Here is a 106,331-nt window from a genome sequence, read left to right as displayed (position 1 = left end):
GACAACGCAGCGAGGCGCCGCCTGGGCCACGCGCAGCAGGGCCATGATTTGTCAGACACGACCTAAGGTCGTGTGGGGCCGCCTCCTCGGAGGCGGCCCCACGTGTTCCTACCGGTCAGCTGTAGGAGACCGACTGCACGCTGCAGTTCGTCATCCACGGACCGGGATAGACCGGGGCCGTCGTGCACGCCCAGGTGGCGGTCACGGTGGTGGTTCCCGCAGGAATGCTGACGCCGGCCGTGGAGCCGGTGAGGTCGTACGAATGGCCCTCGCTGCACCTGGCGGAGACGCTGACGGACGTCGTCCCACTGGGCAGCGTCTGCGCGAACTGCCAGGAATGCGTGGCCGGGACCGCGACCATGCTGGAGTAGGGCACCGCCCCTCCTCCGCCGTACGGTGAGGCGCCGACGGACGGGGAGATGGGGTACCAGTCCCTGGTGTCCCCGAAACTGTTGTAGTTGAGGCAGTCCACCGTGGCCTGCAGCGTGACGGTGCCGGCCATGGCAGGGCTGGGGGCGAGCGCCAGGCTCAGCACGCCGGTCGTGACGAGCGCCGCACCGAGCGCGAGCACCCTCCGGGCTGGATTCACAGCGAACATTGATGTCCCTTCTCCCGCATCTGAAATCAGCCACAGCGAATGCACCACCTCCCCCAGGAACGGTCAATCATCTGCTTTTTCGGCAGGCCGGAACACCGAGCCGGCTGAAAGTGCCCTCCACCGAGGGCCCGAAACGCGCCGCCGGCCGATCGCGCGGCCGAAATCCGATATGCAGCAGCGATCGCGGAGTTCCTACGAGTGATTCGGCGAAATGTTTCGAATATCCTGCTTGCCGTTATTTCCGGCGGAGCCCTGCCGGTGAAAATTTCAGCGCGTCATCCGCCCGCGAAGCCGTCCAGTGCCGCCCCGATCTCGCGGCGCGTGGCGTCGCTGCCGGTGTGGCCCGCGTCGCCCACCACGACCAGGCGCGCGTCCGGCCAGGCCTGGGCGAGCTGCCAGGCGGTCTCCAGCGGTCCCCCGAGGTCGAGGCGGCCGTGGACGAGCACGCCGGGGATGCCGGCCAGCTTGTGCGCGTCGCGCAGCAGGACACCCTCCTCCAGCCAGGCGGCGTTCGAGAAGTAGTGCGTGCAGATTCTGACGAAGGCATGCAGGGCGTCGGAAGGCCGGTCGCTGTAGGCGTCCGGTTTGCCGTTGACCTCGTGCGCGATCACCGCGTCCTCCCACGCCACCCAGTCGCGAACCGCCTTGGCCCGCACGCCGGGGTCGGGGTCGGACATCAGCCGCGCGTAGGCGGCGACCAGGTCGCCGTCACGCCGGTCCTCGGGAACCCCGGAGCGGAAGCGCTGCCATTGCTCGGGAAGGAACCGGCGGACTCCCCGGTAGAGCCAGTCGATCTCGGAGCGGCGGGTCATGGTGACGCCGGCGATGACGATCTCCGACACCCGCTCGGGGTGGGCCTCGGCGTAGGCGAGGATGAGCGTCGATCCCCAGGACCCGCCGTGGAGCAGCCACCGCTCGACTCCGAGGTGCTCACGCAGCCGCTCCATGTCCGCGATCAGGTGGTGGGTGGTGTTGGTCGTCAGATCGGCGGCCGGGTCGCTCGCGTGGGGCAGGCTCCGGCCGCAGTTGCGCTGGTCGAACAGGATGATGCGGTAGCGCGCGGGGTCGAAGGCCCGGCGCCGGCCGGGGGTGCAGCCCGAGCCGGGGCCGCCGTGGACGACGAGCGCGGGCTTGCCCTCGGGGTTCCCGCAGACCTCCCAATAGACGAGATGGCCGTCGCCGGTGTCCATGTGCCCGCGCTCGTACGGCTCGATGGCGGGATACACGCCGAAGAAACTACAGTGGCCGGTGTGGGCGGGAAAAGCCGTTTTCCACGCCGGCGGTCAAGCGTCCCAGACAGGAAACGGTGGCTGGGAGGACAGGCCAACCTAGCGCTTTTCCCGAGAAGGCGTTCGGAAAAATGTCAGTCCTCGTCGCTATTGTCGGGGTATGGCCAACGTCATTCGGCACTCGCTGACCGCCGAGGAACTCGCCGCCCTCGCCCTGTCGCTCGCTCATCTCGGCGCCGGCCCGCAGTCGGTAACCGCCCGGCGCGGTCTGCGCCACGCTTTCGAGCACCTCGATCTGGACGACGACGTCATCGCCACGACTCTGACCACCCTGACCACCCCGCTGCCCACCGACGTCGCCCGGCGGGCGCGGGCGGTGGCCAACGCGATCACCGCGCGCCTGGTGATCCGCATCCAGTATCACGACGCCGCGGGCCGGATGACGGTCCGCGACGTCGAGCCGGTGACCTGCCTGGTCCACGGCGAGTTCTGGTACCTGGTGGGCTGGTGCCGCATGCGCCGGTCGATCAGGGCCTTCCGCTTCGACCGCATCCTGGCGGTCGAGCCGACCGACCTGCCGGCCCGCGCCCACCTGCCGCAGCGCTACCTGCCGTTCCAGCGGCGATCGCGCACCAGACGGCCCTCCGCGGCCTGACCCCGCCGGCCCGCGGGCGTGGCGCCCACGCCCGCGGGCCGCACCGGCAGGACCCGCGCCGGGCGGCAGGAAACAGCACGGCTCACCCAAAACAGCACGCTCACCCAAAACAGCACAGTCAGCCAAACCAGCACGGCCCAGCCGGAAACAGCAGGGCCCAGCCGGAAACAGCAGGGCTCAGGCGCCGCAGCAGCCACCGCCGCAGCAACCGCCACCCGCGCCGCCCGCCGGGCGGGGGGCGGAGGAGGCCCCGGACGCCCTGCCCGTGACGGCCACGGTGGACAGCAGCTTCACGGTGTCGTCGTGGCCGGAGGGGCACACCGCCCGATCGCCGGCCTCCGCCATGGGACGGTTGAGCTCGAACGTCGACCCGCACGCGCGGCAACGGTAGTCATAGCGAGGCATGCGTCCAGATTAAGGCTCGGCGCGCGACCGCGAGCGCTCTGGGGGGACCTCAGGCGAAGTGGATGGTGGCGTAGTCGGCGATGGGCCGGTAGCCGAGCCGCTGGTAGATGGAGTTCGACGTGAGGTTGCCGAGATCGGTGAACAGCAGCACCTCGGTGGCGCCGTCGTCGAGCGCCTTCCTGCTGGCCGCGTGGGTGACGGCGCTGCCGTACCCGCGTCCGCGCAGGCCGGGCGGGGTGTAGACGGGCCCGATCCGCGACATGCCGGCGATCGGCGCGGAGACCCCGGCGATGGACACGGGCCGGTCGTCGTCCTCCCACAGGACGAGTTCCTCGCGGTTGACACGCGCGGCGACGACCGGAGTGGGATCTGCCGTCCGCTCGGCGTGTGCCTCGTGCTGGAACTCCCGGAAGAAGCGCACGGCCGTCGGCAGGTCGTCGGGGCCGGCGACGCGGGGCTTCCCCGGCGCGGAGGGAGCCCGCAGTGCGCCGAGCCGGTAGAGCCGCTCGGCCCGGCGGCGTGTCTCCGGCCGCCACCAGGCGCGTGCGAACGCCTCGGCGACGGCCACCGGACCGCCGGCCGCGGGCACGTCGTGGTCCATCTCGATCAGGTCGCGCGCCAGCAGGGGAAGCGCCGTGAGCGGGACGTCGCCCAGCGCGAGCGGATAGGGCGGCGTCTGACAGGCCGCCCCCGCCACCGTGTCGCCCTCCTCCAGCCAGGCGAGCAGGGGGTCGATCGTGAACTGCCCGCTGCGGATCCCGCGCAGCACGGTCAGCATGACCGAGTTGCGGACGGGATCGCGCAGCAGCCAGGGCTCGGCCGCCGCGGCGTACTCCTCCACGTCGGCCGTGATCGTCCACCTCATGACGTCACCCGTCAGGCCGCCGTCTCCGACAGGTAGGGCGCCCACTGCGGATCGCCGTCGAGTTGCGCGCCGATGAGCCGCCAGTGCGCGCCGTGCGGCACCACGGGGGCCACGCGCAGCGCCCACCCGATCTCCTCCAGCAGCCTGTCGGCCTTCCTGTGGTTGCACGGCATGCACGAGGCGACGCAGTTCTCCCAGGTGTGGGGGCCTCCCCGGGACCGCGGGATGACGTGATCGATGGTCTCGGCCCGCTGGCCGCAGTAGGCGCAGCGGAAGTTGTCCCGGCGCATCAGCGCCGCCCGGGTGAGCGGGATGCGCGTCCGGTAGGGGATGCGGACGTAACGCCGGAGCCGGATCACCGAGGGGACGTCGAGCGTGCGGGTGGCCGAGCGCAGGACCGCGCCCCGGCCGTCACGGTGGACGACGTCCGCCTTCTCTCGCAGCACCAGGATGACGGCCCGGTGCAGGGAGAGCGTGGTCAGCGGTTCGTATGTGGCGTTGAGTAGCAGGACTTGGCGCATCAGCCGGCCTCCACAGCGGTCTCGGCTGTGCGCCTGGGTTGTGGCCCCGTCGGTTGGGACCCGGGTGCTTCCGTCACAGGGACCTCCGCCGGACGGCCCAGCGGATCGTCACCACGGCACCGCCCTTCACCAAAGTGTGGCCTTTTCGGCGGCCCCTTCGCCACCCCATAAAAAGGGTCCGTGAGGTGAACGACTGGAACGCCTGCTGCTTGTATGCCCAGCTGTTCACCCCTTTATTCCCGTCTTGGCCGGGTACGGACGATGTACCGTCGCAGTCGTCCGGCTGATTTAAAGTGCCAGCATGAGCCGAGTGCCGTACCCACCAGCCCGCCGTGACGACATCGTCGACGATCTCCACGGAACGCCCGTCCCCGACCCGTACCGGTGGCTGGAGGATCCGGACGATCCGGCGACGAAGGAGTGGCTGGACGCGCAGGAAACCCTGTTCCGGTCCGCCGAACTGGAAGGTCGCGACCACTTCCGCACACGCATCGCCGAACTGCTGCGCTCCGGGTCGGTGGGGACGCCGTCCTGGCGCGGCGAGCGCCGCTTCTTCACCCGCCGGGCTCCCGACCAGGAGCACCCGGTCCTGTACGTCGCGGACGGAGACGGCGAGCGCGTGCTGCTCGACCCCACCGCCCTCGACCCCTCGGGCCTGACCACGCTCGACTCCTATCAGCCGGACAAGGAGGGCAACCGGCTGGCCTACCAGATCTCGGTCGGCGGTGACGAGGAGTCGCGCCTGTACGTCGTCGACGTGGCGACCGGAGAGGTCGTCGAGGGCCCGATCGACCGCTGCCGCTACTCCCCCGTGGCCTGGCTGCCCGGCGGCGAGGCGTTCTACTACGTCCGCAGGCTGGCGCCCTCGCTGGTCCCGGCCGGCGAAGAGCAGTTCCACCGGCGCGTCTACCTGCACCGCGTCGGCACCTCCCCCGACGACGACGTGCTGATCTTCGGCGAGGGCCTGGAGAAGACCAACTACTACGGAGTCTCGGTCTCCCTCGACGGCAGGTGGCTGTCGGTCTCCGCCTCGCGGGGCACCGCCCCGCGCAACGACCTGTGGGTGGCCGACCTGGTCGCCTCGTCGCCGCAGGCGCCGGAACTGGTCACCGTGCAGCAGGACGTCGACGCCCAGACCGGGCTCCACTTCGGCCGCGACGGCCGGCTCTACGTCTTCACCGACCTCGACGCCCCGCGCGGGCGGGTCTGCGTCACCTCTCCCGAGACGCCCGGCCCCGAGCACTGGCGCGACCTGATCCCCGAGGACCGCGAGGCGGTGCTGTCCGACTTCGCGATCCTCGACGGCATGGCCGAGCCTGTTCTGCTCGTCGGCTGGACCCGGCACGCGATCGGCGAGATCTCCGTCCACGCCTTGGAGAGCGGTGAGCGGATCGGCGAGGTCCCGCTGCCGGGGCTCGGCTCGATCGGAGGGATCTTCGAACGTCCGGAGGGCGGCCACGAGGCCTGGTTCAGCTACACCGACGGCATCACCCCGACCGCGGTGTACCACTACGACGCGCTCACCCGCGAGACCTCCCTCTGGGAGGCGCCTCCCGGCGCGGTGGAGGTGCCCGAGGCGACGACCGAGCAGGTGGTCTACCGGTCCAAGGACGGCACCGAGGTGCGCATGCTGATCACCTCGCGCCCCGGCTCCGGGCCCCGTCCCACCATCCTGTACGGCTACGGCGGCTTCGGTGTCCCGATGAACCCGGGGTTCTCCGCCACGACGCTGGCGTGGGTCGAGGCGGGCGGCGTCTACGCGGTCGCCCAGCTTCGGGGCGGCGGCGAGGAGGGCGAGCAGTGGCACCGCGACGGCATGCTCGGCAAGAAGCAGAACGTCTTCGACGACCTGCACGCCGCGGCCGAGCACCTCATCGCCACCGGCGTCACCAGCCCGGACCGGCTCGCCATCTCCGGCGGCTCCAACGGCGGCCTGCTCGTCGGCGCGGCGCTCACTCAGCGCCCCGACCTGTACGCCGCCGTCGTCTGCCTGGCCCCGCTGCTGGACATGGTGAGGTATGAAAAGTTCGGTCTCGGGGCGACCTGGAACGTCGAGTACGGCTCGGCCGACGTGCCGGAGGAGTTCGCCTGGCTGTGGAGCTACTCGCCGTACCACCGCGTGCGTGAGGGGGTGTCCTACCCGGCCACGCTCTTCGCCGTGTTCGCCTCCGACACCCGCGTCCACCCGCTGCACGCGTGGAAGATGGCGGCGGCCCTGCAGCACGCCCAGGCGGGCGACCGGCCGATCCTGCTGCGCAACGAGACCGAGGTGGGGCACGGCGCCAGGGCCGTGAGCCGGTCGGTCGAACTCTCGGCCGACCAGCTCGCGTTCCTGGCCCGGCACACCGGCCTGAAGGTCGGCTGAGGCGCAGAGCAGAGGTCAGCGCGGGAAGATGACGGTCTTGTGGCCGTCCAGCAGCACGCGGTGTTCGGCGTGCCAGCGGACGGCCCGGGCCAGCGCCTGGCATTCGAGGTCACGGCCGATCGCGGCGAGGTCCTCGGGCGAGTGGGTGTGGTTTACCCGCGCGACCTCCTGCTCGATGATCGGCCCCTCGTCGAGGTCGGGCGTCACGTAGTGCGCGGTGGCGCCGATCAGCTTCACGCCCCGGGAGTACGCCTGGTGGTACGGCTTGGCGCCCTTGAACGACGGCAGGAACGAGTGGTGGATGTTGATCATTCGCCCGGCGAGCTTGGCGCACATCTCCTGTGAGAGCACCTGCATGTAGCGGGCGAGCACGACCAGGTCGGCCTGATAGTGGTCGACCAGCGTGAGGATCTCCGCCTCCTGCCGCGGCTTGGTGTCCGCCGTGACCGGCAGGTGGTGGTAGTCCACGCCGTACGACTGGGTGAGGGGCCGCAGGTCGGGGTGGTTGGACGCGACGCCCACGATCTCGATGGGCAGCAGGCCCGAGCGCACCCGGTAGAGCAGGTCGTTGAGGCAGTGGTCGAACCGGCTGACGAGCACCAGCGCCCGCGTCCGCACCGCGAGGTCGAAGAGCTGGAACTCCATGGCGAACTCCGACGCGAGCGAGGCGAACGCGGCCTGCAGCTCGTCGAAGGCGCGCCCGCTGGAGAACTGCACGCGCATGAAGAACCGCTCCTCGACCGGGTCGCCGAACTGCTGGCTCTCGATGATGTTGCAGCCCTTCCCGGCCAGCAGCCCGGAGACGGCCGCGACCACTCCGGGCCGGTCCGGGCAGGACAGGGTCAGCACATATTCAGCGCTCATGCTCAGATCCTCGACAGGTGACGGTGTCGGCTTCAAGGGTAGGGCCAGCGCATCAGAGGGTGCGGGCAGATGGAACGGGGACGGCGGGACGACCGGCCGGCCGCCCGCCGTGAGCGCTCCCCCGCGTCATCCCTCCTTCTCGTGCCGCTCCAGCGCCGCGCGTACGTCGGGGTCGCCGGGGGCCAGCGCCAGCGCCCGGCGCAGGTCGAGCAGCGCCTCACGGCCCCGGCCGAGCGCGTCGAGCGCGGTGGCCCGGTTGAAGTACAAAGCCGCGTCCTCGCCCAGCTCGATCGCCCGGGTCAGGTCGTCGACGGCGCCCCGCGCGTCGCCGGTCTCGAACCGCAGGGTCGCGCGGTTCGCCCAGGCCGAGGCCAGGCGGGCGTCCGCGGCCAGCGCCGCGTCGAAGGCCAGGGCGGCCTCCGCGTAGCGGCCCGCCTCGGTCTCCAGCTGCCCGAGCACGCCGTGCAGGTGCGCGTTGCCGGGGTCGAGGGCGAGCCCCGCCTCGACGTCGCGCCTGGCGGCCTCGTGCTCGCCGATCATCTCCAGCACGCCGGCCCGGTTGACGTACGCGTCGAGATAGCCGGGGTCGAGGTCGAGCACGTGGTCGAGGTCGGCCTTGGCGCCGTCCAGGTCCCCGGCGGCCAGGCGCAGCTCCGCCCGGTTGTAGTACGCCTCGGGCAGCGGCGGGCTCACCCGCATCGCGGTCTCGTAGTCGGCCAGCGCCTCGTCCGTACGTCCCATCTCGAACAGCAGGTTGCCCCGGTCGAGATAGTGGTCGGGGAAGCCCGGGTCGATCGCCACGGCACGGTCGAAGTCGGCCAGCGCCTCCTTTTTGCGGCCCATGCGCGCGAGAAGCTGCGCCCGGTTGGCGAACAGCACCATCCGGTGCACGGGGTGGGCGTCCGGCGGAAGGTCGCGCTCGGCCAGGTCGATGGCCGACTGCACCAGGCCGAGCGCCTCGTCGGCCCGCCCCTCCCGCAGCTCGATCAGCGCGCGGCCGTTCTGGTCGAACCCGAGTTTGAAGGCGCGGGTCCGCCGGTCGGGCAGCAGCGTGGAGATCGCTATCGCCTCGTTGATCCAGGCCCTGGCCCTGGCCAGGTCGCGCCGCGCAGGATCGCGGTCGCGCGCGTCGAGCATCGCCGTGCCGTATGCGGCGGCGGCGTGCACGGCCGGATCGACGCTGACCCTCCGGGCCTGGTCGTACAGCTCCTGTGCCTGCGCCCGCCGGCCCAGCCCCGCCAGGGCGGTCGCCGTGCGGTGGGTGAAGCGCCACCACAGGTCGGACCCCGGCTCCACCAGCCGCAGGCCGCGCACGCCCAGCTCCACGACCGCGTGCAGGAAGCCTTCGGTGACGCAGTGGTCCACCGCCGCCCACAGGGACCGCGCCGCCGCGTCGCGGTCGCCGCCGTGCTCCAGGTGATACGGCACCGCGCCCAGCGCGTGCTCCGCGGCCGCGGCGCCGCTGCTCAGCTCGGCGGCGCGCCGGTCGTGCCGGCGCGCCCGTTCCTCCGGCGGCAGCGACAGGTACGCCCGGTAGGCCCGGGGATCGTCGGAGGTGCAGTCCGAGGCGACGTAGTCGTCGGGCGGACCGCCCTGGGCCCGGGCCTCCACCAGCCGCACGCCCTCCCATTGGGGTTCCGCGGAACCCAGGGCCAGCGTCAGGGCCGGCACCCGGCGCGCCAGGACGATCAGCAGTTCGCGGTCGGCCGGATCCGCCTCGTGCAGGTTGTCCACCAGCAGCGTCCGCGGCTCTTCGAGGCAGTCGCGGACGAACTCGGCGATCCCGTTGGCGATTCGCAGCGTCCGGCGTGGCGCGGGCACGAGGATCCGCTCGTCCTCCGTCAGACGGCCCTCGATGGTCTGCCGCCGCGCGGGCACCAGAGGGCGCAGACTGGGAGCGACGGCGCGGATCTCGATGTCGTGTTCCGCCACCAGGCCCGGGGAACGCTCCAAGGCGACCGGGACGAGGGCGCGCAGGATCGCGCCACCGATCGTGTACGGACCGCGCAACCGGCGGTGCCCGTTGACGACGGGCGCCACGGGAGACGGCACCTCCGAGGCAAGAGCGTGGAGGGCCGCCACGCGGTCCCGGGAGAGGTCTCCCCGGACCCAGATGTGGCTCGGGTGGTCCCTCACCCCTTGTGGATGACGCTCGAGGTGCCGCTGAGCTTGGTCGTCCCCGGCTTACGGATAATGATCTTCTTCATCATGCCTCTTTCCCCACTCTTGCGGACAAGGCACAAGTATTCGCAGGGATCAGCTATCCGCCAAGGGATGGAAGCATTATCTATCGGGAGAAAAGCGGAGACACTACACCATTTAGCTGCTTCTCGATATAAATCACCACGTTGTCACCGCGTACCTCGCGCCGCAGCTCCCGCCAGCCGGATTTGCGGTAGAGCTCCAGCGCGGCCACCTGGCGCAGGGTGGTGTCGCCGCGCAACATCCTGTAGCCGAGCCGGCGCGCCCGATCCTCGAGTTCCTGCGTGATCGCCGCGCCGTAGCCGCGCCGCTGGTGATCGGGGTGGACCCGGAGCCGGCACATCTCCGCCGTGTCGGCGTCGATGCGCCGCAGGCCGCCCATCGCGACGAGCCCCGCCCCGGACACCTCTCCCACCAGGAAGTCGCCCCCGGCGGCCAGGTAGACCTCCGTGATCCGGGGGAAGTCGTCGTCGTAGTAGACGCCGTCACCCGGCACGACGCCCACCTGGGCCAGGCCGATCTGATGAAGAGACCACACCGCGTCGAGGTCGGACCAGCGGTATCGCCGGATCCTCAGCGGCGCGGGCCCGCTCTCCCCGCCTCTCACGGGATCTCCCGGCTTGAGATCTCCCGCCAGCGCGTCTCCTGCCACACGTCCTCCTCGGTCCCCACGTCACCCGGCGTCCCGGAGCAGCTCCGGCGGGATCGTGACCCGGCTCTGCTTGACCACCTCGCGGAAGGCCTGCAACTGGGGCGAGTCGCCGTACTTGGCCCTGACGGCCTTCTCCAGGTCGTACGCGGGCTTGAGCAGCAGATCGGTCCGGTAGTCCTTGTCGACCAGCTCGATGGCCTCCTGGCCCAGCTTGAGCGCGGCCTCGACGTCCCCGTCGATGAGCCGGCACAGCGCCCGGTCGAAGCGGATCAGGGTCTGGTCGAGCAGGTCCTCGTCCGTGTACTTGTCGAGCGCCTGCTGCAGGATCACGTCGGCCTCCACGGTCTGCCCCAGCTTCACCAGGACGTCGCCCTGGTAGAAGTAGAGCTGCCGCTCGGTGTAGCCGAAGGCCGGGTCCTCCCGGTCACTGTCGTTCATCTGCTGGAAGGCGGCTCTGGCGCGGTGCAGGGCCCGCTTGGCCTGCTCGACCACCTCGTGCCGCGAGCCGTTGACACCGGCGATCTTCGCCAGTGCCCTCGCCTCGACCACGGGCGCCATGGTCCGCGCGGCGCAGGGGGTGTGGCCGGCCAGGTCGCGACTCTTCTTCGCCAGCGTGAGCGCCTCACGCGGGTCGCCGTAGTAGAGCGGGACCAGCGCCTCGCGGGCGGTGATCCAGGCGCGCAGGGCCCGGTCGCCGGTCTCGTCCGCCGCCATCCGGCCGGTGCGGAAGAACGAGCGGGCCATCCGCTGGTCCCCGAGGTCGATCATGATCATCCCCGAGAGCCCGGCCAGCTGGGCGGCCATCCGGCACAGCCGCTCCTGCACGTCGATGGGCTGCCTGCGGTCCAGGGCCTTGCGTACGGCGGTGAACTCCAGCATGACGTCGCAGAGCAGCCGTACGGGCGGAGTGTTCATGTACTGCCGCCCGAAGCCGGTCGTGGCCTGCTCCCACTGGTCGAGCATCGCCGGCGAGACGGTGGCCGTGACCATGGTCTCGTCCATCCGCCGGCGGAGGTTCTCCACCGCGCCGAGCACCTCTTCGTTGAGCTCCTTGAGCCCAACCGCCCCGACGGTGCCGCCGGCGAGGAGCCTCAACAGCGTCCTCCGTAGCACGTTCTCGTCCTCCTCGCCCCCGTCCACCGGATGGCTGCCGCCGCCCGACGGGGCCGGCGCACCCCACGGAGCGGGTGAAGTGATGGGTCTGTCCTGTTCTGAGTCCCCGCCACCTGGTTCGGCCAGGTGTCCATGGCCGCAGATGCACGGGCTTTCGAACCCGAGGGCCAGAGGTTCCACCCGGTAGACCGAGCACAGGTAGTGGAGATACTCCGGGCCGGGCCGTTTCATGCCCGACTCGTACGCGGACAGTAGCGTCTCGCCGATGCCGGGGACGGCTTTTCCGTCCCTCTCGAAGAGCGCGCGCACCTGCTCGATCACGTCGGCGAGCGCCACGCCGTGCGAGAGGCGATGTGCCTTGATCCGAGTCGTGCCGAACTGCGGCCCGCAGTCGTTGTGGATCTCCTCGGCGATCTCGGCCAGGCTGCGCCCGGTGGCCAGGCCCCGCGCCCGGATCCGGCGCGCGATCTCCGTCTCCCTGTGTTGCCTGCCGGACATTCCGGCCCCTCTCTCGTGGCCGGCCGCACTCGCAGCCCGTGGTCTCGAGCGGTCCTCGCTTCGTGACGGAGAGTGACTTACTCGTCGCACTCCGACCACACCATAATGATGGACCATAGTTGGCGCGGCCAAGCCCCCAACTTGAACGTGCCGACTAAGGATCGTCTCCCGATGGGGGTTTTCTTTCAACCAACATGGGTTTTCCTCCACCTCAACGGCTTCTCGCCCTCGTTGACCCGAGCACTTCTGTGAGCCATCTTTGGCGCACCAGAGTGAACAGACGAGAACGCAAAGTGCACATTCCGCCCGTGAACGGAAATGAAGGAGGACCTACGGTGGGGGAGGACGATTTCCGGCACCTGGAACATCTGGTGGCCGAACTCGACGCGCGGGGCTTACTCGCGCGAGTCGTGCGCACCCCGTCGGGCCGCGCCTACGTACGCGTGATCAACCCCGACGCGACGAGCCTCACGGAGAACGTCGTCTGCCAGGCGGCCGACTACTGGTGGTCCTGGGGTGAGCGGATGCACCGGGCGGACGACCCCGCCGGAGCGGCCACGAAGGTGGCCCGCGTGCTTGCCGCGGTGAGCGAGTAGGGGAAGGCGGCGGCCCCCAGTGTGAAAGCACAGGCGCAGTCGCCGTGGGCCGCCGCATCCACCGCGGCCTCAGGGGGCGGGCAGGACGCCCGGTGCGGAGCGTGGCCGTCGCGCCGCCCCGGCGCGACGGCGACGCTGCGGCGTCCCGCCCGCCCCGACCCCGTCCGCATGCCGCGGGCGGGCCGACCGGATCGCCGGTCGCCATGGACCGCCGTCCGGCCCTGTCGAGCAGGTGGGCCGGACGGTGATCGAGGGGGATCCCCGCTCGGAGAACGGCGCCGGGCGCGCTTCCGGGTGCGCGCCCGCGCCCTGCCACACCGTCACTGGAGCGTGTCCGGTCCGCCCTCCGCGGCCCCGGACGGGACGCGCTTCCGTCTTCCCCGGCGATGTGACGGAGGCCGGATCACTCGGCAGTATTGGCTACGTTCAAGAACTGCCGCTGATCCGATCCGGGGGGGATCCACCTCGTGTTACCGCTGTCGCCCGCGACGCCCAGCCCTGAGCCGACCATCGTGCCCGACGCGGATGCGATGGTCGCGAAGGTGTCGGAGGCGTGCGCTAACAACGAGGGCATCTTCTGCACGATCCTGAACAGCACCTTGCCGGGCAGAACCTTTCCCGCCTGGGTGCAGCTCGTGGCGGGCATCGTGGACGTGCTGCTGCTGATCGCCCTCATCCTGGCCGGAGCACTGATCATCCGGAACGTCGTGCACCGGCTGATCACCCGGCTCACCGTACGAGCCAGCGTCGGCGTGCTGCCGGAGCGGCTGCGCGGCAAGTCCGTGCTGACCAGTACGGAAGCCGCTGCGGCGATCATGACGGAGCGCCGTAGGGCGCGCGCCGAGACGATGGGCTCGGTGCTGCGGAGCCTCGCGTCCGTCGTGATCCTGGGCACCGCGGCGCTGATGATCTTCGCGAAGCTCGGGGTCGAGCTGGCGCCGCTGCTCACGAGCGTCGGCATCATCGGTGTGGCGGTCGGCTTCGGCGCCCAGGAGCTGGTCAAGGACTTCATCGCCGGCATGTTCATGCTGCTGGAGGACCAGTACGGCGTGGGCGACGTGATCGACACCGGGGTGGCCGTCGGCACGGTGGAGGCCGTCACGCTGCGCATCACCCGCCTGCGCGACGCCGACGGGAAGGTCTGGTACGTGCGCAACGGCACGATCACCCGGATCGGCAACGAGTCGCAGGGCTGGTCGAGGGCCCTTGTGGACGTGCCGGTGCCGTACGACAGCGACGTGGCGACGGTCCGCGAGCTGCTCAACGGCCTCGCACACGACATGTGGGAGGACCCGGACTACCGGGACACGGTCATCGTCGAGGAGCCGCAGGTCTTCGGCCTGGAGTCGGTCTCGGGCTCGTCCGTCATCTTCCGGATCAGCGTGAAGACCGTGCCGGCGCGGCACCTGGAGGTGGCCCGTGAGCTGCGCCTGCGGGTGAAGCGGGCCTTCGATGAGAAGAGCCTCACCTTCGCCGCCTGACCTTACCTATCGGTAGCTGACTTAGGCTGAGATCGTGACCAGCGAGCAGACCCTGTCCTTCTACGAGGCGATCGGCGGCGAGGAGGCCTTCGAGCGCCTCGTCCGCCGGTTCTACAAGGGCGTCGCGGAAGACCCCCTGCTGCGCCCGATGTACCCCGAGGAGGACCTCAGCGGCGCGGAGGAGCGGCTGCGGCTGTTCCTCATCCAATACTGGGGCGGCCCGAGGACCTACAGCGAGCAGCGCGGCCACCCCCGGCTGCGGATGCGGCACGTGCCGTTCGTCATCGACGAGGCGGCACGAGACGCCTGGCTCAGGCACATGGGCGACGCCCTGCGCTCCCTCGACCTGCCGGCCGAGCGCGAACAGCAACTGTGGGACTACCTCGTCTACGCCGCCCACAGCATGGTCAACGCATAAGTAACGGAAGCAGCGGGCAGCCCAAGACTCATGGAAACAACCCCCTGGTGGCGTGATGCCGTTGTCTATGAGATCTATGTCCGCAGTTTCGCCGACGCCTCCGGCGACGGTACGGGCGACCTGGCGGGAATCCGCGACCGCCTGCCGTACCTCGCCGAGCTCGGCGTCGACGCGATCTGGCTGACCCCCTTCTACCCCTCCCCCATGGCCGACGGCGGCTACGACGTGGCGGACTACCGCGACGTCGATCCGTTGTTCGGATCGCTGGCCGACTTCGACGACCTGGTCGCCGACGCGCACGCGCACGGCCTGCGGCTGATGGTGGACATCGTGCCGAACCACAGCTCGTCGGCCCACCCCTGGTTCCAGAAGGCCCTGGCGTCCCCCAGGGGCTCCCAGGAGCGCGAGCGGTACATGTTCAGGGACGGCGGTCCCGAGGGCGGCGGAAGCGGCCACGGAGAGCCGAACAACTGGCTGTCGACCTTCGGGGGCCCGGCGTGGACCCAGATCCCCGACGGGCAGTGGTACCTCCACCTCTTCGCGCCCGAGCAGCCCGACTTCAACTGGCGCAACCCCGAGGTGCGGGAGGAGTTCCTCGACATCCTGCGGTTCTGGCTCGACCGGGGGGTGGACGGCTTCCGGATCGACGTCGCGATGGGCCTGATCAAGGCGGAGGGACTGCCCGACACCGATCCGGGCTTCACCTCGAAGTCGCCGATCTGGAGTCAGCCCGAGGTGCACGACGTCTATCGCGACTGGCGGCGGGTGCTCGACTCCTATCCCGGCACCCGCGTCGCCGTCGGCGAGGTCTGGACCGACTCGGCCGAGGACCTCGCGTTGTACGTGCGGCCCGACGAGCTGCACCAGAGCTTCAACTTCGCCTGGCTGGAGGCCCCCTGGTCGGCCACGGCCTTCAGGAAGGTCATCGACGACACCCTCAAGGCCGTCGCCTCACCGACCTGGGTGTTGTCCAACCACGACGTCGTTCGGCACGTGACCCGCTACGGCCAGGGGTCGCTCGACCCCGGGGCCGGTCTGGCACGGGCCCGGGCGGCGCTGCTCGCCATGCTCGCCCTGCCGGGGTCGGCCTACCTGTACCAGGGTGAGGAGCTCGGGCTGCCCGAGGTCACCGACCTGCCTCCGGAGGCGCGGCAGGACCCGATCTTCGCGCGGTCGAACGGCGAAGTGCCGGGCCGCGACGGCTGCCGGGTGCCGCTGCCCTGGTCGGGCACCGAGCCGCCGTACGGCTTCGGGCCCGGCGGGTCGTGGCTGCCGCAGCCGACGGACTGGGCGGACCTCACGGCCGAACGGCAGGCGGCCGACCCGTCCTCAACGCTGTGGTTCTACCGGCGGGTGCTGCAGGCACGGCGCGAGCTGCGCGGCACGCTGCCCGACGCGATCGCCTGGCTGGAGTCGCCGGAGGAGACGCTGTTCTTCCAGCGGGGCCGGCTGCTCTGCGTGATCAACTGCGGCGAGGGCGCCGTGGCGCTCCCGCCCCACGACCAGGTGCTCGTCACCAGCGGCACGCTCGACGGCACCGCCCTTCCCGCCGACACGGCGGCCTGGCTGCTCACCGGCTGACCTCGCCCCGCCTCCGGACCGGCCGCCGGCTCCGGCCGCCGCGGCCGGTCACGGAGCGCCGGCGGAGAACCGCTTGAGATACGCGAGCTCGTCCTCGTCGAGCCTGCGAGGGCGGGCCGCGGCCGCGTCGTAGGCGACCATGACCGTGCGTGCCTCGACATAGAGCGTGTCGTCGTCGCGGATCTCGTACGCGAGGGTGAACCGCACCCTGGAGATCTCGGTGACCCACACCTCGACGCGGACGGGATCGGGGCGGAAGGTCAGGGGCCTCCGATAGTCGATCTCATGCCGGGCGACCACCAGGTCCTGCCTGCGGCCGGCGACCTCACGCGGCCGCTCCCACAGCATGGACACCCGCGCGTCCTCCAGGTAGTCGAGGAAGCGGACGTTGTTGACGTGGCCGAAGCTGTCGATGTCGGCGAAGCGCACCTTGCGCTCGAAGACGAAGCGGGTCAGCTGCTCTGGAGGATGGCGTAGCTCGGTCACCGGTCAAACCTAACGGGCCTGCGTCCCCCGCTCGGCGGCGGGGGACGCAGGCCCGTGGACGGCGCGAGGAAAGCCCGGCTCAGTCGCGGGTGAGTTTGCGGTAGGTGACGCGGTGGGGGCGGGCGGCGTCCGCACCCAGGCGCTCGACCTTGTTCTTCTCGTAGTCGGCGTAGTTGCCCTCGAACCAGAACCAGTTCGAGCCCTCTTCCCACGCCAGGATGTGGGTGGCGATGCGGTCGAGGAACCACCGGTCGTGCGAGGTGATCACGGCGCAGCCCGGGAAGTCGAGCAGCGCGTTCTCCAGGCTGGACAACGTCTCGGTGTCGAGGTCGTTGGTGGGCTCGTCCAGGAGCAGCACGTTGCCGCCCTGCTTGAGGGTGAGCGCGAGGTTGAGCCGGTTGCGCTCGCCGCCCGACAGGACGCCCGCGAGCTTCTGCTGGTCGGGGCCCTTGAAGCCGAACGCCGCGACGTACGCCCGCGAGGGCATCTCGACGTTGCCGACCTTGATGTGGTCGAGCCCGTCGGAGACGACCTCCCAGACGTTCTTGTTCGGCTCGATGCCGGCCCTGCTCTGGTCGACATAGGAGATCTTGACGGTCTCGCCGATCGTGATGGCGCCGGTGTCGGGAGTCTCGGACCCCGTGATCATCCGGAACAGCGTGGTCTTGCCGACGCCGTTCGGGCCGATGATGCCGACGATGCCGTTGCGCGGCAGGTCGAAGGACAGCTCGTCCATCAGCAGCCGGTCGCCGAAGCCCTTGCTCAGCTTCTCGGCCCGGATGACCGTCGTGCCCAGGCGCGGGCCCGGCGGGATCTGGATCTCCTCGAAGTCGAGCTTGCGGTACTTGTCGGCCTCGGCGGCCATCTCCTCGTAGCGCTGGAGACGGGCGCGGCTCTTGGTCTGGCGGGCGCGCGCGTTGGAGCGCACCCACTGCAGCTCCTCCTCCAGGCGCTTCTTGCGCTTGACGTCCTTCTGGCCCTCGACCTTCAGACGCGCGGCCTTGGCCTCCAGGTAGGTGGAGTAGTTGCCCTCGTAGGCGTAGCACCGGCCGCGGTCGAGCTCCAGGATCCAGCCGGCCACGTTGTCGAGGAAGTAACGGTCGTGGGTGACGGCCAGGACGGTGCCGGGGTACTTCTCCAGGTGCTGCTCCAGCCACTGGACGCTTTCGGCGTCGAGGTGGTTGGTGGGCTCGTCGAGCAGCAGCAGGTCGGGCTGCTCCAGCAGCAGCTTGCACAGCGCGACCCGGCGCCGCTCGCCACCGCTGAGCTTGGCCACCTCGGCGTCGGGCGGCGGGCAGCGCAGCGCGTCCATGGCCTGCTCGAGCTGGCTGTCGAGGTCCCAGGCGTTGCGGTGGTCGAGCGCGTCCTGCAGGCGGCCCATCTCCTCCAGCAACTCGTCGCTGTAGTCGGTGGCCATCTGCTCGGCGATCTCGTTGAACCGGTCGAGCATCGCCTTGGTCTCGGCGACGCCCTCCTCGACGTTCCCGAGCACGGTCTTCGACTCGTTGAGCGACGGCTCCTGCAGCAGGATGCCGACCGTGAAGCCGGGCATCAGCCGGGCCTCGCCGTTGGACGGCTGCTCCAGCCCCGCCATCATCTTGAGCAGCGTCGACTTGCCCGTGCCGTTCGGGCCCAGGACGCCGATTTTGGCCCCCGGCAGGAACGACAGCGTGACGTCGTCGAGGACCACCTTGTCACCGTGCGCTTTGCGCACGCGCTGCAACGTGTAGATGTACTCCGGCATACCTTCAAGCCTAGGGGATCGCACCGGCAGCGCCGTCCGCGCTGCGAGGAGGTGGGGCCAGTGGGGCGGCTGGGAGGCAGACCCTGTCCCTGCCGAGCTCTTTGGCGCGGTAGAGGGCGAGGTCGGCGGCGGCCAGCAGCTCGATCAGGTCCTCACCGTGAACGTTCATGATGGCCACCCCGGCGGAGACGGTGACCGTGACCGTCGCCTGCTCGGCGGGGACCACCATCCGGCCCACCCGGGTGCGCAGCCGTTCGGCCACCCGCCTCGCCTCGTGCACGTCGGCGCCGGGCAGCAGCACGACGAACTCCTCGCCGCCGAACCGCCCCACCACGTCGTATTCGCGCAGTTGCGTGCGGAGGGTGGCCGCCACCTGGGCGAGGACCTGGTCGCCCACCAGGTGGCCGTAGGTGTCGTTGACCTTCTTGAAGTGGTCGATGTCCACCAGGACCAGCGCGAGAGCGTCGCCGGTCCGCTGGGCCCTGACGATCTCCGTGTCCGCCTCCCGCTGCCAGGCGGCCGCGTTCAACAGCCCCGTCTTCGGGTCCGTACGGGCCGCGGCTTGGAGCTGGGCGTGCAGCAGGCTCCGCTGGAGCAGCACGACGGGCGGCAGGACGAGCAGCAGCAGCGCCAGGTTGAGGCCGCAGACGACCGCGACGAGGACGCCGAGGCAGAGCTCGACCGCGTCGAGCAGGACGCGTTCGCGGTCCCACAGGACCTCGCCCCAGCGGCCCTCCGGGTCGGACGCGTGCGCCGCGACAGCGATCAGCGCGGTGTTGAGGACCGTGAACAGCACCGCGCAGGCCGCCGCGACCGCGATCGGCTCGCCCTCCCCCGCCGACAGGCGCGTGGGGACGGGGACCGAGCGATGGAAGACGGCCGAGGCGGAGGCCGCCGCGAGCCCGATCGCCGCCGCGCTGAACACGCGGCGGTACAGCACGGTCGCCCGGACCCTGAGCTGCAGCAGGATCTGCATCGGTATGGGCGCGAGCAGGGCGTAGACCGGCGGAAGCAGGAACGCCACCGGCAACCACCACGCGGACAGCAGGTCACGGGACACACCGGCGGGCATGCCGAGACGGCGGGTCGCCTCGATGCACACCGCGCCGCACACGGTGAGCGCCCCGAACATGGTGAGGTGGTGAGCGTGGAACGGGGTCGACTTCGCCAGCACCGCGATCAGGACCGCGTCGAACGCCACGATCGCGCACACATAGGACACGAGGGCGGGCGGCTGGGCCAGCAGCGGCCATCGACTTCGCCAGCAGATCGCGCTTCGCGGCCTGGCCGAGGTCTGACCGGTTGCCGTCATCCCGCCCCCCCAGTAGCCGAAGCCCATCTCACGATGAGTAACACAATAGTTGCGGAGTGTGCGATGCGCGACGGGAACCGCTACCTTGGCACGATGGCCATCTGCATCTGATGGCCTAAGGAGGCATCTGCGGCGGTTTGCGCGACCCGCTGTTGGATCACCTAGCCGGGGCCCCGCGAAGCCTCTGAGATCTCGTCTCGGGCGGCGAGCAGACCGGCTCCGCCCGCCGGGGATTACGTGGTGCGGGGAAGCGGCGGCAGCGGCAGAGGCAGACCCGGCAGGCCGTCGATGCTGGTCGCGATGTGCTCCTTCTTGTGGAAGTACGCGTCGAGCGACTCGTCGGTCTCGCGTTCGAACCGCGAGCCGTGCAGCGGGCGGTCCCCTTCATACGACATGAACGGGACGGCGTACCCGCACGTGTCACGGATCTTCTCGGCGGTCACGACGATGATCGCGCGCAGGCCGTGCCGGCTCGGGTCGATGTCCGGGAAGTGGCGCATCAGGCCGGCCCACCGTGGATCGTCGCGGAAGACCGGCTCTCCGCGACCGTGCACCCGCACGATATTGGGAGGGCCGTCGAAGGCGCACCACATCAGGGTGATGCGGCCGTTCTCGCGCAGGTGGGCGATCGTTTCGGCGTTGCTGCCGGCGAAATCCAGGTAGGCCACGGTGAGTTCGTCGATCACGGCGAACGAGCCGGTCAGGCCCTTGGGCGAAAGATTGACGGTGCCCTCGCCGTCCAGCGGCGCGGTCGCGGTGAAGAAGATGCGCTGCGCCTCGATGAAGGCGCGCAATCTACCGTCTATCCGCTCATAGCTCTTCCCCATGAGCCGATTATGACCGGGGGCGATCCGGCAGGGCGGGAGCGGGGACGCGTAGCGGAGCGCTTTGGCCCTTTGGCCCGCCGGATCCCGGCGGGCCAAAGGGGCGGAAGCTCAGCGGCTGGCACCTCCAGCCGCCGCCGGACATGCGTGAGTCGCTCGGAGGTCACGCGCATCGCACTGCTCTGTGTCCGAACCTCAAGCTTTGTCCGAACCTCAAGCTCTGTCCGAACCTCAAGCTCTGTCCGAACCTCAAGCTCTGTCCGAACCTCAAGCTCTGTCCGAACCCTGGGCTCTGTGCCCGAACCGGACTGCTAGGCCGCCAGCGCGGGCGGGAGCCAGGCGGCCTCGTCGCTTTCCCGCAGGCCGCGCTCCGGGTCCGTCGCCCCGTCCGTCCCGCTTTCCGTCGCGTCATCCTCCATGCCGGTCTCCCCTGTGCCGGTCTCCCCTGTGCCGGTCTCCTGCGTGCCGCTCTCCTCCGTGCCGGACTCCTCTGTGCCGCCGGTCCGCGATGGCTCGTCGCCCTGCCAGGCTCCGCCGGCGGGGCGGACGCCGGCGATCGCCCGCGCTCCCGGGACCGGCAGGCCCGCGTCGTTCGTGCCTCTTTCGCCGATGAGGGCGTCGAACGCCTCGTCGCCGCCCGCGTCGGCGACGGAGGCTCCACCGGGGCCGGTGTGACCGGTCAGCTCCCACTCCCGCGTCGCGTCCTCCATCGCCTGGCGCTCGCCGTCGCTCGGCGCGCCCGCAGAGTAGGCCCGGATCGGCTTCTCGAACGTGGCGATGCCCCACTTCAGGTCATGGCCCACCGAGCCGGCCTCGATCTCCGCCCAGAACCGCTGCTCGCCGTCGCGCTCGAACTGCTTGATCCGCAGCTTGCCGTACACCACGACCGGGTGGCCCTTGCGGATCGACTGCTGCACGTTGTCCGCCAGCCCCCGATAGCAGCGCACGGTGTAGTAGGTGGTGTCCCTGGTCTGCCAGGTGTTGGTCTGCTGGTCGAGGACGCGCCTGTTGACGGCCATCCGCATCGAGGTGACACGCGAGCCGTCGCGGAACTGGTACTGCCTGGGGTCGTCGGTGACGTTCCCGCTCAGCGTGACGTAGATGTCGTTCATCGAAGTGCCTCCCCGGCCCGGTCACTCGCCGGGCTCCGGGGACACACTGGCCGCGCTCCCCACCGTCTCGCGGGCCAGAAACCCGTTCTGTGGACGAAGCCGCGCCTGTGGACAACGCGCCCGGCCGCCTGCTCGTCCGCAGGCGGGCGGCAGGCCGTTCGGCCTGGGGCGGCGTCCGTGCGGCGGCAGGCGTTCAGCGCCGGGCGGCCGCCATCGCGCCGAAGAACTCGTTGTAGCGGTTCAGCTCACGCTCGATCGGCTGCACGACCATGTCCTGCGCCAGGACGCCCACCCGGCGTCTCATGTCGTGCTCCAGCCGGTCGCGTTCCTTGCCCGCGGCGAGCACCACGAAGTTCCTGCTCGCCATGGCCGAGAACAGGCCGAGCCCGAGGACGCTGATCATCATCAGCCCCACCCAGGGCAGCACGGCCACGTCGCCGAGCACCTCAGCCGGCGGACGGCCCGCCTTGAACACGCCGTACGCGAGGATCGCGCCCGCCCAGGCGAGGCTCGCGACGAACATGACCACCAGGAGGTACTGCCAGATCTTCAGCAGCCACCACCAGGCGGGCACCCGGTCGAGCGGCGGAGCCACCTCCGACAGCTCGTCCGACAGCGCCTTGGGGAGTTCGTCCACCCGCGAGCGGGCCGCCTCGCGCACGCCGTCGCGCCACACCTCCGGCATGCCGGTCGTCAGCCCGTCGGCGAGCGCCTGCACCGCGTTGTCCACCTCGGCGGGCTGAGCGGTGACCGAGCTCGCGACAAGGCCGCGGATGTCGTCCTTCACGGCCCCCAGGCGCAGGCTCTTGAGCGGGTCGGGCCGCAGTCTGGCCGCCCAGCGCGCGTACGGCCAGCCGACCCAGTCGGCGGACCGGACCGCGTACACGTTCTCGAGGGCCTCGCCGAGAGCGGAGACGCCGATCGCGTCGCACAGCGCGTCGACCAGCCCGGCACGCCGCGCGCCGTCCACCGCGGGCTCCACTCGCAGCAACTCCGGCACGTCCTTCAGCAGGCGCGGCACCAGCCGGTCGAGGTCGGCCTCCAGGCGCTGGTAGGCCGCACGCCGGGCGGCCACGGACTCGGCGAGGACGGCCTTCAGGCTGTCGACGCCCCTGCCGGTGGTGGCGGACGTCGCGACCACGCGAGGATGGGCGACGCCCTCACGCCGGAGCAGGTCCTCCAGGTCGGCCACGCACTCCGCCTGCTCCTCCGGGGTGAGCCGGTCGGACTGGTTCAGCACGAAGACCGTCACCGCGTCGTGCCCGGTCAGCTCGGTCACGTAACGCCGGTGCACCGAGGCGTCGGCGTACTTCTGCGGGTCGAGCACCCACACGATGAGGTCGGCCACCTGGATCAGCCGGTGGGCCTCGTGGTCGGTGAGCGCGCGGATCGAGTCGTGGTCGGGCAGGTCGAGCAGGATCAGCCCGTGCAGCTGGCTCTCGCCCTTGTCGAGGGCGCTGGCGCGGGCGAACCGGTGCCGCCACTGGATCTGCAGCCAGTCGAGCAGCGGGCCCGCGCCGTCGATGCCCCACACACAGGCGTGGGTGCGCGCCGTGGTCGGCCTGCGTACGCCGATGGGCGAGAGCTCCAGCCCGGAGACGGCGTTGAACAGGGACGACTTCCCGCTGCCCGTGCCGCCGGCGAGCGCGACGACCGTGTGGTCGGACGACAGCTTGAGCCGGTCGCCCGCGCGCAGCAGGAGCTGGGCGGCCTCCGTGACCAGCGCCGGGTCGAGCCTGCCCTGTCCCAGCTCGACGATCTTGGCCAGGGCGGCGAGCCTGGAGCCGAGTCCGTGCTGCGTTTCGGCGGTGCTGACAGCCGTCATGGATTCCTCACCGTGGTGCCGGAGACGTGCCCGGGCGTGATCTGCCGGATCGGCTCCGTCATCGTGCGACCTCGAGGTTGTACGTTGCCTGGTAGAGCCGCGTCGCCGCGGCCTCGTCCGGGATGCCGGCGCTGTCGAGCGCGTCGACGTATCGAAGGGTCTCCTCGTCGAAGAGCAGGCCGACGCGGGCGCGCAGGTCGCTGCGGGCCTTGGCGCTGATGTTGCGCAGCGACTCGGCGCCGAGCAGGCCGCGCAGCAGCCGCTGGGGCAGTGCGCCGGTGCCCGCGCCCGCCGGCGCGTCGGTGGCGCCGTAGCCGAGCAGGCCGATCATGAAGATCAGCGAGAGCGACTCCACGTCGAAGGAGATCAGTTTCGCCACCGACCGCTTGGTCACACCCTCGGTGCGGATCAGCTCGGTGACGTGGTCCTGCCAGGCGGTGATGGTCCTGGTGGTCCTGCGGGCGATCTCCTCCGCCGGGCGGCCGAGCCCCGGTGTCGCGGCCAGGCGGTCGCCCGCGCCCGCCCGCTGCCTCCAGCGCGCCACAACCTCCTCCGCGGCCTGCTGGACGGCCGAGTTGACCAGCGCTTCGAGGCCCGCCCGCAGGGCCGTCCTCAGCCCGCGCACCCGCTCGGGGCCCTGCTGGTGCCCCTTGGCGCCACGGCGCAGCTGGAGCGTGCGCATGAGGTCGCCCGAGCCGGCGAAGTCCTGCCACCGCGCGAGCACCTCGCCGCGCAGCAGCGAGCCGTCCCTGGTCGCCTCGTCGATCCGCGCCAGGGCGCCCATGTAGGCCGCGTCGACGTCGGAGCGTAGATCCGCGCGCAGGGCGACCTGGGTCTCGAGGTGCCGGGCGAGCGCGGGCAGCCGCGTGCGGAAGCTGTTCAGCACGCCGTTCAGCGTCGACTTGACCGCCGCCTCGCGCCGCTCGTCGTCGACCGACAGCGCGGACAGCCATATGCGGAGATCCGCGATCTCGATCTCGGGCAGCCGCCCGTCCTGTACGGACGTCTCGTTGATGACGAAGCGGTCGACCTCGCCCAGGCCGTACTCGTTCAGCATCCGGCCGAAGTGCTTGACGACGACCTCGCGCGACCGCGGGGGCACGCGGGACAGCACGATGACCAGGCGCGCCCCGCGCTCCTTGGCCCGGCGCAGCAGGCCCCAGGACGGCGCGTCGGCGTACCGGGACGCCGTGGTGACGAATACCCACAGGTCGGCGGCGTCCAGCATGCGGTGCGCGATCTCGTGGTGCTCCTCCACGACCGAGTCGATGTCGGGGGTGTCGAGCAGCGCGAGTCCCCGGGGCAGGGACGGGCTCGACGTCAGCACCACGCTGCCAGGCGGGGCGTCCCTCGTGGGTTCTTCGAGCCTTTTCAGGCCGCCGAGGAGGTCGCCTCGCGCGTACCACTCGTGGTCGTCGGGATGACAGACGATCACGGGCGTCGCCGTGGTCGGGCGGCGCACTCCCGTGGCCGAGACCTTCCCCCCGGCGAGCGAGTTGACGATGGTGGACTTGCCCGCCCCCGTCGAACCGGCCAGGACGATCAGCGCGGGCGCGGTGCTCGTGTGAACGCGCGGGATGACGTAGTCGTCGAGCTGTGCAAGGACCGCCGCCTGCGCCTTGCGCGCCTCCTCGGAGCCCGGCACGTCGAGACCGAAGTGCAGGCCCTTCACCGCCGTACGGAGCTGGTTGAGCGCCTCGGTCAGCGCCGCGGAGACCGGCTCCGGCATCGGGAACGAACGGACCCGATCACCGTCGGGCTCGTGCTCGTCGGCGACGTCCTCCGTGCTCTCCGAGTCGTTCTCTGCGTCCTCGGCGTCCTCGGCATCCGCGGCGCCGTCCGAGTCGTCCTCAAGGCCCTCCGAGTCCTCGGGGTTCTGCGCGTCCTCGGCATCGACGGCGTCTGCCGGGTCTTCCGCGTCCTGTTCGCCGTCGCCGTCGGCCGGCTCGCCCCCGGATTCCCCGTCGGGCCGTACGGGGGCGTCCTCGGCCGCGTCGGCGACGGACGGCGCGGACGGCGCGGGCTCGTCGTCGCGGATCGGGCGGAACGCGATGGTCTGCTCACCCGGCGACTCCGGGTGCTCCTCGGCGTCCAGCTGCCCGGCGTCCGGCTGCCCGGCGTACGGCTCCTCGATGTCCCGCTCCTCGGTCACGGCGTCGCCGGAACCCGCACCGGCCCCGTGGTCGGGCGTGTTCCTGGCTGCCGATCTCACGGGACCCGCTCCGCTCGCACCATTTCGATCTCCTGGCCGACCTTGACGACCTCGCCGACGATCACGATCGCCGGAGGCCGCACTCCGGCCGCGGTCACCCGTTCCGCCACGGTCGACAGCGTCGCGGCAACGGCTCGCTGGGTCGGAAGAGTACCGTCCTGTACCACCATCACGGGAGTTTCCGGTGAACGTCCGTCTCGGACCAGCGTTTCGGCGATCTCCTTGATCCGTTCGACCGCCATGAGAAGTATCAGGGTTCCCGTCGATCTCGCCAATCCGGGCCAGTCGACGGTGGACCTGGGGTCGCCGGGCGCGACGTGCACGGAGATGACGTGGAACTCCTGGCTCACCCCGCGATGGGTGACCGGGACTCCGGCGGCGCCGGGGACCGCGACCGCGCTGGTGATCCCGGGCACCACGGTCACCGGGATGCCCGCCCGGGCACAGGCGATCATCTCCTCGCCGCCGCGACCGAAGACGAACGGGTCGCCGCCCTTCAGCCGCACGACGAACCTGCCCTTGCGGGCGTGCTCGATGAGCAGATCGTTGATCTTCTCCTGGGACAGCGACCGGCCGTACGGCACCTTCGCCGCATCGATCAGCTCGACGTCGGGCGACAGCTCGTCCAGGAGCGCGCGCGGCGCGAGGCGGTCGGCCACGACCACGTCGGCCTGGGCCAGGAGCTGGCGTCCCCGCACGGTGATCAGACTGGGGTCGCCCGGACCGCCGCCCACCAGCGCGACGCCGACCGGCTTGGTGCGATGCCGCCGGGCGTCCACGGTGCCGTCGCGCAGCGCGCCCACGATCGCGTCGCGGATGCCGGCCGCGCGGCGGGGGTCGCCGCCCGCGGTGACCGCGACGCCGACCTCGTCCACCCGCCCGCTGGCGGGGGTCCAGGCCGCGGAGGCGTCCTTGTCGTCGGCCCGCACGCACCAGATGCGCTTGGCCTCGGCCTCGGCGGCGACCGCGGTGTTGACGTCGCGGTGGTCGGTGCAGGCGTGCACCAGCCAGGCGCCGTCGCAGTCGCCGACCTGGTAGGGCCGCCGCTCCCAGGTCACCCGCCCGGCGGCGATGAGGTCGTCAAGCGCCGGGGTGACACCGGGCGAGACCAGGGTGACGGAGGCGCCAGCGTCGAGCAGTGCGGGGACCCGTCGCTGAGCGACGCGTCCGCCTCCGACCACGAGCACACGCCGCCCATCGAGGCGGAGGCCGAGCAGGTAGGGCGCCATGACCCCTGTCTCCCTATTGCGTCAAGCGTGCATTGTTAGGAGGCAAACCTACCCGCTGGGCTCGGGCGACATTCACAGGATGAGACTTGTGAGTCCACGAGGCGGTCGCCCACGGCCTCACCTTGGGGTTCACGCGCCCTTGTCCGCCACGCCCGCGGAGTCGAAGGTGGCGACCTCGTGCATGACCCGCGCCGCCGCGCTGACCAGAGGGTGGGCGAGCAGCCCGCCGGTTCCCTCCCCGAGGCGCAGCCGCAGGTCGACGAGTGGATCGAGGCCCAGATGGGCCAGCGCGACCGCGTGGCCGGGCTCGGCCGAGCGATGCCCGGCCAGGCAGTAGCCGATCGCGTCGGGCACGAGCGCGCCGGCCACCAGGGCCGCCGCCCCGGCGATCACCCCGTCGAGGATGACGGGCACCCGGGCCGCGGCGGCGCCGAGCACGAACCCGGCGATCGCCGCGTGCTCCAGGCCGCCGACCGCCGCGAGCACGCGCAGCGCCTCGTCGGCCCCGTCAGGTAAGGCTCCCGCCTCGGCGATTCCGTTGGCCCGCAGGCCCCGCCGTACGATGTCGATCTTGTGCTCGTGGGTGGCGTCGTCGACGCCGGTGCCCCGCCCGGTGACCTCGGCGGCGGGCCGTCCGGTGAAGGCGCAGATCAGGGCGGCCGACGCGGTGGTGTTCGCGATGCCCATGTCGCCGGTGACCAGGCAGCGCCCGCCCGCGTCCACCAGGTCGCGGGCGACCTCGATCCCGGCCGTCAGGGCGGCCGTGGCCTGCTCCCGGGTCATGGCGGGCCCCTGCGACAGGTCGGCCGTGCCGTACGCGACCTTGCGGTCGAGCAGCCGGGGCGCGGGCGGCAGGTCGGCCGCGACGCCCACATCGACCACGGTCACCGACGCGCCCACCTCGGCGGCGAAGGCGTTGGCCACCGCTCCTCCCGCCGTGAAGTTGGCCACCATCTGCGCGGTGACCTCCTGCGGCCAGGGGCTCACCCCCTGCGCGTGCACGCCGTGATCGGCGGCGAAGATCGCCAGGGCGGCCGGGACCGGGAGCGGCGGCGGGCACGTCCCGGCGATGCCGGCGAGCCGCACCGCGACGTCCTCGAGCACCCCGAGCGAGCCGCTCGGCTTGGTGAGCCTGTCCTGGTGGGCCCTTGCCTCCGCCATGGGGCCGGGCTCGACCGGGCGGATGGCGCCGATCGTCTCGCCGAGGGACGTCATGCTCTCTCCTTCTGCGCGGCGGCTACACCGCGCCGGCTACACCGCGCTGGCGACTCCTGGCTGGGCGAGCGGCCCGTCCGGCGCATCGCCGCGGGGCTCCTCGCCCGCGTCGCCGCGGTCCGCCATGCCGATCATGCTATCCGCCTCGATCTCGCCCTCCGTTTCCGGTTCCGGCGTCTCGGCGTCGAACGCCTCCACGTCGAAGGCGTCCACCTCGAAGGCGTCCACGTCGAGCGGGTCCAGCTCCAGGGACGCGGAGTTCAGCGGAGCGCCGAGGGGCCCGGTGCCGGTGCCGGTGTCCCGGGTCGTGTCAAGGCGCGGGGCGATGGCGGTCACGAGGCCGGCGCCGTTCTCGGCGCCCTGGCCCACCACGTCCGGCGTACGCCCCGGGGGGAACGGCCGGGTCACCGGCAGCACCGTGGACGGGCGGCGCGCCGCCGGCGCCGAGGCCTGGCCGCCCCCGGCGAGCGCCTCCTCATACCTGTCGATCACGACGTCGGCGAGGCCCTCGCAGTCGCCGATCACCTCGGCGCAGCGGATGTCGAGGCCCTCGTGGTTGGCGCCGTACGCCAGCGCCTGCGCCCAGATGCGTTCGAGGACGCCGCCGGCGAACAGGACGTACGGCAGGACGATCACGCGCTTGGCGCCGAGCCTGCGGCAGCGCTCCAGGCCGCCCGGCACGCCGGGGCGGGTGTGCGAGACGTACGCGGTCTCCACGGTCAGCAGGTCGGCGGCGTGGGTCTCCCAGAACAGCCGCGAGACCCGGTGGACCTCGGCGTTGACGGCGGGGTCGGTGGAGCCGTGCCCGACCAGGACGACCGCGGTCTCGCCGGGCCCGATCTCCGCGGGCGGCTCGTCGGTCACGAACCGCGGCATCTCCGCGCGGGCGTCGGCGAGCCGCTCCGCGAGCAGCTTGAGCACACGCGGGTCGGGCCCGAGGGGGCGGCCGAGGTCGTATTCGAGCGTCGGGTGCCGCTCCTGCTCCAGGGCCATGGTGCCGGGGATGTCCCCGAGCGCACGCCGGTCGCCGGTCAGGCTGAGCGGCACCGCGATCAGGTGGTGGTGCCCCCGGGCCACCAGAGAGGCGATGGAGTCGCCGAGCGGGGGGCGGGCGTTCGTGATGAAGCCGCCGCTCACCTCGGCGGGAAGCCCGTCGAGGCGGCAGCGAAGGCGGTGAACGAACCTGCCGAACTCGGCGACGCCGGTCTCATCGTGGGTGCCGTGGCCGATGAGCAGCAGCGGCGGTTTCATCTAGCTGATCTCCCCTGCAGTTGACCTGCGTGTCGTTCACAATCCCCCGCCCCCGTCCGGGCCGGCGCCGCCCGTGTGCATGCCGGGGCGAAGTCTCCCGCTTCTGGACGCGCGCTCACCGGCCGGCGGGAGGCTCACGGCTGGCGAGGATAGCCTTCCGGCCCCCAATCATGGTGGCCACTTGACCGATGGGCACAGCGACTAGGGGGATTCTTTACCTATTGCCATGAAATTTCCCCGTTGAGCATGCCGAACAGGACGGCGTCGGCCCAGCCCCCCGGGACCGGCAGCGCCTGCCGCATGATGCCCTCCTCGATGAACCCGGCCTTCCTCGCGACCGCCTGACTGGCGCGGTTGCCCGTCGCGACCAGCAGGTGGACCCTGTGGAAGCCGAGGTCGAACAGGTGGGCCGTGGCCAGCTGCGTGGCCTCCACCGCGTACCCCCTGCGGCGGGCCCATGGCGCGATCCAGTACCCCAGTTCGGCGTCCCCGCGTTCGTGGTCCTCCCGCTGCACGCCGATGGCTCCGGCGAGCCGTTCCCCGTCCTTCGGCTGTATCGCGAAGTTGCCACCATAGCCGGGGCCGTTCGCGTGCGCGAGCCGGGTGCACCACTCAAGCGCGCGCTCCAGCGTGTACCCCTCCGCCCACGGCATCCAGCGGGCGATCTCGGCATCGCCCTTCACCGCGTCGACGACGTCGAACGCGTCCTGCGGGACGAAGGGCCGCAGCACCAGCCGCTCGCTCTCGATCCTGCGGCGCGGGACCGACCGCTCGTCGCCGCGCAGCCGGCCGAAGACCACCAGGTCGTGCGGGCCGTCGTCCTCGAATCCGGCGCCGCGGAGCAGCCCCTCACGGGTGAAGCCGGCCTTCTCCGCGACCCTGATCGAGGCGAGGTTGTCGGCGTTGGCCCGCAGTTCGATGCGGCGCAGCGGGCCCTCCCCGAGCAGGCGGCCGACGAGCCCGCGGACCGCCTCAGTCGCGTATCCCCGGCGGCGGTAGGCGGGGTGCACGCCGTATCCCACCTCCGCGGTGCCCGTGCCCCACTGGGTCTTGAAGACGCTGATCGATCCGACCACCCCGTCCCGCGCGTGCATCGCGAGGTGGATGCCCTGGCCCGAGCGCCACAGTTCGTGCACGCCGTACGACAGCCACTGCGCGATGCCGGACGCGTGCCCGGGCGCGCCCGGCGGCAGCGCGGTGGGATGGGCGCCGTCCTCGATGATGGCCCGCACCTGGCCCGCGTCCCCGGGCCCGAACGGCCGCAGCATCAGCCGTTCCGTGTTGATCGTCAGCCGCTCGTCGAACAATGCGTCACTCCATCACATAAGCGGATTTTTCGCCCGCCGCAGGTTATGTGGGACACGGCCTCACCGCTCCCGATGTTTGGGGCAGGCGGTCCGGGTACGAGGCACGTCAGTGACCCTAATCGGGAGGTGAGGTCATGAGTATCCAACGCGGCAGCGCCAAGCACGGCCGCCGGCTCGACGAGCAGCAGAAGCACGAGACGCAAGGCCTCGTGCAGGGCGCCGGCACCAGCCGGGCCGAGGAGTGGCGCGAGACCGAGCCGACGCAGCAGCCCGAGGAGGACATGTCTCCGCCGCGCCGGCAGCCGCCCGGCCGCGAACCCGGGACGCCGCTCGGCATCACCCCTGCCGACGTGGAGCGCCGCAGCCACCTCGCCACCTGGCTCAGCGACGCCGGTTTCCCCGCCGACCCGGCCAAGCTGCTCGCCCACGCGGAACGCAAGAACGCCCCCGACGCCGTGATCGACGCCGTACGGCGGCTGCCCGAGATGAGGTTCCACAACATCGGGGAGGTGGCGGAGGCACTCGGGCTGGGAGTGGAACGGCAGCGCTGGTAGGGAGGGCCCGTGAGACTGGACTTCATTCGCGGGCTGTACGAGCGGGGCGGCCCGTACGCGTCGGTATACGTGGACACCGATCGGTCGGCCGAGGGCGCGGCCAACGTGATCCAGCGGCGGTGGGCTCATCTCCGGGAGCGGCTCACCGAGGAAGGGGCGCCCGCCTCGGCCCTCGACCCCATCGGCGAGCTGATGCTCGACCCCGTGTGGGCCGCGCCCGGACGCGCCGCCTTCGCCAGGGAGGGCGAGGTCGTGCTCACCGAGCCGCTCGCCCACCGGCCGCGCCGCCAGACCGCGCGGTGGTCGCCGCTTCCCCACGTGGTGCCGCTGCTCGCGCAGCGCGGCGAGCACGTCCCGCACGTCGAGGTGCTGGCCGACCGGGCCGGAGGCGACGTCGCCGTCGTGGCCGACGGACAGCGGCGCGAGCTGACGGTGGAGGTGGCGGATCCGGACCGGCCGCTCCAGAAGACCGGCCAGGGCGGCTGGTCGCAGGCCAACTTCGACCGGGAGGTCGAGGAGGGCTGGCGCCGCAACGCCGTGGCCCTCGCCGAGGTCGTGGAGAAGGAGGCCCACGGCATCGGCGCGGAGGTCGTGGTGCTGGCCGGCGACCCCAAGGCCCGCGCGCTCGTGACCGACTACCTCGCCAAGGACGTCGTACGGCGGCTGACGGTGGCCGAGCACGGCAGCCGTGCCCCGGGCGCCGACCTGGACCACTTCCGGCAGGAGGTCGAAGGGGCCTGCCGGGCCTGGACCGATCGGCGCTGCGAGGAGCTGCTGAACACGTACGCGTCCGGCAACGCCGTGGCGGGCCTGACGGAGACGGCACGCGCGCTCCGCGACCGGCGGGTGGGCACGGTGCTGATGCACGACGACCCGTCCTCCACGGCCATGCTGTGGATCGGGCCCGAGCCCACGCAGTTGTCCACCGACCCTGCGGAGCTGGCCGCCTGGGGGGTCGAGGAGCCCATGCGGGAACGGGCGGACGCCGCCCTCGCGCGGGCGGTGGCCGCGACCGACGCCGAGCTGTGGTTCGTCCCGCGCCTCGAGTCACCCGACGGCATCGGCGCGCTGCTGCGCTTCTGATCCGGAGGCTCAGGTCACGATCAGCACGTCGAGCGTGCGGGGGCCGTGGACGCCCTCGACCCGGTTCAGCTCGATGTCGCTGGTCGCCGAGGGCCCGCTGATCCAGGTCAGGGGCCGCGCGGGGGCGAGCCGGGCGACGGCGTCCGGCACCCCCGCGACGACCTGGGTGGCCCGCACCACGCACAGGTGATAGTCGGGCACCAGCGTGAGCGCTCGCCGGCCCTGGCCCGGGCCGGCGTCGAGGACGATCGTGCCGGTCTCGGCGATCGCGACCGCGCAGGTGGTGACCACGCCGTCCACGGCGTCGAGGTCGTCGGCGCCGAGCGGCGGGTCGTCGGCGACCGCCTCGACGTCGGCGGCGGCGAGCCACGGCGCGGGGAACCCGGCGGGCACGACGACCCGCCGCGCCCCGCGCCCGGCGAGAGACAGCGCGACGCGCTCGGCCACCCCCGCCTCGTCCACCCGGTGGACCTGGGCGCGGTAGTCGCGGACCCGCTCCTCGAACAGGCGGATCTCCCCCGGCGTCGGCGAGGGCCCGCGGTAGGCGCGGGTGATCTCGACGTCGGGCACGCCCGCCAGGGCGCGACGGACCCGGGCGAGGATCAGGTCGCGGGAGCTCATCGGCGTCCTCCGTCCGTGCGGTCCCACCATTCGCGGAACGACTCGCGGGGCACCTCGGGGAGGTCCCTGGTGTCGGTCCAGCCGCCGAGCGGCCCGGGCAGCCTGCGGGGCACGACGCGGCGCAGCCGTCCCGCGGCCCGCTGCAGGCGCGCCAGCCGTCCCGACCGCTCGAACACCCACCCGGCCGCCGCCATCCCAGCGCGCTCCGGCCAGGGGTGGCGGGCCCGGGCCCGCAGCTCCACCAGTACGGACGGGATGTCGATGGCCACCGGGCAGACCTCGTAGCAGGCGCCGCACAGCGAGGAGGCGTACGGCAGCGAGCGGTCGAGCTCGGAGCCCATGCCACGAAGCTGCGGCGTCAGGATCGCCCCGATCGGCCCGGGATAGACCGATCCGTACGCGTGGCCGCCCGCGCGTTCGTACACCGGGCAGACGTTGAGGCAGGCCGAGCAGCGGATGCAGCGCAGCGCCTGCCGCCCCACCTCGTCGGCGAGGACGCCGGTGCGGCCGTTGTCGAGCAGCACGAGGTGGAACTCCTGACCCTCGGCGGCCCCGGTCCACATGGAGGTGTAGGGGTTCATCCGCTCCCCCGTGGAGCTGCGCGGCAGGAGCTGGAGGAAGACCTCCAGGTCGCGCCAGGTCGGCAGCACCTTCTCGATGCCGACCACGCTGATCAGCGTGCGCGGCAGCGTGAGGCACATGCGGCCGTTGCCCTCGGACTCCAGCACGACCATCGTGCCGGTCTCGGCGATCGCGAAGTTGGCCCCCGAGATCGCCACCCTGGTCTTCAGGAAGCGCTCGCGCAGGTGGAGCCGGGCCGCCTCGGCCAGCGCCGCGGGGTCGTCGGTCAGGTCCTCGGGGGCGGGCCGCCCCCAGCCGGACATGTGCTCGGCGAAGATCTCCCGGATCTCCGCGCGGTTGCGGTGGATCGCCGGGACGAGGATGTGCGAGGGCCGGTCGTCGCCCAGTTGCACGATGAGCTCGGCCAGGTCGGTCTCGTACGCGGTGATGCCGTGCTCGAGCAGCGCCTCGTTGAGCCCGATCTCCTGGGTGGCCATCGACTTGACCTTGACGACCTCGGTCTCGCCCGTGGCCTTCACCAGCCCGGCGACGATCCGGTTGGCCTCGGCCGCGTCGGCGGCCCAGTGCACGTGGCCTCCGGCCGCCGTGACGGCCTCCTCCAGCTGGACCAGGTATCCGTCCAGGTTGCGGAGCGTGTGCTCCTTGATCGCCCGTCCGGCCTCGCGCAGCTCGGCCCAGTCGGGCGCCTCCGCGACGACACTCGCCCGCCTGGCCCTGATCGTTCTGGTCGCCTTGCGCAGGTTGAACCGCAGCTGCGAGTCCCGTACGGCTCTCGCGGCGTTTTGCGGGAAGGGCCGGGTCGCCGGCATGCCGAGGAAGGTGACGCTCATCGGACCCCCGCCGTCTCGGTCGAGCAGAGGATCTCGGCCAGGTGCATCACCCGCACGCCCGACTTCTGCCGGCCGAGCATGCCGCCGATGTGCATCAGGCACGAGTTGTCGGCCGCGCACAGCACCTCGGCGCCGGTGTCGAGGACGGCGCGCACCTTGTCGGCGCACATCGCCGCGGACACGTCGGCGTTCTTCAGCGCGAAGGTGCCGCCGAAGCCGCAGCACTCCTCCGCGCCTGGCAGCGGCACCAGGTCGAGCCCCCTGACCTGGCCTAACAGAGTCAGCGGCCGGTCGCCCAGGTGGATGCCGCGCAGGGAGTGGCAGGTCGGGTGGTAGGTGACCCGGTGCGGGAAGTAGGCCCCCACGTCGGTCAGCCCCAGCACGTCGACCAGGAACTCGGTCAGCTCGTACGTCTTCGGCACGACCTGCGCCACCGCGTCGGCGAAGGGTCCGGACGATCCGGCGAGCTTGGGGTACTGCTCGCGGATCATGGCCGCGCACGAGCCCGAGGGGACGACGACCGCGTCGTAGCCGCGCAGCGCCGCCACGCTGCGCCGGGCCAGCCGTACGGCCTCGTCGCGGTAGCCGGTGTTGGCGTGCATCTGGCCGCAGCAGGTCTGGGCGCGGGGGAAGTCGGCCTCGACGCCGAGACGGCGCAGCAGGCGCACGACCGCCCGCCCGGTGTCCGGGAAGAGCGTGTCGTTGACGCAGGTGACGAACAGGGCTACCCGCACATGCCCTCCCGGCGTGTATGGTCAGACCAAATATGGTCAGACCATACATCCTGGTTCGCCCCCGGCGACACCGGCATCGTGAGGAGCCGCGGTGACCACCGAAGAACGCCGGCGTCCGGACGCCCGCCCGCGCGCCTTCGAGGAGGTGCTCGCCCGTATCGAGGAGCGGATCACGGCCGACGGCCTGACCGTGGGCGACCGGCTGCCGGGCGAACGGCAGCTCGCCGAGCAGCTCGGCGTGGGCCGGTCGTCGGTCAGGGAGGCGCTGCGCGTGCTGGAGACCCTCGGGGTGGTCGCGTCGCAGGCCGGCCGGGGTCCGGACGCCGGGGCGGTGCTCACCTCCCGCCCGGGAGACGCGCTCACCGACCTGCTCCGGCTGCATCTCGGCCTCGCCACGCTCTCGATGCGAGAGGTGATCGACACTCGGCTCATGATCGAGCAGTGGGCCGCGTCCCGCGCGGCGGCGGCTCCCACACTGTCGGCGTCCCCGTTGACGGCGTCCGCGCGGACGGCGACGGCGCGGATGGCGGAGGCGATCGCGGCCATGGACGCCGCCCGCGACCCCGCCGAGTTCGTCGAGCACGACATCGCGTTCCATCTGGCCCTTGCGGAGGCGGCGGGCAACCGGCTGATCGTGGCGATCATGCGGGCGCTGCGCGACGCCCTGCGCCGCTACGCCGTGGACGCGGTCGTACGGCTCGGCGACACCGGCGGCCTGCAGGACGACCACCGGCGGATCCACCGGGCGATCGAGGACGGCGACGCCGGGGCCGCGACGGACGCGGTCGCCGAGCACCTTGCCCGCGCCTATCCGGAGTCTGGCCGGGATTCATAGAACGTGTTCTAATCACGCGTGTGGCCGATGATCTGAGACTCGGGCTGAACCTCGGGTACTGGCAGCGGAACGCCGACGACGCGACCGAGGTCGTGCGGACCGCCGAGCGGCTGGGATACGAGTCGGTGTGGACCGCCGAGGCGTACGGCAGCGACGCGTTCACCCCGCTGGCCTGGTATGGCGCCAGGACCAGCCGCATCAAGCTCGGCACGAGCGTCGCCCAGTTGTCCGCCCGGCCCCCGGTGACGACCGCGATGACCGCGATGACGCTCGACCACCTGACCGGCGGGCGGCTGCTGCTCGGCGTCGGCGCCTCGGGCCCCCAGGTCGTCGAGGGCTGGTACGGACAGCCGTTCGCGGCGCCGCTCGCCCGCACCCGGGAGTACGTCGAGATCATACGCAAGGTGTGGCGGCGGGAGGAGCCGGTGACGAACCCCGGCCCGCGCTATCCGCTGCCGCTGCCCGGCGGCCTGGGCAAGCCGCTCAAGCTGATCACCCATCCGCTCCGCCCCGACATCCCCGTCTACCTGGGCGCCGAGGGCCCGAAGAACGTCGCGCTCGCGGCCGAGATCGGGCAGGGCTGGCTGCCGTTGTTCGCCTTCCCCGAGAAGATCGAGGCGATGTACGGCGACGCGCTGGCCGGCGCGAAACCGGGGTTCGACGTCGCCGCCATGGTCATGGTGGTCGTCACCGACGACCTGCGGGCCGCGCTCGACGGCGTGAAGATGATGCTGACGCTCTACATCGGCGGCATGGGGGCCAAGACCCGCAACTTCCACGCCGACATCATCGGCCGGATGGGCTACGCCGAGCAGGCCCGCCGCATCCAGGAGCTCTATCTGACCGGCCGGCGCGACGAGGCGTTCGCCGCCGTCCCCGACGAGCTGGCCGACGGCATCGCGCTCCTCGGGCCGCTCGGCCGCATCCGGGAGCGGCTGGAGCTGTGGCGCCGCAGCCCGGTCACCACGCTGCTCGTCATGGGTCCCCGTGACGAGCCCACGCTCAGAGCCGTACGGGAACTGGTCCTCGGGTGAGCGCCGCCCGGTCGGCGGCAGCGGCGGCGAACGCGCGCACGAGCGGATGGGGCCGGCGCTCGGCCAGCTCGGGCTGGAACAGCGTGACCAGATAGAAGGGGTGGCCGGGCAGCTCGGCCACCCGCGTCTCCCCCTCCTCGTCGTGACCGGTGAAGCGCAGGCCGTGGGCCTCCAGCGTCTCCAGATAGGCGGCATCGGGGCCGTACGAGCAGAAGTAGCGCTCCACGGTCCTGTCGGCGCCGACGATCCGCTCGGCGAGCGAGCCGGGGACGAGCCGGACCGCCGCCTCGTGACCGGCGAGGGAGCAGGCGAGCTGCCTGATCAGGGGGTTCGGGGCGTCCGGGTCGTTCTCGGCGTGGCTCACGCTCAGCCCGCAGACGTGGCGGGCGTACTCCAGCAGCGCGTGCTGGAAGCCGGCGCAGGTGCCGAGCAGCGGGATCGCGTTCTCCCTGGCGGTCCGCGCGGCCGTGATCGCGCCCTGCTCGCTGCGGTAGGGGCTGCCGGGCAGGATCCAGACGCCGTCGAACCCGCCGAGATCGGCGACCTCGTCGGTCCTGATCCAGTAGGCGTCGAGGTCCAGCCCCTCACGCTCGCGCAGCGCGTCGAGGATGAGCGGGATGCGGGTGTGGGAGCGGACGGCGGGTGAGCGGTCGCCCACCAGCGCGATGCGGGGTCTCATGACCTCCATGCTGGCGACGTGCGAAGTTAAAGACAAATGATGATTTCTGCTGTTTGCATAAGCGATGCTGATGTCGTGGATCCTCATCTGCTGCGCACGTTCGTGACCGTGGTCGCCGAGGGGTCGTTCTCGGCCGCCGCGGATCGGCTCGGCTACACCCAGCCGGCCGTGTCCCAGCAGATCGCCGCGCTGGAGGCCGATCTCGGGGTGCCGCTGCTCACCCGCCGTCCCGTACGGCCGACCCCGGCGGGCGAGCGCCTGCTGGAGCACGCGGGGCCGCTGCTGCTGCGGCTGCGGGCCGCACGGACGGACGTGGCGCGGCTGGCCGCGCGGCCCCGGACCCTCACCGTCGCCGCCGGCCCGCTCGCCCTCACGGCGGACACGGCGGCGGCGCTGGCCGGGGTGACGACGCTGCGCATCGCGGGCGCGGCGGCGGCCGTGGCGCTGGTGGCCTCGGGCGAGGCCGACCTCGCGCTGGCCGACGGCCCGGCCGCGCCCTCCGACCCGCTGAGCCTCCCCGATGCGGGGCCGCTCACCACCGTGGGCGTACGTGAGGAGGACCTGGTCGTCGTGCTGCCGGAGGGGCATCCGCTGGCGGGCCGGGCCGGCCTGCGGCTGGACGACCTGGCGGACGCCCTCTGGGTGGACGCTCCGGAGGTGATCCCGCTCGACCGCCTGCGCGCGGCGGCACGGCTCGACGGGCTGCGGCCCGGCATCCGCTACGAGGGTCACGACCCGGCCGTCGCGGCGCGCCTGGCCGCGGCCGGGCACGGCCTGACCCTGCTGCCCGCGTCCGCGGCGCCGTGCGGGGTGCGGGTGCCGCTGGTCGCGCCGAGGATCGTCCACCGGGTCGAACTGGTGCACGCGGCCCTTCCGCCGGGCCCCGCCGCCGAGGTCGTCCGCGCGCTCACCTCCTGAGCGACAGGTCGCCCACCGCGTCGGCGTAGTAGACCGACCCGCCGAGGTGGAAGGCGACCTGGCGGAGCGTCCAGCCCTCGCCGGGCGAGTGGTCGAGCTGCTCCGGGGTCAGCGCCTCCAGGCGATCCGTCCAGATCCGGGCGAGCCGGCTGAGCCTGCTGCGGGCCTCGTCGAGGTCCTGCTGGGTGAACGGGGCGAGGTCGGCCGCAGTGGTGATCATCGACGCGTGCCAGTGGTCGGGCAGCGGCACGCGGCCGGCCAGCCGGTCCTCGATCTCCGCCAGATGGTCCACGAGGTGGTCGGCCACCCGGCGGATCGCCTTATGGGGGGTGTAGATCCGGTCGCCCGACGGCACAGGACGGCCGTCCCAGGCGGTCCAGGTCGCCGCCAGGCGGAGCACGTGGTCGACCATCTCGGTGACGACCCGCGCGGGCTCGCGGTCGTCGGTCGGCGGGGCGTCGGTCATGTGCGGCCTCCGGAGTGCAAGGGGTTGTTCGGCGCAGGCTAGGGCCGCGGTGTTTCCACGTCCGCCGAAACGTCCCGGCGGGCGTTCTCCGGAGATGGGCGCGAACCCGTGCGGCTGCCCGGGGCCGGACCGGATTAACGAGATCGCGGACGGGATAAGAGTGAGACAGGTCACACACCCGGCGCGGGGGGAGAACGCATGCGGTCCACGTCGTCAGCGGTGAGCCGGGCGGCCGCCGGCGTGTACGCGGCCCTCGCCGCCCAGGTCGTCTCGGTGGCCGCGCTCGCCGTGTTCGAGGAGACCCGGGGCAGGCGGCTGGCCACGCAGATCGCGGCCTTCGGCGGCGATCCCGCCTCTCCCGCCGCCCGGACCGTCAGTGGCGCGGCGACGGCGTTCGCCGTGCTGGTCCTGGTGACGATCGGCGCCACCGTGGCGTGCGCCGCCGCCTACCTGTCCTGGCTGCGGCGGGTCCGCCCGGACACGCCGCCCGTCACGCTCGCGGCGGCGTGCCTCGTGCCCGGAGTCAACCTCGTGGTCCCGCCGTTCCTGGCGGACCTGGCCTGGCGCGAGGGCCGGGCGAGCCGCACCCGGCGAAGCGGTGGCATCGTGCGAAGCGGCACCGGACTGGGCGAGCCGTACGGCGGCAGGGACCGGACGCGTTGGCTGGTCGTCCTCGCCTGCTGGTGGATGAGCTGGCTGGCCGCGCTCGGGCTGGTGTTCACCGGCCCGGCACGGGACGGGCTGACCGGCCTCGGCATGCCACAGGCCATCGCGATCGCCGTCGCGGCGCTCCTGTGCGCCTCGGCCGTCCACGAGGTCACCGCCCGGCACGCGGACGCCGGACGGAAGCGGGCGGCGCGGCCCGCCGTCCGGCCGCAGGTCCGCCTCACCCCTGCCATCGACTCTGCTGTCAACCCTGCCGTCAACCAGGTCCTCGACCAGGTTCTCGACCAGGTTCTCGACCAGGCCGAACGGCCGTCCGGCAGGCCCGTCGCGACGGCGCCGGCCGCCCGTGCGGCACGCGCCGGGCGCGCGGACGGCGACGGGGAGGATCACCGACCGAGCGACGGCCCCGAGCCGTCGGAGCCGGTGTGCCAGAGCCGCCGCTGGGGCTCCCCCGGGTGGCCGGGGAACCACCCCTCCCGCACGGCAGGCGGGGCGCCGTTGTCGGAGTAGGGCGACCCCCCGGTAGCCGTTGCCGTACTCGATGGGCCGCGGCCCGGCATCCGCTACGGGGGTTACGACACGGCCGTCGCCGCGCGCCTGGTCGCGGCCGGGCACGGCCTGACCCTGCTGCCCGCGTCCGCCGCGCCAAGCGCGAGCTGTCGTGCCGCTGACGAGCCGAGATCTCTTACGTCAGACAGGGTTCACATCGTGGTCATCCGACGCATGATCGCCGTCAGTTGAACAGCGATACCTTTCCACGGGTAGCCATTGTCCCGGTATATACCACAGTTACCCATACCCGAAAAATGCTCCTCTTTTAGGTGGAATATGTATCGCACACGCCGATTAGCATTATCGTCCCGTCGTGTCCTTATTTCCGTGCTGTCCATCGTGGTGGCCACTGCGATGGTGGTGTCCCTCGCTCCCGTCACTCCGGCGCGAGCGGCGGCCCGGGACCTCACCATCACACTCAACGCCTCCGACCTCGGGGTGACCCCTTCCGTCCTTCGGGACATGGTCCCGGAGATGCAGGCGGAGATCAGAGAGCACGGCGGACTGGGCGACACGCTCAAGGAGGCGGTCGCGGACAGCCCGACCCCCGTGAGTCCCACCGTCGACACCTCGGTGTGGCCGAATTTTGGCGGCACGGTGAACGTGACTCCCGACGGCGCCGGCCTGGTCCTCACCATCCCGGCCGCGGAGATAACCACCTCCAGCTTCTGGCAGCAGGTCGCCACCACGGCGATCGCCTGGGTCGTCGGATACGGGCTCAGGATGCTGTGCATCGCGTCCTTCACAGCCAGCGGGGTGCTCGCCGCGACCATCCCGCTGATCTGCACCCCCCTTCAAACCACCGTCACCGGCATCATGGCGGCGCTCGTGTCGCACGCGTTCGCGGGAGACCTGGGCTCCCCTGAGGCGACCAGGGACATCATCATCGCCGGGATACTCGGACTGGCCGGGGGCTACATCTGGGAGAGATACCTCTCTCCGTGGGCGAAGGCCAATCTCGCCGATGCCATCAAGAGGGCCGGCACCTGGATCAGGTCCCAGGTGCCCTGGGTCGACTCCTGGTTCGGAGGCGTGGTCGCCCAGAGGGTGGAGCAGCTCGGCTGGCGGTTCCAGGAGCTGGAAGACCTCATCGCCGAAGAGACGGCGGCATGGGCCGGGGTTTCCTCGAACCTTCAGCGGAATCTGCGGATCATGGCGCTGGGCGACTCGATCACGTACGGCGCGGGCAGTTCGAACGGAGGCGGTTACCGGCCGGCTCTCAGCACCATGTTGAGAGAAGACGGGGCCACCGTCACGTTCGTCGGCTCACAGCACTCGGGCCCGGCGCCCGACGCCCACGAGGGGCACTCCGGCTGGACGATCTCCCAGATCGCCGGCATCACGGACTCGGCGATGGCCACGTATCGGCCCAACGTAGTGCTGCTGCACATCGGCACCAACGACATGAACAACAACGACAACCCGGACGGCGCGCCGGCCAGGCTCGGCGGCCTCATCGACCAGATCTTCCGGGCCGACCCCAATGTGACCCTCCTGGTCTCGACCATCGTCCCGTCCAACTGGGGGCCGACCCAGGAGCGGATCCTGCGGTTCAACAAGGCGATCCGGTCGGAGATAGGGGCGCGGTGGGTCGCCGGCAAGCACGTCTACATGGTCAATATGAACCCGGTGACGCTCACCGATCTGGCCGACCTCCTGCACCCCAACGACTCCGGCTACCTGAAGATGGCGGCATTGTTCTACCGCGGCCTGGTGGACGTGGGGCGGGCCGGATGGATAGCGGCATCCGACGGCGGGACCCCGGCCGGCGGCCCCGTCAGGGGCTGGTTTCCCCAGAACACGATCGCGTCCGGGACCTTCGGCGGAGCCACCGGCAGAGTCGTCTACGCCGACATCGACGGTGACCATAAGGCCGACTACCTCCAGGTCAACTCCAACGGCTCCGTCCAGGCCTGGCTGAACGGCGGCCCCAACCCCAAGGAGCCCACTGGCAGCGACTGGTACTGGTGGCCGCAAGGCACCATCGCCAGCGGCGTCGGCGCACCCGGCGGCAACATCCGCTTCACCGACCTCAACGGCGACGGCAAGGCCGACTACGTGAAAGTCAATGACGACAGCTCGGTGCAGGCCTGGCTGAACGGCGGCCCCAACCCCAAGGAGCCCACTGGCAGCGACTGGCTCTGGTGGCCGCAAGGCACCATCGCCAGCGGCGTCGGCGCACCCGGCAGCCGTATCCGCTTCGCCCCGCTCTTCGGGACCCGGTCCGCCGACTACATCCTCATGGGCGACGACAGCTCCGTTCAGGTCTGGCAGAACGGCGGCCCCAAGCCCAGCGGCGGCGACTGGTACTGGTTCCCCGGCGGGCAGATCGCCAGCGGTGTCGGCGTCGACGGCACCCGGATCCAGTTCGCCGACCTCAACGCCGACGGCCGGGCCGACTACCTCGACGTCGACCCCCAGACCGGCTCCACCCGGGCCTGGATCAACTTCGGCTGAACACACGGCGGGACCGGACAGCGCTGTCCGGTCCCGCACCCGGAAGCGCCGGGAAGACAACACCGGCAGGGCGGGGAGGATCACCGTCCGGGCGGCGGTCCAGAACTGCCGGAGCTGGCGTGCCAGAGCCGCCGCTGGGGCGCGGACGGATGGCCGAGGAACCGCCCCTCGCGTACGGCCGGCGGGGCGCCGTTGTCGGAGTAGGGCGACACCCGGAAGCCGTTGCCGTACTCGATGGGCCGTCCGCCCACCCCCTCGCCGGGCGCGGGCACCTCGCTGATCACGGCGCGGGCGGCGTCGAGCCCCTGGGTGCGCCACACGCGGTCGAGGTCGGCGAGGTTCCAGCAGTGGACGGCGCGCAGCGAGACCGCCCTGCCCCCGGTGCGCCGCACCACTCCCCTGGCGGCGAGCAGCCACGACCCGAACACGGTCGCGGCCGTGTGCGCCTGCACCGACTCGAAGAACGTCAGGTCGATCGGGCCGGTGGAGTCGTCCAGGGTGGTGAAGATGACCCGCTGCCCCGACCGCACGGCGGGCGTCTGGGTGGCGACCTTCACCCCCGCGACCAGGATCTCCGCGCCGTTGCGCTGCCGGACCAGGTCCCTGGCCCGGGTCACGCCGAGCGCGTCGAGCAGGTCGCGGTAGAAGTCCATGACGTGGTGGCTCACGTCCATGCCGAGGATCTCCAGCTCGGCCTCGACGGCCTCGGCCTCGGTCATCTCCGGCAGCTCGCCGGGCGTGACCCGATCGGTGAACCCCATCGGGAGCTGCCCGGCCGCGCCCACGGGAGAGCCCCGGTCGAGCGCGCCGACCTGGGCGATCAGGTCGCGCCTGGTCAGCCGTCCCGGCCGCCAGCGCGGCTCCCCCGGCCGCAGACCGTGCAGCGCGTCGAACCCGCCGACCTCCACGATCCGCTCCGCGACCGGCCGTGAGGGCCGGGCCCGCTCCCAGAAGTCGGCCAGCGAGGTGTAGGGCCGGCCCGCGACCATGCGGTCCACCTCGGCCTCGCTCACCCCGCGGACGGCCGAGAACGGCACCCGCAGGCCGTACCCGCGGCCGAACCCCCCGGGGCCGTCCTCCGCCGGACCCGTACGCTCGACCAGCCAGGTCTTCCCCGAGCGGTTGACGTCGAGGGGTAGGACGTCCACCCCGCACTGGCGGGCCTCGTCGAGGATGACCCGGCTCGGGTACATGCCGGGGTCGTGGGTGAGCACACCCGCGAGGAACGCGGCCGTGTGGTGCCGCTTCAGCCAGGCCGACTGGTAGGTGGGCAGCGCGAACGCCGCCGCGTGCGCCTTGCAGAACCCGAACCCGCCGAACGCGTCGAGCACCTTCCACGCCCGCTCGACCACGTCGGGGGCGTAGCCGTTCTCCCTGGCGAGCGGTACGAACCAGGCACGTACGGCCTCGCGGCCCTCCGGCGTCCCGAGGGCGCGGCGGGCCCGGTCGGCCTCCGACAGCCCCGACCCGGTCATGACGTCGATGACCTTCATGACCTGTTCGTGGAAGACGACCACCCCGTTGGTCTCCCTGAGCGCCTCGCGCAGCGACTCGTGCGGGTAGCGCGCCTCGCGGAAGCCGTGCCTGGTCTCCAGGTAGGGCGTGACCATGTCGGAGTTGACCGGGCCCGGGCGGAACAGCGAGATGTCCACGATCAGGTCGTGCATCGTGCGCGGCTCCAGCTTGGCGACCAGTTCGCGCTGCCCCGGAGACTCGATCTGGAAGCAGCCGATCGTGCGGCTGAGGCGGATCATGTCGTAGGTCTCCCGGTCGTCGCGCGGGACGGCGTCCAGGTCGATCTTTCGGTTTTCGACCCGCTCGACCTCCTGGAGGGCGTACGCCAGGGCGGACTGCATGCGCACGCCGAGCACGTCGAGCTTGAGCAGGCCCGCCTCCTCGACGTCGTCCTTGTCGAACTGCGACATCGGGAACTCCAGCAGGCTCCGCTCGACCGGCGTACGGTCGCGCAGCGTGGAGTTGCCGATGAGCACGCCGCAGGGGTGCAGCGCGATGTGCCGGGGCAGCCCGTCGAGCCGCTCCGCCAGGCGGAACACCGTCTCCAGCGACCGGTCGTTCAGCCCGCTGTCGCGCAGCTCTGGCAGGTCGGACAGCGCGGCCCTGATCTGCCTGGCCCGCACCTGCGGGAACGCCTTGGCGATGACGTCGATCTCGTGCGGCGGCAGGCCCATGGCGGCGCCGACGTCCCTGATCGCGCTGCGGGCGCGGTAGGTCTCCATCATCGACACGCAGGCCACCCGCTCCTCGCCGAACCTGTCGAGGATCGCGCGGTAGCAGTCGAGGCGGCGGGCCGACTCCACGTCGATGTCGATGTCGGGCAGGCCCTTGCGGCCCTCCGACAGGAAGCGCTCCATCAGCAGGCCGTGTTCGAGCGGGTCCACCTCGCCGATGCCGATCAGGTAGTTGACCAGGCTGCCCGCCCCCGAGCCGCGGATCGCGCACCGCACGCCCATCGCCCGGATCATGTCCGTGATGCCGGCGACGGACGTGAAGTAGCCCGAAAGCCGCTTCTTCTCGATGACGTGGAGCTCGGCGGCGAGCCGGTCGCGGGCCTCTGCCGAGCGCTCCAGGCCCCGCCGGGCCAGCCCCTCCTCGCACCGGCGCCGCAGCAGGGGCACCGGATCCTCGCCGGCCTCCGGCAGGTGGAGCCGGGGCCGCTCGGGGTCGAGCAGGGGCACGATCTCGACGGGGTCGAGCACGCACCCGCCGGCCACGCGGCGTGTCTCGGCCAGCAGCCGCGCCGCCCGGCCGGTGTCGCCGCCGCAGATCCGCGCGGCCACCCGTGCCATCTCGGCGCCGTCCTTCAGGTAGGCGTGGGCCGTGGGGTCGTCGAGGTGCCGCCCGTCGAGGGGCACCAGCTTGCGCGCGGCGTCGAGCACGTTGCCGACCTGGTGGTCGGCGGCGTCCAGGTAGCGGACCGCGTTGGTCAGCACGACCGGCACGCCCATCGAGTCGGCCAGCCCGATCATGCGGGCGGCGATGTTCGCGTCGCGGTAGCCGTACAGGTCGGACACCTCGACGACCAGGTCGGGAACCACCGCGCGCCAGGCGGCCAGCAGGGACCTGGCCTGGTCGTCGCGCCGCTCGGCCACCGCGCGGCCGACGCCGGAGCGGGGTCCGAGCAGCACGGTCAGCCGCGGCCCGCCGTCCGGGCCGGTCGCGTGCTCGGCCACCATCCCCGGCGTGACGTACGGCTCGCCGCGCTCCCCCGCCTGGTGGGCGGCCGTGACCAGGCGGCACAGCGAGGCCCAGCCATCCGAGCGCGCGAGCACGACGACCCGCGCCGGCTCTCCCGCCGTCCCCCGGCCGTGTCCCTGCCCGTGTCCGTTCCTGTGCCCGTGCCCGGTGCGGCGGCCGGACGGCAGGCCGCCTCCGAACAGGTCGTCCGAGGTGGAAGAGCCCGGTGTGGCGCCGTCGAGGGCGAGATCGACCCCGACGACCGGGCGGACGCCCTGCTCGTGGCAGGCGATGACGTGCTTGATCGCGCCGTAGAGGCCGTCGCGGTCGGTCAGCGCCAGCGTGTCCATGCCGTGCTCGGCGGCCCGCCGGACGAGGGCGGCCGGGAACGCGGTGCCGTACCGCAGCGAGAAGGCGGACGCCACGTGCAGGTGGGCGAAGGCGTGCGTCACAGGCGCGCCCCCGTCCGTCCCCCGGTCCGTCCTCCAGCGGCCCGTCCCCCGGTCGTCGTGGGTGGCTGGAGCGTTCCCATCAGTCCCAGGCCCTCAGCAGGAGCCAGCCGCCGCTGGCGGTGTCGAAGCGCAGTTCATAGGTCCCGACCTCCTTGCCGGCCGCGGCGCCCACTCGCCAGAAGCGCCGCTCGCCGGGATCGGCGTCCGAGGTCTTCCACCATTCCCTGGCGACCACCCAGTGGTCCTGGATCTCGCGGACGGTGTAGAGCCGGTCACGCCAGACGAACTGAGCAGGGTGCCCGCCCCGGGTCCACACCTCGATCGGATCGCCGTAAAGTCTGCTCAAGACTCCTTCTCCCTGTGGCTTCGTGGCCACCCGGGGGAAGACGGGCGGATGATTCGGGCAGAATCGCCGCTACTTCGAACATACGTTCCCAGGGCGGTGAACGCAAGTCGGCGCGGCCCGTTCCCGGGAACGAAAGCCCAGGAAGCGCGTCCGGCGGCGGATCACTCGCCGAGCCAGATCCCGCCGCCCCGGTAGGGCGGCTCCTCTCGTTCGGTGTCGTCCGCCACCGCCGCCCAGACGCGCGCCGTCCCCGGCTCCCTGACGACGGCCGTCACCCGGGTGTGCCCGAGCGGACCCGCCGGAAACGTCCCGTACGTCCACCGGCCGCCGGACAGGTGACCGACCGCCGTGCTCCACTCGTTCTTCGAGTAGAACAGCCGGAACCCGCCCCGGCCGTCGGACTCCAGCCGCAGGTGGGGATCGAGCTCGGGCTCGCCCGGCAGGCTGTAGCTCCACCGTCCGTTCTCCCGCCGCAGGAACAGCGTGCGGCCGCAGAAGGTCACGTCCTCCTCCTCGCCGCCGCAGACCCACGCGACCCAGCCGACGGCCGCCACCGCGCCCGACTCGTCCACCGCGAGGTCCACGAGCTCGGAGAGCTGACCGCGGTGCAGCGCGGGGACCGCCGGGAGCGGGACCGTGCTCCAGGACCAGCCGTTCCACCGGGCGACGGCGGCCCTGCCTCCGCTGGAACCGGCCGCCCAGACCGCGCCGCCGGGCAGACCGTCCACGTCCTTGGCGACCAGCGGCGGCGGCGCCGTGCGCCAGGCCGTGCCGTCCCAGTGCCGCAGCTCCGCCCGGGAGCTCCAGGGATCCTCGGCTCCCCCTGCCCCGTCCAGGAAGTTGGCGTTCAGGATCGCCCAGACGTCGCCGGGAGCCGCCGCGTACACCTGCTTCAGCTCCGCGCCCGGGCCGGGGACCCTGGTCCACTCCCGCCCGTTCCAGCGCGCCGCGCTCTTCGCGCCGAACAGCCACACGTCGCGGTCGGAGGAGGCGGCCACGGCCCGCGGCTCCATCGGCGGGATCGCGGCCTCGCGCCACCGCCCGCCGTCGCCGCGCAGCAGCAGCGGCGCCCTCGTCTCGGGCCCGCACGGCTCTCGCACGCGCGTGCCGGCCGCCCACACGGTGCCCTCGCGGGTCACGGCCAGGCTCGTGATGCGGTCGCGGTAGTCGTAGTGGACGACGCGCCACGCTCCGGCCCGCTCGCCCGCCGCGTCCGGCTCCGGCGTGGGCGAGCCGGTCAGGCAGGAGGGCGACGGCCGCTCCCGCACGGCGGCCGAGGCCGCCGCGGCGTCGGTCTCGTTCCAGGTCTCGAGATCGCGGGGGGTGGTCGACGCGCACGCCGCCGGCAGGACCATCGCGGCCAGCGCCGCCGTCACACCCAGGATCCGCGTTCGCATACGGATGAGACGCGGTGGTCCGGCGTCCGGTTCGCCGGAGACGGAAGGGGCCTGTTTGGCACTCGGGGCGGGAGAGTGCTAACAGTATTGGCGTCGCCGGCGCGGGCGCTGGGACCGAGCACTACGACGCGTACGCGGCGGCGGTGGATTCCTACGCCGAAGACCGTGGACGCGTATCGGAGGTGTACTCGTCATGCGTTCAGTGAGCGACCTTCATCCCGCCCGGCTCCGCTCCGGCGGCCTGCGGATCGCGATGGTCGCCCCGCCCTGGTACGAACTGCCGCCCCGGGGATACGGCGGCATCGAGGCCATGGTGTCCGACCTGACCACCGCCCTCGTGCGCCGTGGTCACACGGTGACGCTCATAGGCGCGGGACGCGCCGACACCCCGGCGGACTACGTCGCCACCTATCCGGAGGCCCCCTCGTCGCGCATCGGAGAGCCGCTGCCCGAGGTGGTGCACGCGGCGGCCGCCGCGGCCACGCTGGCCTCCCTCGACGTCGACATCGTCCACGACCACTCTCTGGCCGGCCCGCTCACTGCGGCCTCCCGTACGGCCCCGACGCTGGTGACCGTGCACGGCGCGATCGACGGCGACCTGGGCGAGTTCTACCGCAGGCTGGGCGGCTCGGTCTCGCTGGCCGCCATCTCCGGCTCCCAGCGCAGGTCGGCCGCCGGCCTGAACTGGGCGGGGGTGGTGCACAACGCCGTGGACGCCGCGACCTTCCCCTACCGCGAGGCCAAGGAGGACTGGCTCCTGTGGCTGGGCAGGTTCAGCCCGGACAAGGGCGCCCACCTGGCCATCGACGCCGCCCGCGCGGCCGGGCGGAGGATCCTCCTCGCGGGCAAGCTGACCGAGCCGTCCGAGCACGACTACTTCTCCCGCTTCGTCCGTCCTCGCCTGGGCGCGGACGCCGAGTACGTGGGCGAGGCCGACGCCGCCCGCAAGCGCGACCTGCTGTCGCGGGCCCGCTGCCTGCTGTTCCCCATCCAGTGGGAGGAGCCGTTCGGGCTCGTGATGATCGAGGCGATGGCGTGCGGCACGCCGGTGGTCACCCTGCGCCGCGGCGCGGCCCCCGAGGTCGTGGTGGACGGCGTCACCGGTTTCGTGCGCACCTCGCCGGACGAGCTGCCGGACGCGGTCGAGCGGGCCGGCGGCCTGGATCCTCGCGCCTGCCGCACCCACGTCGAGCGGCATTTCGACGTCTCCGTCATGGCCGAGGGATACGAGCGCCTCTATCAGCGGGTGATCGCGGGGGCCGCCCTGCGGGACCGCACTCCCACCTCCGCCCCCGCACCCGCCCTCGCCGGCTGACCCGGCGACCCGGCCTGCCCGCACCCTGCCGCCCATGCGGCGGGCAGGCCGGACCCGCTCGGCGGAGCCCTCCGCGACGAGGACTCAGACCGCGCGTTCCGCGTAGGCGGCGAGCAGCTGGGCCTCGGCGGTGTCGAAGTACGCGAGCAGCTCGCGCTCGGCCCGCTCGTGGTCGCCGTCGATCAGCAGCGTGGCGATGCGCGCGTTGTCCCCCAGGTAGGGCTCGTGGAAGGTCCTGAGCTCGCCCATCACGTGGAAGGCCAGCCGCAGCTCGGCGAGCAGGCGCGCCATGGTCTCGTCCACGCGGGGACTGGCGAGCAGCGCGGTGATCGCGCGGTGGAAGCGCATGTTGGCGGTGCCGACGGCCGCCCAGTCGCCGGTCTCCGCGGCCGACCGACCATCCTCGACGTGGCGCCGCACCTCCGCCACGGCCTCGGGCGGGGCCGTGGCGGCCGCACGCACGCCGGCCGTCTCCAGGATGCGCCGCATCGCGTAGATGTCCGCCACGTCGGCCGCGGCGAGCTTGCGGACGAAGACTCCGCGGTGCAGCTCGTGCACCAGCAGGTTCTCGTGCGACAGCAGCCTGAACGCCTCTCGGAGCGTGTTGCGGGAGACGCCGAGCAGGTTGCCGATCGTCTCCTCCGACAGGCGGGTGCCCGGGGGCAGAGAGCCGTCGATGACGTTCTCCCGCAGGACGTCGGCGACCAGTTCCGCGGCGCTGGCCCGATCGAGCACCGGCCGAGCCGCGCTCAACCGTGCCGCCCAGTCCGCCATAGCCGTCATCGCCCAGACCCCTTCTCGACCGCCGGATCACTCCAGCTTAGGCCGCGCCGCGCCGGCCGGATTCTGCGATCACCATCGGATCCCGCGCGATCACACTCGGTTGTAGCGTGGCGGTAACCTACAAGGGTCTTGATGAATCGTTGAACAATCCTCTAGCTTCCAAGGGAGGTGAGCAAAGGAGTCCCGCATGAACCGACCCCCCGGCACCCAGACCGCTTCATCCCCGGGCACCACGAGCGGCGGGCGGCGCGCGGCGCTGCTCGGCGCGATGTTCCTCATGGCCACGAGCGCCATCGGCCCCGGCTTCATCACGCAGACGACGACGTTCACGGCGCGGCTGGGGGCGGCGTTCGCGTTCGTGATCGTCGCCTCGATCCTCGTCGACATCGCCGTCCAGCTGAACGTCTGGCGGGTGATCGGCGTCTCCGGGATGCGCGCCCAGACGCTGGGCAACCGGGTGCTGCCCGGTTCGGGGTATCTCCTGGCCGTCCTCGTGGCCTTCGGCGGCCTGGTGTTCAACATCGGCAACGTCGGCGGCGCGGCACTCGGCCTGAACGCCCTCGCGGGGGTCGACGTCAAGATCGGCGGAACGGTGTCCGCCCTGATCGCCGTCGCCATCTTCCTCAGCAGGCGGGCCGGGGCGGCCGTCGACCGGATCGTCGTCGTCCTCGGCGTCGTGATGGTGGCGCTGACGCTGTACGTGGCGGTCGTCTCCCACCCGCCGGTGGGCGAGGCCCTGCGGCAGACGGTCCTGCCGGACACGGTCGACTTCCTCGCCGTCACGACGCTGATCGGCGGCACGGTCGGGGGTTACATCACCTACGCGGGAGCGCACCGGCTCATCGACGCGGGCGTGACCGGGCCGGAGAACGCCGGCCAGATCTCCCGCGGCTCGGTCACCGGCATCCTCGTCACCGGAGTCATGCGGGTGATCCTCTTCCTCGCCGCGCTCGGCGTGGTGGCCGGAGGATTCCGGCTCGCCGCGGACTCGGCGAACCCGGCCGCCGACATCTTCCACAGCGCGGCGGGCGAGCTGGGCCTGAGGCTGTTCGGAGTCGTCCTGTGGGCCGCGGCCATCACCTCGGTCATCGGCGCCTCGTACACCTCGGTGTCGTTCCTCGCCAGCTTCTCGCCCCGGATGGACCGCTACCGCTCGTGGATCACGGTGGCCTTCATCGTGGTCTCGACCGCGGTCTTCCTCCTCCTCGGCAAGGCTCCGGCCAACCTCCTGATCCTCGCCGGGGCGCTCAACGGCCTCATCCTGCCCGTCGGCCTGGCGGTGATCCTCTGGGTCGCCGCACGCCGCCGTGATCTCATGGGCGGATACCGCTACCCTGTCTGGCTGCTCGGCATCGGTGTGCTCGCCTGGGCCCTGACCATCTACCTCGGCTGGAACTCCCTCAGCGGGATCAGCGCGCTCTGGAGCTGACGTGCCCTACCCGACGATGTGCATCGACCTCAACTCCGATCTGGGCGAGGGCTTCGGCCGGTGGACGCTCGGCGACGACGACGCGCTGCTGTCGATCGTCACGAGCGCCAACGTCGCCTGCGGATTCCACGCGGGAGACCCGGTGATCATGCGGCGCACCTGCGAGACCGCGGCCGCGCGGGGCGTGGTGATCGGCGCCCAGGTCGGCTACCGCGACCTGGCGGGCTTCGGGCGGCGCTTCGTCGACGTGCCGCCCGCCGAGCTCGCCGACGACGTCATCTACCAGATCGGCGCGCTGGACGCCTTCGCGCGGGTGGCGGGCACCAGGGTCAGGTACGTCAAGCCGCACGGCGCGCTCTACAACGCGATCGTGCATCACGAGGCGCAGGCCGCCGCGGTGGTCGCGGCCGTGCGGGCCTACGACCCCGGCCTGCCCGTGCTCGGCCTCCCCGGCTCGGCGTGGCTGCGCCAGGCCTGCCGGGCCGGCCTCACCACGGTCGCCGAATGCTTCGCCGACCGCGCCTACACCCGTGAGGGCAGGCTGGTGCCGCGCGGCGTGCCCGGCGCCGTCCTGCACGACGCCGCCCAGGTCGCCGAGCGCAGCGTGCGCATGGCCAGGGGCGAGCCGGTGGAGGCCGTCGACGGGACGCCGCTCACCGTCACGGCGGACTCGATCTGCGTGCACGGCGACAGCCCCGGCGCCGTCGCCATGGCGCTCGCGGTCCGTGACGCGCTCAAGGAGAACGGCATCGGCCTGGCGCCGTTCGTGGAGGACAGACCGTGAACGCACGGCTGCACCGCTGTGGCGAGCACGCGGTCCTGGTCGAGCTCGACCGTCTCGAGGAGGTGGTCGCCCTCTACGACGCCCTGGCGGCCGACCCCCCGCGGGGAATCGTCGACGTCGTCCCCGCGGCGCGCACGCTGCTCGTCCGGTTCGAGCCGCCGGCCCGGCACGCCGAGGTGGAGTCCGCCGTCCTGGCCGTACGGCCGGCCGCAGGCCGCCGCGCGACGACCGAGGAGGTGGTGATCCCGGTGGTGTACGACGGCGACGACCTCGCCGACGTGGCCCGGCTGACCGGGCTCACCGAACGCGAGGTCGTGGCGGCGCACACCGGGACGGCGTGGACGGTCGCCTTCTGCGGGTTCGCCCCCGGCTTCGGATACCTGATCGGCGGCGATCCCCGGCTGGCCGTGCCCCGGCGGCCGGAGTCGCGCGTGCGCGTGCCCACCGGCGCCGTGGGGCTCGCCGGGGAGTTCAGCGGGGTCTACCCGCGCGAGTCTCCGGGCGGCTGGCAGTTGATCGGGCGGACCGAGACCGTGGTGTGGGACATCGCGGCCGACCCGCCCGCCCTGCTGCGCCCTGGGGTCCGGGTGCGATTCGCAGAGGCGCTGTGAGTGAGACATCGTGAGTGAGGCGACTGTGAGCGGGCTTGGGCGGGCGCTGGTGGTGCTGGCCCCCGGTCCCCTCACCACGGTGCAGGACCTCGGGCGGCGCAGGCACAGCCATCTCGGCGTCGGGCGCTCCGGCGCCGCCGACCGGGGCGCGCTGCGGCTGGCCAACCGCCTGCTGGCCAATCCCGAGGACGCCGCCTGCCTGGAGGTCACCCTGGGCGGGCTGAAGGTGCGCGCCATCGGCGACCTGCTCGTGACGCTCACCGGCGCGCCGTGTCCCGCCGCCGTCACCTGCCCCGACGGGCGCGCACGCGGCGTCGGGCACGCGTCGGTCGAGCGCCTGCCCGACGGGGCCACGCTGCGGCTCGGCGTGCCGTCCCGCGGGCTGCGGACCTATCTGGCGGTCCGCGGCGGGATCGACGTCCCCGAGGTGCTGGGGTCGCGGGCCACCGATCTGCTCTCGGGGCTCGGCCCGGAACGTCCGGTGCCCGGATCGGTGCTCCCGGTCGGGCCGGCCCCCGCGGGGTTCCCCGTGGCCGATCTCGCCCCGGTGCCCGAGCCGGAGTCCGGTGTCCTCACGCTGGACGTGCTCCCGGGACCACGCCACGACTGGTTCACGCCCGGGGCGCTGGAGGCCCTGTGCTCCGAGCCGTACGAGGTCACCGCGCACAGCGACCGGGTCGGCATGCGGCTGCGCGGGCCGCGCCTCGAACGCGCGCGCGACGGGGAGCTGCCGAGCGAGGGCATGGTCCTCGGCGCGCTGCAGGTGCCGCCGTCGGGACAGCCGACGCTCTTCCTCGCGGATCACCCCGTGACCGGCGGTTATCCCGTCATCGCGGTGCTTCGCGATCACCACGTCGACCGGGCGGCGCAGGCCCGCCCCGGGCAGCGCGTCCGGTTCCGCATCGACCGCGACCATCGATCTCACCGGCCGAGGAGGCCCTGATGGAACTCGACCCCGCACGACTGACCCCCCGCGAGGCGCGGGCTCTGTTCCGGGGAGGGCTGGTCACGCCCACGTCCGGCTGGGCGGCGGGATGGGCGCAGGCCAACCTGATCGCGCTGCCGAAGGACAGGGCGTACGACTTCCTGGTGTTCGCGCAGCGCAACCCGCGCCCCTGCCCCGTGCTCGCCGTCACCGAGCCGGGCGAGCCGTTCGCGTCGATCTTCGACGGCGACCTGCGCACCGACCTGCCCGCCTACCGCGTCTACCGGGACGGCGAGCAGGTCGCCGAGGTCACCGACGTGACGTCCTACTGGCGCGACGACCTCGTGGGCTTCCTGATCGGCTGCAGCTTCACGTTCGAGGCCGCGTTGCTGGAGGCCGGCGTGCCGATACGCCACATCGAGGCGGGCACGAACGTGCCGATGTACCTGACCGACCGGCCGTGCGTGCCGGCGGGCGAGCTTTCCGGCCCCCTCGTGGTGTCGATGCGCCCGATCCCCGCCGAGCTGGTGCCGGCCGCCGTACGGGTCACCTCGCGCTATCCGGCCGTGCACGGCGCGCCGGTGCACGTCGGCGACCCCGCCGCCCTGGGCATCGCCGACCTTGCCAAGCCGGACTTCGGCGACCCGGTCGAGGTGCGCGACGGCGAGCTGCCGGTCTTCTGGGCCTGCGGGGTGACGCCGCAGGCCGCGGTGATGCGGTCGCGTCCGCCGTTCGCGATCGGCCACGCGCCCGGCCACATGGCGATCACCGACGCCCGCGACAGCGCCTACCTGGTGCCCTGAGGCGGCATACGAACCCGTGAGGCGGTGACCGCGCTCAGCCGCTTCACCATCGATCGGGGTCCAGCCTGGCGGGAACGAAGAAATAGCCCCCACCCGTTGTGAGCGTGTACCGGCTCAGGGCCTCACCCGCCAAACGTCGCTGGACAGCCTCGAAGCCACGTTTCAGGTCCGCCTGGTAGCACACGAACAACAGGCCCTCGTCCAACATGCCGAAGCCGTCCCTGCCACGACTGTAGGAGAAGCTGCGGCGGAGCATGCGAGGTGGTTCGACTCCGGGCAGCCGCGGGTTGGCGCGGCGAACGTGGGAGTCCAACGGTGTGATCGATCCGTCCGCGTCTTCAGCGAACGCCGTGTCGTCGAACGGGGCGAGCCCGTCCAGGCGCGTCCCGTCACGGTGCCGCCCGATGGTCTTCTCCTGCACTTCTACGGGGTCGGCGTCCCACAACGTCTGAGCCAGCCGGACGAGCCGGACCACTTGATAAGTGCCGGAGCGTGCCCAGAGCGGCTCTCCCGCCGCCTCAGGCACCTCGATCAAATCCCGCAATGCGCGTTGGCTCCCTCGGCGATCCGGATTTCCGTAGCCTTCCATGAATCCGAAGAGATTACGAGTCAGCGCCCGGCCGCTCTCCTCCCGGTTTTCGTTCCTGAAGCCGTCCACCGACCATCGGACTTGGTAACCGGGAATCGAGTCCAGCAGGTTCTTAATTGCACTCCGCGCCTCTTGCGCGGTCGCGGCACAGATCTGGACCAGCACGTCTCCATGGGTGAAGTCGGGGTCGAGCAAGTCCCCCGGGAAGGAGGGCATCCGGCTCAACTGCCGGGGACGTTCGAAAGAAACTTCCTTATCAAACAACGACGCCCCGAGCCCGATCGTGATTTCGGCAGACGCGGGCGACATCTGCGTCGCGACTCCGAGCTCGCGGAAGAACGGCTTGGCCTCGTTGACGTCGAGAGCGGTGAACACCGCATACGAGGGTGGCGGTGACATGAGAACGGCGGGCTGAGAAGACGGCGGGCTGTACCCTCCGCTACCCGCGGTGAGTAGAGCACCGCTCACCACCGTTCCCGCCGTCGCCAGTGCCCTCCGTCGAGAGATCGGCCCACTCGGGATTTTGGTCGGGGATAAGTAGCGCTTCCGGTCGAGCTCACCTTGCCGAACTCCCAAATCTACCGACGGATCGCCCATGATCACAGTTTCCCAGCCATGCATCTCCTGGAAGGATAAGTTTCCAGATCAACTCTTGACCGAACTTGCGCCCTATAACAGGATGTGTCCTGTTATAGGGATCTTCGAGTTAGTTCAACGACCCGTCAAGGGGCCACGGACCGACCGGGCTCGATGGACGGGGCGTGCACATAGGGGCCACTTTTGGCGGCCGTGACAGCTCCGCTCAACCCTAAAGCAGGTTTGCCGCCGATTTCCGGACATGCCATCCCGGTACCCGATTCACGGCGATTTCCGGTTCTGCCGATTCCGCAAAGTTCGTTAGGCCGAAATCACCCACGGCATCGGATGGAAGCGGGCCCCGGAAAACGTGGACGCCGCGGCGGACCAGGACGCGGTACCGGCCGAACCGCGAGGTCCCGAGCCTTGCTGACGCTGAACCATCGATTTTCACGTGCGGATAACTTCCTGGCCGAGTCGCCACGCGAGACCACCTGCGTTGCCGCCGGCCTTACAGGGGCGGAGTCGGGTCGATGCGCGTAAGGGTACGTTCTCGGATCTTCATCGCCGCTCTGGCGATGCTCATGGCGCCATCGGCCCTTCCCACGGGATCGATGACGGCGTATGCGGAGTCGGCAGCGAAAAAGGACATGGCGGCCACCGCCGCCGGACCTACCGCGAAGACGGCCGCTAGGGAAGAGACCGACGCGTCCACCACCCCGCGCGTCCAGGGCCCGGTCGCCCCGGCGGCGTCGGCCCCGGCGGGCCCGGCCACCTACGCCTACGACGCCGCCGGACGCCTGGTCGGGGTCACCCAGCCCTCCGGTGAGACGGCCCGTTACCGCTATGACCCGACCGGGAACCTGCTCGGCGTCGACCGTTTCCCGTCCAGCGACCTGTCGGTGCTGAGCGTGGTCCCCACCTCCGGCCGGGCGGGGGCCACCGTCACCATCAACGGCACCGGCTTCTCCGCCACCGCATCGGCGAACCAGGTGACCTTCAACGGGACGACGGCGACGGTCACCGCGGCGACCCCCACCTCGCTCCAGGTGGAGGTGCCGGCCGCAGTGACGGCGGGCCCGGTGCGTGTTCAGGTGGGCGGCACCACGGTCACCGGGGAGACGTTCACCGTCGCCGCTGCGCCACCGGCCGTCACCGCGGTCTCGCCCACGGCCGGGCCGCCCTCCACCACCGTGACGCTGACCGGCTCGGGCTTCGATCCGGTGCTCGCCAACAACGTGGTCGACGTCAACGGCACCCTCGCCGAGGTGACGGCGGTCACCGCGACCAGCCTGCAGTTCGTGGTCCCCCTCGGAGCGACCACCGGCGACATCCTCGTCACCACCCCCGCCGGTGGGACACAGACGCCCGGCCGGTTCTCGGTGCCCTACCCGGGGGTCGACGCGGCCCTCATCGAGAGCGTCACCCCGATGACGGTCGGCGGTGCGGCCCAGGCCGTCAGCGTCAGTACCGCGGGCAAGGCCGCGCTGGTGGTGTTCCGCGCCCCCGACCACGGCCAGGTCGGCATCGGGCTGACGGCGTCGACCTTCAGCGGCTCGATCAAGGCTCAGGTGGTCGGTCCCCAGGGCAAGGTGGTCGCCGAGCTGTCCGGCATTCCGGCCCGCGATCTGGAGCTGACCCATCTGGAGGCCGGCGCCACCTACCAGTTGCTGCTGGACCCCGACGTCGCGTCGGACACCGGGCAGGTTCAGGTGACCCTGAGCGCTCCGGCCGGCGGGCAGCTCGCCGTGAACGGCACGGCGTCGGTCACCGCGATGTCCAGGCCCGGTCAGGACGGACTGTTCAGCTTCACCGGCCAGGAGGGCGACGATCTCAGCCTGGGCTTCACCGCCAACTCACTGACCAGCTACGCCTTCGTCGACATCCTGGCCCCCGACCTGTCGGTCCTGGTCGACGGCTACCAGCTCACCACCGGCGGGACCGCCGACATCGACCTTCCGGCGCTCGACGCGTCCGGCACATACGTCATCCGCATCGACCCCAACCAGGCGTCGACCGGCAACGTCACCCTCACGCTGTCGGCCGCGCAGACCGCCGTCCTGACCTCCTCGGGCGCCGCGACCCAGATCTCCATCACCCGTCCCGGTCAGGACACGGTCGTGACCTTCAGCGGTACCGAGGGCGAGATGGCCAGCATCGGCCTCACCTCCAGCACCCTCAACCAGGACACCAAGTTCACCGTCAAGGACCCAGCGGGGAACGTCCTGGTGGACTGGACCTTCCTGAAGATCTACTCCGCCTCCGACATCGACCTCACGCGACTGCCCGCGACCGGCACCTACACCGTGCGGCTCGACCCCGCTTCGGCCGGCACCGGCGGGGTGCGGCTGACGCTCTCCCCTCCCGCCACCGCCGGGCCGCTCACGGCGAACGGTTCCGCGCTCACCGCGTCGATCACGCGCCCCGGCCAGGACGCCGTCTTCACCTTCACCGGCGCGGCCGGGACGAAAGTCAACCTCGGACTGAGCACCACGCTGACCAAGAACGCCTACATCTACGTCAGCAAACCGGACGGCTCCCTCCTCGTGGACGGCCGGCTCCTCGTGGCCTACGCCAAGGGGAACGTCGATCTGACGCTGCCGGCCGACGGCACCTACCGGCTCCGGCTCGACATCGTCGACGCCGGGACCGGCAACGTCACCGCGACGCTCTCCACTCCTCTCGCGGCCGGCGAGGTCACCCCCACGGGACCCGCCAAGACAGTGACGATCAGCCGTCTCGGCCAGAACGCCGTCCTGACGTTCACCGGGACGGCGGGGCAGGCGGTGAACTTCGGGTTCACCTCCAACACGTTCACCGATCAGATCTACCTCGATGTCGTGGCGCCCGACGGGACGGTCGTGGTCAACGACCGGAGCGTCGCCGCGTACTCCAAGAGCGATCTGGACCTGCTGTCGCTCCCGGCGTCCGGCACCTACCAGCTCGTCGTCGACCCGGCGTACGGGGTGACCGGAAGCATCACCGTGACCGGCTCCCTGTCGGTCCTGCCCGGCGAACTGGCCGTGAACGGCGCGGCGCTGCCCGCCACGCTCACCCGGGCGGGGCAGGACGCGATCTTCACCTTCACCGGCACCAGCGGGCAGCTTCTGCGGCTGAACGTGTCCGGCGTGGCGTCGTTCGGCGGAAGCAACGTGTTCGTGACGGTGATCAAACCCGACGGCACCGAGCTGAGCCCTTACGCCACGCTCAGCGCCGACGGGGGGGTCACGGTTCCGGCTCTGCCCGTCTCCGGGTCCTACAAGGTCGTGGTGGACATCGGCAACGCGGCCACGGGGACGGTCACCCTCGCGCTCGCCACCAGGACGGCGGCCGCCGCCGCGGCGGCGGCGCGGACCGCGCCCACTGCTACACCCACGCCGGTGCCGTCTCCCTCGGGGCTCACGTCTCCGCAGCTTGAGACCATGGCCGACGAAGCCATGAGCAAGGGCCCGTCATGGCAGCCAGACCGCGGCAACCTGAGCGGTTTCGACTGGAACATCCGGCGCGGCCCCGCCCAGCAGGCGCAGGCGTTGACCGCCGCGTCCGGCCAGACCGCGCTGGCGGGCCAGGTGCGTACGGTGGACGGCCGAGCGCTGCCGCGCGTCGCCGTACGGCTCGGTGAGGCGCGCGGGGAGACCGACGCCCAGGGCAGGTTCCTGCTCACCGGAGCGCCCGCCGGCACGGGAACCCTGGTCGTCGACGGCGGCCCGGCGGGCCGTAAGGGCGTCAGGTACGGCCACTACGAGATCAAGGTGGAGGTGGCCGCCGGCCGGACCACCGCGTTGCCGTACACCATCTGGATGCAGCAGCTCGATACCGAGCACATGGTGCGCTTCCCCTCGCCGACGACCGCGGAGACCGTCCTGCGCACCCCCAAGATCCCGGGCCTGGAGGTCCGCATCCCCGCCGGCTCTGTCACCCGCGACGGCGACGGCAGGGTCGTCACCGAGCTGGGGATCACGCCGATCCCGATCGATCGGCCACCGTTCCCCTTGCCCGAGCGTGGCATCGTCCCGGTCTACTTCACGGTGCAGCCGGGCGGGACGTACATCTTCCCCGACGGGGCGCAGATCATCTATCCCAACTACACAAAGCTGCCGGCCGGCACGCGGGTGGACTTCTGGAACTACGACCCCGAGCGGCGCGGCTGGTACGTCTACGGCAAGGGCCGGGTGAGCGCCGACGCGCGCCAGGTCGTCCCGGACCCGGGCACCAAGGTGTGGGCGTTCCACGGCGCCATGTTCAACACCGAGTTCATCCCGCCGTGGCTGAAGAAGTGGGCGAAGGACTTCGTCGACTGGCTGTCGGGTGACCCGGTGGAACTGTCGTCGGGACTGATGTCCGACACCCGAACCGACCTCGCCGTCGACGACGTGATGCCGATCGACGTCACCCGTGTCATGTGGCAGGGCGATGTCGAGTCGCGGGAGTTCGGGATCGGGACCACCTCCCGCTACGGCATGATCCTCCACTCCGAGCACCAGTACACCGAGGTGGACCTGTACATCCCCGGCGGCGGCAAGGTCCACTACGTGCGGACCTCGCCCGGCGTCAGCTTCACGGACGCGGTGTTCGAGGCGCGCGGCACCACTGGGGAGTTCCAGGGCTCGAAGGTGTGGTTCAAGGGGAACGGCAGCTGGGTCGGCGACTGGCGGCTGACCCTCCGCGACGGCACCGAGTACGTCTTCCCGCAGTACTCGCGGCTCAGCGCGGTCCGGGACCGGTACGGCAACGAGATCCGGCTCACCCGGGCCGCCAACCCGACCGAGGATCTGACGCAGATCACCTCCCCCAGCGGCAAGTGGATCAAGCTGAGCTACGACGCCCAGCACCGCGTCGTCCAGGCCCGCGACAACATCGGCCGCACAGTCGGATACACCTACAACGCCGCCGGACGCCTGGAGGCCGTGACCGACCCCGCGGGCAAGGTGACCCGCTACACCTACGACTCCTCCGGACGCCTCGCCACGGCCAGGGACGGCCGCGGAATCACCTACCTGACTAACGAGTACGACACCGCGGGGCGGGTCCTGCGGCAGACGCTCACCGACGGGCAGGTGTACGACTTCGCCTACACCACCGACGCGAACGGCCAGATCACCGAGACGCGCGTCACCGAACCCGGCGGCAGGGTGCGGCGCGTCACCTTCGTGGACGGCCTGGTGAACACCGACACCACCGCGTACGGCACGCCGCTGGCGCGCACCGTCACCTACGAACGCGGCGCCGACCAACGGGTGGACGCCGTCGTCGACCCCTTCGGACGGCGCAGGGCCTACCACTACGACGCGCGGGGGAACGTCACCCACACCACCACTCTGGCGGGCACCGCGAACGCCACCGACTCCGCCAAGGTCACCTACGCAGGACCGTACGGCCAGCCGACGAAAATCGTCGACGAGCTGGGCAAGACCACAAAGTTCGGCTACGACCAGAACGGCAACCTAGCCTCGGTCACCGACCCGATGGGCCGCTCGGCGACCTACGTACACAACCGCGCCGGACAGCTCACCTCGGTCACCGATCTCACCGGGGAGACCACGACGCTCGCCTACCGTCACGGCCAACTGGCCGGCGCCACCGACCCGGCGGGCGGCAAAACGACCTTTTTCAGCGACGCCGCGGGGCGCCGGATCGCGATCACCGCTCCGGACGGCGCGACTTCCCGTGTCGTCTACGACGCCCGCAACCAGGTCACCCAGACCGTGGACCCGCTCGGCCACACGCTGACTTTCGGCTACGACGACACCGGCAACCTGCGTACGCTCACCGACGCCCGCCAGCACAGCATCACCTGGAACTACGACGACTCCGACCGGGTGATCGGGTTCACCGACCCCCTCGGCCGTTCCTCCTCCACCACTTACAACGCCGCGGGACGGCCCGTCACCACCGTGAGCCGCAAGGGCACGGTCACCCAGGTCGACTACGACACGCTGAACCGGCCCACCCGCATCTCCTACGGCGTCAGCGGCACCACCGCCGAGTCGCGCACAACGTTCTCCTACGACGCCTTCGACCGATTACAGCAGGTCACCGACACCGCGACGACCGCCCCGGCCACCTTCGGCTACGACGACCTCGACCGCACGACCCAGGTGACCACGGCGAACGGCGCGATCGGTTACACCTACGACGCCGCGCAACGGCTCGCCACCATGACCGCCACCGGTCAGGCCCCCGTCACCTACACCTACGACGACGCCGGTGACGTCACCCGCATCGCCCAGGGGGCGCAGCAGACCGACATCCAACGCGACGGCTCCGGACGCGTCGACCGTCTCGACCTGCCCGGCTCCTGGAGCCAGAACTACACCTACGACACACGCAACCGGATCACGGCCGTGACCTACGAACACGGCACCACCGTCAAGGGAGTGCTGAACCAGGCGTACGGCCCGACGGGCGACCTGGTCGAGGCCACCGGCGACTTCGCGAGGATCGCCCTGCCCCAGGCCGTCGCCGGCTTGACCTACGACGACGCCAACCGCCTGACCAGTCGAGGCGGCCAGACCCTCACCTACGACAATGACGGCAACCTCACCAACGACGGCACCACCACCTACAGCTGGAACGCACGCGGCGAGCTCACCGGCCTGAACCGCACCGGCCTGAGTGCCGCCTTCGGCTACGACCCCCTGGGGGACCGGGATCGCCGCAGCGTCGCGGGGAGCACCCGGAACTATCTGAACGGCCAGGGCAACCCCGTCACCGAGGCTGAAGGCAACGGCTCCGTCACAACCCTGCTCTCCGGCGGCACCGACCGCTGGCTCGCCCGTACCTCACCCACCGGCACCCGGGCGTACCTGACCGATCCCCTCGGCTCGGTCCTCGCGCTCGGCGACGCCTCCGGCCAGATCACCGCCTCCTACGCCTACGACGCGTACGGCAACACCTCCGCAAGCGGCGATCCGGAGGGCAACGCCCTGACCTACACCGGCCGTGAGGACGACGGCACCGGCCTGATGTACTACCGGGCCCGCTACTACAGCCCCACACTCCAGCGCTTCATCAGCGAGGACCCCATCGGCGTCGCCGGCGGCACCAACCTGTACGCCTACGCTGCGAACTCGCCGACGAACTACACCGATCCCACAGGCAACAACCCCATGCTCGTCGGCTGTCTGGTCGGAGGACTCACCGACGGCGCCATCGACTACCTGAGCCAGCGCCTGTCGGGCCGCAAGGTCGACTGGGGGCTGAGCGGCGTCGGCGGCGCCGCACTCAGTGGCTGCCTGCTGGGCGGCCTGTTCGGCGCCTTCGCCAAGCTGCCGAAGTTCGGGCGATGCCTGCTCAACAGCTTCACCGCCGACACCCCGGTGGTGATGGCCGACGGCAGCCGCAAGCCGATCTCGGCCGTACGCGTCGGAGACAAGGTGCTGGCCGCCGACCCGGAGACCGGCGAGACCCGCGCCGAAGAGGTCACCGCCCTGATCACCGGGGAAGGCGACAAACAACTGGTTCACATCACCGTCGACACGGACGGCCCCGGCGGAACCGCAACCGGGACGGTCACCGCGACCGACGGGCATCCCTTCTGGGAACCGGTCCTCGGCGAGTGGCTCACTGCCGGCCGGCTGAAGCCGGGCATGTGGCTGCGCACCGGCGCGGGCACCCACGTCCAGGTCACCGCGGTCGCCCGGGAGACCGCTCACACGCGGGTTTACAACCTGACGATTGCCGACCTTCACACCTACCATGTGCTCGCCGGAACGGCGTCGGTTCTCGTCCACAACGACGGCTGCGGAGTGGCACTGGGGTTCCAGGTGCACGGAACCAAGCAATTCGCGGAGAGCAGAGGCCTGCGGCACTTCCTGCACCCGCGCTATTCCGGGGACGCGTGGCGGGCGCCGGTCCAGAGAGCGATCGGCGACGGCACCGTGGACTTGCACGTGAACACGACCGGCTTCAACGCCGGCTTCCGTGACATGGTCATGCGGGGTAAGAGCACCGGCGCCAGAGCGACCGAGGAGGAGATGTACTGGATCGCGAGAGCGGTCGCGAACGGCCGCAGGGAATGGAGTTCCGTCAAATTCTACGACGAGAACGGGAACATTCTGAACATTCCCGAACCCGATTGGTCGACCTTCGGCAGACTGCCTGATTTCTATTTCTGAGCCGGCTGAATCCTTGTCACGGGTCGAGGCCGGGCCTGCCGCGTACGATACGATGACGTGCCGGTGGAAGGGACGATGCCGAGTGGCGGAGAAAAGAAAAGATCCGGACGACGGAATAGCCGGCGTCGTCAACGGGAGCCTTTATCCGGATCTCCTGCGGGACGGCGGCCTCGCGTCGGCGATGCGCCGCCTGGCGTCCCGCGGCCGATGGGATCTGGGCCGAATCGAGACCGACGTCGGCCCAGCGCGTTTCGTCAGCGCCACGATGAGTTCCGATCGGGGCAGGATAGCGATCCTCCTCGGCGCCGAAAAGCGCTTCTTCTCCATCAGGATCTCGCACCTGGGCCACGTGTGGGCAAGCGGCGCCACCGACGACCTGGCGGCGGTCACCGGGGTCGCGGACGCCTGGCGCAAGGGCGCGACCCTGGACGAGCTGGTGCACCGCTTCCCCTTCATGCACACGAACGCGCTGGCTCTTGCCTTCGAACGGGGTGACCCGATCCCCACTCAGTGGGACGAGCTTCTTGGACATCCCGAACTCGTTCACGTCCGGCCACTGCTGAACGCGGCCCATTCCGACGAGCGGCTTCGCGCCCTGTTTCCCTACGTCAGCCATGGCACCCTGCGCCTTTACCGGGATGTTCGCGACACGTCACTGGGGGAGCTTCGGCTCGTGCCGCTGCCCAGTGGAGGGTTCCGGGTCGAGGCGACCTGGAACGACTCGACGGGGGAAGCCGATTCGCTGCCGGAAGCCGTGAGACTCGCCCGCTCCTTCCTGCCCTGACCGTCCTGGTCAGTCGCCGGCGCGGCGGACGAGGGGGTTGGCGGCGGTGGAGTTGCGGATGCTGAAGGTCACGCTCCCGGCGCGATAGCGGTCGTCGGAGGACTCGACGGGCCGGCCCTCCTGGGTGGTGGTGACGCGGCGCTGGCGCAGCAGGGGGCTGCCCCGCCGCACGCCGAGCAGCCGGGCGTCCTCGCTGCCGGCCGCCACCGCGTCGATCAGGTGCTCGCCGTACGCGAAGACCAGGCCGACCGACTCGTAGAGCTCCTGGGTCACCGACTCGCAGTCGGGGTCGAGCCGCTCGACGGCGGGGGCGATCCAGCCGGCGTAGACGGTGCGCTCGACCAGCACCGGATCGCCGTCGAGCCGCCGCAGCCGCAGCACGTCGAGCACCTCCTCCCCCGGCTCCAGCGACAGCCGTACGGCCTCCGAGGGCGAGCACGGGCGGCGATGCGAGGACAGCACTGTGCCGCTGGCGCGGTAGCCCATCGACCGGGCCCACTGGGCGAAGCTGTGCAACTCGGCGAAGCTCTGGCTGCGCTCGCTGCCGAGCACGATGCGCCGCGCGCCCTGCCGGGACCCGACCAGCCCCTCCGCGGCGAGCAGGGCGACGGCCTGGCGGACGGTCCCGCGCGCCGCCGAGTAGCGTAAGGCCAGCTCAGCCTCGGAGGGGAGCTGAGCGCCTATCCGATAGTCCCCCCTGACGATGGCGTCCCGAAGGTCACTCGCGATCTGTTCGTAGCGCGCCATCGTGCTGAGCCCTTCCGTTCACGCGACTGACATCGATATGCGACTTACTAGCTCTGGCTTGTTTGTACAAGTTCGCCTAAGTTCGATCCACGCACCATAGTGGGAGGGACCGTTGTCCACACGTACCGCCGGCCTCGTGGCCGCGCTCACGATAACCACCTCAGTGATCGCGGCATGTGGCGCCGCCCCCACGACCGCCGGCGGCGGCTCGGGATCGGGTGATTCCAAGGCAGCCTCCGCGACCTCCGCCCAGGACTTCGGCGGGCTGGACAAGCTGGTGGAGGCCGCCAAGAAGGAAGGGCAGCTCAACACCATCGCGCTGCCGCCGGACTGGGCCAACTACGGCGAGGTCATCAAGGCGTTCGAGGCCAAGTACGGCATCAAGATCACCAATGACAACCCCGACGGCTCCAGCCAGGACGAGATCAACGCGGTCAAGACGCTCAAGGGCCAGGGCCGCGCCCCCGACGTGCTCGACCTCGGCAGCGCCTTCGCGCTGAGCGGCGCCCAGGAGGGCCTGTTCGCGCCCTACAAGGTGCAGAGCTGGGACAAGATCCCCGACGGCCAGAAGGACGCGAGCGGCGCCTGGTACTACGACTACGGCGGCTACATCTCCATCGGCTGCGACGCCAAGCGGGTCAAGACCTGTCCCCAGACCTTCGCCGACCTGCTCAAGCCCGAATACAAGGGGATGGTCGCGCTCAACGGCGACCCGACCAAGGCCGGCGCCGCCTTCGCCGGCGTGTACGCCGCCGCGCTCGCCAACCAGGGCTCGTTCGACGACATCCAGCCCGGCATCGACTTCTTCAAGAAGCTGAAGCAGAACGGCAACTTCAACCCGGTCGAGGCCACCCCCGCCACGGTCGAGAAGGGCGAGACCCCGGTCACCCTCGACTGGGACTACCTGCAGGCGAGCTACGCCAAGGAGTTCTCCTCCAAGGGCGTCGAGTGGAAGATCGCCATTCCCGCGGACGGCCAGTACGCCAACTTCTACGCCCAGGCGATCAACAAGTGGGCGCCGCACCCCGCCGCCGCCCGCCTCTGGCAGGAGTTCCTCTACAGCCCCGAGGGCCAGAACCTGTGGCTGAAGGGCTACGCCCGCCCGGTGCTGCTGCCCTCCATGCAGCAGGACGGCAGCGCGGACGCCGCCATGGTCGCCCAGCTCCCCAAGGTCGAGGGCACCCCCTCCTTCCCCACTCCCGACCAGGTCAACAAGGCCAAGGAGGTCCTGGCGAGCGGGTGGGGCGCGGCGGTCTCGGGCTGAGATCGTGCGCGACAGCCGTACGCGGTCGAAGAGCCGGTGGGCGGCCGTGCCGCTGCTGGTCTTCGTCGCCATCGTCTTCGGCGTGCCGATGCTGGTCCTCCTCGGTGGCACGTTCACCAAGGAGGGCACCTTCAGCACCGCCAATCTCACCGAGTCGCTCCAGGGCGCGTACCTGACCGCCCTGCTCGGGAGCGTCAAGATCTCGGCGCTCGTGGCGGTGCTGGGCGGGGTGCTCGGCACCTTCCTCGCCCAGGCCGTGGTGACCTCCAGGTTCCATGCGCTGCGCGAGGCGGTGCTGACCGCCTCCGGCGTGCTGGCGAACTTCGGCGGCGTGCCGCTGGCCTTCGCCTGGATCGCCACGCTGGGCAACTCGGGCGTCGTCACCACCTCGCTCGGGCTCGGCGGCCACGGGTGGAGCTTGTACAACTTCTGGGGTCTCACCCTGGTCTACCTGTACTTCTCCATCCCCCTCCAGGTCCTCACGGTCGTGCCCGCGCTCGACGGGCTGCGCCCGCAGTGGCGTGAGGCCGCGCAGAACAACGGCGCGAGCACCTGGCAGTTCTGGCGGTACGTCGGTGTTCCGGTGCTGACCCCCGCGCTGCTCGGCGGGGTCGTGCTGCTGTTCGGCGGCGCGTTCTCGGCCTACGCCACGGCGCAGGCCATGGTCGGGTCCACCGTCCCGCTGGTCACGCTGAAGATCGCCGACGCGCTCACCGGCAACGTCCTGATCGGCCACGAGAACGTCGCGCTCGCCCTCAGCCTCGACATGATCGTGGTCGCGGGCCTGGTCATGGCCGTCTACCTCCCGCTGCAGCGAAGGAGCGCCCGATGGCTTCGCTGACTCCCCAAGTCACCGCACAGGTCACTCCTGGGGCGGCGTCCCCGCGCGGCGGCAGGCCGCGGCGTCCCCGGGTGTGGCGCGGGGTGGTCCTCGTGCTCGCCGCCGTCTACTTCCTCGTCCCGCTGATCGCGTCGTTCGTCTTCACGGTGAAGGTGCCCGGCCAGGGCTTCTCGCTCGACGCGTACGGCCAGATCTTCTCGGCCGAGGGCTTCGGCGGCAGCCTCCTGCTGTCGCTCGGGCTCGGCGTCGCCACGATCGTGCTCGTGCTGCTGCTGACGCTGCCCGCCGCCGTGGCCGTACGGCTCGGCGCGCCGGGGCTGCGGCCGGTGCTCGAGGTGGTCTGCACGCTGCCGTTGGTGGTGCCCCCGATCACGTTCGTGGCCGGGATCAGCACGGTGCTGCGCTGGGGGCCCGACTACCTGGCGAGCACGCCGTTCTACCAGACGATCATCGCGGTGCAGAACCCGGATTTCCCGGTGGTGCTCGTGCTCGCCTACGTCGTGCTGGCGCTGCCGTTCGCCTACCGCTCGCTCGACGCGGGCCTGGGCGCGATCGACGTGCGCACGCTGTCGGAGGCGGCCAGGAACCTCGGGGCCTCGTGGCCCCACGTGCTGCTGCGGGTGATCATCCCCAACATGCGGTCGGCGATGGCGAGCGCGTCGTTCCTCACGCTGGCGCTGGTGCTCGGGGAGTTCACGATCGCCCGGCTGCTCAGCTTCGAGACCTTCCCCAACTGGATCTACCGGATCTCCGGCTCACAGGCGCAGGTGTCGGTGGCCGTCTCGGTGTTCAGCCTGCTGATCACCTGGCTGCTGCTGCTCGCCCTGTCGTCCGCCGGTGCGAGGCAAAGGAGTGGATCATGAACGGCGCCCGGGTCGAGTTCCGCGGCCTGCGGCGGCGGTTCGGCAGCACGGTCGCGCTGGACGGGCTCGACCTCGCGGTGGAGCCCGGCGAGCTGATCGCGCTGCTCGGCCCGTCGGGGTGCGGCAAGACCACCGCGCTGCGCTGCCTGGCCGGCTTCGAGCAGCCCGACGAGGGCGAAGTGCTGGTGGACGGCGCCGACATCACGCGCGTGCCGGCCAACCGGCGCGACGCCGGCATGGTCTTCCAGTCCTACAGCCTCTTCCCCAACCTCAACGCGCGGGACAACGTCGGCTTCGGCATGCGGGTGCGCAAGGTGCCCGCCGCCAGGCGGCACGCCCGCGCGCAGGAGCTGCTCGAGCTGGTCGGCCTGCCCTCGGTCGGCGACCGCTACCCCCACCAGCTGTCCGGCGGCCAGCAGCAGCGCGTGGCGCTGGCCCGCGCCCTCGCCCTGGAGCCCAGGGTGCTGCTGCTGGACGAGCCGCTGTCGGCGCTCGACGCCAAGGTGCGGGTCACGCTGCGGGAGGAGATCCGCCGCCTGCAGCTCTCCCTCGGCATCACGACGATCTTCGTGACGCACGACCAGGAGGAGGCGCTGTCGATGGCCGACCGGGTCGCCGTGCTGCGCGACGGCCGCCTGGAGCAGGTCGCCGACCCCGCCACACTGTACGACCGGCCGGCGACGCCGTTCGTCGCCGAGTTCGTCGGCGCGATGAACCACCTGCCCGGCCTGGTGTCGGGCGACCGGGTCACCGTCCTCGGGCAGACGCTGCCCGTGGAGGGCCGGGCGCCGGGCACCGCCCAGGCGGACGTGCTGGTGCGGCCGGAGGCCGTGCTGGTCACGCCCGCCGCCTCATCCGGCGCCGAGGGCGACGGGATCGTCATGGTGTCGTCGTTCCGCGGCTCCACCGCCCGTCTGCGGGTCCGCCTGGGCGACGGCACCGAGGTGCTCGCCGACGTCCCCGGCCACGACTCGGCGCGCTTCGCGCCCGGCAGCGCCGTACGGGTCGGGCTGGTCGAGCGGCCCGTGCTCGTGTCGGCCCGTTCGGAGACCGGAGCCGCGGCGGCGGTCCCCGAACCCGATGTCGTCTAGGGAGCGCCCGGCGGCGGTCCTGTTCGACATGGACGGCACGCTGGTGGACACCGAGGACCTGTGGTGGGACGCCTGCGTGGAGGTCGCGGACGGCCTGGGCTCCCCTCTCGGGGAGGCCGACCGGGAGGCATTGTTCGGCCTGTCGGTCGAGGACGCCGCCCTGCACATCACCGCCGCTCTGGACACCACCGGGGGCCCCGGGGCGCCGGCCGTCGAGACCATGCTGACGGACGCGTTCACCCGGCGGCTCGAGAACGGGGTGACCACGCTCCCCGGCGCGGTCGCGCTGCTGGAGGCCCTGCGCGCGGCCGGGATCCCGGCCGGGCTGGTCAGCGCGTCCCCCCGGCCGGTCGTCGACCTCGTGCTCGAGACCGTCGGCGGGCACCGCTTCCGGCTGTCGGTGGCCGCCGGGGACAGCGCCAGGAACAAGCCCGCGCCCGATCCGTACCTGGCCGCCGCGGCACGGCTCGGCGTCGACCCGGCCGCGTGCGTGGCGGTCGAGGACAGCCCGACCGGCGTCGCCTCGGCCCGGTCCGCCGGGTGCGCCGTCATCGTGGTCGGCTCCTCAGGCGCGGTCAGCGGTGTGACGGCGGTGCCGACGCTGGAGAGCGTCGACCTGCCGCTGCTGCGCCGGCTGGTCTCCCGCGCCCCCATGTGAGCCGGTGCCGTGAGCCGGCGCCGGTCACTCCGCGGACCCAAGTTCCCTTTGGGTATCGTCGCAGCATGCACGCCATGAACGCCGTCTGCGACGACCCCAAGGACGTCTACTCTGCCGCCTGCCCGTGCCGCAACATGCTCGACCTGCTGGCCAACAAGTGGAGCGCGCTGGCCCTGGGCGCCCTGGAGGACGGGCCGCAGCGTTTCGGCGCGCTGCGCGCCCGGCTCCAGGGCGTCAGCCCCAAGGTGCTCACCCAGACCCTGCGCCGCCTGGAGGACCACGGCCTCGTCGACCGCGACGTGTATCCGGAGGTGCCGCTGCGCGTGGAATACAGCCTCACCCCGCTCGGCCGGGACGCCAACGTCCCGCTCGCCCACCTGCGGACGTGGGTGGAGCGCAACATCGACCGCTTCCCCGGCTCGGACTAGCCCTTCTACCTCGATGGTTCCCGATGGGTACTCGTATCCCTTGCGGGTAACCAGGCGTCGGTGGATACCGTGCACGCCATGCCGCCGAGCCGTACGGCCCGGCGTGGAATCCATGAAGCACGAGGGACAGACATGAGCGAGAACCAGAGCGGGACCATGCCCGCCGTCGCCTTCCGGCGCAGCCTTCCCGTCGACGACCCGGAAAGCCTCCTGGACGTGGAGCTGCCGGTGCCGCGACCCGGCCCGCGTGATCTGCTGGTCCGGGTGGAGGCCGTCGCCGTGAACCCGGTGGACTACAAGGTCCGGCGCAACAGCGATCCGGGCGGCGAGCCCAAGGTGCTCGGCTGGGACGCCGCGGGCACCGTGGTCGCTGTGGGCGACGAGGTGGAGCTGTTCGAGGTCGGCGACGAGGTCTACTACGCCGGTGCGATCGACCGGCCCGGCGCGAACTCCCGCTTCCACGTGGTGGACGAGCGCATCGTCGGCCACAAGCCCGCCACGCTGTCCTTCACCGAGGCCGCCGCGCTGCCGCTGACCTCCCTCACGGCCTGGGAGGGCCTGTTCGAGCGGCTGGGCCTGCGCGGCGACGCGCTCGACCAGACCGGAACGCTGCTGGTGACCGCGGCCGCGGGCGGCGTCGGCTCCATCGTCGTGCAGCTCGCCCGCGCCCTGACCGGGCTCACCGTCATCGGCACGGCCTCCCGGCCCGAGACGGTGGAGTTCGCCCGCCGGATGGGCGCCCACCACGTCGTGGACCACCGGGAACCGCTGGTCAAGCAACTGGCCGAGGTCGCGCCCGGCGGCGTGGATCACGTCTTCAGCACGACCGGCACCGACCGCAACCTCGCGGCCTACGCCGAGGCGCTCACCCCCTTCGGCCGGATCGTCGCCATCGACGACCACGACTCCCTCGACATCGGCGTGCTCAAGCCGAAGAGCATCGCGTTCCACTGGGAGCTCATGTTCACCCACTCGCTGTTCCGGACCCCGCACCAGGTGAACCAGCACCGCATCCTCGACCGGGTCGCACGGCTGGTGGACGCCGGGGTCCTCACGACCACCGCCAACCTGGACCTCGGCCCGGTCAACGCCGCCAACCTCCGCGAGGCCCACCGGATCCTCGAATCGGGCACCGCGATCGGAAAGATCACTCTTACCGGCTTCTGAGGCCCGCCGCACCGGGCCCGGGAACAACGGAGACGGCCCGGCAGGTTGGGGACCACAGGAACCGAGCCCGAAAACAGGAGTTGCGCATGCATGCCATCGTCGTCCCCGCTTACGGTGATTCCTCGGTGCTGGAGTACGCCGAGCGGCCCGACCCCGAGCCCGGCCCCGGTGAGGTGCTGGTCGAGGTGGCGGCGACGGGCGTCAACTTCATCGACGTCTACCACCGCGAGGGCCGCTACCCGATGCCGCTCCCGCTGGTGCTGGGCAACGAGGGCGCGGGCACGGTCACGGCCGTCGGACCCGGGGTGACCGACATCGTGCCCGGCGACCGCGTCGCCTGGGCCAGCGTGATGGGCTCGTACGCGACCAAGGCCGTGGTCCCGGCGGAGAAGGTGGTCCGGCTGCCCGAGGGGCTGTCACCCGACCTGGCCGCGGCGGTGCTGCTCCAGGGGCTGACGGCGCACTACCTGACCCACTCCACGTACGCGATCCGGTCGGGCGACGACGTGCTCGTGCACGCGGCGGCCGGCGGCATGGGCCTGCTGCTCGTCCAGATGGCCAAGCTCCGCGGCGCCCGCGTGATCGGCACGGTCTCCAGCGCCGAGAAGGAGAAGCTCGCCCGGCAGGCGGGCGCCGACGAGGTCGTCGGCTACGAGGGCTTCTCCGAGGCCGTCAAGGAGATCACCGACGGCGCCGGGGTGCACGCCGTCTACGACGGGGTCGGCGCCGCCACGTTCGACGGGTCCCTCGCGTCGCTGCGGCCGCGCGGCATGATGGCGCTGTACGGCGCGGCCAGCGGCGCCGTCCCGCCGTTCGACCCGCAGCGGCTCAACGCGGGCGGCTCGCTGTTCCTGACCCGGCCCACGCTCGCGCACTACACGGCCACCCGAGAGGAGTTGCTGTCGCGGGCGAACGACCTGCTCGGCTGGGTGGCCTCCGGCGCGCTGAAGGTGCACGTCTCCCAGCGCTATCCGCTCGCCGAGGCCCGGCGCGCCCACGACGACCTGGAAGGCAGGCGGACGACCGGCAAGCTGCTGCTCATCCCCTGAACGTCCGCTCTGCGGCCATGGCGATCAGCCGCCGCGCGGCGGTCCCGGCGCCGTCGGTGCGCACCTCGCGGGCGAAGGCCCGGGCACGGTCCGCCACGTCGGGGTGGAGGCCTGTGCCTTCGAAGTGGCGGGGACGTTCCGATCAGACCAGAGGGTGGGCCGGCCACTCCAGGAGGCGGGCCCCGAGCACGGCCGTCTCCAGTGTGAACCGTTGCGTGGGATCGCTCGGCGAGAAGCCGGTCAGCCGCCTGATCCGCTCCAGCCGGTAGGTGATCGCCCGGGTGCTGACGCCGAGCCTGCGCGCCGCCGCCGTGTGGTTGCCCTGGGAGGCGAAGATCGCCTCCAGCGTCTCCAGCAGCGGCTCGGGGCCGCCGCGGGCGGAGGTCAGCGGCCCGAGCACGGTGGAGACGAGGTCCACGATCGCCTCCCTGTCCCGCAGCAGCACCGGGAAGACCAGCAGGTCGGCCGCCTTCAGCACCTGGGCCCGCAGGCCGAGCCGCTCGCCGAGGTCGATCGCGTTGACCGCCTCCCGGTAGGAGGTGACTATGCCGCCGGGGCCCTGGTGGGGGCGGCCCACCCCCACCCGCCAGTCCGTGAGCGTGAGCGCGGCGCGTACGTGGTGGGTGAACTCGCCGCTCGCGGCGGTCAGCGCGCCCGGGGCCACGCACACCAGCAGGCCGTCGCGGACGGCGACCAGGATGTTGTGCGAGCCGAACCTCGCCACCAGCGCCTGCTCGATCCTCGCGGCCAGCGGGTCGCCCGCCGCCACCGGGGCGTCCGGCCTGGCCACGGTCACGACGTACGCCCCGGCGAGCCGCAGGCCGAAGTGCTCGGCCCGCTCGGCGTCCGCCCTGCCCTGCAACAGGTCGTCGACGAACAGGCGGCGGGCCTCCTCCTCCTGCCGGAGGGCGGCGCGCTGGGCCTCCTCGTATCCCTCCATGTAGGCGGCCATGCCGCGGCGTACGGCGCCGAAGGCCCCGCCGGCGGTGATCTCGGCGGCACGCAGGCAGGCGTCGGTGAGCACCCGCAGCGGGATGCCGCGCTCGGCGGCGAGGGCGCCGCACTCGCGCAGGCCGTCCATGTCGGCGCGGCCGGGCAGCCTGCCGGTGGCGGCCGACGCGGCCAGAACCGACAGGAACCCGCCGAGTAAGTCGGCGGGCACCCCGGTCGCCTCGCTCACGCGAGCGAGAACGCTGTCCATCAGACTCCTACGTCACGCCGTTCGAAGGCGAGCAGCGCCGTCATGAGCAGGACGGCCGTCGCACCCAGCAGCACAAGGTAGTCACCGTACGGCCAGCCCTGGTAAAGCGGGCGTCCGTCGAGGTAGTAGTGGACGGGCGAGAGCCAGCGCAGCCAGGAGATCGCGTCGATGCTCTTGCCCATGGTCTCCACGATGTACCCGGCGACGCCCCAGACGCCGACCACGGCGAGCGCGACCTGCTTGCGCCCGAAGGCCGCGCCCACGCTCAGCGTCAGCGTCCCGAAGAACAACACGAGCAGGAACAGTCCGGTGTGGGCGGCGAGGATGCTGCCGAACGGCACGTCCATGCCGGCGGCGGACGAGGCCCCGGCGGCGACGGCCAGCGTCACCAGCGCCACCCCGAGCAGGCCGAGCGCCAGCGCGGCCCAGCGCTCCAGGAGCAGCCGTCTGCGGTCGATCGGCAGCGTCAGCGTGAGCTCCAGCGTCTTGGCCTCCTCCGGGCCGGCGATGGCCCGGTTGCCGAGGATCGCGGCGCACATGGTGAACAGCAGCGGGCCGAGGAGCTGGTAGGCGACCGCCTGCAGGTAGCCGCGCCCGGTCGCGATGTCGGCCATGCCGCCCATGAGGTCCCTGAGCGCGCCGGGATATTTGGCGATGGCCTGCTTGCTGAACGTCTCGGGGTCGTTCATCATGCTCGCGTAGATCGAGATGTACATCCCGAGGAACGCGCACAGCCCGACCGTCCACCCGATGAGGGCGCGGCGGTACTCCCCGAGGCTCTTACGCACCAGCGTGGGCATGGCGGCCCTCCTCCTCGCTGTAGTAGGTCAGGAAGATCTCCTCGAGGTCCGGCTCCGCGCTGACCATGTGGACCACCGTGTAACGGGCCGCCGCCTTGATCAGCGCGTCGGGCCTGCCGTCGATCGTGCAGCGCAGGCTCGCCCCCTGGACGACCACGTCGCGTACGCCCGGGAGCCCCTCGAACGACTCCTTCGGGACCGGCGCGTCGAAGTGGAGCTCCACGTGCCGTACGGCCCGCTCGCGCAGTGCGGCGATGTCCTCGACCGCGACGAGGCGGCCCGCGCGCACGATGCCCACCCGGTCGGCCACGTGCTCCACCTCGGCGAGCACGTGCGACGACATCAGGATCGTGTGGCCGGCCGTGCGCGCCTCCCGCACCATGGCCAGGAACTCCTGCTGCACCAGCGGGTCGAGTCCGCTCGTCGGCTCGTCCAGGATGAGCAGCTCGGGCTCGTGCATGAACGCCTGGATGAGCCCGACCTTCTGCTTGTTGCCCTTCGACAGCTCGCCCATCCTGACCGACAGGTCGGCGTCGAGCCGCTCGGCCAGTTCGCCGATCCTGCCGCGGCTCACCCCGCCGCGCACGTCGGCGAGGAACCGCAGGTAGTCGCGGGCCCGCTCCCTGCCCTCCAGGGCCAGCTCGCCCGGGAGGTAGCCGATCCGGGCGCGTACGCGCGGATCGCGGGTGTCGGCGCCGAGGACGGTCGCCCGGCCGGACGTCGGCCGGATCACGTCGAGGAGCAGCCGGATCGTCGTCGTCTTGCCTGCGCCGTTGGGGCCCAGATAGCCGAAGACCTCGCCCGGCCGGATTTCGAGGGTGAGGTCCTCGAGGCCTCGTCTCGCACCGTAGAACTTCGTCAGTCCTTCGGTCTCCACCACTGCTGTCATGCCGCAATGGTGGCGCTCCCGTCAGGCGCGGGGTATGCCGTCTTCCGGACACTTGCCGGTGTCGTTCGTTCCCACTTCCGGCAAAGCGGAGGTCATGACGTGCCGCAGGTGATGGAGCCGGGCAGCAGGTGGCGGTAGCGGGAGACCAGCCGGTAGCCCGCCTCCGCGAGCCAGCTCACCGGCGGGGTCAGCATCACCCGGCCGGCCGCGCGCCAGGCCCCGGGCGGCTGCAGGGCGAGGAGCAGCGCGACGGCGCGCGCGCCGTGGGCGCGCAGCCCGTGCGGGCCCAGGAGCTGCACGGACGTCTCGACCTCCTCGCGGGTCAGGCCCGCCGCGCCGAGGTCGAGGCCCTGCCACGCCCGCACGGCGGGCATGTACGGCAGGAACCGGTGCCCGGCGTTCACGCACGTCTGGCAGAAGGCGCAGTCGCCGTCGAAGACCAGCAGGACCCGGTTCTCTCCGCTTTCTCCGCGCATGCCGTCGAACCTACCAATCCTGGGACGGATCATTCCGATCTCGCGGTGGCGGCGCGGGCCGCCGTGACGCGCGCAGCGCCAGCACCACGACCACGATCACCGCGACGGCGATGCTGAAGACGACCGCGAAGCCCAGCAGCAGGACGAGCACGCTCATCGTGGATCCCTTCGACGGGCCTGCGCCCAGGCCAGGCGTGCGGCGACCGCCAGGCCCACCGACGCCCACGACACCGCGCGCGCCAGCCGTACGGACCTGGGGATGTCGGAGACGGCCGGGCGGGGCCCGTCGCCCAGCTCCGGGCGGTGCTCCACCCTGCCGCCGTAGTCGTTGGCCCCGCCGAGGCGTACGCCGAGGGCCCCGGCGAAGGCCGCCTCGCAGCGTCCGGAGTTGGGGCTGGGGTGGCGGTGCCCGTCCCGCACGAGGACGGCCGCCGCGCGGCGTGGGGAACCGCCTGCCAGACCGGCGAGGCCCGCCGTGAGCAGGGCCGTCAGCCGGGCCGGCACGTAGTTGGCCACGTCGTCCAGCCGGGCCGAGGCCCAGCCGAACCTCGCGTAGCGCGGCGACCGGTGGCCCACCATCGCGTCGAGCGTGTTCACCGCGCGGTAGCCGAGCAGGCCCGGCACGCCGAAGAGCGCGCCCCACACGAGCGGGGCGACGACGGCGTCCGAGGTGTTCTCCGCGATCGACTCGACCGTGCCGCGCGCGAGCTCCCCGGCGTCCAGCCCGGACGGGTCGCGCCCGCACAGGTGCGGGAGGCGTGCGCGGGCGGCGGCCAGGTCGCCCTCCTTCAACGCGTGGGCCATCAGCGCGCCCTCCCTGCCCAGGGTCGTGCCGCCGAGCACCGCCCACGTGGCGGCGGCGGTGACCGCGGCGCGTGCGACCGGGCTCGACCGGGTCGCCCGCTCGGCGAGCAGCCCCGCCGCCGTCGCCGCGCCGACGCAGACGGTGGTGTACGCCAGGCCCGCCAACCGCGAATCGCGATATATGCGCTTTTCCAGGGCGGCGGCCCGGCTGCCGAACACCGCGACGGGATGCCCCCGCCGGGGATCCCCCACGGCGGCGTCGATCGCGGCCCCGGCGAGCAGCCCCGCCGCCGTGGCACCGTCCATGATCCGGATCACGCAGGCATTCTGCCGTACGTGCCCATTTGTCACGAGATGGGCTCGTCGCCGAGGAGACGGCGCTGGATCGCGTCCTCGTTGGCGTCGAGCCAGGCCGCCGCCCGCCTGATCCGCCCGCCCGCGCCGCCGTCCCACATGCGTGCCCAGCCCCCGCCGAGCGTCCTGGCCCGGTGCCGCATGAGCGCGTAGGAGCGGCCGAACCGCGTTCTGGCCGTCTCCACCAGCATGAGCCGGTCCCGCATCGGCAGGCCGTACGCGTCGCAGAAGGCCCGCACGCGGGCCGCCGCGTCCAGGGACCGCTGCAGCGGATCGCGGTCCAGGGGATCGGCGAGCGGTGCCCAGTGCCGCAACGTGGTGACCACGTCGAACAGCCGCGTCGTCGGCCTGGCCATGTCGAAGTCGATCAGCGCGTACGGCAGCAGTCCCGAGCCGGGCCGCTCGCGGAAGACGACGTTGGCCGGGGTGACGTCGCAGTGGCCCACGAGCTCGGCGGGCCCCTCCGGCGCCGAGCCGTCCTCCCAGACGGCGCCGGGAGGCGGACTGAACGAGGCCGCCGCGTCGTGGAAGCGCCGCAGCAGGCGGGCCAAAGTGGTCAGCGCCTCGTCGCTCACCGCGTACGCCGGCAGGGGGTGCGCGGGCACCACACCCTCGACGTACGTGAGGATCGCCCTGCCCCGCTCGTCGATTCCGAGAACCCGCGGCGCCCGGTCGAACCCGGCGGACTCCAGGTGCCGCAGCAGCGCGTGGACCGACGGCGACGTGGGCCGCATCGGCCGCCGCACCGTCGCCCCCACCCGTACGACCCCCTCCGAGACGTCTCCGATGAGCGGGATCTCGCGTACGGACATGGCGATGCAGTGTAGCCGCGTGATCACCCGACCGCAGTCGGTTCCCGCTCCGGTCGGCGGCACAGGACGCTGCACGATCGGAACATCGCGAGCCGTCGCACACAGGGGCCCGTACGAGGGCCTGAGCTGCATCGGCGCAGGCCGACCGGCCGTCTCCGACGGGCTCGGCCACCGGGCTCGGGGCCCTTGCGAGGCGCGGTCCGGCCCATGTCCGGGAAACCGGGTGTGTACCCGGTCCCCGGATCATGCAGAATTAGGCACGAGCGCCCTTAGCTCAGCTGGATAGAGCATCGGACTTCTAATCCGACGGTCGGGGGTTCGAATCCCTCAGGGCGCGCTCCTCTCATCAGCCTTCTTGGGCTCCGACCTGGGCTTCTGCTTGATCGCGCCGTGATCGCGTGTGCAGTGGTACGCCGACGAGAGCCGTCGGTGGCCGCCAGGCGCGGGATGATGTTGCCCGCGTTTCCCAGGTCGGTGGCACTTCCGGACCTCTGCCGAATGAGACCCACCCCGGAGAACGCCGAAGGAGCCGGGAGCGATCCGAGGCCCTTGACCGGCGCCGTTCCCACTTCTCACGACTCCTGATCCACCATCGCCGCCAGCCGGTCTGTTGCGGCGTCCACGATCCTTCTCGCTTGTTCTCGGATCTCGTCGTCACTTGGTGGGGTGTCCCGTATGTCCTCCCAGTCATCCACCATCCCCTGCAGCAGATAGATCTCCTTAAGAGCGCATTTGTCGACGAGTTCGAAGATCAGGAAATCCGCGCCCTTGGTGATCGGAACCGTGCCCTCGGCGATGCCCTGCGCGACATCCCGGGCGACCTCCCATGGCCTGCGCTGGAGATCAATGGGCGGCAAGCCGCTCTCGACCAGCACCTCACGGACGAGCGGCTCGACTTCGGTCATGGAACCGATGGACATTGCATAGCCCGCGAGTTCCCAGACGGCAGGACTATTGAGGCCGGCCTCGATGAGCTCGCAAGCCAGCCAGCCGGCCTCCGGCGCGGTCCCGGAGAGCCGACCCCGGAGAAGGTCACCTCTCAGCTCAGCCAGCCGATTCCTGAGCCCAGGAGAGAGTTCCACCAGGCCAGTATTTCGCCATCGATGACTTATGACGCAAAAGCGCCCTCTATTCGCTGGTTGGCGATCTCGCGTTGCTCGTCGATGCACTTCCCGTAGACGCGCAACATGACGTCCTTCCCGTGACCGGCCGCCGAAGTAGGTGCGGCGAAACATCCCGCCAGCATCGGTCCCCGCGTCCGGCCGCAGTAGATCAAGGCCGCCAGCAGCTCGCGCGCCTGGGCGGGATCCACCGCTCTGGTGTGCTTGACGTCCTTCAGGGCGGTCAACGGCAGCGAGGCCGCTTCCAGCCAGCGCAGCGCCGCTGCGATCTCCGGCGAGGGGGCCGGGCGACGGTGGGCCGGGATGAAGGCGAACTCCCGCAGCGAACGCCGCAGGGTCTCGTTATCGGGGCGGCCCGGCCGATCGGTAGCTGCAGATTGCGAACGATTCGAGGCCCAGGCGCGCCCAAGGGCCCGGCGGGGATCAGGGCCCCGCGTAGGCTTTGATCATGGGCGTAGACGCCGTGCTGATGCGGGTGGAACGACGAGGTCCAGCCCCAAGAGCAGGAGGCTCACGCCCGTCGCCATGGCGTTGGATCACAACGATGCGTTCGTTCGCCTCCTGGATCAAATCCGTGGGCGTAGCGTGAGTCCGATGCTGGAGAGGATCGACCCCTACAGGAGTGTGATCCTGACCTCGGCCGAGATGCCACAGTTCATCGGAGAGCTGGCTCGGCTTCGAGCCTTCGCCGTGACAGCCGAAGACGTCCGGGTGCTCCAGGAGTTCGAAGACCTTGCCCGAGAGTGCGCAGCCAATCCTGCACTGGAGCTTCATCTGGATGGCGACTGACAGCGTCGACCCGACGAGCACGTTCCCTACGCGCTGACCGGTGACCATGAAGAGCGCCCCGACCTGCGATAACGCAGGCCAGGGGCTCTTCACGAACCCCGTGGTGCTCGGCTGACACCGGGCCGCCACGGACGATCGCGTCGAATATGTGCGCCATTCCCCGTTACTCCAGGAGAGCGTCGGCGATGCGGCGCTTGGCGGCCTCGTCCTGGCCGACTACGCACTTGGCGTAGATGGAGAGCAGGCTCTCCACGCTGTGCCCGGCCCAGCCCGCGACCTGGGAAGGCGGTCCGCGATGCCCCCTTTCGTCGTGCATCCCGGTGCGGCGAGCTGATCAGGTGACTCGCTGCGGAGCTACGAATGGGGCTGATGTGAGCTGGGCGTGGAGGCGTTTGCACTCGTGGACGAAGCGCGTCGTCCGGCGGCTCTGCGCGAACTCGCCGATGACCGGGATCTCCCCGCGCGCGCCGGTCCAGCGCGCCACGTCGGCGGCGAAGGCGACGAGTTCGGCGTGAGTCACGGTGATGCGCCGGCCCTCGCCCGGCAGCATCCCGGGTAGCAGGGCGCGCAGGATGCGCCACACCTCGTGGTGGCCGCCGGCGTCGGCCAGCTCGGTCAGGGCCGCGATGGCGGGACGGGTCTCCCGCCAGGTGCGGCGCAACACCAGCGCGAGCTGGCGGCCGATCGCCTCGGCGGGCAGCTCGCCCCTGGCGGCCATGCGCAGGACCAGCGGGATCACACCGGGCACGCTGCCGGCCAGGAGGAAGGCGAGGATCACCGCCGTGGACTCGCCCAGAGGGCCCTCGGCGATCTCCAGGCCGGTGATCTCCGGCGTAGCCACCGACGCGCCCCAGTGGCCGCGCAGCAGGTAGGGCAGGAAGTTGACGGCCGCGACCTCTCGGTGCGAGGGCACCATGGCGGGCCATGCCCGCAGCGTGCCGGCGAACTCGTCGACCGTCCACTCGAACGGCTGGCGCAGCAGGACCTCGTCGATCAGCTGATGGCCGGTCGGGGCCGTCACCCGCAGCACGGGCTGCAGTCTGACCTCGGTGAAGTGCTCCGGTTCTCCGTCACCGAACTCGACCATGGATGCGCCGACCATGTGGCGCCACACGTGGCCGCACTCGGGGTCGGCCATGCCGCCACCGGCGAGCCAGCGGGCGGCCGATCGCGCCGCCTCCGAGTCGACCTTGGCGGCCCGGTCGGCCGCGGCCGGGTGGCAGCCCCGGGGCAACCGCAGCAGCGCCTGCGCCAGGTCGGCCGGTGGTGGTTCCACGCCGGCGGCGGCGCAGGTCTCCAGCCGGTCGACCAGCACGTCGGGATCGAGGTGACCGCTCATCCAGGTCGGCGTGGCCAGCAGCACCGGCGGCAGGGTGCCGTTGCGGAGGGCCTCGGCGAGTTCCGCGTAGCGGTGCAGCAGGAAGTCGTCGAGCGGGGAGACGCGATTGGGGTGGGGCAGCTGGTTGCGCCGCCGCCACTCGTCGTGCTCGGGCAACTCCTTCGGCATGAAGGAACGCAGCCGGGGTGGGACGAAGACGACGGTCACCTGCACGAGCGGCTCGCCCGGGTTCGGCGGGGGCACCTGCTCCCCCGCCCGCATCGCCGCGATCCGGGCGGGGTCCACGCCGAGCTCGGCCATGTGCTCGTAGGCGCGGTCGAGGATGAAGAACGGCATGGCCTCCACGGAGTCGTCGTACAAGACGCCGGGTCTCGTCCGCACCGGATGGGGGCGATCCGGCAGTCTGTCGTCGCAGATCTCCTCGTCATCCTCCTCTTCGGCGCCGTGATGCCACGGTTGCTCGACGTCGGTGGGGGTGCCGTTCAGGTGGATCCGGCCCCTGGCGAAGGGGACCTGCCGGTCGCCCTCGCGGGCCACCGCCCCGTCCGGGCCGTCGTCGCTGGTCCAGGTGATGAAGAAGGCGCGCAGCGGGGTGTCGTCGTCGAGGTAGCGGCCAGGCCGGTAGGCCCCGCCCACCGTGATCCGCCGGGGCGACGGATCCGTGTCGGGCTCCTCACCCCGGGTGAGGACGCGTACTCTCACGGAGTGGCTCGCGTCGTCCCAGAACTTCATCGGGCCGATCGGCGGTAGCTCCGGCACACTGCCGGGGGTGACGAGCTCGGCCGACAGAGCCGACTGCCAGTCGTCGGGGTCGAGGCGCACTTTTCTGGACCGCCAATATCCCTGGTCTTGCTCGACGTGGGGCTTGAGCGTGCGGCGCAGTTTCTCCCGGTCGTCGGCGATACCGGCGACGAAGGCCGCCAGCCAGCGCTCCTGGCCGATCCAGCGCTCGTGGTAGTCGGGGAAGATCGACGGCTCGGGGAACCGCCGCGCCTCCGGCAGCTCGGGCAGCGGCGGGAACTCCTTCTGCTCCAGCAGTTCCTCGGCCGGGGTCTCCCCGCCGAACCGCTCGGCCAGCTTCGCGCCCAGGTCGGCGGGGAGGTGGCGGACGCCGTCGAGGATCGCCTCGGCGTGGTCGGCGAACAGCTCGGCGTATTTCAGGGTCAGCTCGACCGCGCGGTTGCGCACATCGAAAGACTTGTGCGCATAGGCCGTGGTCAGTGCGGTCACGAAGTCGGCGGCCGCCTCGGGCGTGGCCCGGATCGCCTGGTCGAGCCAGCGCAGGCCCGTGGCGGCGAGCTTGGCCTCGTCCCGGAAGGTGAGCGCGTCGACCGCCTCGACCAGGTCGGCGTGGTCGAGCGGCATCGCCCCGCGCACCTGCCCGGCGGCCAGCTCGGCGACCGTGCCCGGAGCCGACGGCAACAACCGCAGGTAGTCGCGCAGGCGGGGCGCGGCCTCCGCGGGCGTGGGGTCGAGGAGCGTATGCAGCCGGACGAAGAACCGCAGGTCCTGCGCCTCGCCGCCGCGCAGGAAACGGCTCACGCAACCGTCGAGCACCTGCTCCCTGGGCAGCTCGCGGGCGGCGGCGGCCAGCCAGCGGGTCGGCTTGGGCTCCAGCCGCTCGTCACGGAGGACGCGGCCCGCGCCGTCGGCGTCGAAGACACGAGGCAGCAGCACGGGGGTCAGCGGGTCACCGGCCACGCTCGGCGCGGCCAGCCAGGCGGCCACCAGCGGGTCGTGGTCGGGCGGCACCGCGCCGGACTCGCGCAGCAGCGCCACGGCCAGCGGCGCGATGCGGTCGGCGGGACGGCGCACCCGCTGGGCCAGCCGGACCGCGACATCGCGACGCCACTCGCGGGGGCGGGTGGCCGCCACCCGGCACACCTGGGCGACGTTGGGCTCATAGGCCCAGCGGCGGTTGACGTCGCGGCTGGTCATCCACGCTACGGCGGCCGCCGGGCCGGTGATGACGCCGACACCGGTCAGCAGCAGCGCGCCGGCCAGTTTGTCGAGCAGGTCGCCGACCTCCCAGGAGGCCATCTCCTCGAAGTCGTCGGGATGCTCGGCGCGCACCTGCTCGGTGCGGGCGTGGCGCAGCTCCTTGACGAGGCCGGGCAACCGCCCGCCCAGCTCGGCCCGCTCCTCCTCGGTAAGCGTGACCAGCCGGTCGGCCAGGCGGCTGACCTGGTTGCGCGTGATCAGGCCGCAGATCTCCGTCCAGAGGGTCATCGGGAGACCTCCACGGCGGCGCGGGCGACGATCCGGGCGGCCAGCACGTGTTTGCACGGCCCACGGGAGCCGCGCTGGTCCCACCACCACTCGCAGGTGCAGGAGCCGTCGGCCAGCGATACCCGGCGCGCGCCGCCCGAGGTGCGGACGGTGGCCAGCTCGCCTTCGAGGTGCACGGCGCCCGCGTCGACGAGCTTTCGGGCCTTGGCCAGCCGCGGGTTGAGCAGGATCACGTTGTCCTTGTCATAGGGCAGCTCGCGGTGGAAGTGGGCGGCCTCCGACAGGTCGTAGCCGACCCGGCCGGCGACGCCGAGCTGCGTCAGCGCGGCCCGCACCCGATCGGCGGGGATGCCCGCGCGGTCGGCCAGCAGGCCGATCTCGACCTCCGGCTCGAAGTTGAGCAGCATGCCCACGACGTCGGCGTCGTTCTCGGCCTCGTCGGTGGCCAGGTCGTCGAGCACCGCGCCCTCGCCGGAAAAGCCGCGCCAGCGCTCGGGCGAGAGGGTGAGCGTGTAGCGCATGCCCGGCATCTCCAGCTCCCAGGCGCTGGAGGCGGCGTCGGCCGGACCGTACACCCGGAGGGACTTCGCGAAGCGCAGCAGCGGCAGGAGGGTGCCGAGCCGGTTGGGGCCGGCGAGCTGGACCGAGCCCGGAACCTGACGGTCGGAGACCTTGAGCTCACGCCCCGCCTGCGCCACCCACACCGTGCCCTTCTTGGGCAGGCCGCGCAGGAACCGCACCGCCGCCATGCCGGTCAGCTCACCGCGCTGGTCCATTCCCGAGGCGATGACCTGCACCTCGGCGAAGCCGCGTAACCAGCGCTCGGGCAGCGGCACCTTCTTCTCCACCACCGCGCCGTCCGTCGTGGTCACGACCAGCTCGTCGAGGCCCACCCCCAGGTGCAACGGGTCACGCGCGCCGATCCGCGCCAGCGCCTCCCGGAGCGGCGCGTTCACGTCGACGTTGGTGGTGCCCCGGTCGAACACCTCGCCGTCGAGCGTGCCGTTCAGCAGATCAAGCCGGGCGTAAACGCCGCCACAGGCCGAGAACGACTCGAACCGCAGCCGGTCTCCGTTGCACGTCACTACAGGGTCCCGCACCCAGCCGGGCCGCGCCTGCGGCTGGTGGTAACGGGCCAGCGCCACATCGGCGACGCCGAGCAGGCCCGCCGCGGCGGGGGCCGCATGGGTCACCACGCCGCTGAAGAACCGGGGGGCCACGGCCGGGCCGGACAGGGCCCGCCCGCCGGAGGTCGCCAATCCGAGACGGCCGTCGACAAGAGAGGAGGGCGCGGCGTACGTGTACGCCTGCGTCGCTGAAGTCATGGCGAGGACGTTAGATCGTCCCACCGACAAACCGGCCCGGCGGACGCCGACCACACATCGGCAAATGCGAGCACTGCTGAACCGATGGCCCAGATATAGCTGCACAAAGAGCATTAGGGAATCACCGTCGAAACGCGCTCTTCGACATCAAGCGACGCAGCCCCCATAACGGCCCGTGATCCCTGCGATTTCAGCGGGATGCCTGGCTCAGCAGGAGTAGGTCGAAGCCCGGGAAGGCCGGAGCAGCATCTCCATTTCCAGTCCGACGGGCGGGGGTTCGAACCCTGCAGGGCGTGCCCCTCTCCCCGCCTCGGTCGCCTCTGAGCCGGCCTTCCTCTCCCTCGCCCTGGGGCCCCGGCATGCGTCGTACGTCTATGAGCCCACCGGCTTGAGGAAGCCTTCGAGAACCACGAGACCCTTCCCGTACTTCTCGTCAACCTCACGCTGGAGCCGGGGTGTGACCACCCAGAGCCCGATCTCGACGTAACCGGCCCGCTCGTTGATCGAGGCGAAGTGAACGTCCTTGATCTCCTTTTGCGCCCTTTCTTGGAGCGCACGTAGCTCCGCCTCGGTGTGCCGGGCGCGGCTCAGGCAGAGTGCGCCGCCCCAGACCTCGCGGATCGCGGCCTCGTGGACGTTCGGATCACCGGTGAACCGCAGGTTCAGCACGAGCCGTTCGGGGTCGTTGGCGTATCGCTCCACCCATCGGGGATCCTGGGAGTCGAATCCCTTGATCTCGTCGAGGTAGCTCTGGTCGAGCCAGGCCGCCGCGTACCCGGGAAGCTTCCGGGCCTTGTCGATCGCGGCTTCCATCGCCCTCTCCGTGGCCTTCGCCGGGTCGACTGGGCGCCAGCCGCCGACGGGCTCCGGGCACGGCGTGGTGAGGTCGGATCGGTCGCGCGGGGCGTTGCGACGCGGGGCGGGGCTCGGAGGATCGGTCAGTGTCAGGGTCTTTCCGTCCCAGGTGCCGACCACGTGGTATTCGCCCCAGCGCACGCCGCCGCGAGCGGAGTGCTTCACGGCGTTCCAGTCCCATCCGACGATGTCAGGCCCGCCGCACTGGGGCGGCAGGGACTCGGCGACCGCGGCGCAGAGTTGCGGGCCGTGCTCGGGGCTGGACAGCACGGTCGCGTCGGCTTGGTATCGCATCGAGGGCGCGGTCGCCGCAGGCGCCGTCCCACACGCGGCGAGCGTCACGAGCATGGCCACGAGCCAGATGCGCCTCATGCACCTGAGACGGGCACGAGGACGGAAGGGTTCACGGCGTCCCTGCCGACAGCCTCCGTGGGCACGGGGACGTCTCGTTGCTCACGGTTTCGGCGCCTCCGGCCGGGGGGCTCCGGCTCAGGGCGATCCCGGGATCTGTCACGAACCGTGTGATCGTCCGGTCTTGCGAGGCGGGCGGCCCCTTCGCGTTCGGAGTCGAAGGCGAGGCGGTGCGTATCGTCGTGTCCGAGAACCAGGAAGGCCAGGAAATGAAGATCGCTGTCATCGGGGGGACCGGTCTCATCGGATCCCGGGTCGTCACGATCCTGAACGCGCGCGGGCACGAGGCGGTGCCGCACTCGACGTCCACCGGTCTCGACCTGCTCAGCGGACGGGGCCTGCCCGAGGCGCTGACAGGCGCCGACGTCGTCGTCAACCTGACGAAGCCGCGGACCTTCGACGACGCCTCGCCCGCCTTCTTCCGGAAGACGATGGACAACCTGCTGACCGGCGCCGAGGGGGCCGGCGTCGGCCACGCGGTCATCCTGTCGATCGTGGGCGCCGACCTGGTGCCCGGCTCGGTCTACTACCGGGCGAAGGTGCTGCAGGAGGATCTGCTCAAGGCGGGCCCCGTGCCGTACTCGATCGTGCGTTCCACGCAGTTCTTCGAGTTCGTCGACACGGTGCTGTCCTGGACCTCCGACGAGCACACCGTCCGCCTGCCCACCACTCTCATGCAGCCCGTGGCCGCCGACGACGTCGCCCGGGCCGTGGCGGACGTCAGCGTGGGCGTCCCGCTGCGCGGCACCCTGGACATCGCGGGGCCCGAGGTCTTCGCGCTCGACGAGCTGGGCAGGATCACCCTCGCCGCCCGAGGCGACCACCGCGCGGTCGTCACCGACGACAGCGCCGGCATGTACGCCGCCGCTTCGGGCCATGCCCTCGTCGCCAAGAAGGGCGCCGCCATCGCCACGACCACCTATCGGGAGTGGCTCGCCCGCTGATGGGCCGGCACCCCGCCGGTGCCCGTTCCGCGTGTTCCTGCGGCGAGCGCGCGATCTCGGTGCCGTTTTGTCAGAAATCGGAACTCTGCCACTCTTCCAGGCGACCGTACGTTGCGCAGCGACAGGAGCAGGACCTTGCCACCAGCAGGCACAACGATCCGGATCAGGGTCCGGATGAGCGCTCGTGCCATCGATGAGCCGCATCGCGTCTCGAGTCAGCTCGAACTGCTGTTCGACCTCACCTTCGTGATCGCGGTCGCGGCCGTCACCGCGCAGTTCGCACACGACATCGCCGTCGGTCACGGCCTGGCCGGGCTGGTGCCGTTCCTCCAGGTGTTCTTCGCGATCTGGTGGGCGTGGATGAACTTCACGTGGTTCGCCTCGTCCTACGACACCGACGACGTCGCCTACCGGCTGCTGACCATGGTGCAGATGGCCGGTGTGCTGGTCCTCGCCGCCGGCGTGCCCGCCGCGGCGAGCCACTCCGACTACGGGATCATCACGCTGGGCTACCTCGTCATGAGGATCGGGCTCGTCGCCCAATGGCTGCGGGCCGGTCTCGAGGACCCGGCGAGGCGCCGCACCGCGTTCCGCTACGCCGGCGGCATCACCTTCGTGCAGATGGGCTGGCTGGCGCGGCTCTTCCTCGTGGAGACGGGAGTCCTGCCCTCGTCCTTCGGCCTGCCGTTCTTCGTGTGCCTGGTCGCCCTGGAACTCGCGGTGCCCTGGTGGGCGGAGCGAGCAATGGCCACCAACTGGCACCCGCACCACATCGCCGAGCGCTACGGCCTGTTCACGATCATCCTGCTCGGCGAGAGCGTGCTGGCCGCGAGCAGGGGGGTCGGAAGAGCGCTCGAGGCGGACGCGGTCGGCGGTCCCTTCGTCCTGATCGCGATCGCCGGTCTCGTCCTGCTGTTCGCTCTTTGGTGGCTGTATTTCCTCGGGCCTGCGGGGGACGGCCTCAGTGACCGCCGTCGTCGGTCCTACCTGTGGGGATACGGCCACTACGGAATCTTCGCGGCTCTGGCGGCCCTCGGCGCCGGGCTCGAGGTGGCGGTGGAGAAGAGCGGGCACGACGTCGCGGCGTCGTCGTCGCCGGCGCTCGGTTACGCGGTCGCCGTCCCTGTAGGGGTGTATCTCGCTCTGCTGTGGGCGGTGCACGTGCTTGTCGTCACTGAACCCGTCATGTTCCCCGCCGCGGTTCTGCCGTGCGTCGTCATCGTCTTGTCGCTGCCGCTGGCGACGCCCTGGATCGGCGTGGCCGGCACGGTCGCGGCGATCGCAGCCGTCTGCGTTCTGCTGGTCGCCGTCACGATGTGGACGGCGGCCGCCGGGGCGCGTGCGGGAGCACGTCGTCATGATCCGCCTCTCCTGACCGGTGACGAGCCGGCGTGAACTTCGCGGCTGCCGTCACAACCCCGGGGGCTGTCCGGTCTTAGCTGGCGACCGGGTGGCAACGAGGTGGCCCGGGGGACAGAAGGAGAGCGCGATGAAGATCGTGGTAATCGGCGGCACCGGCCTGATCGGGTCGAAGCTGGTGAAGAAGCTGGGCGAGCACGGCCACGAGGCGGTGGCGGCGTCGCCGCAAACCGGCGTCAACACGCTCACCGGCGAGGGGCTGGCCGAGGTGCTGGCGGGCGCGCAGGTGGTGGTCGACGTGTCGAACTCGCCGTCGTTCGAGAGGGCCGCGGTGCTGAAGTTCTTCGAGACCTCCACCGGCAACCTGCTCGCGGCGGAGGCGGAGGCGGGCGTGGGTCACCACGTCGCGGTGTCGATCGTGGGGACCGAGCGGATGCCCGACAACGGCTACTTCGCGGCGAAGATCGCTCAGGAGCAGCTGATCGAGAAGTCGGGGATCCCGTTCTCGCTCGTGCACTCGACCCAGTTCTTCGAGTTCGACCGCGGCATCGCGGACGACGCCATGGTGGACGGCAAGGTGCACATGGCGCCCGTGCTCTTCCAGCCCATCGCGGGCGACGACGTCGCCCAGGCGGTCGCCCGGACCGCGGTGGGGTCGCCGTTGAACGGCAGGGTCGAGATCGCCGGGCCCGAGCAGTTCCGTATGGACGAGTTCTTCCGGCAGGCGCTGGCCGCCTGGGGCGACCCGCGCGAGGTGGTCACCGACCCGCACGCGCGTTACTTCGGCAGCGAGCTGAGCGAGCGGTCGCTGGTCCCGATCGCAGACGCCACCCTCGGCACGATCCGCTACCACGACTGGCTCGAAAGCTCCGCTACGGGCAAGTAGGGCGACGAGGCCCGTACGTCCCTGAGGGCGCACGCGATGACCGCGATCACCGGCGCGCCGCCCCGCCCAGTCCGCGCCGCCCAGTCCGCGCGGCTGCCCCGGCCGTGCCGCTGCTCCGTCCGTGCAGCTGCTCCGTCGTGCCGCGCGGGTCGCCGCGGTCGTCGCGTCCCGCCCCCGGGCCGAGCCATTCACCCACACAGGACACGAGAAGAGGAACGATGACCGCTCCGAGCGACGAGAACGAATTTCTGCACGAACTCGAGATCGAGGTCGAGGCGGAGGTGATCGGGGTCGAGTCCAGCCGTCCGGAGGACGCCGCCGGCCTGCCGGTCACCGACTGGCTGTTCGACCCGACGGACGCCGAACGTGAGGAGATCGGCCTGCGCGGTCTGCTCGCCGCGGTCGAGGTGCTGGAAGACGTCGAGGGCACCGGGGTCACGGACTGAGGCTCGGTGGCCGCGGTCACCCGCCGGTCAGACGCGCCGGCCCCGCCTCGGTCAGGCGTCCGCCGCCCCCGAGGTGACGTGCATGGCGACCGGCCGGAGGACCAGGCCATCGGTCCACGTCACCGACTCGGGAGAGGCGGTCAGGCGGAGAGCGGGCCGCAGGGTGACCAGCGCTTTGATCGCCTCGGTGAGCTCGACCCTGGCGAGACTGGCGGCCAGGCAGCGGTGCGGGCCGTACCCGAATGCCACATGGGGGTTGGGCGGATGGCCGGTGAAACGGTGGATGTCGAACCGGCCGGGCTCGGGAAACGCCTGCGGGTCGTGGTTGGCCGCGTTCAGGTTCGGCATCACGACCGTGCCCGCGCTCAGCGAGCCGCTGGGCAGGTCGGTGTCCTCCGTGATGCGGCGCATGAACGCACTGGCGGGCGGCCCGTCGAAGCGCAGGATCTCCTCGACGGCGGTGGCCGTCAGGGCCGGGTCGGCGACCAGCTCGTCCCATTGGCGGGGGTGAAGGAGCAACCGGAAGACACCACGGGCGATCATCGAGGCGGTCGTCTCGTAGCCGGCCGTGATCAAAGAGAAGACGGTGTTGACCAGCTCGCCCTCCGACAGCCGGTCGCCGGAGTCCCTGGCCTGGATGAGCAGGTCGATGAGGTCCTCGCCAGGCGAGAGGCGATGCTGGGCGACCAGTTCTGCGGCATAGGCCATGAAGTCGGTGTAGCCCTCGTAACGCGCCTGCTCGGTCGCCGTGGAGGTGGTCAGGAACATGTCCGTCCACCGGACGAACTGCTCGTAGTGGTCCATCGGCACACCGAGCATCTCGCAGATGACACGGGCCGGTAGCTGGAGCGCGTATCCCTGGACCAGGTCGAACGGATCGTCCAGGCCGTCGAGGAGCTCTCGGGCGATCGCCGCGACGCGGGGACGCCACGGTTCGATCTGGCGCGGGGTGAAGGTGCCGTGCATAATCCGGCGGTAGCGCGTATGTTCCGGCGGATCCTGATTGATCAGCGCGTCCGGGTCGTCGTCGATGCCGACGCCGCTCACGAACCGCGGCAGCCCGGGGAGGCGGAGATTGCGGCTGGATGTGGGCGAGGCCAGCAGGGCGCGGACGTCCTCGTACCGGACGGCCATCGGGACGCGGTCACCGCTGGGCATGGTCGCCGGCTCCAGCGGCCCGCACTCGCGTCTGCGGGCGAACTCCGGTGGTGGCGTGGCAAGTGGTCCGGGCACGATATCCGGCCCGATATCCGGCCCAGTATTGGGATCAGTCCCGTTCGAGTTCAGCTCGCTGGTCACTGCAACCCCTTCCGGTCCGGGGCGCCCGGGGTGCGGCCTACGCGGAACGTACGAAATGTGGCACCGCCCGTCAACGGGCGAATCAGATCGGAATTGTGGCGAGAGGCACCCGCGCCCGCCCACGGCCGGCCGCCGCCTGAGCGCGTCCGGCGCGGAGCTCATGGATCGCGAAGAACTTCCCGGCGGCTGTCACAAGTCCGACGGCTGTCCGGTCTTAGCCCTCGACCGGTTGCGCCGGACGAACCAACACCACTTCTGCCAGTGAGGTAGGACTTCGATGAAGGATCTGGAACCGCAGGGAACCGTCGCCGTCCCCGGGCCGGGGCCAATCGACTCTCTCGACAGTTTGCGTGAGCACCTTCAGTGGGCGGTCGAGCTGGAACACGCGACGCTGCCGCCGTACCTGTGCGCGCTGTACTCGCTGGACCCCGAGCACAATCCGGAGGCCGTGGAGGTGGTGGGCGGCGTCTTCGCCGAGGAGATGCTGCACCTGGCGCTGGCCGCGAACCTGCTCAACGCCGTGGGCGGCCGGCCGCGCCTCGACATGCCGGAGATGCTGCCGCCGTATCCCCGGCGGCTGCCCCACAGCGATCTGGAGCTGTCGTTGCTGCCGTTCGGCCCGCAGGCCCTGGAGATGTTCCTGCGCCTGGAACAGCCGGCCTCGCCCGGCGCCCCGGCGGAAGGCGACGGCTACGAGACGATCGGGCAGTTCTACGACGCGATCGAACAGGGACTGCGCCACCTGTGCGAGCAGTTGGGCGAGCGGGAGGTCTTCTGCGGCGACCCCGCGCGCCAGGTGAGCGGCAGCCACTTCCGGCACACCGCGGGATCGCTGTTCGCGGTGGAGGATCTGGAGTCGGCGCTGGGGGCGCTGAAGGAGATCGTCGAACAGGGCGAGGGTACGGCCCGGGGCGAGGTCTGGGACGGGGACCAGGACGTCTTCCACCCCGATCGGGACGAGGTCGCCCACTACTACCGCTTCCGGGAGCTCCAACTGGGCCGGCGCTACCGGCGCGGCGACACCCCGCAGTCCGGGCCGACCGGTGAGCCGATCTCGGTGGACTTCGCCGCCGTGCACCCGATGCGGCCCAACCCGCGGCTGTCCGACCACGCTCCGGGCAGCGCGATCCGCACCGCGCAGCACGAGTTCGACAGCACCTACTGCACGCTGTTGCACCAGCTGGAACAGGCCTTCAACGGCGACCCGGCACTGCTCGGGGCCGCCGTCGGCACGATGTACGCGCTCAAGGCCCGGGCCGACGCCCTGATGCTGATGCCCGACACGGACGGCACCACGGCCGGCACCACGGCCGGCCCCACCTTCGGCTACGTGCCACCGGAGTCGCGCTCGTGAGCGTCTACCGGGGTTCGATGACGCCGGGCTACTGCCAGGTGGCGGACTCCGGGTCGACGCCGTGGGCCCCGGCGTTCGCGCAGATCGTGTCGCGCAGCCAGACGGCCAGGCCCGGCTCGATCGCGTCGTAGTGGGCGGCGAACCGGGGATCGGCGGTGAACATCCGCCCGATGCAGGCCTGCATCGAGTGCGTGCAGTCGAAGTACCTCGACATCGACGCGCGGTGCCGCTCCGCGAGCGCGTTCGCGGCGGCGGACCCGGGCGTGACGCCGGCGCGCTTCGCGGCGGCGAGGTCGGCGTTCAGGGCATCGGTCTCGGCCGCGATCCTCTTCCAGTCCTCCGCAGTCATCTCGCCGGCCCGCTCGGCGTACTGCGCCCACTGCGCGCTGTCACCCCAGCGGTCCTCGGCCTCGTCGACCCAGACGGGCTCCCAGTCGTCGCCGAAGATCTCGACCTGCTCCTCCGGGGTCAATCGCATGACGGTGCTCGACGCACCCAGCATGCGGTCGACCGCGCCGACCATCTTGCGCAGGCGGGAGATGCGCTCCACGAGCAGCGTCCGCTGCCGGCGCAGGTGGTCGCGCGCGTCGGCGCCCGGGTCGTCGAGGATCCGGCCGATCTCGGCGAGCGGGAACCCGAGCTCCCGGTAGACGAGGACGCGGTGGATCCGCGCGACGTCGTCGCCCGAGTACACCCGATATCCGGCCCAGGTGCGCCCGCTCGGACGTACGAGGCCGATCGCGTCCCAGTGGTGCAGCGTCTTGACGCTGACCCCGACGAGCGCGCCCGCCCGGCCGACGGTGAGGCCGTCGGAGCCGTCCTGTCCGGCGGTGGCCGGTTCGCAGTCGCGGGCGTCGCTCGTCACCGGCCCAGTATCGCCGACGTCGCCGAAGGCCCCCGGCCTGGGACGGGCGTACCGGGTGCTCACTCGGCCGGGATCTCGATGCCTATCGCTCGCAGGTCGTCCGCCCGAGCGCTGTGCGGATCGAGGGGCTGCGCGGCCGTCATCACGACCCTGGCGTTCTCCGGCGTGACGACCGTCAGCTCGATGGAGTTCCACGGCATCTCCCTCGGGCCGCTGGTGCATCCCGGCACGAGTTCCTCGCAGCGCGCGGCGATCCGGTCGATCTGGCTGAGGACGCAGGCGAAGCTGACGCTCATCGCCGGGACCTCGCCCACGTGTTCCGCGGGCACGAGCAGGACGTCCTGGAAGGCCCAGCGTCGCAGGTGGGTCAGCCGATCCGGCACGGAGAACAGATCGATGAACCCGAGCCCGCGGGTCCAGAAGTCCTTCGAGGCTTCGAGGTCGCGGGTGGGGATGGTGACGAACATCGGCATGCCGTAGTACTCCCGGTAGATCTCGGGGGCGGTCGCGTCGAGCGCGGGCATGGGAACGGGGCTGATGTACTCGCTCATGCCGCGATCGTCGAGCCTCCTGTTGCGTCAGGGTCAAGGCCGTACAGCCTGCCGACGGAGACGGCCGCTCGCGATAGGGGGCATGGCCGGCTGGAGGGGGAAGAGGGGGCGCGTTCCGGCTCCTCCCGAACGCGCCCCCGGTCACGGCGGGGAGGTCAGGCGACGTTCACCGTCGCCGAGCTCTGCTGCTTCGCCGGCGTGCCGCCGAAGGCGGCCTTCCAGGTGCCCGTCCCACCGGTGTTCACCTTCACGCTGTACTGCCCGCGCGACCCCGTACGCGTCGAGGTGACGTACGTGTAGCGGGTGGAGCCGGCCGTGCGGAAGTAGACGGCGACGGTCTGGGCGGCCAGGCCCGACCTGCCGGAGGTCAGCGTGCCCGAGAGCGTCAACTGCTTGGCACGCCGGTCGTCACGGGACCGCTTCGCCGTCTCCTCACCCGCCGAGGCGGTGATGGTCAGCGAGGTGGCGGCGCGGCGGGAGTCCTTCTTGCCGCCATCCCGCCTGACGCCCTGCCTGAGATCCTGCTCGGCGTCCTGCTTGGGGGTCGTGGTGGCCACGGGTCGCGGAGCACCCGGCTGACCGGTCGCCGCGAAGGCCGACGCCGTCGGGACGAGCACGCAGGCGCCGACGGTGGCGGCCAGCAGTCCGGCGGTCAGTTTTGCACGCATTGCTTCCTCCTCGGGGAAACCACCGGCGCGGATTCAACGGACAGAGAGGGGGCCCGCACCGGATTTCGCTTTCACCGAAGAACATATCGGCCTTTTTCGCGGCCGAAACGATTCTTAAATATCCGCACGACCACGGCGGCCGCTTACGCCATTCATATCACGCCAGCTCAGACAGGGCGCGCGGACAATGATCGGCCAAATGCCGCAGAAGCCGCCCGGGTGATGAATTCTCACCCGATGTTCAGCCCGCATGAGAAATGGATGAGACGGCTTCCCGGCCCGTTCATCGTTTTCTCAGGTGCCGCGATACGACGGCGGCGTGAGGTTCGCGGCGCCGCGCCACACGCTGATCACCGCACCGGCGGCGGAAGAGGGTCAGCGACCCTGCGCCGGTCGGCTCGGGGGACGGTCGTCCTCCACGGCGCCGTAGCCGGACGCCCGGAAGAGGAAGGAGGCCCAGGAGCGGTAGGGCCGCCATGCCTCGGCCACCTTCCGGTAGACGGCAGGCGGAGCGTCGTCCGGCAGGCCGTACGCCTCGCGCAGGATCGCGAACAGGCGTGGTTCGTCGCCCGGGAACGCGTCCGGCGCGCCCGCGCCGCGGATCAGGATCAAGCCGGCGGAGAACGGCCCCACGCCGGGCAGGGCGCGGAGCTCGGCCAGCGCCTCCTGAGGATCGAGCGCGCGCAGGTGCTCGGCGGTGAGCACGCCGTCGAGCGCCGCGCGGGCCAGCCCGCGCAGCCACTCCTCCTTCTGCGCGGGCAGACCGAGGCCGCCGGCCTGCAGCAGCGTCATGGGCGGAGGAAAGGCGGCGTAGGTCTGCCCGTCCACGACGACCTTCGCGCCGTATCGCTCCGCGATGCGCTGTTTGAGCCGGGCGGCGATGAGCATCGACGAACGCTGCACGATCACCGCCCAGCAGGCCGCCTCCCAGGGACTCCAGAAGCACAGCGGGCGCAGGCCGGGACTCTTCCGCTGCAGGTCGCCGAGCACCGGGTCGGCCTCGCCCGCCGCGGCGAAGCCGGAGCCGTCCACGTCGAGGGACAGGACGCGCGCCACCTCGCCCCGGATCCGCGGCCCGGCGGCCCGCGTCGTGGCGACGGCGACCCCGTCCGGCGCGGCGGTCACGGTCACGCCGATCGGCAGCCAGTCGGACTCCGCGCAGTAGGCGAAGCGCAGCGCCCGCCCGTCGGAGGGCAGCCCGCTGGTGGCGGGCCAGTCCTCGACGAAACGCAACGTGGCACCGAAGTCGAACGGGCCCTGTGCCCTGAGCGTGAAGCCGTGCCTGGTCATAGGCGACATCGTACGAGGCCGGACCGACGAACGATCTTGCCGGCCGGTACGGCCGTGACTCCCGTGGGCCATACCGGATCCTCGGAGACGCGGACATTCGGGAAGGACGGGAGGTACGGTCGGGATCATGGAGATGCTGGCGTGCGCGCTGATTCTTCTGGCCCTGCTCGAGCGTCTGTGGCGGTGGGCGGCCAAGGTCCGCAAGTCCGGCAAGTCCATCTCTGCCACCGGATTCGACGAGTTCACGGCGGCCTTCCTCTCCACAAAACGGATGCAACTGGAGCAGCGGCAGAGCGAGACGATGCTCCGCGACGACCAGACCGACGGCGCGCCACCCGTCAACCGCATCGACACCGTCGGCAAAAAGATCACAATCGTCCTGCCGGACAAGGGGTAGCCCCCAACCTCGCACCCCTCTCCTTCGAAAGCTTTCGGCAGGAGACTTACGACTTTCACTGTCGCCCGTCCACTCCCGTTGCCTATTCTTCCGTTGCACGGCGACTTCCGGCGCGACCAAAACCGGACTAACTGGGCATTCCTCTGCCAATGATGGGGTGGGCATCGTGTCGAAACTTTTCGGTGACGGCGTGGAGATCGGACTCGGCCACGAGCCGGCCTCCCGAAGGACGACGGGCTCATGGTGACGGTGACGTTCAGCGGCACGCGGGAAGGCGAGGCGCCGCTGACCTGGGGACAGCGGCTGATCTGGCGGGCGGTCCACCTCATGGGCGACAGCCAGACGTTCCTCAGCTGCCCGTGGGTGCTTCCGGTGTACGGCAGGCGTGACCTCGGCAGCGTCCTGGACGCGCTGCGCGTGCTGGTCGAACGGCACGAGAGCCTGCGCACGACCTTCGCCCTCACCCCGGATGGGCCGGTGCAGCGGGTCGGTCGCGGCGGGGAGCTGACCGTGGACCTGGTGGACGCGGGACAGGACCGGGCGCTGCGGGTCGCCGAGCGGCTCGCGGGCGAGCTGGGCCGCACGCCCTTCGCGCACGACCGCGATTTGCCGCTGCGCTGCGCCGTCGTGGTCAAGAACGACCGCCCGATGGCGCTGGCGATCGCCTTCTCCCACCTCGCGGTGGACTTCCAGGCGCTGAACACGCTGTCGGAGGAGTGGAAGGCTCTGCTGCGCGGCGAGGAACTGCCGCCCGCCGAGTGGCAGCCGATGGACCAGGCGGCCGCGGAGCGCGAGGAGCCCTACCCCGCCCGCTCGGCCAAGTCCGTCCGATACTGGCACTCGGTGCTGGCGCAGGGACCGCTCGACGTGTTCGACCATCCGCCGCGTGAGGCGGACGACCCGCGGTTCATCGAGGTCGGCATGGAGTCGGTGGCGCTCGCCATCGCGGCGCAACGGCTTGCCGAGCGCTGGACGATGAGCACGACCAATGTGCTGCTCGCCGCCTGCGCCACCGTGCTGGCCACGGTGAGCGGCCGCCCGCGCGCGGTCATGCAGCTCGTGCACAGCAACCGCCGCGACGCGCGCACCCGCACGATGGTCGGCACCGTGGAACAGGACGGCCTGTTCGTGCTCGACCTGCCCGCCACCGACTTCGCCGCCGCCTGCCGGGCCGCACAACGCGGGGCGCTCAGGGCGTACCGCAACGCGCACTACGACCCGTTCGAGATGCAGGCCATGCGGGAGGAGATCGGCCGCCGCCGCGGCCGGGAGCCGGACCTCGACGCCTTCTTCAACGACAGACGGACCGTCGGCACCTGGCCGGGCCTGCCACCCGCCGGATCCGACGAGGAGGTGGCCCGCCTCACGGAAAAGACCAGGACGTACGTCACGAACGCCTGGCCGGGCGTCCGGTTCAAGGCGTTCTTCACGGTCGTGTCGGCCGTCGACACCGCGCGGCTCAGCCTCATCGTGGACACCGCCTACCTGCCCCCGGACACGGCCGAGGCGATGCTGCGCGGCGTCGAGGCCCTGCCGGTCCGTGCCCTCACCGAGGAGGTCCCGATCGCCGCCGTCCCCGAAGTGTGCGGAGTCGGCCCCTACGACGGGCGGCTCAGGACTGCTGCACCGCCAGGCGCAGACCGAAACCGATGACGATGAGGCCGGTGATCCGGTCCATGGCACGCTTGACCGACGGCCTGCGCAGCCAGCCGCGCACCATCCCGGTGAAGCCGATGAGCACGGCACTCCACACCAGCGCCTCGCAGACGTGGACGCCCGCCAGCAGCACGCCCATCACCGCGTGCGGCACGCCTTGGGACATGAACTGCGGCAGCACCGCGACGTAGAAGGCGCCCACCTTCGGGTTGAGCAGGTTGGTCAGCAGGCCCCGCCGGAACGCCCGTCCCCATCCGGCCTCCGGCGGGCCGGCCGGTGCCACGTCGTCCGCCCGGCTCGTGCGGCTCTGCCAGAGCATCCTGCCGCCCATCCAGACCAGGTACGCGACACCCGCCCACCGCAGCACCTCGTACGCCACGTGGGAGGCGGTGAGGAGAGCGGACAGGCCGGCGGCCGTGAGCAGGCCCCACAGCAGGGTGCCGGCCTGGATGCCGAGCACCACGGCCCAGGCCGGTCTCCGTCCGGCGAGCAGCGACGTACGCAGGATCAGCGCCGTGTCCAAGCCGGGCGTGAGCGTGAGCAACGCCACGATGACGGCGAACGAGGCGATCGCACCATATACGTCCACGACGGCACCGTAACCCACACGCACGCCCGCGCCTCGCCGGGTGCAGCAGTTGCCGCCGCATCCACTGATTCCACTGGTGACCGGGGATCAGACGTAGCGCCAGGCGGCCGCGATCTCCCGCAGGGCCTCGGGCACCTCCTCCGCGGCGGGCAGCGGACGGCCCGGCTGGACCCGCCCGCTCCGGATCTTGTCGCGCCAGTCGCCGATGCCCTTCACGAAGTGGCCGTGGTCCTTGTCGCCGTACCGGACCATCTCGGGCTCGTATTCCACGCCGAGCCAGGCGCACAGTCGCCGCAGCTCGCCTTCCGTGTCGTCGACGAGCCGCTCGTACCGGACGTCGATCCCTTCGTGCCGACGCCTGGCCTCCTCCAGGTGGCGCATGTACTGCAGCGTGTGCCGCACGGCCTCCTCCATGGGCCGCGTCCGCGGATCGGCCTCGTGCCAGGACCGGGCGATCGACGCGGGGTGGCGCAGGAGGAAGACGAATCGGGCATCCGGCCAGCACGTCGTGATGCGGCGGTAGGCGAACACGTTGCTGGGCGTCTTGTCCACGATGACGTCCTTGCCGCTCCTGACCAGCTCCCGGTGCAGCAGGCGATCCCACAGGATGTGCTCGATGTCGCTCGTACGGTGGCCGGCCGCCGCCATGGCCTGCCGTACGGGATCGGTGGTGAGGGTCACGGCGATCCGCCGGACGTGCAGCTCGTGCGGCGCGTGGATCCTGCTGTGGCTGTTCAGCAGCACGCGCAGGAGCGTGGAGCCGGACCTGACCGGGGAGAGCACGAAGACGGGTGCGCGCAGCAGGCGGTCGGCGGCGGGGTCGGCGGGCGGGCGCGGCTCATCTCGCGGCTCCGCAGCCGATGCGGCCCGTGGCCTGGCCCGGGTGATGACGTACCCGGTCATCCCTTCGACGGCGGCGTTGACCCTGCTCTTCCATGCCATGGCCGCGAACGTAGGGAGGCGTGGTGGCCTCGCGGTTAACGGAGGCTGGGGATTTCCGAAGTCGAGACGGCCAGGCTGGTCCCGCCCGTGGCGTTCACGTCGGCGACAGGACCAGGACCGCGTGGTCGGGCGCCACGCTCGCGAGCCGCAGGCGGATGTCGCCGATCCTGCCGGGCCGTTCCGGGGCCAGCGTCAGCTCGCCCTCCGTCCGGCAGCGGCCGTTGACGCAGTCCTGGCTGACGCCGGTGTTCATGCCCTCGACGCGGAACGCCCCCGCGCCCGCTTCGAAGCGCAGCCGCAACCCGCCGCGGTCGAGCGAGACGATCGTGATCGCGTCGAGGCCGGTCTTCCGGTCGAGCCGCAGCCGATCACCCGGGCGGACCGCCACCTCGCAGTCGGCGTTGCGGCACGCCTCCGGACGGGCCGCGGCCGAGACGACCGACGGGCTGGGCGAGGGCGATGCGGAGACCGCGGCGGACACCGGGCCGCCCGTCGCCACCGGCCGCGGCCGTATCTGCGGCTCCGGCGTGCCGCACGCCGTGAGCAGCACGGTCACCGGAACGGCGACGAGGCCGGCCCGGCCGATCAAGCGGGACGCGTACGCTCCTCGACGCATGACTCTCCCCGGCACCACGACGGCTGCGCCGGTCCCTGGCACCGGCGGCCGGAGCGGCTCAGGTCCCGCCGCTCGACTCGTTCGAGCCTTCCCCGGGGCCGACGGGCCCAATCCGCGAAGCGGGGATCACAGGAGGAGGACGCCGGTGATCTGGTGGGCGGTTCTGCGCACGGCCGCACTCAGGCGCGGCAGCGCCGCCGCCCCCACCGGCGCGGCGACCGCGACTGCCATGCACACCCCGCCGTCCGGACCGAAGACGGGCGCGGCGGCGCAGCACACCCCCTCGGCGAACTCCTCCCGGGCGTATCCCACGCCCTCAGCGCGGATGGCCGCGAGCTCGCGTTCCAGCGCGGCCGGCGCGGTCACCGTACGGCCGGTCATCCGCCGCATGGGCGGGGCGGCGAGGAACGCGGTGCGCAGACCGGCGTCGTAGGCGAGCAGCACCTTGCCCGTGGCCGTGCAGTGCAGCGGCGCCCGGTCGACGCCGTCCGACGGCGACTTGATCCGGTTGTGCCCGTACAACCGCTCGACGTACGCGACCTCGAACCCGTCCGGCACGCCCAGGTTGACCGTCTGCCGGGTGGCCTCGTACAGCTGGAGCAGATGCGGCAGGACAGCCCTGCGGGAGCCGGGCAGGCGACGGCCCTGGACCGCCCAGCCGCGCGGCGCCACGAGGTCGGCGAGGCGTCCGCCCACCGTGTAGTCGCCGCCCGTGCGCGTGACCAGGCCCCGCCGCTGCAGGGTGCCGAGCAGGCGATGGGTGGTGGTCTTGGAGAACCCGGTGGACCGGTGCACCTGGGTCAGGTTCATCGGCCTCATGCCGGCGGCCAGGCACAGGAGGATTTCTATCCCGCGTTCCAGGCTGCCCAGGGCGGAGGCCGCCTCCGCCCGGCGGGCGCGATCCAACGGTACGAACAACCCCACCCCGCGACGCTCGTGAACCACATCCTGACCGGCCAGCGGTCACCTTAGCCGCGCCGCAGCGCGCATGAGGGGCGAACGCGGGCACACATGCGCACTTCCTCACCCCTGCCACTCCTCAGGCTTGCGTCGCGTGGCCTGAGATGGCGGCCCGACCTGGCGGCCCCGGCCGGGGTGCTTTCCGAACGCCCCGGCCGGGGGCGCACCTCAGTTCACCTCGACGCTCTCCAGCACGCCGAGGGCGTCGGGGACCAGGACGGCCGCCGAGTAGTAGGTGGTCAGCAGATAGGAGATGATCGCCTTATCGTCGACGCCCATGAAGCGCACCGACAGGCCGGGCTCGTACTCGTCCGTCAGCCCGGTGCGGCGCAGACCGACGACGCCCTGTTTCTCGGCCCCGGTGCGCATCACCACGATCGAGCTGAGCCCGCCCTCGGTGATCGGGATCTTGTCGCAGGGCAGTATCGGCACCCCGCGCCAGGCCATGACCGTCGCCCCGTTCACCTCGGTGACGTCCGGATACACCCCGCGCCGGGTGCACTGCCGCCCGAAGGCGGCGATGGCGCGGGGATGGGCGAGGAAGTAGTGCGAGCTACGCCGGCGGGCGAGCAGCTCGTCGAGGTCGTCGGGGGTGGGCGGGCCGGACCGGGTGTGGACCCGATGCTTGAGGTCGGCGTTGTGCAGCAGACCGAAGTCGCGGTTGTTGACCAGCTCATGCTCCTGACGCTCCCGCAACGCCTCGATCGTCAGCCGCAACTGCTGCTCGGTCTGGTTCATCGGCTCGTTGTACAGATCCGCCACCCGCGAGTGCACCCGCAAAATCGTCTGCGCCACACTCAGCTCGTACTCACGCGGCCCCAGCTCGTAGTCCACGAACGTCCCCGGCAGCGTCGCCTCACCCTCATGCCCCGCCGCCAAAGCGATCTCCGCCTCGCCATACCGGTTCACCGGCCGCGCCGCGGGAGGACGGCCGAGATGCTCGCGCAGGCCGTCGGCGAGCACGGTCAGGTTGTCCAGCGCCGACCGGTCGAGGACGAGAACGACGCAGGAGGTGAGGGCCTTGGCGGGCGCGGCCCCCGGACCGGTGAGGTCCCCCAGGTGGTCTCCGTCGGCCAGGACCTGGAGCAGTGCCTCGCCGCCGTACGCGCCGGCGCCCACGCGTGCGATCTTGCCGTGGGCGACGAGCACCACCTGTCCCTGCGGCACCGGATCACCCGGGCGCAGGTCGTGCTGCACGAACCGGTCCGCCAGCGCCCCGAGAGTGTCGAGGTCGCCGTAGTCGTGCAGGGACGGCAACTCGCACAGCTCGGCCGGGATGACCCGCACCCGCGCCCCGGTGGAGACGAAACTCACCCGCCCGTCCCCCACCGTGCAGGTGAGCCGGCGGTTGACCCGGTAGACACCACCCTGGACCTCCGTCCACGGGAGCACCCGCAGCAGGTGCCGGGGAGTGATCTCCCGCATCTGCGGCGGCGTCTTGGTGGTGGTCGCCAGCTTCCGCGCGGCGGCCGTGCTCAGGGTCAGGCGCGACGCGGTCATGGCGCCCCCCGCAGCGAGTGAGCCGGCGCCGCGAGATCAGACGCCGCAAGATCAGACGCCGCGAGAGCGGGGGCCGTCACGGACGACCCCGTGAGCGCCGGCGGCACATGAGCCGGCGGCGCGCTGTGTGCCGGCGGCGCCCTGTGTGCCGGCGGCGCCAGGGAGAGGATGCGTGCGGTGGCCGTGCCGAGGCCCGTCGGCCCCTGGGACCACCGGGCCGCCGGACCCCTGCGCAGCTCCTCCTCGAAGTAGCGCCGGGACCGCTGGTGCCAGCGCAGGATCGCCGCCATCCAGTTGCGCAGGTCGGACACGTATCCCTCGACCGACTCCCGCACGGTCTCCCCCGCGTCGATGCGTTCGAGCAGGGCGGGCAGGTCGACGGTGGTGATGTGCTCGAACTGCCTCATCCGGCTGGTCATCAGCGCGTCCACCACGGTCACCGCCTCGTCGGGCGCGCAGTCGAGGAAGGTGCCCAGCACCACGACCGCGTTGTGCAGCTCACCCTCGAACTGGACCTCCTTCTGGTAGGAGAACAGGTCGTTCAGCAGACACGCGTAGTCCTGCGCGGCGTCGGTCATGCCGAGGAACTCGCGGGTGCGATGGATCTCGGTGGGGATGACCCGGCCCGGCGTCAGCCTGGCCAGGCTCATCGTCATCTGCGAGCCGAACGTCCTGCGCCGCATCTCGATGTAGTCGACGGGGTCGGGCACGCGGTGCTGGGCCTGGTTGGCCAGTTCCCACACCCAGCTGTCGATCATCTCCTCGACGGCGGCGCGGAAGGCCCGGCGGGAGCCCTCCGGCAGCGGCCCGGCGGTGCGCGGCCACAGGTCTGCCAGCCCGCGCTCCAGCCCCGTCATCGGGGTCAGGCGCGGGACGAGATCCAGCGGCATGAACTCCTTGAGCCGCCGGTTGCCGAGCTTCGCGCCGACCAGGTCGCGCGCCGCCCCGTAGACCCGGGGGTAGTAGTCGTCGCCGTACGTCCCCCACGCCAGCCAGTTGGTGGCCAGGATCAGCTCGTCGGCCGTGGCGTCCGGGTTGATGCCGGACGCGCACAGGGCGAGGTCGAAGCCGGCGAGTTGCGGCTCGCTCCACACGGCGGTCGCCGGGATGCCGGGGACCCCGTCGAAGAAGCCCATGGCGGCACACCATTCGAGGTCCGCCGCTCGCGCCGCGTCGAGGTGCGGGTTGTCGCGCACCTCGAACGGCATGTACGGCTGCGGCAGTCGCACCGCCGCCTCGGAGAAGGGCCGGTGGGTGTGGTTGCGCAGGCCGCCCGCGCCCGTGATGTGGGCGCGGGCCACGTTCATCCCGAGATACCCGGCTCCTCCTGCCGCCTTGGTGTAGCGGCTTGAGGCGGTGTGCCAGGCGTGTCCCCCCGCCTGCCAGTCCTGCAGTCCCTTGACGTAGCTCAGGACCGGCGCCTGCTCGGGCGGCAGGACCCCTTCGTCGGCGAACAGCGCCGGAAGCTCGGTCAGCGCGGTGTGCTCGAACTGATGCAGCCGGGAGGTGAGCAGGTCGTTGGTGATCTCCACGGCCCGGTCGGTGTCGCAGCCGAAGAAACGCTCGCAGACCAGGACGCAGTTGGACAGCTCACCCTCCTGCAGCACCTCCCGCTGGTAGGAGAACAGGTCGTTGCGCAGGTGCACGGCGTCGGCGAACGACTCCGTCAGCACCCGGATCGGCCGGGAATCCGCCAGCCGGGCCGGCAGCTCCGCGCCGGCCGCGTGCTCCACCAGCGCGGCCGACCACGGGGCGCCGCCGACCTTCCTGCGTTCCTCGATGTACTCGATCGGGTTGGAGACGGCCTCCCGCTCGATGTGGAACAGCTCCCACATCGACTCCTGCAGCAGGTCGCGGGTGACCCGGACGAACCGGCGCCGCCACGCCTCCGACATGGCGGGCACGGTGCGGGGCCACAGGTCGGCCAGGCCCCGCTCCACCGGGTTCGTCGGCTCGGGCGGCTCGTCGGTCATGAACGCGTCGAGCCGGTCCAGGTAGTCCTGGGCGCCGTCCAGGTCCCTGCTGCGTTTGAAGGTCTCCAGGAAGTGGTCGTCGAAGTAGAAGACCCAGACGTACCAGTCCGTGACCAGGTCCAGCTCGGGGGCGGAGCAGTCGGGATGGGTGTAGGCGCACATCAGGCCGTAGTCCATCGCGTCGAGCGACTCCTCGGTCCAGATGTCCGGGTCGTCGAGCATGCCCATGTCCGCCGCCCACCCCCGCGTGTGCGCCCGGGCGGTCTCCACGTGCGGGTTCAGCCGGGGCGGATAGGGGAGGTAGAAGTCCGGCAGCCGGTAGGAGGACATCACAGGACCTCGACGCTCTCCAGGATGCCGAGGGCGTCGGGGACCAGGACGGCCGCCGAGTAGTAGGTGGTCACCAGGTAGGAGATGATCGCCTTGTCGTCGATGCCCATGAAGCGCACCGACAGGCCGGGCTCGTACTCGTCCACCAGCCCGGTGCGGCGCAGGCCGACGACGCCCTGGTCCTTCTCTCCCAGGCGCATGACCATGATCGAGCTGATGCCCTTGTCGTTCACCGGGATCTTGTTGCACGGCAGCATCGGCACCCCGCGCCAGGCCGGGGCCTTCTGGCCGTTGAACTCCACCGTCTGGGGATAGATGCCCCGGGCGTTGCACTGGCGGGCGAAGGCCGCGATCGCCTTGGGGTGGGCGAACATGACGCTCGGGTTCTTCCAGACCATGGCGAGCAGCTCGTCGAGGTCGTCGGGGGTGGGCGGGCCGGACCGGGTGTGGACCCGATGCTTGAGATCGGCGTTGTGCAGCAGACCGAAGTCGCGGTTGTTGACCAGCTCATGCTCCTGACGCTCCCGCAACGCCTCGATCGTCAGCCGCAACTGCTGCTCGGTCTGGTTCATCGGCTCGTTGTACAGATCCGCCACCCGCGAGTGCACCCGCAAAATCGTCTGCGCCACACTCAGCTCGTACTCACGCGGCCCCAGCTCGTAGTCCACGAACGTCCCCGGCAGCGTCGCCTCACCCTCATGCCCCGCCGCCAAAGCGATCTCCGCCTCGCCGTACCGGTTCACCGGCCGCGCCGGGTTCTCCCGGTAGGCCTGCACGTGCTCACGCAGGCTGTCCGACAGCGTGAGCAGCCGTTCGAACTCCTCCCTGCCGAGGGCGAGCACGGTGCACGGCGTCACCGCCTTGACCGTCCACTCCCACCGCGCGTCCGCGTTCACCAGCATCTGCTCACCGACGTACTCGCCGTCGGCCAGCACTCCGAGCCGCGTCTCGTTGCCGTACGCCCCCTCGCCGAGCCTGTCGACCTTGCCATGGGCGAGGAGCACGACCTCGTCCATCGAGGTGCCGGCCTGCGCGATGACCTGGCCGGCTTCGTACTCCCGCTGGACGAACAGGTCGGCCATGGCGGCGAGCACGTCGGCGTCGCCGAAACCGTGCAGGGCGGGCAGCTCGCACAGCTCGGCGGAGATGACCCGCACGTCCGCCCCGGTCGAGACGAACGTCACCCGCCCGTCGGCCATCTGGTAGGTCAGCCGCCGGTTGACCCGGTAGGCCCCGCCCACCGCCTCGACCCAGGGGAGCACGCGCAGCAGATGACGGGAGGTGATCTCCTGCATCTGCGGCGGGGTCTTGGTCGTCGTGGCCAGGTTGCGCGCGGCCCTGGTGCTGAGGCTCAACCGGTTGTCGGTCGGCATGGTGTTCTCGGTCACAGCACATCACCCCATCTGTGGTCGGCACGGCGGCCGGTTGTTCGGTGACTGGTCACGCTCGTCGCCGAGCGGCGGAGGGGGAAAGAAAGATCAGGGTCCTACCGGCCCGGGCAGGGCCACACCGCGAA

The 106,331-nt window shown here is 71.4% G+C and carries 91 protein-coding genes, 1 tRNA gene and 1 pseudogene; 38 read left to right on the top strand and 55 right to left on the bottom strand.

Annotated features, from left to right (window positions below):
- Positions 1 to 115: 115 nt before the first annotated feature.
- Entirely contained in the window at positions 116 to 598 is a 483-nt protein-coding gene (locus ABZ860_RS12280) for a hypothetical protein (protein ID WP_357218768.1), read from the bottom strand.
- 275 nt (positions 599 to 873) lie between these two features.
- Entirely contained in the window at positions 874 to 1,824 is a 951-nt protein-coding gene (pip, locus tag ABZ860_RS12275; RefSeq protein WP_357218765.1) for a prolyl aminopeptidase, read from the bottom strand.
- 163 nt (positions 1,825 to 1,987) lie between these two features.
- Here pip and ABZ860_RS12270 point away from each other — a divergent pair, with 163 nt between their 5' ends.
- Positions 1,988 to 2,482 carry a WYL domain-containing protein gene (locus ABZ860_RS12270; RefSeq protein WP_079317866.1) on the top strand — a complete coding sequence of 165 codons (495 nt, stop codon included), beginning with the start codon at positions 1,988 to 1,990 and terminating at the stop codon, positions 2,480 to 2,482.
- A 177-nt stretch (positions 2,483 to 2,659) separates the two neighbouring features.
- Here ABZ860_RS12270 and ABZ860_RS12265 read toward each other — a convergent pair whose 3' ends face one another.
- The 3 genes from ABZ860_RS12265 to ABZ860_RS12255 are packed head-to-tail and all read right to left on the bottom strand — an operon-like array spanning position 2,660 to position 4,273.
- The gene (locus ABZ860_RS12265) at positions 2,660 to 2,887 is read right to left on the bottom strand and encodes a zinc ribbon domain-containing protein (protein ID WP_357218762.1); all 228 of its coding nucleotides are present in this window, start codon (positions 2,885 to 2,887) and stop codon (positions 2,660 to 2,662) included.
- A 49-nt stretch (positions 2,888 to 2,936) separates the two neighbouring features.
- Entirely contained in the window at positions 2,937 to 3,752 is an 816-nt protein-coding gene (locus tag ABZ860_RS12260) for a GNAT family N-acetyltransferase (protein WP_357218759.1), read from the bottom strand.
- Positions 3,753 to 3,763: 11 nt separating this feature from the next.
- Positions 3,764 to 4,273: an HNH endonuclease gene (locus ABZ860_RS12255; RefSeq protein ID WP_079317868.1), complete on the bottom strand. Its 510-nt coding sequence runs from the start codon at positions 4,271 to 4,273 to the stop codon at positions 3,764 to 3,766.
- Positions 4,274 to 4,574: 301 nt separating this feature from the next.
- On the opposite strand from ABZ860_RS12255, the gene ABZ860_RS12250 reads away from it, so the two are divergent.
- A complete protein-coding gene (locus tag ABZ860_RS12250; protein ID WP_357218756.1) occupies positions 4,575 to 6,638 on the top strand; it encodes a prolyl oligopeptidase family serine peptidase in 2,064 nt (687 codons plus the stop codon).
- Between the two features lie 15 nt (positions 6,639 to 6,653).
- Here the strand turns inward: ABZ860_RS12250 and purU are convergent, their stop codons facing one another.
- The 4 genes from purU to ABZ860_RS12230 all read right to left on the bottom strand — a co-directional run bounded on the left by purU (position 6,654) and on the right by ABZ860_RS12230 (position 11,967).
- Complete coding sequence (gene purU / locus ABZ860_RS12245) at positions 6,654 to 7,502, bottom strand: formyltetrahydrofolate deformylase (protein WP_357218753.1); 849 nt, start codon at positions 7,500 to 7,502, stop codon at positions 6,654 to 6,656.
- A 126-nt stretch (positions 7,503 to 7,628) separates the two neighbouring features.
- The gene (locus ABZ860_RS12240; protein ID WP_357218750.1) at positions 7,629 to 9,542 is read right to left on the bottom strand and encodes a tetratricopeptide repeat protein; all 1,914 of its coding nucleotides are present in this window, start codon (positions 9,540 to 9,542) and stop codon (positions 7,629 to 7,631) included.
- A gap of 247 nt (positions 9,543 to 9,789) precedes the next feature.
- Positions 9,790 to 10,356: a GNAT family N-acetyltransferase gene (locus ABZ860_RS12235; RefSeq protein ID WP_357218747.1), complete on the bottom strand. Its 567-nt coding sequence runs from the start codon at positions 10,354 to 10,356 to the stop codon at positions 9,790 to 9,792.
- Between the two features lie 21 nt (positions 10,357 to 10,377).
- A complete protein-coding gene (locus tag ABZ860_RS12230) occupies positions 10,378 to 11,967 on the bottom strand; it encodes an XRE family transcriptional regulator (protein ID WP_357218744.1) in 1,590 nt (529 codons plus the stop codon).
- A 335-nt stretch (positions 11,968 to 12,302) separates the two neighbouring features.
- Here ABZ860_RS12230 and ABZ860_RS12225 point away from each other — a divergent pair, with 335 nt between their 5' ends.
- The 4 genes and pseudogenes from ABZ860_RS12225 (at position 12,303) to ABZ860_RS12210 (ending at position 16,043) form a co-directional block, all read left to right on the top strand.
- Positions 12,303 to 12,563: a hypothetical protein gene (locus ABZ860_RS12225; protein WP_142572173.1), complete on the top strand. Its 261-nt coding sequence runs from the start codon at positions 12,303 to 12,305 to the stop codon at positions 12,561 to 12,563.
- Between the two features lie 467 nt (positions 12,564 to 13,030).
- The gene (locus ABZ860_RS12220) at positions 13,031 to 14,044 is read left to right on the top strand and encodes a mechanosensitive ion channel family protein (protein ID WP_357218741.1); all 1,014 of its coding nucleotides are present in this window, start codon (positions 13,031 to 13,033) and stop codon (positions 14,042 to 14,044) included.
- Positions 14,045 to 14,096: 52 nt separating this feature from the next.
- A pseudogene (locus ABZ860_RS12215) lies at positions 14,097 to 14,456 on the top strand (globin); the annotation flags it as partial.
- Positions 14,457 to 14,492: 36 nt separating this feature from the next.
- On the top strand, positions 14,493 to 16,043 hold the full coding sequence (locus tag ABZ860_RS12210) for a glycoside hydrolase family 13 protein (protein WP_357218738.1): 1,551 nt from the start codon (positions 14,493 to 14,495) through the stop codon (positions 16,041 to 16,043).
- 48 nt (positions 16,044 to 16,091) lie between these two features.
- On the opposite strand, the gene ABZ860_RS12205 is transcribed toward ABZ860_RS12210, so the two are convergent.
- From ABZ860_RS12205 to ABZ860_RS12155, 11 genes are all read right to left on the bottom strand, one after another.
- Positions 16,092 to 16,529, bottom strand: coding sequence for a thioesterase family protein (locus ABZ860_RS12205; RefSeq protein ID WP_357218735.1), 438 nt, complete (start codon positions 16,527 to 16,529; stop codon positions 16,092 to 16,094).
- 79 nt (positions 16,530 to 16,608) lie between these two features.
- Positions 16,609 to 18,273, bottom strand: a complete 1,665-nt coding sequence (gene ettA, locus ABZ860_RS12200) for an energy-dependent translational throttle protein EttA (RefSeq protein WP_357218732.1) — start codon at positions 18,271 to 18,273, stop codon at positions 16,609 to 16,611.
- 10 nt (positions 18,274 to 18,283) lie between these two features.
- Positions 18,284 to 19,585 (bottom strand): GGDEF domain-containing protein, encoded by a 1,302-nt coding sequence (locus ABZ860_RS12195; RefSeq protein ID WP_357218729.1) that lies wholly within the window; start codon positions 19,583 to 19,585, stop codon positions 18,284 to 18,286.
- 233 nt (positions 19,586 to 19,818) lie between these two features.
- A complete protein-coding gene (locus ABZ860_RS12190) occupies positions 19,819 to 20,412 on the bottom strand; it encodes a pyridoxamine 5'-phosphate oxidase family protein (protein WP_357218726.1) in 594 nt (197 codons plus the stop codon).
- Positions 20,413 to 20,720: 308 nt separating this feature from the next.
- The gene (locus tag ABZ860_RS12185; RefSeq protein ID WP_357218723.1) at positions 20,721 to 21,521 is read right to left on the bottom strand and encodes a single-stranded DNA-binding protein; all 801 of its coding nucleotides are present in this window, start codon (positions 21,519 to 21,521) and stop codon (positions 20,721 to 20,723) included.
- Between the two features lie 193 nt (positions 21,522 to 21,714).
- Positions 21,715 to 23,346: a GTPase gene (locus ABZ860_RS12180; protein ID WP_357218720.1), complete on the bottom strand. Its 1,632-nt coding sequence runs from the start codon at positions 23,344 to 23,346 to the stop codon at positions 21,715 to 21,717.
- Between the two features lie 58 nt (positions 23,347 to 23,404).
- On the bottom strand, positions 23,405 to 25,558 hold the full coding sequence (locus ABZ860_RS12175) for a dynamin family protein (RefSeq protein WP_357218717.1): 2,154 nt from the start codon (positions 25,556 to 25,558) through the stop codon (positions 23,405 to 23,407).
- Positions 25,555 to 26,787, bottom strand: a complete 1,233-nt coding sequence (cobA, locus tag ABZ860_RS12170) for a uroporphyrinogen-III C-methyltransferase (protein ID WP_357218715.1) — start codon at positions 26,785 to 26,787, stop codon at positions 25,555 to 25,557. Before cobA ends, ABZ860_RS12175 begins: the two co-directional genes overlap by 4 nt.
- Positions 26,788 to 26,916: 129 nt before the next feature.
- The gene (gene cobT / locus ABZ860_RS12165) at positions 26,917 to 28,002 is read right to left on the bottom strand and encodes a nicotinate-nucleotide--dimethylbenzimidazole phosphoribosyltransferase (protein WP_357218713.1); all 1,086 of its coding nucleotides are present in this window, start codon (positions 28,000 to 28,002) and stop codon (positions 26,917 to 26,919) included.
- Between the two features lie 36 nt (positions 28,003 to 28,038).
- A complete protein-coding gene (locus tag ABZ860_RS12160; protein ID WP_357218710.1) occupies positions 28,039 to 29,253 on the bottom strand; it encodes a sirohydrochlorin chelatase in 1,215 nt (404 codons plus the stop codon).
- Between the two features lie 218 nt (positions 29,254 to 29,471).
- Entirely contained in the window at positions 29,472 to 30,560 is a 1,089-nt protein-coding gene (locus ABZ860_RS12155) for a GNAT family protein (protein WP_357218708.1), read from the bottom strand.
- A 134-nt stretch (positions 30,561 to 30,694) separates the two neighbouring features.
- On the opposite strand from ABZ860_RS12155, the gene ABZ860_RS12150 reads away from it, so the two are divergent.
- Together ABZ860_RS12150 and ABZ860_RS12145 are read left to right on the top strand one after the other, a co-directional pair.
- Positions 30,695 to 31,114, top strand: a complete 420-nt coding sequence (locus tag ABZ860_RS12150; protein ID WP_357218705.1) for a DUF2795 domain-containing protein — start codon at positions 30,695 to 30,697, stop codon at positions 31,112 to 31,114.
- A 9-nt stretch (positions 31,115 to 31,123) separates the two neighbouring features.
- On the top strand, positions 31,124 to 32,197 hold the full coding sequence (locus ABZ860_RS12145) for a Vms1/Ankzf1 family peptidyl-tRNA hydrolase (protein WP_357218703.1): 1,074 nt from the start codon (positions 31,124 to 31,126) through the stop codon (positions 32,195 to 32,197).
- 9 nt (positions 32,198 to 32,206) lie between these two features.
- Here the strand turns inward: ABZ860_RS12145 and ABZ860_RS12140 are convergent, their stop codons facing one another.
- The 3 genes from ABZ860_RS12140 to ABZ860_RS12130 are packed head-to-tail and all read right to left on the bottom strand — an operon-like array spanning position 32,207 to position 34,964.
- Entirely contained in the window at positions 32,207 to 32,818 is a 612-nt protein-coding gene (locus tag ABZ860_RS12140) for an LUD domain-containing protein (protein ID WP_357218701.1), read from the bottom strand.
- Complete coding sequence (locus ABZ860_RS12135) at positions 32,815 to 34,230, bottom strand: lactate utilization protein B (protein WP_357218699.1); 1,416 nt, start codon at positions 34,228 to 34,230, stop codon at positions 32,815 to 32,817. The genes ABZ860_RS12140 and ABZ860_RS12135 overlap by 4 nt, the downstream gene beginning before the upstream one ends.
- Positions 34,227 to 34,964 (bottom strand): (Fe-S)-binding protein, encoded by a 738-nt coding sequence (locus tag ABZ860_RS12130; RefSeq protein ID WP_357218697.1) that lies wholly within the window; start codon positions 34,962 to 34,964, stop codon positions 34,227 to 34,229. Before ABZ860_RS12130 ends, ABZ860_RS12135 begins: the two co-directional genes overlap by 4 nt.
- Positions 34,965 to 35,055: 91 nt before the next feature.
- Here ABZ860_RS12130 and ABZ860_RS12125 point away from each other — a divergent pair, with 91 nt between their 5' ends.
- Together ABZ860_RS12125 and ABZ860_RS12120 are read left to right on the top strand one after the other, a co-directional pair.
- Complete coding sequence (locus ABZ860_RS12125; RefSeq protein ID WP_357218695.1) at positions 35,056 to 35,799, top strand: FCD domain-containing protein; 744 nt, start codon at positions 35,056 to 35,058, stop codon at positions 35,797 to 35,799.
- A gap of 20 nt (positions 35,800 to 35,819) precedes the next feature.
- Positions 35,820 to 36,833 (top strand): LLM class F420-dependent oxidoreductase, encoded by a 1,014-nt coding sequence (locus ABZ860_RS12120; protein ID WP_357218692.1) that lies wholly within the window; start codon positions 35,820 to 35,822, stop codon positions 36,831 to 36,833.
- Here the strand turns inward: ABZ860_RS12120 and ABZ860_RS12115 are convergent.
- Positions 36,802 to 37,512, bottom strand: a complete 711-nt coding sequence (locus ABZ860_RS12115; protein WP_357218689.1) for a hypothetical protein — start codon at positions 37,510 to 37,512, stop codon at positions 36,802 to 36,804. The genes ABZ860_RS12120 and ABZ860_RS12115 overlap by 32 nt on opposite strands.
- A gap of 75 nt (positions 37,513 to 37,587) precedes the next feature.
- Between ABZ860_RS12115 and ABZ860_RS12110 the strand changes: the two genes are divergently transcribed.
- Positions 37,588 to 38,430 (top strand): LysR family transcriptional regulator, encoded by an 843-nt coding sequence (locus ABZ860_RS12110; protein ID WP_357218686.1) that lies wholly within the window; start codon positions 37,588 to 37,590, stop codon positions 38,428 to 38,430.
- Here ABZ860_RS12110 and ABZ860_RS12105 read toward each other — a convergent pair.
- Positions 38,420 to 38,896 carry a hypothetical protein gene (locus ABZ860_RS12105; RefSeq protein WP_357218684.1) on the bottom strand — a complete coding sequence of 159 codons (477 nt, stop codon included), beginning with the start codon at positions 38,894 to 38,896 and terminating at the stop codon, positions 38,420 to 38,422. The two genes, ABZ860_RS12110 and ABZ860_RS12105, sit on opposite strands and share 11 nt — an antisense overlap.
- Positions 38,897 to 39,094: 198 nt before the next feature.
- On the opposite strand from ABZ860_RS12105, the gene ABZ860_RS12100 reads away from it, so the two are divergent.
- Both ABZ860_RS12100 and ABZ860_RS12095 read left to right on the top strand, forming a co-directional pair.
- Positions 39,095 to 40,072, top strand: coding sequence for a hypothetical protein (locus tag ABZ860_RS12100; RefSeq protein WP_357218682.1), 978 nt, complete (start codon positions 39,095 to 39,097; stop codon positions 40,070 to 40,072).
- Between the two features lie 369 nt (positions 40,073 to 40,441).
- A complete protein-coding gene (locus tag ABZ860_RS12095) occupies positions 40,442 to 42,571 on the top strand; it encodes a GDSL-type esterase/lipase family protein (RefSeq protein WP_357218680.1) in 2,130 nt (709 codons plus the stop codon).
- An 80-nt stretch (positions 42,572 to 42,651) separates the two neighbouring features.
- On the opposite strand, the gene ABZ860_RS12090 is transcribed toward ABZ860_RS12095, so the two are convergent.
- From ABZ860_RS12090 to ABZ860_RS12080, 3 genes are all read right to left on the bottom strand, one after another.
- A complete protein-coding gene (locus tag ABZ860_RS12090; protein WP_357218677.1) occupies positions 42,652 to 46,218 on the bottom strand; it encodes a DNA polymerase III subunit alpha in 3,567 nt (1,188 codons plus the stop codon).
- Positions 46,219 to 46,297: 79 nt separating this feature from the next.
- Positions 46,298 to 46,564, bottom strand: a complete 267-nt coding sequence (locus ABZ860_RS12085) for a DUF6504 family protein (protein WP_357218674.1) — start codon at positions 46,562 to 46,564, stop codon at positions 46,298 to 46,300.
- Positions 46,565 to 46,725: 161 nt separating this feature from the next.
- Entirely contained in the window at positions 46,726 to 47,961 is a 1,236-nt protein-coding gene (locus tag ABZ860_RS12080; RefSeq protein WP_357218671.1) for a hypothetical protein, read from the bottom strand.
- Between the two features lie 193 nt (positions 47,962 to 48,154).
- On the opposite strand from ABZ860_RS12080, the gene ABZ860_RS12075 reads away from it, so the two are divergent.
- Positions 48,155 to 49,276 carry a glycosyltransferase family 4 protein gene (locus tag ABZ860_RS12075; protein WP_357218668.1) on the top strand — a complete coding sequence of 374 codons (1,122 nt, stop codon included), beginning with the start codon at positions 48,155 to 48,157 and terminating at the stop codon, positions 49,274 to 49,276.
- An 84-nt stretch (positions 49,277 to 49,360) separates the two neighbouring features.
- Here the strand turns inward: ABZ860_RS12075 and ABZ860_RS12070 are convergent, their stop codons facing one another.
- Positions 49,361 to 50,059, bottom strand: coding sequence for a GntR family transcriptional regulator (locus tag ABZ860_RS12070; protein ID WP_357218665.1), 699 nt, complete (start codon positions 50,057 to 50,059; stop codon positions 49,361 to 49,363).
- Positions 50,060 to 50,327: 268 nt separating this feature from the next.
- On the opposite strand from ABZ860_RS12070, the gene ABZ860_RS12065 reads away from it, so the two are divergent.
- Genes ABZ860_RS12065 through ABZ860_RS12045 form a run of 5 tightly spaced genes read left to right on the top strand, consistent with a single transcriptional unit; the run spans position 50,328 to position 54,611 of the window.
- Positions 50,328 to 51,488 (top strand): NRAMP family divalent metal transporter, encoded by a 1,161-nt coding sequence (locus ABZ860_RS12065; RefSeq protein ID WP_357218798.1) that lies wholly within the window; start codon positions 50,328 to 50,330, stop codon positions 51,486 to 51,488.
- Between the two features lie 16 nt (positions 51,489 to 51,504).
- Positions 51,505 to 52,272, top strand: a complete 768-nt coding sequence (locus tag ABZ860_RS12060) for a 5-oxoprolinase subunit PxpA (protein WP_357218795.1) — start codon at positions 51,505 to 51,507, stop codon at positions 52,270 to 52,272.
- Complete coding sequence (locus ABZ860_RS12055; RefSeq protein ID WP_357218663.1) at positions 52,269 to 52,883, top strand: allophanate hydrolase subunit 1; 615 nt, start codon at positions 52,269 to 52,271, stop codon at positions 52,881 to 52,883. Before ABZ860_RS12060 ends, ABZ860_RS12055 begins: the two co-directional genes overlap by 4 nt.
- A 10-nt stretch (positions 52,884 to 52,893) precedes the next feature.
- On the top strand, positions 52,894 to 53,826 hold the full coding sequence (locus ABZ860_RS12050; protein WP_357218660.1) for a biotin-dependent carboxyltransferase family protein: 933 nt from the start codon (positions 52,894 to 52,896) through the stop codon (positions 53,824 to 53,826).
- A complete protein-coding gene (locus ABZ860_RS12045) occupies positions 53,826 to 54,611 on the top strand; it encodes a putative hydro-lyase (RefSeq protein WP_357218658.1) in 786 nt (261 codons plus the stop codon). The genes ABZ860_RS12050 and ABZ860_RS12045 overlap by 1 nt, the downstream gene beginning before the upstream one ends.
- A gap of 43 nt (positions 54,612 to 54,654) precedes the next feature.
- Here the strand turns inward: ABZ860_RS12045 and ABZ860_RS12040 are convergent, their stop codons facing one another.
- Positions 54,655 to 55,599, bottom strand: coding sequence for a Dyp-type peroxidase (locus ABZ860_RS12040; RefSeq protein ID WP_357218792.1), 945 nt, complete (start codon positions 55,597 to 55,599; stop codon positions 54,655 to 54,657).
- An 827-nt stretch (positions 55,600 to 56,426) separates the two neighbouring features.
- Here ABZ860_RS12040 and ABZ860_RS12035 point away from each other — a divergent pair.
- A complete protein-coding gene (locus ABZ860_RS12035) occupies positions 56,427 to 63,893 on the top strand; it encodes an RHS repeat-associated core domain-containing protein (RefSeq protein WP_357218655.1) in 7,467 nt (2,488 codons plus the stop codon).
- 82 nt (positions 63,894 to 63,975) lie between these two features.
- Complete coding sequence (locus ABZ860_RS12030) at positions 63,976 to 64,677, top strand: DUF6193 family natural product biosynthesis protein (RefSeq protein ID WP_357218652.1); 702 nt, start codon at positions 63,976 to 63,978, stop codon at positions 64,675 to 64,677.
- A 9-nt stretch (positions 64,678 to 64,686) separates the two neighbouring features.
- On the opposite strand, the gene ABZ860_RS12025 is transcribed toward ABZ860_RS12030, so the two are convergent.
- Complete coding sequence (locus ABZ860_RS12025) at positions 64,687 to 65,424, bottom strand: GntR family transcriptional regulator (protein ID WP_357218650.1); 738 nt, start codon at positions 65,422 to 65,424, stop codon at positions 64,687 to 64,689.
- Between the two features lie 112 nt (positions 65,425 to 65,536).
- Here ABZ860_RS12025 and ABZ860_RS12020 point away from each other — a divergent pair, with 112 nt between their 5' ends.
- From ABZ860_RS12020 to ABZ860_RS11985, 8 genes are all read left to right on the top strand, one after another.
- Positions 65,537 to 66,688 carry an extracellular solute-binding protein gene (locus ABZ860_RS12020; RefSeq protein WP_357218647.1) on the top strand — a complete coding sequence of 384 codons (1,152 nt, stop codon included), beginning with the start codon at positions 65,537 to 65,539 and terminating at the stop codon, positions 66,686 to 66,688.
- Positions 66,689 to 66,692: 4 nt separating this feature from the next.
- Entirely contained in the window at positions 66,693 to 67,529 is an 837-nt protein-coding gene (locus tag ABZ860_RS12015) for an ABC transporter permease subunit (RefSeq protein ID WP_357218645.1), read from the top strand.
- On the top strand, positions 67,517 to 68,392 hold the full coding sequence (locus tag ABZ860_RS12010) for an ABC transporter permease subunit (RefSeq protein WP_357218643.1): 876 nt from the start codon (positions 67,517 to 67,519) through the stop codon (positions 68,390 to 68,392). Before ABZ860_RS12015 ends, ABZ860_RS12010 begins: the two co-directional genes overlap by 13 nt.
- Positions 68,389 to 69,483 carry an ABC transporter ATP-binding protein gene (locus ABZ860_RS12005; RefSeq protein WP_357218640.1) on the top strand — a complete coding sequence of 365 codons (1,095 nt, stop codon included), beginning with the start codon at positions 68,389 to 68,391 and terminating at the stop codon, positions 69,481 to 69,483. Before ABZ860_RS12010 ends, ABZ860_RS12005 begins: the two co-directional genes overlap by 4 nt.
- Entirely contained in the window at positions 69,473 to 70,141 is a 669-nt protein-coding gene (locus ABZ860_RS12000; RefSeq protein WP_357218638.1) for an HAD family phosphatase, read from the top strand. The genes ABZ860_RS12005 and ABZ860_RS12000 overlap by 11 nt, the downstream gene beginning before the upstream one ends.
- 65 nt (positions 70,142 to 70,206) lie before the next feature.
- Positions 70,207 to 70,569 carry a helix-turn-helix domain-containing protein gene (locus ABZ860_RS11995; RefSeq protein WP_357218635.1) on the top strand — a complete coding sequence of 121 codons (363 nt, stop codon included), beginning with the start codon at positions 70,207 to 70,209 and terminating at the stop codon, positions 70,567 to 70,569.
- Positions 70,570 to 70,701: 132 nt separating this feature from the next.
- Positions 70,702 to 71,736 (top strand): zinc-binding alcohol dehydrogenase family protein, encoded by a 1,035-nt coding sequence (locus ABZ860_RS11990; protein WP_357218632.1) that lies wholly within the window; start codon positions 70,702 to 70,704, stop codon positions 71,734 to 71,736.
- A gap of 86 nt (positions 71,737 to 71,822) precedes the next feature.
- Complete coding sequence (locus tag ABZ860_RS11985) at positions 71,823 to 72,785, top strand: quinone oxidoreductase (RefSeq protein WP_357218631.1); 963 nt, start codon at positions 71,823 to 71,825, stop codon at positions 72,783 to 72,785.
- A 142-nt stretch (positions 72,786 to 72,927) separates the two neighbouring features.
- Here the strand turns inward: ABZ860_RS11985 and ABZ860_RS11980 are convergent, their stop codons facing one another.
- From ABZ860_RS11980 to ABZ860_RS11950, 7 genes are all read right to left on the bottom strand, one after another.
- Positions 72,928 to 73,986, bottom strand: a complete 1,059-nt coding sequence (locus ABZ860_RS11980; RefSeq protein ID WP_357218628.1) for a helix-turn-helix domain-containing protein — start codon at positions 73,984 to 73,986, stop codon at positions 72,928 to 72,930.
- Positions 73,986 to 74,786 (bottom strand): ABC transporter permease subunit, encoded by an 801-nt coding sequence (locus ABZ860_RS11975; RefSeq protein ID WP_357218626.1) that lies wholly within the window; start codon positions 74,784 to 74,786, stop codon positions 73,986 to 73,988. The genes ABZ860_RS11980 and ABZ860_RS11975 overlap by 1 nt, the downstream gene beginning before the upstream one ends.
- Entirely contained in the window at positions 74,767 to 75,675 is a 909-nt protein-coding gene (locus tag ABZ860_RS11970; RefSeq protein WP_357218623.1) for an ABC transporter ATP-binding protein, read from the bottom strand. Before ABZ860_RS11970 ends, ABZ860_RS11975 begins: the two co-directional genes overlap by 20 nt.
- A 92-nt stretch (positions 75,676 to 75,767) precedes the next feature.
- Entirely contained in the window at positions 75,768 to 76,151 is a 384-nt protein-coding gene (locus tag ABZ860_RS11965) for a DCC1-like thiol-disulfide oxidoreductase family protein (RefSeq protein ID WP_357218621.1), read from the bottom strand.
- Positions 76,152 to 76,161: 10 nt separating this feature from the next.
- Positions 76,162 to 76,308, bottom strand: a complete 147-nt coding sequence (locus tag ABZ860_RS11960; RefSeq protein ID WP_357218617.1) for a hypothetical protein — start codon at positions 76,306 to 76,308, stop codon at positions 76,162 to 76,164.
- A complete protein-coding gene (locus ABZ860_RS11955; protein WP_357218789.1) occupies positions 76,305 to 77,261 on the bottom strand; it encodes a cobalamin biosynthesis protein in 957 nt (318 codons plus the stop codon). Before ABZ860_RS11955 ends, ABZ860_RS11960 begins: the two co-directional genes overlap by 4 nt.
- 41 nt (positions 77,262 to 77,302) lie before the next feature.
- Positions 77,303 to 78,121, bottom strand: coding sequence for an aminoglycoside phosphotransferase family protein (locus ABZ860_RS11950; RefSeq protein ID WP_357218615.1), 819 nt, complete (start codon positions 78,119 to 78,121; stop codon positions 77,303 to 77,305).
- Positions 78,122 to 78,384: 263 nt separating this feature from the next.
- On the opposite strand from ABZ860_RS11950, the gene ABZ860_RS11945 reads away from it, so the two are divergent.
- Positions 78,385 to 78,458: transfer RNA gene (locus tag ABZ860_RS11945), tRNA-Arg, on the top strand.
- A gap of 235 nt (positions 78,459 to 78,693) precedes the next feature.
- Here ABZ860_RS11945 and ABZ860_RS11940 read toward each other — a convergent pair.
- On the bottom strand, positions 78,694 to 79,203 hold the full coding sequence (locus ABZ860_RS11940; protein WP_357218613.1) for a hypothetical protein: 510 nt from the start codon (positions 79,201 to 79,203) through the stop codon (positions 78,694 to 78,696).
- Between the two features lie 633 nt (positions 79,204 to 79,836).
- Here ABZ860_RS11940 and ABZ860_RS11935 point away from each other — a divergent pair.
- Complete coding sequence (locus ABZ860_RS11935) at positions 79,837 to 80,031, top strand: hypothetical protein (protein ID WP_357218610.1); 195 nt, start codon at positions 79,837 to 79,839, stop codon at positions 80,029 to 80,031.
- A gap of 163 nt (positions 80,032 to 80,194) precedes the next feature.
- On the opposite strand, the gene ABZ860_RS11930 is transcribed toward ABZ860_RS11935, so the two are convergent.
- The 4 genes from ABZ860_RS11930 to ABZ860_RS11915 form a co-directional block, all read right to left on the bottom strand.
- Positions 80,195 to 80,347 carry a hypothetical protein gene (locus ABZ860_RS11930; RefSeq protein ID WP_357218607.1) on the bottom strand — a complete coding sequence of 51 codons (153 nt, stop codon included), beginning with the start codon at positions 80,345 to 80,347 and terminating at the stop codon, positions 80,195 to 80,197.
- Between the two features lie 18 nt (positions 80,348 to 80,365).
- The gene (locus tag ABZ860_RS11925; protein ID WP_357218604.1) at positions 80,366 to 83,599 is read right to left on the bottom strand and encodes a hypothetical protein; all 3,234 of its coding nucleotides are present in this window, start codon (positions 83,597 to 83,599) and stop codon (positions 80,366 to 80,368) included.
- On the bottom strand, positions 83,596 to 84,924 hold the full coding sequence (locus ABZ860_RS11920) for an SWIM zinc finger family protein (RefSeq protein WP_357218601.1): 1,329 nt from the start codon (positions 84,922 to 84,924) through the stop codon (positions 83,596 to 83,598). Before ABZ860_RS11920 ends, ABZ860_RS11925 begins: the two co-directional genes overlap by 4 nt.
- Positions 84,925 to 85,296: 372 nt before the next feature.
- A complete protein-coding gene (locus tag ABZ860_RS11915) occupies positions 85,297 to 86,151 on the bottom strand; it encodes a hypothetical protein (RefSeq protein ID WP_357218599.1) in 855 nt (284 codons plus the stop codon).
- 248 nt (positions 86,152 to 86,399) lie between these two features.
- On the opposite strand from ABZ860_RS11915, the gene ABZ860_RS11910 reads away from it, so the two are divergent.
- From ABZ860_RS11910 to ABZ860_RS11895, 4 genes are all read left to right on the top strand, one after another.
- On the top strand, positions 86,400 to 87,134 hold the full coding sequence (locus ABZ860_RS11910; protein ID WP_357218597.1) for an NAD(P)H-binding protein: 735 nt from the start codon (positions 86,400 to 86,402) through the stop codon (positions 87,132 to 87,134).
- A gap of 174 nt (positions 87,135 to 87,308) precedes the next feature.
- The gene (locus tag ABZ860_RS11905; RefSeq protein ID WP_357218594.1) at positions 87,309 to 88,529 is read left to right on the top strand and encodes a low temperature requirement protein A; all 1,221 of its coding nucleotides are present in this window, start codon (positions 87,309 to 87,311) and stop codon (positions 88,527 to 88,529) included.
- A gap of 94 nt (positions 88,530 to 88,623) precedes the next feature.
- Entirely contained in the window at positions 88,624 to 89,379 is a 756-nt protein-coding gene (locus tag ABZ860_RS11900) for an SDR family oxidoreductase (RefSeq protein WP_357218591.1), read from the top strand.
- 218 nt (positions 89,380 to 89,597) lie between these two features.
- The gene (locus ABZ860_RS11895) at positions 89,598 to 89,825 is read left to right on the top strand and encodes a hypothetical protein (protein ID WP_357218589.1); all 228 of its coding nucleotides are present in this window, start codon (positions 89,598 to 89,600) and stop codon (positions 89,823 to 89,825) included.
- Positions 89,826 to 89,876: 51 nt separating this feature from the next.
- Here the strand turns inward: ABZ860_RS11895 and ABZ860_RS11890 are convergent, their stop codons facing one another.
- Positions 89,877 to 91,058: a cytochrome P450 gene (locus ABZ860_RS11890; RefSeq protein ID WP_357218586.1), complete on the bottom strand. Its 1,182-nt coding sequence runs from the start codon at positions 91,056 to 91,058 to the stop codon at positions 89,877 to 89,879.
- Positions 91,059 to 91,401: 343 nt separating this feature from the next.
- Here ABZ860_RS11890 and ABZ860_RS11885 point away from each other — a divergent pair, with 343 nt between their 5' ends.
- A complete protein-coding gene (locus tag ABZ860_RS11885; protein WP_357218584.1) occupies positions 91,402 to 92,478 on the top strand; it encodes a ferritin-like protein in 1,077 nt (358 codons plus the stop codon).
- Between the two features lie 28 nt (positions 92,479 to 92,506).
- Here the strand turns inward: ABZ860_RS11885 and ABZ860_RS11880 are convergent, their stop codons facing one another.
- The 4 genes from ABZ860_RS11880 to ABZ860_RS11865 form a co-directional block, all read right to left on the bottom strand.
- Entirely contained in the window at positions 92,507 to 93,343 is an 837-nt protein-coding gene (locus ABZ860_RS11880; RefSeq protein ID WP_357218582.1) for a MerR family transcriptional regulator, read from the bottom strand.
- Between the two features lie 59 nt (positions 93,344 to 93,402).
- Positions 93,403 to 93,894, bottom strand: a complete 492-nt coding sequence (locus tag ABZ860_RS11875; protein WP_357218580.1) for a VOC family protein — start codon at positions 93,892 to 93,894, stop codon at positions 93,403 to 93,405.
- Positions 93,895 to 94,049: 155 nt separating this feature from the next.
- A complete protein-coding gene (locus tag ABZ860_RS11870; protein ID WP_357218577.1) occupies positions 94,050 to 94,562 on the bottom strand; it encodes a hypothetical protein in 513 nt (170 codons plus the stop codon).
- A 375-nt stretch (positions 94,563 to 94,937) separates the two neighbouring features.
- Positions 94,938 to 95,852, bottom strand: a complete 915-nt coding sequence (locus tag ABZ860_RS11865) for a hypothetical protein (protein WP_357218575.1) — start codon at positions 95,850 to 95,852, stop codon at positions 94,938 to 94,940.
- Between the two features lie 127 nt (positions 95,853 to 95,979).
- Here ABZ860_RS11865 and ABZ860_RS11860 point away from each other — a divergent pair, with 127 nt between their 5' ends.
- Together ABZ860_RS11860 and ABZ860_RS11855 are read left to right on the top strand one after the other, a co-directional pair.
- Positions 95,980 to 96,249 (top strand): DUF6191 domain-containing protein, encoded by a 270-nt coding sequence (locus ABZ860_RS11860; RefSeq protein ID WP_357218572.1) that lies wholly within the window; start codon positions 95,980 to 95,982, stop codon positions 96,247 to 96,249.
- 240 nt (positions 96,250 to 96,489) lie between these two features.
- Complete coding sequence (locus tag ABZ860_RS11855; protein WP_357218570.1) at positions 96,490 to 97,902, top strand: condensation domain-containing protein; 1,413 nt, start codon at positions 96,490 to 96,492, stop codon at positions 97,900 to 97,902.
- Here the strand turns inward: ABZ860_RS11855 and ABZ860_RS11850 are convergent.
- The 7 genes from ABZ860_RS11850 to ABZ860_RS11820 all read right to left on the bottom strand — a co-directional run bounded on the left by ABZ860_RS11850 (position 97,862) and on the right by ABZ860_RS11820 (position 106,203).
- Positions 97,862 to 98,494: a LysE family translocator gene (locus tag ABZ860_RS11850; RefSeq protein ID WP_357218567.1), complete on the bottom strand. Its 633-nt coding sequence runs from the start codon at positions 98,492 to 98,494 to the stop codon at positions 97,862 to 97,864. The genes ABZ860_RS11855 and ABZ860_RS11850 overlap by 41 nt on opposite strands.
- Before the next feature lie 87 nt (positions 98,495 to 98,581).
- A complete protein-coding gene (locus ABZ860_RS11845) occupies positions 98,582 to 99,436 on the bottom strand; it encodes a sulfotransferase (RefSeq protein WP_357218564.1) in 855 nt (284 codons plus the stop codon).
- A gap of 94 nt (positions 99,437 to 99,530) precedes the next feature.
- Entirely contained in the window at positions 99,531 to 100,052 is a 522-nt protein-coding gene (locus ABZ860_RS11840) for a hypothetical protein (protein ID WP_357218562.1), read from the bottom strand.
- Between the two features lie 126 nt (positions 100,053 to 100,178).
- The gene (locus tag ABZ860_RS11835; protein ID WP_357218560.1) at positions 100,179 to 100,976 is read right to left on the bottom strand and encodes an IclR family transcriptional regulator; all 798 of its coding nucleotides are present in this window, start codon (positions 100,974 to 100,976) and stop codon (positions 100,179 to 100,181) included.
- A 204-nt stretch (positions 100,977 to 101,180) separates the two neighbouring features.
- Positions 101,181 to 102,512 (bottom strand): family 2B encapsulin nanocompartment shell protein, encoded by a 1,332-nt coding sequence (locus ABZ860_RS11830; RefSeq protein WP_357218556.1) that lies wholly within the window; start codon positions 102,510 to 102,512, stop codon positions 101,181 to 101,183.
- Positions 102,509 to 104,815, bottom strand: a complete 2,307-nt coding sequence (locus ABZ860_RS11825; RefSeq protein ID WP_357218554.1) for a germacradienol/geosmin synthase — start codon at positions 104,813 to 104,815, stop codon at positions 102,509 to 102,511. Before ABZ860_RS11825 ends, ABZ860_RS11830 begins: the two co-directional genes overlap by 4 nt.
- Positions 104,815 to 106,203 (bottom strand): family 2B encapsulin nanocompartment shell protein, encoded by a 1,389-nt coding sequence (locus tag ABZ860_RS11820; protein WP_357218551.1) that lies wholly within the window; start codon positions 106,201 to 106,203, stop codon positions 104,815 to 104,817. Before ABZ860_RS11820 ends, ABZ860_RS11825 begins: the two co-directional genes overlap by 1 nt.
- Positions 106,204 to 106,331 lie beyond the last annotated feature (128 nt).

The organism is Microbispora sp. NPDC046973 (assembly GCF_040644495.1).
In the GTDB taxonomy this organism is placed as follows: domain Bacteria; phylum Actinomycetota; class Actinomycetes; order Streptosporangiales; family Streptosporangiaceae; genus Microbispora.
Note: the sequence above shows the minus strand (reverse complement) of the source record. Positions and strands in the feature narration are given on the sequence as shown.

Bases quoted from the DNA above. Each gene is read 5' to 3' on its own strand.
- ABZ860_RS12115 (WP_357218689.1), bottom strand. From the start codon at position 37,512: ATGAGACCCCGCATCGCGCTGGTGGGCGACCGCTCACCCGCCGTCCGC.
- ABZ860_RS12005 (WP_357218640.1), top strand. From the start codon at position 68,389: ATGAACGGCGCCCGGGTCGAGTTCCGCGGCCTGCGGCGGCGGTTCGGC.
- ABZ860_RS11975 (WP_357218626.1), bottom strand. From the start codon at position 74,786: ATGCCCACGCTGGTGCGTAAGAGCCTCGGGGAGTACCGCCGCGCCCTC.
- ABZ860_RS11825 (WP_357218554.1), bottom strand. From the start codon at position 104,815: ATGTCCTCCTACCGGCTGCCGGACTTCTACCTCCCCTATCCGCCCCGG.
- ABZ860_RS12255 (WP_079317868.1), bottom strand. From the start codon at position 4,273: ATGCGCCAAGTCCTGCTACTCAACGCCACATACGAACCGCTGACCACG.
- ABZ860_RS11980 (WP_357218628.1), bottom strand. From the start codon at position 73,986: ATGGACAGCGTTCTCGCTCGCGTGAGCGAGGCGACCGGGGTGCCCGCC.
- ABZ860_RS11985 (WP_357218631.1), top strand. From the start codon at position 71,823: ATGCATGCCATCGTCGTCCCCGCTTACGGTGATTCCTCGGTGCTGGAG.
- ABZ860_RS11855 (WP_357218570.1), top strand. From the start codon at position 96,490: ATGGTGACGGTGACGTTCAGCGGCACGCGGGAAGGCGAGGCGCCGCTG.
- ABZ860_RS11895 (WP_357218589.1), top strand. From the start codon at position 89,598: ATGACCGCTCCGAGCGACGAGAACGAATTTCTGCACGAACTCGAGATC.
- ABZ860_RS12135 (WP_357218699.1), bottom strand. From the start codon at position 34,230: ATGAGCGTCACCTTCCTCGGCATGCCGGCGACCCGGCCCTTCCCGCAA.
- ABZ860_RS11990 (WP_357218632.1), top strand. From the start codon at position 70,702: ATGAGCGAGAACCAGAGCGGGACCATGCCCGCCGTCGCCTTCCGGCGC.
- ABZ860_RS12100 (WP_357218682.1), top strand. From the start codon at position 39,095: ATGCGGTCCACGTCGTCAGCGGTGAGCCGGGCGGCCGCCGGCGTGTAC.
- ABZ860_RS12250 (WP_357218756.1), top strand. From the start codon at position 4,575: ATGAGCCGAGTGCCGTACCCACCAGCCCGCCGTGACGACATCGTCGAC.
- ettA (WP_357218732.1), bottom strand. From the start codon at position 18,273: ATGCCGGAGTACATCTACACGTTGCAGCGCGTGCGCAAAGCGCACGGT.
- ABZ860_RS11965 (WP_357218621.1), bottom strand. From the start codon at position 76,151: ATGCGCGGAGAAAGCGGAGAGAACCGGGTCCTGCTGGTCTTCGACGGC.
- ABZ860_RS12260 (WP_357218759.1), bottom strand. From the start codon at position 3,752: ATGAGGTGGACGATCACGGCCGACGTGGAGGAGTACGCCGCGGCGGCC.
- ABZ860_RS11950 (WP_357218615.1), bottom strand. From the start codon at position 78,121: ATGTCCGTACGCGAGATCCCGCTCATCGGAGACGTCTCGGAGGGGGTC.
- ABZ860_RS11955 (WP_357218789.1), bottom strand. From the start codon at position 77,261: ATGGACGGTGCCACGGCGGCGGGGCTGCTCGCCGGGGCCGCGATCGAC.
- purU (WP_357218753.1), bottom strand. From the start codon at position 7,502: ATGAGCGCTGAATATGTGCTGACCCTGTCCTGCCCGGACCGGCCCGGA.
- ABZ860_RS11920 (WP_357218601.1), bottom strand. From the start codon at position 84,924: ATGACTTCAGCGACGCAGGCGTACACGTACGCCGCGCCCTCCTCTCTT.
- ABZ860_RS12185 (WP_357218723.1), bottom strand. From the start codon at position 21,521: ATGAACGACATCTACGTCACGCTGAGCGGGAACGTCACCGACGACCCC.
- ABZ860_RS11925 (WP_357218604.1), bottom strand. From the start codon at position 83,599: ATGACCCTCTGGACGGAGATCTGCGGCCTGATCACGCGCAACCAGGTC.
- ABZ860_RS12160 (WP_357218710.1), bottom strand. From the start codon at position 29,253: ATGAAACCGCCGCTGCTGCTCATCGGCCACGGCACCCACGATGAGACC.
- ABZ860_RS11915 (WP_357218599.1), bottom strand. From the start codon at position 86,151: ATGAGGCGCATCTGGCTCGTGGCCATGCTCGTGACGCTCGCCGCGTGT.
- ABZ860_RS12180 (WP_357218720.1), bottom strand. From the start codon at position 23,346: ATGACGGCTGTCAGCACCGCCGAAACGCAGCACGGACTCGGCTCCAGG.
- ABZ860_RS11870 (WP_357218577.1), bottom strand. From the start codon at position 94,562: ATGCGTGCAAAACTGACCGCCGGACTGCTGGCCGCCACCGTCGGCGCC.
- cobT (WP_357218713.1), bottom strand. From the start codon at position 28,002: ATGACGTCCCTCGGCGAGACGATCGGCGCCATCCGCCCGGTCGAGCCC.
- cobA (WP_357218715.1), bottom strand. From the start codon at position 26,787: ATGGCGCCCTACCTGCTCGGCCTCCGCCTCGATGGGCGGCGTGTGCTC.
- ABZ860_RS12080 (WP_357218671.1), bottom strand. From the start codon at position 47,961: ATGCGAACGCGGATCCTGGGTGTGACGGCGGCGCTGGCCGCGATGGTC.
- ABZ860_RS12280 (WP_357218768.1), bottom strand. From the start codon at position 598: ATGTTCGCTGTGAATCCAGCCCGGAGGGTGCTCGCGCTCGGTGCGGCG.
- ABZ860_RS12210 (WP_357218738.1), top strand. From the start codon at position 14,493: ATGGAAACAACCCCCTGGTGGCGTGATGCCGTTGTCTATGAGATCTAT.
- ABZ860_RS11930 (WP_357218607.1), bottom strand. From the start codon at position 80,347: ATGCACGACGAAAGGGGGCATCGCGGACCGCCTTCCCAGGTCGCGGGC.
- ABZ860_RS11910 (WP_357218597.1), top strand. From the start codon at position 86,400: ATGAAGATCGCTGTCATCGGGGGGACCGGTCTCATCGGATCCCGGGTC.
- ABZ860_RS11830 (WP_357218556.1), bottom strand. From the start codon at position 102,512: ATGACCGCGTCGCGCCTGACCCTGAGCACGGCCGCCGCGCGGAAGCTG.
- ABZ860_RS12265 (WP_357218762.1), bottom strand. From the start codon at position 2,887: ATGCCTCGCTATGACTACCGTTGCCGCGCGTGCGGGTCGACGTTCGAG.
- ABZ860_RS12190 (WP_357218726.1), bottom strand. From the start codon at position 20,412: ATGGGGAAGAGCTATGAGCGGATAGACGGTAGATTGCGCGCCTTCATC.
- ABZ860_RS11970 (WP_357218623.1), bottom strand. From the start codon at position 75,675: ATGACAGCAGTGGTGGAGACCGAAGGACTGACGAAGTTCTACGGTGCG.
- ABZ860_RS11995 (WP_357218635.1), top strand. From the start codon at position 70,207: ATGCACGCCATGAACGCCGTCTGCGACGACCCCAAGGACGTCTACTCT.
- ABZ860_RS12000 (WP_357218638.1), top strand. From the start codon at position 69,473: ATGTCGTCTAGGGAGCGCCCGGCGGCGGTCCTGTTCGACATGGACGGC.
- ABZ860_RS12045 (WP_357218658.1), top strand. From the start codon at position 53,826: ATGGAACTCGACCCCGCACGACTGACCCCCCGCGAGGCGCGGGCTCTG.
- ABZ860_RS12195 (WP_357218729.1), bottom strand. From the start codon at position 19,585: ATGACGGCAACCGGTCAGACCTCGGCCAGGCCGCGAAGCGCGATCTGC.
- ABZ860_RS11865 (WP_357218575.1), bottom strand. From the start codon at position 95,852: ATGACCAGGCACGGCTTCACGCTCAGGGCACAGGGCCCGTTCGACTTC.
- ABZ860_RS11885 (WP_357218584.1), top strand. From the start codon at position 91,402: ATGAAGGATCTGGAACCGCAGGGAACCGTCGCCGTCCCCGGGCCGGGG.
- ABZ860_RS11845 (WP_357218564.1), bottom strand. From the start codon at position 99,436: ATGGCATGGAAGAGCAGGGTCAACGCCGCCGTCGAAGGGATGACCGGG.
- ABZ860_RS12070 (WP_357218665.1), bottom strand. From the start codon at position 50,059: ATGACGGCTATGGCGGACTGGGCGGCACGGTTGAGCGCGGCTCGGCCG.
- ABZ860_RS12140 (WP_357218701.1), bottom strand. From the start codon at position 32,818: ATGAGCTCCCGCGACCTGATCCTCGCCCGGGTCCGTCGCGCCCTGGCG.
- ABZ860_RS11960 (WP_357218617.1), bottom strand. From the start codon at position 76,308: ATGAGCGTGCTCGTCCTGCTGCTGGGCTTCGCGGTCGTCTTCAGCATC.
- ABZ860_RS12010 (WP_357218643.1), top strand. From the start codon at position 67,517: ATGGCTTCGCTGACTCCCCAAGTCACCGCACAGGTCACTCCTGGGGCG.
- ABZ860_RS12105 (WP_357218684.1), bottom strand. From the start codon at position 38,896: ATGACCGACGCCCCGCCGACCGACGACCGCGAGCCCGCGCGGGTCGTC.
- ABZ860_RS11905 (WP_357218594.1), top strand. From the start codon at position 87,309: ATGAGCGCTCGTGCCATCGATGAGCCGCATCGCGTCTCGAGTCAGCTC.
- ABZ860_RS12150 (WP_357218705.1), top strand. From the start codon at position 30,695: ATGAGTATCCAACGCGGCAGCGCCAAGCACGGCCGCCGGCTCGACGAG.
- ABZ860_RS11935 (WP_357218610.1), top strand. From the start codon at position 79,837: ATGCTGGAGAGGATCGACCCCTACAGGAGTGTGATCCTGACCTCGGCC.
- ABZ860_RS12035 (WP_357218655.1), top strand. From the start codon at position 56,427: ATGGCGGCCACCGCCGCCGGACCTACCGCGAAGACGGCCGCTAGGGAA.
- ABZ860_RS11860 (WP_357218572.1), top strand. From the start codon at position 95,980: ATGGAGATGCTGGCGTGCGCGCTGATTCTTCTGGCCCTGCTCGAGCGT.
- ABZ860_RS12270 (WP_079317866.1), top strand. From the start codon at position 1,988: ATGGCCAACGTCATTCGGCACTCGCTGACCGCCGAGGAACTCGCCGCC.
- ABZ860_RS12065 (WP_357218798.1), top strand. From the start codon at position 50,328: ATGTTCCTCATGGCCACGAGCGCCATCGGCCCCGGCTTCATCACGCAG.
- ABZ860_RS12025 (WP_357218650.1), bottom strand. From the start codon at position 65,424: ATGGCGCGCTACGAACAGATCGCGAGTGACCTTCGGGACGCCATCGTC.
- ABZ860_RS12230 (WP_357218744.1), bottom strand. From the start codon at position 11,967: ATGTCCGGCAGGCAACACAGGGAGACGGAGATCGCGCGCCGGATCCGG.
- ABZ860_RS11840 (WP_357218562.1), bottom strand. From the start codon at position 100,052: ATGCGTCGAGGAGCGTACGCGTCCCGCTTGATCGGCCGGGCCGGCCTC.
- ABZ860_RS12060 (WP_357218795.1), top strand. From the start codon at position 51,505: ATGTGCATCGACCTCAACTCCGATCTGGGCGAGGGCTTCGGCCGGTGG.
- ABZ860_RS11900 (WP_357218591.1), top strand. From the start codon at position 88,624: ATGAAGATCGTGGTAATCGGCGGCACCGGCCTGATCGGGTCGAAGCTG.
- ABZ860_RS12040 (WP_357218792.1), bottom strand. From the start codon at position 55,599: ATGTCACCGCCACCCTCGTATGCGGTGTTCACCGCTCTCGACGTCAAC.
- ABZ860_RS11875 (WP_357218580.1), bottom strand. From the start codon at position 93,894: ATGAGCGAGTACATCAGCCCCGTTCCCATGCCCGCGCTCGACGCGACC.
- ABZ860_RS12075 (WP_357218668.1), top strand. From the start codon at position 48,155: ATGCGTTCAGTGAGCGACCTTCATCCCGCCCGGCTCCGCTCCGGCGGC.